This window comes from Brevibacillus laterosporus LMG 15441 (genome assembly GCF_000219535.2).
GTDB lineage: Bacteria > Bacillota > Bacilli > Brevibacillales > Brevibacillaceae > Brevibacillus_B > Brevibacillus_B halotolerans.
This window is the reverse complement of record NZ_CP007806.1, coordinates 1,868,529-1,983,871: the sequence shown is the minus strand read 5'-3', so window position 1 is coordinate 1,983,871 and position 115,343 is coordinate 1,868,529. Positions and strand designations below refer to the sequence as shown.

The 115,343-nt window shown below is 37.8% G+C and carries 95 protein-coding genes, 6 pseudogenes and 3 other annotated features (2 of these 104 cut by a window edge); of the genes and pseudogenes, 25 read left to right on the top strand and 76 right to left on the bottom strand.

Features of this window, described 5'->3' with window-relative positions:
• The 15 genes from BRLA_RS09185 to prsW form a co-directional block, all read right to left on the bottom strand.
• Positions 1 to 424, bottom strand: partial view of an NAD(P)H-dependent glycerol-3-phosphate dehydrogenase gene (locus tag BRLA_RS09185; RefSeq protein ID WP_003338518.1) — the 5' portion only. Its footprint begins 611 nt before the window's first position; the window shows 424 of its 1,035 coding nt (coding positions 1-424); the start codon lies at positions 422 to 424; its stop codon lies beyond the left edge, outside the window.
• 12 nt (positions 425 to 436) lie between these two features.
• On the bottom strand, positions 437 to 1,042 hold the full coding sequence (plsY, locus tag BRLA_RS09180) for a glycerol-3-phosphate 1-O-acyltransferase PlsY (protein WP_022583886.1): 606 nt from the start codon (positions 1,040 to 1,042) through the stop codon (positions 437 to 439).
• Positions 1,043 to 1,060: 18 nt separating this feature from the next.
• Positions 1,061 to 2,374, bottom strand: a complete 1,314-nt coding sequence (gene der / locus BRLA_RS09175; protein ID WP_003338515.1) for a ribosome biogenesis GTPase Der — start codon at positions 2,372 to 2,374, stop codon at positions 1,061 to 1,063.
• A 55-nt stretch (positions 2,375 to 2,429) separates the two neighbouring features.
• The gene (locus BRLA_RS09170) at positions 2,430 to 2,612 is read right to left on the bottom strand and encodes a capping complex subunit for YIEGIA (protein ID WP_003338513.1); all 183 of its coding nucleotides are present in this window, start codon (positions 2,610 to 2,612) and stop codon (positions 2,430 to 2,432) included.
• Entirely contained in the window at positions 2,609 to 3,523 is a 915-nt protein-coding gene (locus BRLA_RS09165) for a YIEGIA family protein (protein WP_003338511.1), read from the bottom strand. The genes BRLA_RS09170 and BRLA_RS09165 overlap by 4 nt, the downstream gene beginning before the upstream one ends.
• Before the next feature lie 8 nt (positions 3,524 to 3,531).
• Positions 3,532 to 4,188 carry a YphA family membrane protein gene (locus BRLA_RS09160; protein ID WP_003338510.1) on the bottom strand — a complete coding sequence of 219 codons (657 nt, stop codon included), beginning with the start codon at positions 4,186 to 4,188 and terminating at the stop codon, positions 3,532 to 3,534.
• Between the two features lie 177 nt (positions 4,189 to 4,365).
• Positions 4,366 to 5,547 carry a 30S ribosomal protein S1 gene (gene rpsA, locus BRLA_RS09155; protein WP_003338509.1) on the bottom strand — a complete coding sequence of 394 codons (1,182 nt, stop codon included), beginning with the start codon at positions 5,545 to 5,547 and terminating at the stop codon, positions 4,366 to 4,368.
• Positions 5,548 to 5,724: 177 nt separating this feature from the next.
• Positions 5,725 to 6,318 carry a lysophospholipid acyltransferase family protein gene (locus BRLA_RS09150; protein ID WP_003338508.1) on the bottom strand — a complete coding sequence of 198 codons (594 nt, stop codon included), beginning with the start codon at positions 6,316 to 6,318 and terminating at the stop codon, positions 5,725 to 5,727.
• Positions 6,319 to 6,332: 14 nt separating this feature from the next.
• A complete protein-coding gene (gene cmk, locus BRLA_RS09145) occupies positions 6,333 to 6,983 on the bottom strand; it encodes a (d)CMP kinase (protein ID WP_003338507.1) in 651 nt (216 codons plus the stop codon).
• Positions 6,984 to 7,102: 119 nt separating this feature from the next.
• Positions 7,103 to 7,288 carry a hypothetical protein gene (locus BRLA_RS09140; protein ID WP_003338506.1) on the bottom strand — a complete coding sequence of 62 codons (186 nt, stop codon included), beginning with the start codon at positions 7,286 to 7,288 and terminating at the stop codon, positions 7,103 to 7,105.
• A 35-nt stretch (positions 7,289 to 7,323) separates the two neighbouring features.
• On the bottom strand, positions 7,324 to 8,007 hold the full coding sequence (locus BRLA_RS09135) for a flagellar brake protein (protein ID WP_003338504.1): 684 nt from the start codon (positions 8,005 to 8,007) through the stop codon (positions 7,324 to 7,326).
• A gap of 113 nt (positions 8,008 to 8,120) precedes the next feature.
• Positions 8,121 to 9,497 carry a germination protein YpeB gene (ypeB, locus tag BRLA_RS09130; protein ID WP_003338503.1) on the bottom strand — a complete coding sequence of 459 codons (1,377 nt, stop codon included), beginning with the start codon at positions 9,495 to 9,497 and terminating at the stop codon, positions 8,121 to 8,123.
• A 31-nt stretch (positions 9,498 to 9,528) separates the two neighbouring features.
• Positions 9,529 to 10,254 carry a cell wall hydrolase gene (locus BRLA_RS09125; RefSeq protein WP_003338502.1) on the bottom strand — a complete coding sequence of 242 codons (726 nt, stop codon included), beginning with the start codon at positions 10,252 to 10,254 and terminating at the stop codon, positions 9,529 to 9,531.
• Positions 10,184 to 10,348: a hypothetical protein gene (locus BRLA_RS24220; protein WP_003341839.1), complete on the bottom strand. Its 165-nt coding sequence runs from the start codon at positions 10,346 to 10,348 to the stop codon at positions 10,184 to 10,186. Before BRLA_RS24220 ends, BRLA_RS09125 begins: the two co-directional genes overlap by 71 nt.
• Before the next feature lie 23 nt (positions 10,349 to 10,371).
• Positions 10,372 to 11,046, bottom strand: coding sequence for a glutamic-type intramembrane protease PrsW (gene prsW, locus BRLA_RS09120; protein ID WP_003341841.1), 675 nt, complete (start codon positions 11,044 to 11,046; stop codon positions 10,372 to 10,374).
• Positions 11,047 to 11,135: 89 nt separating this feature from the next.
• On the opposite strand from prsW, the gene BRLA_RS09115 reads away from it, so the two are divergent.
• Complete coding sequence (locus BRLA_RS09115; protein ID WP_003338500.1) at positions 11,136 to 12,107, top strand: asparaginase; 972 nt, start codon at positions 11,136 to 11,138, stop codon at positions 12,105 to 12,107.
• 156 nt (positions 12,108 to 12,263) lie between these two features.
• Here BRLA_RS09115 and BRLA_RS09110 read toward each other — a convergent pair whose 3' ends face one another.
• Entirely contained in the window at positions 12,264 to 13,538 is a 1,275-nt protein-coding gene (locus tag BRLA_RS09110; RefSeq protein WP_003341845.1) for a Glu/Leu/Phe/Val family dehydrogenase, read from the bottom strand.
• A gap of 296 nt (positions 13,539 to 13,834) precedes the next feature.
• Between BRLA_RS09110 and BRLA_RS09105 the strand changes: the two genes are divergently transcribed.
• Positions 13,835 to 14,593 (top strand): PIG-L deacetylase family protein, encoded by a 759-nt coding sequence (locus BRLA_RS09105; protein ID WP_003338498.1) that lies wholly within the window; start codon positions 13,835 to 13,837, stop codon positions 14,591 to 14,593.
• A 65-nt stretch (positions 14,594 to 14,658) separates the two neighbouring features.
• Here BRLA_RS09105 and BRLA_RS09100 read toward each other — a convergent pair whose 3' ends face one another.
• The 6 genes from BRLA_RS09100 to BRLA_RS09075 all read right to left on the bottom strand — a co-directional run bounded on the left by BRLA_RS09100 (position 14,659) and on the right by BRLA_RS09075 (position 20,963).
• Positions 14,659 to 15,249, bottom strand: a complete 591-nt coding sequence (locus BRLA_RS09100; RefSeq protein WP_003338497.1) for a genetic competence negative regulator — start codon at positions 15,247 to 15,249, stop codon at positions 14,659 to 14,661.
• A 578-nt stretch (positions 15,250 to 15,827) separates the two neighbouring features.
• Positions 15,828 to 16,739, bottom strand: a complete 912-nt coding sequence (locus BRLA_RS09095) for an NAD(P)/FAD-dependent oxidoreductase (protein WP_003338496.1) — start codon at positions 16,737 to 16,739, stop codon at positions 15,828 to 15,830.
• 66 nt (positions 16,740 to 16,805) lie between these two features.
• On the bottom strand, positions 16,806 to 17,636 hold the full coding sequence (locus BRLA_RS09090; protein WP_003338495.1) for a LysM peptidoglycan-binding domain-containing protein: 831 nt from the start codon (positions 17,634 to 17,636) through the stop codon (positions 16,806 to 16,808).
• A gap of 20 nt (positions 17,637 to 17,656) precedes the next feature.
• On the bottom strand, positions 17,657 to 18,247 hold the full coding sequence (locus BRLA_RS09085; protein ID WP_003338494.1) for a CPBP family intramembrane glutamic endopeptidase: 591 nt from the start codon (positions 18,245 to 18,247) through the stop codon (positions 17,657 to 17,659).
• Complete coding sequence (locus BRLA_RS09080; RefSeq protein WP_003338493.1) at positions 18,244 to 19,866, bottom strand: RecQ family ATP-dependent DNA helicase; 1,623 nt, start codon at positions 19,864 to 19,866, stop codon at positions 18,244 to 18,246. Before BRLA_RS09080 ends, BRLA_RS09085 begins: the two co-directional genes overlap by 4 nt.
• On the bottom strand, positions 19,851 to 20,963 hold the full coding sequence (locus BRLA_RS09075) for a YpbB family protein (RefSeq protein ID WP_003338491.1): 1,113 nt from the start codon (positions 20,961 to 20,963) through the stop codon (positions 19,851 to 19,853). The genes BRLA_RS09080 and BRLA_RS09075 overlap by 16 nt, the downstream gene beginning before the upstream one ends.
• A 104-nt stretch (positions 20,964 to 21,067) precedes the next feature.
• On the opposite strand from BRLA_RS09075, the gene BRLA_RS09070 reads away from it, so the two are divergent.
• The 6 genes from BRLA_RS09070 to BRLA_RS09045 all read left to right on the top strand — a co-directional run bounded on the left by BRLA_RS09070 (position 21,068) and on the right by BRLA_RS09045 (position 27,540).
• Positions 21,068 to 21,994, top strand: a complete 927-nt coding sequence (locus tag BRLA_RS09070) for a hypothetical protein (RefSeq protein WP_003338490.1) — start codon at positions 21,068 to 21,070, stop codon at positions 21,992 to 21,994.
• Positions 21,995 to 22,108: 114 nt separating this feature from the next.
• Positions 22,109 to 22,318, top strand: a complete 210-nt coding sequence (locus BRLA_RS09065; RefSeq protein ID WP_003338489.1) for a ferredoxin — start codon at positions 22,109 to 22,111, stop codon at positions 22,316 to 22,318.
• Between the two features lie 431 nt (positions 22,319 to 22,749).
• Positions 22,750 to 22,989: a binding site (T-box leader), on the top strand.
• 110 nt (positions 22,990 to 23,099) lie between these two features.
• Positions 23,100 to 24,254, top strand: a complete 1,155-nt coding sequence (locus BRLA_RS09060) for a pyridoxal-phosphate-dependent aminotransferase family protein (protein WP_003338487.1) — start codon at positions 23,100 to 23,102, stop codon at positions 24,252 to 24,254.
• A complete protein-coding gene (gene serA / locus BRLA_RS09055) occupies positions 24,247 to 25,836 on the top strand; it encodes a phosphoglycerate dehydrogenase (protein WP_003338486.1) in 1,590 nt (529 codons plus the stop codon). The genes BRLA_RS09060 and serA overlap by 8 nt, the downstream gene beginning before the upstream one ends.
• Positions 25,837 to 25,965: 129 nt before the next feature.
• Positions 25,966 to 27,246 (top strand): ArsB/NhaD family transporter, encoded by a 1,281-nt coding sequence (locus BRLA_RS09050; protein ID WP_003338485.1) that lies wholly within the window; start codon positions 25,966 to 25,968, stop codon positions 27,244 to 27,246.
• Between the two features lie 15 nt (positions 27,247 to 27,261).
• Positions 27,262 to 27,540, top strand: a complete 279-nt coding sequence (locus tag BRLA_RS09045) for a hypothetical protein (protein ID WP_003338484.1) — start codon at positions 27,262 to 27,264, stop codon at positions 27,538 to 27,540.
• 145 nt (positions 27,541 to 27,685) lie between these two features.
• Here BRLA_RS09045 and BRLA_RS09040 read toward each other — a convergent pair whose 3' ends face one another.
• The 15 genes from BRLA_RS09040 to BRLA_RS08970 form a co-directional block, all read right to left on the bottom strand.
• Positions 27,686 to 28,951 (bottom strand): MFS transporter, encoded by a 1,266-nt coding sequence (locus BRLA_RS09040; protein WP_003338482.1) that lies wholly within the window; start codon positions 28,949 to 28,951, stop codon positions 27,686 to 27,688.
• 208 nt (positions 28,952 to 29,159) lie between these two features.
• Complete coding sequence (locus BRLA_RS09035; protein WP_003338481.1) at positions 29,160 to 30,296, bottom strand: HAD family hydrolase; 1,137 nt, start codon at positions 30,294 to 30,296, stop codon at positions 29,160 to 29,162.
• Positions 30,297 to 30,338: 42 nt separating this feature from the next.
• Positions 30,339 to 32,117, bottom strand: coding sequence for an ATP-binding protein (locus BRLA_RS09030; protein WP_003338480.1), 1,779 nt, complete (start codon positions 32,115 to 32,117; stop codon positions 30,339 to 30,341).
• Positions 32,118 to 32,831: a response regulator transcription factor gene (locus tag BRLA_RS09025; protein ID WP_003338479.1), complete on the bottom strand. Its 714-nt coding sequence runs from the start codon at positions 32,829 to 32,831 to the stop codon at positions 32,118 to 32,120.
• Between the two features lie 143 nt (positions 32,832 to 32,974).
• Positions 32,975 to 34,201 carry a c-type cytochrome biogenesis protein CcsB gene (gene ccsB, locus BRLA_RS09020; RefSeq protein WP_003338478.1) on the bottom strand — a complete coding sequence of 409 codons (1,227 nt, stop codon included), beginning with the start codon at positions 34,199 to 34,201 and terminating at the stop codon, positions 32,975 to 32,977.
• Positions 34,202 to 34,219: 18 nt separating this feature from the next.
• On the bottom strand, positions 34,220 to 35,881 hold the full coding sequence (resB, locus tag BRLA_RS09015; RefSeq protein ID WP_003338477.1) for a cytochrome c biogenesis protein ResB: 1,662 nt from the start codon (positions 35,879 to 35,881) through the stop codon (positions 34,220 to 34,222).
• A gap of 21 nt (positions 35,882 to 35,902) precedes the next feature.
• On the bottom strand, positions 35,903 to 36,436 hold the full coding sequence (gene resA / locus BRLA_RS09010; RefSeq protein WP_003338476.1) for a thiol-disulfide oxidoreductase ResA: 534 nt from the start codon (positions 36,434 to 36,436) through the stop codon (positions 35,903 to 35,905).
• 122 nt (positions 36,437 to 36,558) lie between these two features.
• Positions 36,559 to 37,311, bottom strand: coding sequence for a pseudouridine synthase (locus BRLA_RS09005; protein ID WP_041752053.1), 753 nt, complete (start codon positions 37,309 to 37,311; stop codon positions 36,559 to 36,561).
• A 309-nt stretch (positions 37,312 to 37,620) separates the two neighbouring features.
• On the bottom strand, positions 37,621 to 38,154 hold the full coding sequence (locus BRLA_RS09000) for a spore maturation protein (RefSeq protein ID WP_003338473.1): 534 nt from the start codon (positions 38,152 to 38,154) through the stop codon (positions 37,621 to 37,623).
• Between the two features lie 14 nt (positions 38,155 to 38,168).
• Complete coding sequence (locus tag BRLA_RS08995) at positions 38,169 to 38,759, bottom strand: nucleoside recognition domain-containing protein (protein WP_003338471.1); 591 nt, start codon at positions 38,757 to 38,759, stop codon at positions 38,169 to 38,171.
• A complete protein-coding gene (locus tag BRLA_RS08990) occupies positions 38,752 to 39,924 on the bottom strand; it encodes a D-alanyl-D-alanine carboxypeptidase family protein (protein ID WP_003341885.1) in 1,173 nt (390 codons plus the stop codon). The genes BRLA_RS08995 and BRLA_RS08990 overlap by 8 nt, the downstream gene beginning before the upstream one ends.
• Positions 39,925 to 40,011: 87 nt before the next feature.
• Complete coding sequence (gene scpB / locus BRLA_RS08985; RefSeq protein WP_003338468.1) at positions 40,012 to 40,596, bottom strand: SMC-Scp complex subunit ScpB; 585 nt, start codon at positions 40,594 to 40,596, stop codon at positions 40,012 to 40,014.
• The gene (locus BRLA_RS08980) at positions 40,586 to 41,347 is read right to left on the bottom strand and encodes a segregation and condensation protein A (protein WP_003338467.1); all 762 of its coding nucleotides are present in this window, start codon (positions 41,345 to 41,347) and stop codon (positions 40,586 to 40,588) included. Before BRLA_RS08980 ends, scpB begins: the two co-directional genes overlap by 11 nt.
• A gap of 32 nt (positions 41,348 to 41,379) precedes the next feature.
• Positions 41,380 to 42,057 carry a site-2 protease family protein gene (locus BRLA_RS08975; protein ID WP_003338466.1) on the bottom strand — a complete coding sequence of 226 codons (678 nt, stop codon included), beginning with the start codon at positions 42,055 to 42,057 and terminating at the stop codon, positions 41,380 to 41,382.
• A gap of 140 nt (positions 42,058 to 42,197) precedes the next feature.
• On the bottom strand, positions 42,198 to 42,776 hold the full coding sequence (locus BRLA_RS08970; RefSeq protein ID WP_003338464.1) for an HD domain-containing protein: 579 nt from the start codon (positions 42,774 to 42,776) through the stop codon (positions 42,198 to 42,200).
• A gap of 605 nt (positions 42,777 to 43,381) precedes the next feature.
• Between BRLA_RS08970 and BRLA_RS08965 the strand changes: the two genes are divergently transcribed.
• The gene (locus BRLA_RS08965; RefSeq protein ID WP_003338462.1) at positions 43,382 to 44,032 is read left to right on the top strand and encodes a YHYH domain-containing protein; all 651 of its coding nucleotides are present in this window, start codon (positions 43,382 to 43,384) and stop codon (positions 44,030 to 44,032) included.
• Positions 44,033 to 44,195: 163 nt separating this feature from the next.
• Here the strand turns inward: BRLA_RS08965 and BRLA_RS08960 are convergent, their stop codons facing one another.
• From BRLA_RS08960 to brnQ, 5 genes are all read right to left on the bottom strand, one after another.
• Complete coding sequence (locus BRLA_RS08960; RefSeq protein ID WP_236867832.1) at positions 44,196 to 47,288, bottom strand: cyclic peptide export ABC transporter; 3,093 nt, start codon at positions 47,286 to 47,288, stop codon at positions 44,196 to 44,198.
• 17 nt (positions 47,289 to 47,305) lie between these two features.
• A complete protein-coding gene (locus BRLA_RS08955; RefSeq protein ID WP_119912739.1) occupies positions 47,306 to 51,808 on the bottom strand; it encodes a non-ribosomal peptide synthetase in 4,503 nt (1,500 codons plus the stop codon).
• A gap of 135 nt (positions 51,809 to 51,943) precedes the next feature.
• Complete coding sequence (locus BRLA_RS08950) at positions 51,944 to 58,417, bottom strand: amino acid adenylation domain-containing protein (protein WP_003338458.1); 6,474 nt, start codon at positions 58,415 to 58,417, stop codon at positions 51,944 to 51,946.
• 32 nt (positions 58,418 to 58,449) lie between these two features.
• Positions 58,450 to 58,956: a GNAT family N-acetyltransferase gene (locus tag BRLA_RS08945; protein WP_003338457.1), complete on the bottom strand. Its 507-nt coding sequence runs from the start codon at positions 58,954 to 58,956 to the stop codon at positions 58,450 to 58,452.
• Between the two features lie 379 nt (positions 58,957 to 59,335).
• A complete protein-coding gene (gene brnQ, locus BRLA_RS08940; protein ID WP_003338456.1) occupies positions 59,336 to 60,676 on the bottom strand; it encodes a branched-chain amino acid transport system II carrier protein in 1,341 nt (446 codons plus the stop codon).
• A 317-nt stretch (positions 60,677 to 60,993) separates the two neighbouring features.
• Positions 60,994 to 61,248, bottom strand: a binding site (T-box leader).
• 54 nt (positions 61,249 to 61,302) lie between these two features.
• Positions 61,303 to 61,559 (bottom strand) — a binding site (T-box leader).
• A 173-nt stretch (positions 61,560 to 61,732) separates the two neighbouring features.
• On the opposite strand from brnQ, the gene BRLA_RS08935 reads away from it, so the two are divergent.
• The 3 genes from BRLA_RS08935 to BRLA_RS08920 all read left to right on the top strand — a co-directional run bounded on the left by BRLA_RS08935 (position 61,733) and on the right by BRLA_RS08920 (position 65,630).
• Entirely contained in the window at positions 61,733 to 62,848 is a 1,116-nt protein-coding gene (locus BRLA_RS08935; RefSeq protein WP_003338454.1) for a YrpD family protein, read from the top strand.
• A gap of 1,072 nt (positions 62,849 to 63,920) precedes the next feature.
• The gene (locus tag BRLA_RS08925; protein WP_022583927.1) at positions 63,921 to 64,358 is read left to right on the top strand and encodes a MarR family winged helix-turn-helix transcriptional regulator; all 438 of its coding nucleotides are present in this window, start codon (positions 63,921 to 63,923) and stop codon (positions 64,356 to 64,358) included.
• A gap of 51 nt (positions 64,359 to 64,409) precedes the next feature.
• Positions 64,410 to 65,630, top strand: coding sequence for a serine hydrolase domain-containing protein (locus tag BRLA_RS08920; RefSeq protein ID WP_003338451.1), 1,221 nt, complete (start codon positions 64,410 to 64,412; stop codon positions 65,628 to 65,630).
• Between the two features lie 199 nt (positions 65,631 to 65,829).
• On the opposite strand, the gene BRLA_RS08915 is transcribed toward BRLA_RS08920, so the two are convergent.
• From BRLA_RS08915 to BRLA_RS08900, 3 genes are all read right to left on the bottom strand, one after another.
• Positions 65,830 to 66,249: a DUF3021 domain-containing protein gene (locus BRLA_RS08915; RefSeq protein WP_022583929.1), complete on the bottom strand. Its 420-nt coding sequence runs from the start codon at positions 66,247 to 66,249 to the stop codon at positions 65,830 to 65,832.
• Entirely contained in the window at positions 66,249 to 66,698 is a 450-nt protein-coding gene (locus tag BRLA_RS08910) for a LytTR family DNA-binding domain-containing protein (RefSeq protein ID WP_003338449.1), read from the bottom strand. The genes BRLA_RS08915 and BRLA_RS08910 overlap by 1 nt, the downstream gene beginning before the upstream one ends.
• Positions 66,699 to 67,929: 1,231 nt before the next feature.
• Positions 67,930 to 68,448, bottom strand: a complete 519-nt coding sequence (locus BRLA_RS08900) for a hypothetical protein (protein WP_003338447.1) — start codon at positions 68,446 to 68,448, stop codon at positions 67,930 to 67,932.
• Positions 68,449 to 68,830: 382 nt separating this feature from the next.
• Between BRLA_RS08900 and BRLA_RS08890 the strand changes: the two genes are divergently transcribed.
• The 3 genes from BRLA_RS08890 to BRLA_RS08880 are packed head-to-tail and all read left to right on the top strand — an operon-like array spanning position 68,831 to position 71,019.
• Positions 68,831 to 69,547 (top strand): ABC transporter ATP-binding protein, encoded by a 717-nt coding sequence (locus BRLA_RS08890; protein WP_003338446.1) that lies wholly within the window; start codon positions 68,831 to 68,833, stop codon positions 69,545 to 69,547.
• Positions 69,544 to 70,278 (top strand): ABC transporter permease, encoded by a 735-nt coding sequence (locus tag BRLA_RS08885; protein ID WP_003338445.1) that lies wholly within the window; start codon positions 69,544 to 69,546, stop codon positions 70,276 to 70,278. Before BRLA_RS08890 ends, BRLA_RS08885 begins: the two co-directional genes overlap by 4 nt.
• Positions 70,279 to 70,287: 9 nt before the next feature.
• A complete protein-coding gene (locus tag BRLA_RS08880; RefSeq protein WP_003338444.1) occupies positions 70,288 to 71,019 on the top strand; it encodes a MerR family transcriptional regulator in 732 nt (243 codons plus the stop codon).
• Between the two features lie 469 nt (positions 71,020 to 71,488).
• Here the strand turns inward: BRLA_RS08880 and BRLA_RS08875 are convergent.
• The 7 genes and pseudogenes from BRLA_RS08875 to BRLA_RS22760 all read right to left on the bottom strand — a co-directional run bounded on the left by BRLA_RS08875 (position 71,489) and on the right by BRLA_RS22760 (position 75,635).
• Positions 71,489 to 72,685, bottom strand: a pseudogene (locus BRLA_RS08875) (IS110 family transposase).
• 580 nt (positions 72,686 to 73,265) lie between these two features.
• On the bottom strand, positions 73,266 to 73,553 hold the full coding sequence (locus BRLA_RS08870) for a hypothetical protein (RefSeq protein WP_003338441.1): 288 nt from the start codon (positions 73,551 to 73,553) through the stop codon (positions 73,266 to 73,268).
• 191 nt (positions 73,554 to 73,744) lie between these two features.
• Complete coding sequence (locus BRLA_RS24595) at positions 73,745 to 73,993, bottom strand: thymidylate synthase (protein ID WP_236867828.1); 249 nt, start codon at positions 73,991 to 73,993, stop codon at positions 73,745 to 73,747.
• Positions 73,994 to 74,101: 108 nt separating this feature from the next.
• Positions 74,102 to 74,320: a thymidylate synthase gene (locus tag BRLA_RS24590; RefSeq protein WP_003338439.1), complete on the bottom strand. Its 219-nt coding sequence runs from the start codon at positions 74,318 to 74,320 to the stop codon at positions 74,102 to 74,104.
• Between the two features lie 183 nt (positions 74,321 to 74,503).
• The gene (locus BRLA_RS24585; RefSeq protein WP_236867826.1) at positions 74,504 to 74,650 is read right to left on the bottom strand and encodes a hypothetical protein; all 147 of its coding nucleotides are present in this window, start codon (positions 74,648 to 74,650) and stop codon (positions 74,504 to 74,506) included.
• A 341-nt stretch (positions 74,651 to 74,991) separates the two neighbouring features.
• Positions 74,992 to 75,321 carry a hypothetical protein gene (locus BRLA_RS22765; RefSeq protein ID WP_142180026.1) on the bottom strand — a complete coding sequence of 110 codons (330 nt, stop codon included), beginning with the start codon at positions 75,319 to 75,321 and terminating at the stop codon, positions 74,992 to 74,994.
• 68 nt (positions 75,322 to 75,389) lie between these two features.
• Positions 75,390 to 75,635 carry a hypothetical protein gene (locus tag BRLA_RS22760; protein WP_051876109.1) on the bottom strand — a complete coding sequence of 82 codons (246 nt, stop codon included), beginning with the start codon at positions 75,633 to 75,635 and terminating at the stop codon, positions 75,390 to 75,392.
• A gap of 603 nt (positions 75,636 to 76,238) precedes the next feature.
• Here BRLA_RS22760 and BRLA_RS08845 point away from each other — a divergent pair.
• On the top strand, positions 76,239 to 76,820 hold the full coding sequence (locus BRLA_RS08845; protein ID WP_142180024.1) for a hypothetical protein: 582 nt from the start codon (positions 76,239 to 76,241) through the stop codon (positions 76,818 to 76,820).
• 300 nt (positions 76,821 to 77,120) lie between these two features.
• Here BRLA_RS08845 and BRLA_RS08840 read toward each other — a convergent pair.
• The 5 genes and pseudogenes from BRLA_RS08840 to BRLA_RS08820 form a co-directional block, all read right to left on the bottom strand.
• Positions 77,121 to 77,711, bottom strand: a pseudogene (locus tag BRLA_RS08840) (ribonucleotide-diphosphate reductase subunit beta); the annotation flags it as partial.
• 13 nt (positions 77,712 to 77,724) lie between these two features.
• Positions 77,725 to 79,754 (bottom strand): annotated as a pseudogene (locus tag BRLA_RS08835) (ribonucleotide reductase N-terminal alpha domain-containing protein).
• A complete protein-coding gene (nrdI, locus tag BRLA_RS08830; RefSeq protein ID WP_003338427.1) occupies positions 79,726 to 80,109 on the bottom strand; it encodes a class Ib ribonucleoside-diphosphate reductase assembly flavoprotein NrdI in 384 nt (127 codons plus the stop codon). Before nrdI ends, BRLA_RS08835 begins: the two are co-directional and overlap by 29 nt.
• 8 nt (positions 80,110 to 80,117) lie before the next feature.
• Entirely contained in the window at positions 80,118 to 80,378 is a 261-nt protein-coding gene (locus tag BRLA_RS08825; RefSeq protein WP_003338426.1) for a hypothetical protein, read from the bottom strand.
• Positions 80,379 to 80,386: 8 nt separating this feature from the next.
• Positions 80,387 to 80,587 (bottom strand): hypothetical protein, encoded by a 201-nt coding sequence (locus BRLA_RS08820; protein ID WP_003338425.1) that lies wholly within the window; start codon positions 80,585 to 80,587, stop codon positions 80,387 to 80,389.
• 410 nt (positions 80,588 to 80,997) lie between these two features.
• Between BRLA_RS08820 and BRLA_RS08815 the strand changes: the two genes are divergently transcribed.
• The 4 genes from BRLA_RS08815 (at position 80,998) to BRLA_RS08800 (ending at position 83,913) form a co-directional block, all read left to right on the top strand.
• Positions 80,998 to 81,615: a polymorphic toxin type 44 domain-containing protein gene (locus BRLA_RS08815; RefSeq protein ID WP_003338424.1), complete on the top strand. Its 618-nt coding sequence runs from the start codon at positions 80,998 to 81,000 to the stop codon at positions 81,613 to 81,615.
• A 36-nt stretch (positions 81,616 to 81,651) separates the two neighbouring features.
• The gene (locus tag BRLA_RS08810) at positions 81,652 to 81,999 is read left to right on the top strand and encodes a DUF5412 family protein (RefSeq protein ID WP_158332765.1); all 348 of its coding nucleotides are present in this window, start codon (positions 81,652 to 81,654) and stop codon (positions 81,997 to 81,999) included.
• A 362-nt stretch (positions 82,000 to 82,361) separates the two neighbouring features.
• On the top strand, positions 82,362 to 82,796 hold the full coding sequence (locus BRLA_RS08805; RefSeq protein WP_041752045.1) for a hypothetical protein: 435 nt from the start codon (positions 82,362 to 82,364) through the stop codon (positions 82,794 to 82,796).
• A gap of 625 nt (positions 82,797 to 83,421) precedes the next feature.
• The gene (locus BRLA_RS08800) at positions 83,422 to 83,913 is read left to right on the top strand and encodes a PLAT/LH2 domain-containing protein (protein WP_003338420.1); all 492 of its coding nucleotides are present in this window, start codon (positions 83,422 to 83,424) and stop codon (positions 83,911 to 83,913) included.
• Between the two features lie 722 nt (positions 83,914 to 84,635).
• On the opposite strand, the gene BRLA_RS08795 is transcribed toward BRLA_RS08800, so the two are convergent.
• On the bottom strand, positions 84,636 to 84,866 hold the full coding sequence (locus tag BRLA_RS08795; RefSeq protein WP_003338419.1) for a hypothetical protein: 231 nt from the start codon (positions 84,864 to 84,866) through the stop codon (positions 84,636 to 84,638).
• 820 nt (positions 84,867 to 85,686) lie between these two features.
• Between BRLA_RS08795 and BRLA_RS25240 the strand changes: the two are divergent.
• Positions 85,687 to 85,786, top strand: a pseudogene (locus tag BRLA_RS25240) (transposase); the annotation flags it as partial.
• 540 nt (positions 85,787 to 86,326) lie between these two features.
• On the opposite strand, the gene BRLA_RS08785 reads toward BRLA_RS25240, so the two are convergent.
• From BRLA_RS08785 to BRLA_RS08710, 15 genes and pseudogenes are all read right to left on the bottom strand, one after another.
• Entirely contained in the window at positions 86,327 to 86,656 is a 330-nt protein-coding gene (locus tag BRLA_RS08785; RefSeq protein ID WP_003338413.1) for a hypothetical protein, read from the bottom strand.
• Between the two features lie 26 nt (positions 86,657 to 86,682).
• The gene (locus tag BRLA_RS08780; protein ID WP_003338412.1) at positions 86,683 to 91,995 is read right to left on the bottom strand and encodes an RHS repeat domain-containing protein; all 5,313 of its coding nucleotides are present in this window, start codon (positions 91,993 to 91,995) and stop codon (positions 86,683 to 86,685) included.
• A gap of 23 nt (positions 91,996 to 92,018) precedes the next feature.
• Positions 92,019 to 94,088, bottom strand: coding sequence for a fibronectin type III domain-containing protein (locus BRLA_RS08775; RefSeq protein WP_238547459.1), 2,070 nt, complete (start codon positions 94,086 to 94,088; stop codon positions 92,019 to 92,021).
• 578 nt (positions 94,089 to 94,666) lie between these two features.
• Positions 94,667 to 94,904 (bottom strand): annotated as a pseudogene (locus tag BRLA_RS25235) (CHC2 zinc finger domain-containing protein); the annotation flags it as partial.
• Between the two features lie 525 nt (positions 94,905 to 95,429).
• Positions 95,430 to 96,002, bottom strand: coding sequence for a DUF6037 family protein (locus BRLA_RS08765; protein ID WP_041752044.1), 573 nt, complete (start codon positions 96,000 to 96,002; stop codon positions 95,430 to 95,432).
• Between the two features lie 139 nt (positions 96,003 to 96,141).
• Complete coding sequence (locus tag BRLA_RS08760; protein WP_003337748.1) at positions 96,142 to 96,930, bottom strand: hypothetical protein; 789 nt, start codon at positions 96,928 to 96,930, stop codon at positions 96,142 to 96,144.
• A 262-nt stretch (positions 96,931 to 97,192) separates the two neighbouring features.
• Positions 97,193 to 98,020 carry a hypothetical protein gene (locus BRLA_RS08755; RefSeq protein WP_003337749.1) on the bottom strand — a complete coding sequence of 276 codons (828 nt, stop codon included), beginning with the start codon at positions 98,018 to 98,020 and terminating at the stop codon, positions 97,193 to 97,195.
• Between the two features lie 482 nt (positions 98,021 to 98,502).
• Positions 98,503 to 99,468, bottom strand: a complete 966-nt coding sequence (locus tag BRLA_RS08750; protein ID WP_003337752.1) for a reverse transcriptase family protein — start codon at positions 99,466 to 99,468, stop codon at positions 98,503 to 98,505.
• Complete coding sequence (locus BRLA_RS08745; protein ID WP_041752042.1) at positions 99,455 to 99,763, bottom strand: helix-turn-helix domain-containing protein; 309 nt, start codon at positions 99,761 to 99,763, stop codon at positions 99,455 to 99,457. Before BRLA_RS08745 ends, BRLA_RS08750 begins: the two co-directional genes overlap by 14 nt.
• Before the next feature lie 832 nt (positions 99,764 to 100,595).
• Positions 100,596 to 102,200, bottom strand: coding sequence for a CpaE/TadZ family protein (locus BRLA_RS08735; protein WP_119912816.1), 1,605 nt, complete (start codon positions 102,198 to 102,200; stop codon positions 100,596 to 100,598).
• 5 nt (positions 102,201 to 102,205) lie between these two features.
• The gene (locus BRLA_RS08730) at positions 102,206 to 102,424 is read right to left on the bottom strand and encodes a helix-turn-helix domain-containing protein (RefSeq protein ID WP_003337757.1); all 219 of its coding nucleotides are present in this window, start codon (positions 102,422 to 102,424) and stop codon (positions 102,206 to 102,208) included.
• An 84-nt stretch (positions 102,425 to 102,508) separates the two neighbouring features.
• Complete coding sequence (locus BRLA_RS08725) at positions 102,509 to 103,462, bottom strand: hypothetical protein (RefSeq protein ID WP_003337758.1); 954 nt, start codon at positions 103,460 to 103,462, stop codon at positions 102,509 to 102,511.
• Complete coding sequence (locus BRLA_RS08720; protein ID WP_003337759.1) at positions 103,455 to 104,342, bottom strand: hypothetical protein; 888 nt, start codon at positions 104,340 to 104,342, stop codon at positions 103,455 to 103,457. The genes BRLA_RS08725 and BRLA_RS08720 overlap by 8 nt, the downstream gene beginning before the upstream one ends.
• 315 nt (positions 104,343 to 104,657) lie before the next feature.
• Positions 104,658 to 106,286, bottom strand: a complete 1,629-nt coding sequence (locus BRLA_RS08715) for a prenyltransferase/squalene oxidase repeat-containing protein (RefSeq protein ID WP_041752038.1) — start codon at positions 106,284 to 106,286, stop codon at positions 104,658 to 104,660.
• A gap of 64 nt (positions 106,287 to 106,350) precedes the next feature.
• Positions 106,351 to 107,040, bottom strand: coding sequence for a hypothetical protein (locus BRLA_RS08710; protein WP_003337763.1), 690 nt, complete (start codon positions 107,038 to 107,040; stop codon positions 106,351 to 106,353).
• Between the two features lie 905 nt (positions 107,041 to 107,945).
• Here BRLA_RS08710 and BRLA_RS08700 point away from each other — a divergent pair.
• The 4 genes and pseudogenes from BRLA_RS08700 to BRLA_RS25230 form a co-directional block, all read left to right on the top strand.
• Positions 107,946 to 111,878 (top strand): hypothetical protein, encoded by a 3,933-nt coding sequence (locus tag BRLA_RS08700; RefSeq protein ID WP_003337766.1) that lies wholly within the window; start codon positions 107,946 to 107,948, stop codon positions 111,876 to 111,878.
• Positions 111,878 to 112,225: a hypothetical protein gene (locus tag BRLA_RS08695; RefSeq protein ID WP_003337767.1), complete on the top strand. Its 348-nt coding sequence runs from the start codon at positions 111,878 to 111,880 to the stop codon at positions 112,223 to 112,225. Before BRLA_RS08700 ends, BRLA_RS08695 begins: the two co-directional genes overlap by 1 nt.
• 210 nt (positions 112,226 to 112,435) lie before the next feature.
• The gene (locus tag BRLA_RS08690; RefSeq protein ID WP_003337768.1) at positions 112,436 to 112,951 is read left to right on the top strand and encodes a hypothetical protein; all 516 of its coding nucleotides are present in this window, start codon (positions 112,436 to 112,438) and stop codon (positions 112,949 to 112,951) included.
• A 130-nt stretch (positions 112,952 to 113,081) separates the two neighbouring features.
• A pseudogene (locus BRLA_RS25230) lies at positions 113,082 to 113,318 on the top strand (helix-turn-helix domain-containing protein); the annotation flags it as partial.
• Between the two features lie 29 nt (positions 113,319 to 113,347).
• On the opposite strand, the gene BRLA_RS23945 reads toward BRLA_RS25230, so the two are convergent.
• The 3 genes from BRLA_RS23945 to BRLA_RS08675 form a co-directional block, all read right to left on the bottom strand.
• Positions 113,348 to 113,500 carry a hypothetical protein gene (locus tag BRLA_RS23945; RefSeq protein WP_154071883.1) on the bottom strand — a complete coding sequence of 51 codons (153 nt, stop codon included), beginning with the start codon at positions 113,498 to 113,500 and terminating at the stop codon, positions 113,348 to 113,350.
• 1,421 nt (positions 113,501 to 114,921) lie between these two features.
• Positions 114,922 to 115,188 (bottom strand): hypothetical protein, encoded by a 267-nt coding sequence (locus BRLA_RS08680; protein WP_142180028.1) that lies wholly within the window; start codon positions 115,186 to 115,188, stop codon positions 114,922 to 114,924.
• A 1-nt stretch (position 115,189) separates the two neighbouring features.
• Positions 115,190 to 115,343: the 3' portion of a hypothetical protein gene (locus BRLA_RS08675; RefSeq protein ID WP_003337772.1), read on the bottom strand. The gene runs 1,034 nt beyond the window's last position; 154 of the gene's 1,188 nt are visible here — the last part of the coding sequence; its start codon lies beyond the right edge, outside the window; it ends in the stop codon at positions 115,190 to 115,192.

Below are 115,343 nucleotides of genomic sequence, written 5' to 3'. Positions count from 1 at the left end.
GACTTGGTCCTGTTAACACCACAACTCGATCACCAATCTCCTTAGGCACCTCTTCTCTGATCACTTCTGACATGCGTTTTAGGCTCTCCAGCTCGAAGCCTTTGGTTGCATGAATAAGTGTCACATCAGGGTGTAGCCACGGAGATATTTGCTTTACTACCTCACGCATTGCCTTTGAAGGTAATGCCAGAATAATAGAAGTTTTTTCTGTAACCACTTGTTGCAGGTCTGTTTCTGCAACGATCGTGTCGGATAATGTGATGCCTGGTAAGTACTTTTCGTTGGTATGGTTTGTGTTGATCTCATGTGCATTTTTTGGATCTCGAACCCATAATGTCACCTGAAAATCATTCGCTGCACAGACTGAAGCTAGGGCGGTACCCCAACTGCCTGCTCCAATCACTGCTATGCGCTTAGTCAACATTCTTCCCTCCACTCAGCTTAGTTTCCTATTCGATTTATCACCAAGTTTACGCTCTGTTCCGTTCCATAGATTAACCAAATTGGAATAATGCCGATAATAAGCCAATGCAGGAATGGCTAAGGTAATCAAGAAAATATAAATGTCCTGTTTAAAAAACCAAATCAAGATAGGAAATAAAGTAACAAAAAGCAACGATCCCACAGAGACATATCTGGTAATAGCAATACAAATAATAGTCAGAATCGTACAAATCAAAAATGCTAGTGGCGATAAGGCCAAAGCTACCCCAACAGTTGTAGCAATGCCTTTGCCGCCACGGAATCCATAAAAAATGGGCCAATTGTGCCCAACGATCGCTAATATTCCAGAAAAAGCATACGCCACAGGATCTCCATTAGTAAGCCAATGAGTTATGTACATGGCTAGCACACCTTTTAATAGATCCAAAAGTAAAACCACAATCGCCGGTCCTTTACCTAGAACACGAAGCGTATTAGTCGCTCCAGCATTCCCACTACCATGACTTCGGATGTCAATACCAGCTATTTTTTTAGCAACTAAATAGCTGAAACTGACAGAACCAAGCAAATAACTGATGACCAGAGAAATCAATACCATCATTGCATTCTCCACTCCCTATGTTTTCTTACGGGTTAAAATACGGATTGGCGTTCCTTCAAATTCAAACGCTCCGCGAATTTTATTTTCTAAATATCTTTCATAGGAGAAATGCATTAACTCAGGATCATTTACAAACACGATAAACGTTGGTGGTTTAACAGCAACCTGTGTCGTATAATTGATTTTAAGACGTTTTCCTCTGTCTGTTGGCGGAGGTGCCATAATGGTAGCATCCGTAATCAAATCATTTAAGACCGAGGTGTTCACTCGCATTGAATGTGAATCTGCTACAGCATTGACTTTAGGTAAAATGGTATGAACACGTTGTTTCGTCTTCGCGGAAACATAAAGAATCGGTGCATACGCTAAGTATTTGAACTCTTCACGAATTAGCTCTGTAAAACGTTGCATGGTTTTATCATCTTTTTCCAAGGCATCCCATTTGTTTACGACAATGATGACTCCACGGCCAGCCTCATGTGCGTATCCGGCAATCTTCTTATCTTGCTCGATGATGCCTTCTTCGCCATTGATTACCACCAATACAACGTCAGAATCCTCTATCGCTTTAAGTGCGCGCATTACGCTATATTTCTCGGTGCCTTCGTATACTTTGCCTTTTTTACGCATACCGGCTGTATCTACTAGCACATACTCCTGTCCATCACGTACAAACGGCGTATCAATCGCATCGCGTGTTGTACCTGCGATCTCGCTGACAATTACGCGCTCTTCGCCCAAAATTGCGTTGGTTAAAGAGGATTTCCCTACGTTAGGACGTCCAATGATAGACACACGAATCACATCATCGCGCTTCTCCTCTGCATCCACAGGAGGCAAGTGATGGAAAACCTCGTCTAGCATATCACCTAAGCCAAGACCATGTGATCCTGAGATCGGGAATGGCTCTCCTACGCCCAATTGATAAAACTCATAAATATCATTACGCATCTCAAAATTATCTACTTTGTTGACAGCTAATACAATTGGCTTACCTGTCCGGTTTAACATACGAGCTACATTTAAATCAGCATCAGTGACACCAGAGCGTACATCAACGATCAAAATAATAACATCTGCCTCATCAATAGCCAATTCTGCCTGATAGCGCATTTGCGTTAAGATTTGATCCGTCTCAGCAAATTCAATTCCACCTGTATCAATGACGTGAAATTCACGATTTAACCATTCACCTTTTGCATATAAACGGTCACGTGTAACTCCTGGTTTGTCTTCTACTATAGCAACTCTTTCGCCGATCAATCGATTAAAGATCGTTGACTTCCCTACATTCGGGCGGCCTACGATTGCAACTACTGGTAATCCCATACTACACAACACTCTCTCTCTGCTAGCTTATTTCATCTATTAATCATACCATATTCTACTTGTGCCTAACAATGACCAGGATTTCTGGTGTAATTTGATGAATCATTGCATCTGTTATTTTTTCTAGTGTAAACGCCATATCTTGCATCTCTTGATTATCCTTGGCAAAAAAGATAGGCGCTCCGCCTGCTACATCTCCTTTTCTGGTTGTAATGATCGCCACAATACCAGCATTCATGATGAACTCCCCTTTGGCTGATTTACCTTAGCTTCACTAGGCATCCGAATGGCACTTTCAATAATAGGCGTATTTTCAAGGACACGTCGCCCTTTTTCGATTCCATGCTCATAGGGTAACAGAAAAATCCCCATGCGACCCGTTTTCAAATCTCGTTTTACCAAAGGAGTAAGAGAAGGCTCCCCCTCGTCTGAATAAATTCCTAAAATCGTTGAGGCATCGTGAAGAATAGCCTGGCGTTGTCCTGGATGCGCAATCGTTACCTTTGCATTGGCATTCTTAGGAATTAGTATATAGCCTACACCTCGCTCCCTGATGGTGTCCTGAGCTTCGGGTGACCCTACATTCATTATATAAATGTCGTCTACATATAAATGCACGCCATCGAGACGAATAGATGATGGTACCACGTCCGCTATGTGTTTCAATGATTTCCCCGATTTAAAGGCACGAGAAATCAATAAAACAACTATCCCTACCAATACTCCTCCGTACCAATTGAACAGCACAGTCGCAAACGTAGTACAAAATGAAGCGAAAATGACCAGATAATTACGCCCTTCGAAAACCATCGCAATTCCTTCAATATAACTCCCACCTCGTGGAACGAGTTCGTGCTTATCTATCTCTGTCAGGGTTGCTCGTTCCATGTTCCGAACATCCCTAAACTGTTGAGCAGCAAGAGCTAAAAACGTAATGGCTGTGTAGTCCTCCTTTAAAAAGGATGGTACCGCAACCGCCCCTAATCCAGAGGCAATAATTCCTAATGCTATATGAATTAGTTTACCATGAGGATAAGTAGGATATTGCCGATAATCTGTCCGCAGTAAATACAGCCGTGTGACAATCCCAGCGAGAATTCCAAGTAAAAGCGGGACCACGTACTCATTTGAAAGCAATTCTTTGATCATATGTTGTTTCACCTGTTCGTAGGGGATTTTGATTTAAACCGAATCAAAGGGGCAATTCTTGTGCGAAAGGCCACACCCGTTTTTTGAAGCAATTGAATCACCAAATAACAGCTTGACCACAAGGCGAATGCTGTCCAAAATAAATCTTGCTGGTACTCTCCTCCAATGATGCAGCGTTCTGTAAGGGAGAGAAAAGAAGCCTGATAAAACGCATCTGATAATGGAAAAGCAACACACAGTAAAAACCAATGGTAGATAGCATGCCTGGTCACAATAAAACACAACATGACACAAAGAACCGGTAAAATCATGATCTCATCTATGAATAAAAGCACCGGGTCCCAAAAAAACAATTTACGCAACAGGATAAGCGCAAAGGCTAGAAGGATAGCACTCGTTATCATATACTTTCGCCGCTTCTTTTTGAGATGATACCATAATGTCCCGCCTAACAATAAGGGAAGAAGCATCCCGCTGACATTAACCTCTACAGGCAGAAGAAAAAGCCGCCACTCACTGTAGCTTGTAACAAGAAAAGCCGTTAGAATCAACAACGCTGTTGAACGTTTCCAGCCCATTTGATGTAAAAAACGATCAGTAAGTCCCATCCAGACCACGCAAAGTAGTGTCCACTCTACAATCATGGCTATTGTTCCATCATTCATTTGACAACACCTTCATTAGTTAACATAGGCTTCATAGGTAAGTAATCCTAGTATGACTCAGATACAGGGCAAGTAATCCCATTTGACAAAATCTACTAAAAAAGAGGCAAGCCACTCCATTAATCTAATGATTAACGAGCACTTGCCTCTTTCACGTATAGTACGGTATTTACGTGTTTATTTTAACTTGTCACGTAGATCGCCGAACAAATCGCCCAGCGTTACACCCATACCCTGTTGATTGTTGTCTTGTGTATATTGTTGCAGTTCCTTACGAGATACACGTTCTGCTTCTTCGTCGCGATCTTCTTCTACCGCGCGAATACTTAAGCTTACACGTTGCTCAGCAGGATTGATTTCCAGGACCTTCACATTTACTTCTTGCCCTTCTTTTAATACCTCACTAGGCGATTTCACACGGCGGTTTGCGATTTGTGAGATATGCACCAAGCCCTCTACATGAGGAGCAATCTCTACAAATGCACCAAAACCGGTTAAACGCTTCACTGTACCAGTGACCACGTCACCTTTTTTGAACTTCTCAGCGATATCATGGTAAGGTCCTGGTTGCGCTTCTTTCATGCTCAAGCTGATGCGCTCATTTTCCTTATCCACCTTCAAAACCTTCACTTTAACCTTGTCGCCTTCTTTTACTACATCAGCAGGTTTATCTACATGCTCCCAAGCTAATTCGGACACATGTACCAGCCCGTCTACACCACCGATATCAACAAATACGCCAAAATCAGTCAGGCGTTGCACAGTACCCTCAAGAATATTTCCAGCTTCGATTCTATCCAGTACTTTGCCTTTGCTCGCTTTGGCCTCTTCTTCTAACACAGCTTTATGAGAAAGGATCACCTTGTTCTTTTCTTGATCCAATTCCATAACTTTTAGCGTGAGCGTACGTCCTTTGTAATCGCTAAAATCCTCTACAAAATGACGCTCTACCATAGAAGCAGGGATAAAACCACGCAGACCTACATCAACTACAAGTCCACCTTTTACTACGTCTTTCACTTCTGCTTCGATCGTTTCATTGTTTTGTTGCTTTTTAGCTAGTTCTTCCCATGCTATTTGAGCATCTACCGCTTTTTTCGAAACAACCAGCTCTTCTTTTTCTTCATTCAGTTTTGTTACTTTTACAGTAAACTCATCGCCTTCTGAAACAATATCAGAAGTTTTTTCTACATGAAGACCAGAAAGCTCACTGATTGGGATAAGACCATCATATTTGTAGCCTACATCGACCAATACTTGTTTCTCTTCTACCTTTGTCACTTTTGCCTTCACAATGTCCCCTACGGACAGAGTTTGAACATCTGTTAGACTTACGTTGTTATCTGTGCCATCGACCATTGAACAAACCTCCTCGAATGCCAACATTGACATGTAAGTGTTATTGAAGCCAACCTGTGAACAAAATATATTAAACCCCGCCAATGGCGTGTGGTCTTCCAAATTTTAAGCAGGAGAGTAGCTATTAGTATATGATGATACTGGAAAAACCATACAAATTCCAGAAATGTAACTTTGCTACTGTTGATGAGTATCTTTCAATTTTTGAATCTCGCTCATAATCACCTGCGTTACCTCGCGCATCGTTTCACTGCTGCTTTTAGCCTCTCGGTATTTCGAGATATCAATTGGCTTTCCATACACGACCTTTACTTTGTGGAACAAACGGTATGGTCCAATGATTGCCACAGGAATGATAGCTGCCTCTGATTTGAGAGCAAACATTGCTACTCCCGTCTTTCCCTCGCCCAATTCTCCGGTTTTGCTTCGCGTTCCTTCTGGAAAAATACCAAAGACCTTTCCCTGCTCTAGAACCTGTAGTGTAGTGCGGATAGCACCACGGTCATTACCACCACGCTTAACGGGAATAGCATTAAAGCTTTTCAATACATGGGACAAAACAGGGAACCTAAACAATTCTTCTTTTGCCATATAACTGACTTGTCTATCTATTCCACATCCTAGTAAGGGCGGGTCCCAATTACTGATATGATTAGAGCATAGAATGACTGGACCTTCATTTGGCACATTCTCATATCCAATGGACTCATACCGGTATAGTCCTTTTAGCACAATACGGAAGATAGCTCGAAAAAATTTATAAAGAATCAATGTATTTCACCCAATCATTTGCAAAGCGCAAGAATTTTATTAACAACCTCATCTAGCGGCATTCCGGTGGTGTCTAATAAGATAGCGTCATCTGCCTGCTTGAGTGGGGCTGTTTCTCGCTCACGGTCACGTTTATCACGCTCTGCAATTTCCTTTTGTAATTCGTTTATATCAGGTTGTTCTCCTTTTGCAAGAAGATCACCAAAACGACGTGTAGCTCGCTCTTCTATGGAAGCTGTCAGAAAGATCTTCACCTCAGCTTCAGGTAACACGTGAGTACCTATATCACGCCCATCCATAACCACGTTTCCTTGCTGAGCCATCTCACGTTGTAGTATCAGCATTGTAGCACGAACCGCTGGATAGCTCGCCACTACGGAAGCATAATTACTAACTTCCTGTGTGCGAATTTGATGAGTGATATCCTCATGATCCCAATACACACGCTGTCCTTCCTCTGTGCGCTTCAACTCAATCTTGGCTTGCTGTAGCAGGCTTGCAACGGATTCCTGATCCTCAATTGCAGTGCCGTTCTTTAATACAGCCCATGCCAAAGCCCGATACATCGCTCCTGTATCAATATAAACGTACTGTAATGCAGCAGCCACAAGCTGTGCTACGGTACTCTTCCCTGCACCAGCAGGTCCATCAATTGCAATATTCATTATGTAAATTCACCTACTAGAGTTTAAATACGTTAATAATGAAGAAAAGCCTCGAGCGAAGACAGTTCGTCGAAGCCAAGCTATGGTATATTGTACCACAGTAGCGCATATGAAGCAAATTAGCGGATGGCTGGGATGCCCTCCACTCTCTCAACGCGAACGAAATAAGGGCGAATGGAACCCCATGTTAAAATAGTTTGAGCCAACAGTAAAGAAGCAATAAAAACAATGATAGCTTTCACAAGATGTCTCTCTAAACGACTGGACAGCAATATAAAGCGAGCATCAAACGTTGATTTTTTCATGGAGTAACGCTCCTCTTCCTGTTGATAGTCAACCGTTATTCAACTATACCTTTTTGTCTTATTTCCAATTGACGTTCATAGCATACACGAACAATTTTAGCTCGATCTGCTTCCGATATGGCTGTAAACTGTAGAGATATCCAATTAAAGTCACTCAGCTCCTGCTCCTGAACGCGTGCTACCTGTGCTTTTGCAAAGGCATGACTAACAGTCCCCGCTTTTGCTGGCAAGCTAATCCACATATCTACTTCCTGCTCTTCTTCTAAGAAATGGTTCTTGGGACATGCAAATGCTAGACCACCACCACTAATATCCAGCGTCTTCGCTAGGAACTTCTGTTTTCCTCGAATGCTTGGATAGCTAACAGAGATCTCAAAGCTTGCAGGTACTCGTAGATAGCCTCTGCGTTGCGTGCGAACGATCTGCTCCTTTGGCACTTTTTCCATTAAAAGCATTGGTATATTTTCTTGCTTGGTACCAACAATTTTGGTTTTAAAATCAAAACGCGAGCCATCCTGTCCAACATACCACACGAAACAGGTCGTCCCAATCGGAAGAGACTTCGTTCTGCCTGTTTCCTCGTCGATGGGTAATTCAATCGCAATGTTTTTTTCAGAATAATCTGCTACTCTAGTCTTATATACTTCTTTACTTTGCTCTTCTGACAAGGACGCGAGTGATAGACGCATCACTTGTCCTACTTGAGGTAGCACACTCACTCTTATTTCCTCCCCTTCTCACCCTCTTCCAACATTATACACACGCTGTTATCCATACAGCAAACAAAGAAGTTTGCCCTTAGACAAACTTCTTTGTACTCTCTCTTATCCTCTTATCCTTTTTCGCCATGATTTGGCATTTTTTGCTCGCCTACACTCATTTTTATTACATCCTCTTCTTCACCTGTCTGGGCATTGATATAGATCATATAGATATCCTTTTCAAATTGTCCAGAGAACTCATATGCTAATACTTCTTTCCCGTTATTTTTCCCCTGAATCATGGCAAGTCTAGATTCCGTAACCTTAACATGTGGATTGATCATCGTTCTTGCTTGCTTGGCGGATACCTTTGCTTTTGGAATGATGCGCTGCTTATGGTTAAATAAATATTCGACAGCATGAAAACCATTTACATCCCCATTATCAAGCGCTACTTTGACCGTTACGGAATCAGGATAGATGAGTACGTCTTCCACTTTTGGCACAAACGTAAATACTCCTATCCCTCCGTATGTATCTCGTTCCGTCGCTACCATGTCGCCGTATCCCTTTTCTTTTAGAAACTTCTTAGCACTTTTTTCCGCCTGATCTAAGTTCAATTTTGTTTGTTTGATTTCTCTTTCGTTTAATAACCAGACTACCTTTCCGCCTTTTTTGGTTACATCCATATTGATCGGACTAGCGTTTTTACCAGTTATACGGACACTGTATGCATTGTATTGCATGCCTTTTCCGTTCTTTTCAACAGAAACTTTGTCACCAGACGAAATTTTACCAACGAATTTTTTAGCAATATCGATCGCTTGCTGTTCACTAACTGTTTTTCCTGAAATGCCCTTAATGCGTTGCTGACGTTTCGTTTCCATATTTTGGACAGTCATTCCCCACTCCATTTCAGGGAACTCCTGCACTTTTTTATCAATCGTTTTAAAACCGTCAATGATGGTGTTATCGCCAGGCTGTTGCTGTTTAGCTAAGGCCGTTTCTACATCCATCCAACGCAATTTACTATCAAGAACCTTAGTTTGCACACCAGATAATTCTTTTTGGATGTGCTTGGAGTTTTGGTACAGTTTATTGAGTGTTTTATACTCTTTTTCACTCAACGGATGCTGATTTAAATCTCTCACGGCTACTTCATAAGAAAAATCTGCTACTTTGGATAAAAATTCTTCTGTGTGATTGAATGGCATTAGCGTCAAAGGAAGTTGACCGACATCGTTTTGCGAGGTATACGCTAAACGCCACACATTCGTAAGACACGGAGCTAGTTGCTTGCGTGTGTTTAATACAACAGATTTTCCTAACTCATCATGCAGTTTATTCATATGAAAGTTTAAATCATGGAAGGCTCTTTGGTATTGATTCTCTGCTTTGATTAGTATGCTGTTTTTTTCGTTATGTTCCTGATAGCCCCATACACCAACACCGACCAATCCGATTAAACATACTGGAAACAGCACTCGTGAAATTGCACCATAAACCATTTCTAGATCCTCCTTCTTCCGTTGTTATTGATTAGCGGCAGAATATATGTTTACCAATTTTTTTTACTTGAGGACGCCCCCATATCCATTTGGATGTAGCTGTTTCGGGATTAAAATAATAGGTACATCCTTCAGTAGGGTCCCACCCCTTTAAAGCATCCTTCACTGCTTTCTTCGCATTTTCATTCGGGCTTAAATAAATCTGACCATCTGCTACCGCAGTAAAAGCACGAGGTTCAAAAATAACAGCGGAAGGCGTATTGGGAAACGATGAACTCTTTGTCCGATTTATAATTACGGCCGCAATCGCTACTTGCCCGATGTACGGTTCTCCACGCGCTTCTCCATATACCGCATTTGCCATTAGCTTAAGGTCATTTTCTGATAGCTGTGAAGCTGAAAACGTTTTTTGTGCTGTGGTAGTTGCCACTGGTGTTACCTTAGATTCCATCGGCTGATCCGCATGCTGGTGCTCCACTTGGGGTGGGGTAGTAGCAAGTATTAAATAGAATGCCGTACAGATCACTACAACTGTACTTGCAACCATTAGCCTCCATGTTTTGACCTCTTTACTCCTCATTGGACTTCCTCCTTCAGACCGGTAAATTTCCTTTCCTTGTCTGTATTGTTCGTGAGGGAAATCATGTTTATACAAAAAGAAAGAGACCAGTAAATACCAGTCTCTTTCATTCTTCCAGATGGGTAATATCAAATTTTTCTTGATTGTCGCAGATACATTGCTTAAATCCTGTGTCAACTTTTCCTTCCATGCCTGGGCGACCACGCAAGATAAATTTTTCGCCGCATTGGTTGCACCGTATCATGATTTTAGATCGCTGGGTTTTGAACAATTACAGTCGCCTCCTCATAACCTTTATTGTGGACGATTGTATATATTTTTAGAACTGATATCGTGAGCCAGTTCTACTTTTTTCATTCCAAACCACCAAAGTATTGCCATATATGGCACGACCAGGAACAACCAATAATTAACAGACAGAAAAATAAAATTGTAAATCGCATGATAACACATGGGCAACATTAAAGAGACAAATAATAACCATAGTGGATTCTCGTCGGCATTTGCAAATTTAGCTCTACCCATAAAATAGCCCATATAGATACCGAACAAAGCATGGCTAGAAACTGGTAATAATGCACGCCACATGGCAACTTGCTTTCCGTTAATCACAAGATACAAAAAGTTTTCAAGCGTCGCAAAACCAAGGGAAACCGCTACAGCATAGACAATACCATCATACGGCTCGTTAAACTCTACATGCTTATATGCGGTATGAAATACAACTAACCATTTAAAAAATTCTTCCACAACCGCAGGTGAAATTACCGTGTTAAACCAGACGGAATCGATGCCCCACTCATTTTGAAAAATATATTGCAACACCATTACGGGAAAAGCAAGCAAGATACCAAAAATAAAAGAGCGCACTACCATTGAAATTGGCTCCGGCTCTAAGTTATCGCGCAAATAAAAATAACACAGCAAAGCAAGTCCTGGCGCCAAAGCTGCACCAATTAACGGAATCATATTTTCTTGTTTGCTCCTTTACATAGGTTCCCTATTCATCGTACCATGAAAGATAATATATGAAAACCCGCAACAGGAGAGAGATCCCTATGAAAAAAGTGCTAGTGATAAATACAGGCGGTACCATTGCCATGTCAGTTGAAGAAGGTACAGAAAGCGTTAAACCGTTAGACGAGCATGTCCTAAATCATAATCTTCCCTATTTAAGTAAATATGCTGATGTTGTCATGAAGGATTTCGTTAATCTACCAAGCCCACACATGACGCCTGCTATTATGAATAAACTACGGGAAATCATTGAGCAAGAGCTGTTACAGGATACTTACGATGGCATCGTTATTACTCATGGTACGGATACCCTCGAAGAAACCGCATACTTTCTTGACCTTACCCTGCCAGTAACCGTGCCGATTGTCGTTACAGGCGCTATGCGATCTAGTAATGAATTAGGAGCTGACGGTCCAGTCAATCTGATTTCTTCCGTTCGCACGGCTATCGACCCTAGCAGTCGCAACAAAGGTGTACTTGTGGTTTTTAATGACGAAATTCATGCAGCCCGGCACGTAACCAAAACCCATACCTCTAATGTAGCTACTTTCCAATCCCCCTCCTATGGGCCGATTGGGACTATCTCAAAGAAATCCATTCAATATCATCATGCACCACTTTCACGCGAGTTTTACGAAATATCGCATGCGGATGGAAATGTACCGCTTATTAAGGCAGTCACAGGTATGGACCCTGCCTGGCTTCACTTTTTATTAGACCAAAAAATTGACGGAATGGTAATTGAAGCATTCGGATTAGGAAACCTGCCTCCGATGATCCTTCCTGTATTAAAGGAGCTATTACAGCGAAATGTACCTATTGTAGTTGTTTCTCGTTGCTACAATGGACAGGTACAAGACCTATATGGATATGAAGGTGGAGGCCGCCAATTAAAAGACATGGGTATGATCTTTTCAAACGGATTAAATGGACAAAAGGCTCGTCTGAAGCTGTTGGTAGCCTTGCAGCAAACCGTTGATTCAACTAAATTGCAAGATTGCTTCGATCACTAAAAGCTTAGTGTATATTCGTAACAGCCACGTAGAAGTAGGATATTTCCTTTCTGAGTGGCTGTTTTGGTTTGCTCTACCCGTTCCCCATCCTTGCTCATTAAAATGATAAGAAAAAAAGCCTTCTTGGCATTAAACCAAGAAGGCTCTTCATTTAGCTTACACCCATCCGCGGAAACGTGATGCTTCCGCCATCTTACGAGCGCCTACCATGTAAGCAGCTAAGCGCATATTTACACGGCGTGTTTGAGAAGTCTGATAGACGTTTTCAAACGAACGCACCATTACACGTTCTAGCTTCTCTTCCACTTCTTCTTCTGTCCAATAGTAACCTTGGTTGTTTTGTACCCACTCGAAGTACGATACTGTTACACCGCCAGAGCTAGCAAGTACGTCAGGCACTAACAAAATGCCGCGTTCTGTCAAAATTTTTGTAGCCTCCAAAGTAGTTGGTCCATTGGCTGCTTCTACTACAATAGAAGCTTTGATGTTATGTGCATTATCGGCTGTAATTTGGTTTTCAATAGCAGCCGGTACAAGAATATCGCAATCCAATTCCAATAGTTCTTTATTGGAAATGGTATTAGTAAATAGTTTGGTAACAGTACCAAAGGAATCACGACGATCTAAAAGGTAATCAATATCCAAACCATTTGGATCGTATAGAGCACCATAAGCATCAGAAATACCTACCACTTTAGCACCTGCATCATGCATGAATTTAGACAAATAGCTTCCTGCATTACCAAAGCCTTGTACAACCACGCGAGCACCTTCCAGGTTGATACCTACTTTCTTAGCAGCTTCTCGAATGCAGATCGTTACTCCCTTTGCTGTAGCAGTTTCACGACCATGAGACCCACCTAATGCAATAGGTTTACCTGTAATAAATCCTGGAGAGTCAAACTCACGAATGCAGCTATACTCATCCATCATCCAAGCCATGATTTGTGAATTGGTAAATACGTCTGGAGCAGGAATGTCTTTCGTTGGTCCAACTAGTTGACTGATAGCGCGTACATAACCGCGGCTAAGACGCTCTAATTCTGGGAAGGACATTTCACGCGGATCACAAATAATTCCACCTTTTCCTCCACCATAAGGCAAATCAACAATTCCAGCTTTCAAGCTCATCCAAATAGAAAGCGCTTTCACTTCATCCTCTGTAACTTCTGGATGGAAACGTATGCCGCCTTTTGTTGGACCAACAGCGTCGTTGTGTTGGGCACGATAGCCTGTGAACACTTTAGTCTCGCCATTGTCCATTCGAACTGGGATGCGAACAGTCAGGACTCGCAAAGGCTCCTTTAACAGTTCGTACATCGACTCTTGGTAACCTAGTTTTTCTAGTGCTTCCTTAATCACCGTCTGCGTCGAAGCCAAAAGATTCAAACTTTCTTTTTGTTGCGCAGTCTCAGTGTTGTTGGTTACCATTTCGTGATTCCCCATTGTATAATCACCTCAAAAAGTTATGTTCAGTAAATCCATCGTTCAGTATACACGCTCAATACCTGAAAGAGAAGTAAAAATTCTGCTTTTTCCTTATTTATAAGAACTTTCTAGAAAAAACAGAAATTCTCGCTTGTCACTAAACTTTCCTACAGCCAAAGCATACTCCTCTTTTACTAAAATGAAAAGGGTTACTTGCTCTGAAATGTGCTTTCTTTTGTATTCGATTGGGAGAACCTATGTCATAATAACAATTAGAAAAGGCTATTAGGAGTGTGAATTTGTTGACAACACAAAAAGGAATTCTACTAATATATGCACATCCAGACGACGAGACATTTGCCTCCGGTGCCACGATTGCATTCTATAAGGACCAAGCGAATGTACGTCAAACTCTTCTGTGTGCTACGAGAGGTCAGGCAGGTAAAGCAGGGACACCACCACTATGCACACCTGAGGAGCTACCCGCCTATAGAGAAGCCGAATTACGCCATGCCTGTGACATCTTAGGTGTAGATCGGGTTGCGGTATTAGATTATGAAGATAAACTGGTAGACACTTCTCCCATACAAGAGCTTGCTGCCCATATAAAAGCAATGATTGATGAGGAACAACCACAAATTTTAATTACGTTTGCTCCGCATGGGATATCAGGTCATCCTGATCATATCGCGATGTCGAAGGCTACTCAGTATGTTGTGGATCACCTGCTGGACGATTCTTCAAGCGTTCGTAAGCTATATCATGCAACCATCCCGTTAACAGCTCCCTTTACGAGTAAAAACGGGACACCTACCAATGGCGATTCATTGGAGGATATTACAACTATCATCGATCAAAAGCCCTACAGAGAGCAGATAGCGAAAGCCTTACTAGCACATAAAACCCAGCATTTATCTGTCGAGCGAGTCTTTCCAGGTATAACCTCTCATGATTATAAAAACGTACCAACCACTAATTATTATCTATTGGCATGGCATAACTTGCCCAACTATCAGCCTACAGAAAAAGAAACCGACTTATTTGCCGGTATCCAATAAAAAATGACTGCATAAAAAAGAAGGACACCTTATAACTTACGCACATAGGTGTCCTTCTCTTCTTATTAACGAAAATATCGAGCGATTTCTTTAACAGCGTCATCAGGCATGATCGACTTTCCGTATTCTTCTAACACATATACAGTAATAGGATTTGCCTCACCATATTCCGATAAAATCGCAATGAGATGCTGGTAACGCTCTTGTTCAAGCTCTACATCCTCTAAAACAAGGTAGTATTTATCCTGATAAGAATATAAGCTACCTCCATATGTTAAAAAGGCATTAATTCTGTGAGCTACCTCTACGACATGTTCAAAATCGCGGAAAGCATATATGATTAAGTCACTCTCTTCTAAAGTAACTTCCATTTCGTATACATCATCTTCTTCATCTTTTTCAGCAGTGATTCCTGTTTTGCCACGAGTGACAATGACTACCATTCCTTGGGCAGGTAAAGCAAAGACTTCTACAGCAACCGGACCAGATATTTCAAATCCAAGCTCATCATAAGCCTGCTCCATCATATCATTAAAAAGCTCATGAACTTTAGGAATGTCACGCCACATGTCTTCCTTTTCAATACCTCGCTCCGTAAGATCGTCAAAGGTTAAAAAAATTCTTATCTTGTCTTGGCCAAGGCGTTCAACTCGCATGACTGTCCCTCCTCACCATCCAGTCCTATTACAACGTATGTTAAGAAGCCTGTAATAGTTCCGTACATACATCTATAAATAGAATAACCTGGCGTACAAAAATATCTATTTCATTCTTACTAGACAAACTCCCTTTAAGCTATAATCCTGCTGTAAATATAATTCATCCATTCTTGTATAATACCACATTGTGAGACAAGAACATAGATATTGAAGTTTTTCCTACTACTCTCTTTCCGACATAAATCGTCAATCTAGTGGAAAACCAAGGTATTATTGTCAGAAATTTTACCTTCAAAGAAAGAATAACAACTAGGCCAGGCTCAATTATATACCTATACGTAATATTCTAGCAGTTCGTTTCATGTAAAAAAAATATACCCAACTGATATGTATTTATACAACTCATTGATCCTGTTCAATATGATCTCATAATCCACAATATGCATGGGACAAAAAAAATGACGTTACTGCTTCCAGAAAACTTATGAGCTTTTTCCCGACGCCTGTTCATCATCGTTTCTCATCAAGTGCGGAAGATTATAACGTCATATCATAAGCCCATCTTATGGCGATCTTTATTCTTGTGCCAGCTCCAATAATCGCTTGTGTATCCAAATAGCAGCCTGAGAGCCGTCTCCCATTGAGATTGTAACCTGTTGAGAGTGAGCATTGACGTCTCCAGCTGCCCAGATATTGCGATGATTCGTTTCCTTGGTTCGTGGATCTACCTGAATATGTCCTTGGGGTAAAAGTTGAATTTGAAAAGCTTGTAGTAGGTCTGAATTAACATGTGCTCCGGCAAAAGCTAAAAAACCTCGTTCTACTGAAATTGCTTCACCAGAGCGTAAATTTATTGATGACAAATGACCGTTCTGCTGTTCTATAGAGACGATCTCACCCTCTCTATAATAGTTCCCCCATTCATTAGCCCTGATTTGATCCTCCTTATCCAGCGATGTTAGCGAATGATTAATAACCATGATATCTTGTGTGTAGTATTTTAATTCCTGTGCCATTTGCAAGGCTTGCTTGCCCGAACCAATTACGACTGTACGCTTTTGCTGGACTTCATAGCCATCACAATCAGGGCAAATGTAAATGGATTCCCCTAGGCATTCCACCAACCCTGGAATCTCTGGCAAAGGGTCAGTAATTCCCGTGGCAATAAGTAAAGTCTTTGCCATAAAGGGTTCCTTATGTTCTCTTGTGGTTACGCAGAAAATATGCTCCTGATTCTGCTCACAAAATGTTGCTTCATCTTGAATAAATGCGGCTCCAAAACGCTTGGCCATTATTTCTCCCTGCGTTCTCAGTTGCATTCCACTGACACCCTCTGGATAACCCAAAATGTTTCGGTATTTACGGGCTAAGGTTGATCTCCCTGATTTTTTGTCAATAACTAAAACCTTATGTAAGCTTCGCGAGAGCTGAATTGCTGCTTGTAAACCAGCAATTCCGCCTCCAATCACGATGGTGTCGTAAATCATGAGTCCCTCCTAACGGTTTCTCTATCTAGAGTAACCATTTTAGGCGATTAACATGATTATCTTTCACTAATCTACAGGAATGTAAAGTGTTTTTCCTTCTATTAATGGGGCTTCTGTATTAAGACCATTAAAAGTTGCGATTCGTTTTACTCCATTATTATTTCCATAGTAAGCACGGGAAATCTTATGTAAATTATCTCCTCTTTTAACTTTATACAATTTACTTTTTATTTTTTTTGCAGGTTTTTCCTCACTTACCGTTGCTTCAGGCTTGTTTGAAGCTGGAACTGAAGTTGGGCTAGTTTTCTGCTCAGCGGTAGTTTTATTAGTAGTTGGGGCCGAGGTACTAGTAGGTTTAACGGTAGATTTAGCCGTAGAGGCAACGGTAGCCTCTGTACCTAAACCACCTTTATCCCCTTCCTGCCCAAGGACTGCATTATTCGCTGGTTTCTTATCCTCTAGCTGCGGCTGCATTTCAGGCTTTGCAACATTTGCCGGATCTGTCCCCTCCCTATTTAGAGGTTCAGGTTCTGTAACGGAAACTCCTGTTCCTGAAGCAATCGCATCTGTCCGCGTCTGGTGCCCACTAAAAATTAATGCCGGTTGTGTCGAATTCATCTCCTTCCAGATGAATAAAACACCTGCCACGACTACTGCTCCTGCTAACGGAACAATGATTTTCCATCCACCTCCACTAGCGAGTGTGGACGAGGCCTTTACTTGCTCCTTAGATTCTTCGTTCTCACTCTTTGCTGCTTGTTTTTCTTCGCTTATGAGACTTGTTGCTTGCTTCTTTTGTGCTTGTTTTTTATTTTTGATCCTCGTTTTTCTAGGAGGTAAGCCAAGCAGGGTATCCTGCTGCTCTGCTATTTGCTTGTCTCCATCTCTACCTTCCATCTTATTTCCTCCCCTTCGTGTTACATATCTTCCTGTGAATGTATCGAGCTTGCCTTATACTTTAAAAATAAAGCAAGGACGAAATTGATAGTAGCATGAACAAACATAACTGTGATCAGACTATTGGTCCAGGTAAAAAGTATGCCTAGTAAATAGCTTGTTAGAAACACCATTCCAATGAGAATAGGTTTTTGTAAATATCGAAAATGAATCGCTGTGAAGAGTATACTTGTCCACACATTACCTATCAACTCATGAATTACACCGCGAAAAAGCCATTCCTCACTAATCCCTACAGCTACACAGAGTAAAAACGTAGTTGGAATCGAAAGAGAACGAAAAATCCGTTCATTCATTCCACCATCATCTACCCAGCTTGGCGGAACTGTTTTTTCTATAATAATATTACTAGCCACAACAAGGACGATCAAAAGAACTGCATAGCCAAGATAAGAAGGGTGCATCGTTAATAGAAGCTGCCAAAATTCTGTTTTCGTATAAAGAAACCATGACCCTAGTAGGGCAATCAAAAGAACGATACCTTGTGTGAGCCACAGATTGAGTAACAGCGTACGGTCATCTAACTGTTCTAGCTTATTGTTTCTATTCACAACGAAGCGGAACCTCCTTCGTTTGGCGATTTACGGGGCAACAATCGTTCCAGGGCTTCCGTAAGATTCCAGACTGCTTCACGAGTAATCCGTTCCTGCTTTACAGACTCATGATAAAGCTCTCTGTTGATTCCGCAGGTTCTACAGCATGACTCTGGTTTTTCTATCATCCTCTCCCCAAAATAAGCTAGCAACGCTTCGCGAAAACAACCAGATGTCTGAATCCACTCCTGCATAGTCCCTAATTTCGCAAATTTAGAACGCTTTACTAGCTGTATTCGTTGCTTCATCGTACCATGGATGAGCTTGGGGTCATGTGGTTGAATCCAGTAGGTATACCCGTTTTTTCCTAGTTGAACACTATGAACCGCTCCTGCTTCCTGTGCATAGTAAAATAAGAGCCTTGTTACATTTTCGCCAATGCCAATAGCTGCAAAAAGTTCCTCATGTGTGATTTTTTGCTCATACCCCTCTCTGGTGGGAACGTGGGAATCAGCTCGATGAACTGAGGTACGTAGCAGTCCTAGAAAGGCAACTAATTCTTCGTCTGTTGGATATTCGTTTTGGAAAAGACGGTGGTGAATATGCACATCCTCTTCCTGTACATACAAACAAGCATATCCAGGTTGTTGGTCACGTCCAATCCGTCCAACCTCTTGTGTATAAGCCTCTATGCTTGCAGGAAGATGATAGTGAATAACAAAGCGGATATCTGGCTTATCAATTCCCATTCCAAATGCATTCGTAGCAATAATCACGTCTAATTGATTTGCAATAAATTGCTCTTGAATCAAAATCCGCTCCATCGGGTTCATTCCACCATGAAAGCCGCTTACCCGCTGAATCCCGCCTTGCTGGCACAGCACTACGAGTTGTTCTACTGCTTGCCTTGTACTGCAGTACACGATGCCCGGCTTTTGGCACTCACGTAATTGAGCAAGCAATCGTGTGTTTTTGTCCGCCTCATCGCTGGCCGGATATAGATCATAGGCAATGTTAGAACGATTCACACTTAAGCGGATTTGATTATCTACAGCAATGTCAAACAGATCAGCAATTTCTTGCGCCACGTTATGTGTAGCAGTGGCCGTCACAGCTAGCACAGGAGGTTCTCCCAGTGCTTTAATCAAAGACGGCAATTTTAAATAATCTGTGCGAAAGTCATGGCCCCACTGCGATATGCAATGAGCCTCGTCAATCGCTACCAAGGACACACCTCTTTTTTGGAGGAGCCGGATAATCGAAGGTTGTTGCAATTTTTCTGGAGAAATATAGACAAGCTTGTATTTCCCCGCTTCCAGCTCATCTATGACCAAGCGAATTTCATCACGATCCAAGGAACTATTTATGTAGGTCGCTAGCCGATGTCCGTTTTTTAACAACTGCTGAACCTGATCGACCATTAAGGAAATTAGCGGGGATACTACAAGTGTGATACCAGGCAGCACATATGCCGGCACCTGATACGTAAGTGATTTTCCACCACCTGTAGACATGATACCAAGCACATTTTCCCCTTTTAAGATTCGACTAATAATCTCCTCTTGTCCAGTGCGAAACGCGGCATGACCAAAGTACCGTTGTAAGATAAGACGAATGTTTTTCATATTTGTTTCCATGCTGACGCTCCTCTAAGGGCCAAAGCCAATCGGATTTGCAAATAACTATAATCATGGCCCAATTCATCCTTTAACAGTCGCAGTCGCTTTGTCTGTAGGCGATCGCTTGCTTCATGTACGAATTGAATCTGCTGATCGCTCACAAAACGACCATACTTACAAGGCAGCCCCTTTAAAGCAGCTTCAATCAGATGATCCTCTACGGTATTTAATTTAATCGTACGCCTAGAAGCAATCGCCTCAAGCGTCATATCTTTTTGAAGCATGTTATATGTTTCCCAAGCACTTATACTGATTGGCGGCTTTTGTGCTGGTTGAAGCAGGCATAGTTTTTGTAATAAGGGGAATCGGCCTGATTTGTTCTCCTTTACCTCACAATACAAGCTACTCCAAATCGACAACAGCTTTACCTCCGTAAGTAGAAATGATTCACGAAATTGGTAGGCAATTTGCCGAGCTGTGAGGCCTACCTGTGAAGCTCCCGTCCACTGCAAAAAAAACTGCTGCTGTAGCGTAGGATCAAGCATATCCATAAACAGATAGAGCTCGTCTGCCAATCCATTAAGCCATGCCACTCGCTCATCCGGCTCTGCCAGCAGTTGCTTGATTCTACGTTGAATCTCTTTGTTTTGCACAATCGGTGAAAAGTGAGAGTTATCATGTAATAGCTGTGAAATAGTTTGAACCATGAGCAAAGCTTGTAAGCGAAATAACATTGCTTGCTCTGTTATCGACATCCCATTAATTCCAGATAACCACCGCTCCAATTGATAGGTTTTATTTTGTTCACAAAGTTGTTGATTCCCCAAATGAGTTAGCTCAAAGCTTGATATACCATCCTTTTGTGCTGTATTAGTATTTGAGACCCACTTTTTTTCCATGAGGTTTTGGATGATTTGCTCCCACAGCCCTCTTGAAATCCAAGGGAAGAGCCGATAATAGGAGTGGAGGTTAAAATTATTCACATCCTGCCATACTTGATTAGCTTTACGTCCTTTTACCATGTAGTAGAGAGATTGAGGAGTACGTTCCCCTTGCAACACAGCTAGACCTTTCAATACGAGAGCTTCAAAAAATCGGAAATCTTGTTCCTCCATGGATCAAAGTTTCTCCTTCACGTTTGATTAATTTATTTATTTTATCATGAAAGCAGTGACAAAAATTGATTGTACTGTTTTTGCTTTAGACGGAGGGATTACCTATGACAAAGCGTTTGTCCAAGCACGAGTATATTGTTACATACATGATTATTTTATCATTAACATGTTTGGTTGTCGGATTTTTTTGGGGAGCAAACGTAGTTCAATCTAAAATGGATGAGCAACTAACTCAGCTCCAGCAATTAACGCACCAAACACATAATCAGGAAAAACTCATTCGTGAAAAGAAACTATACCCCGAGCAAGATTTTACCCATTATTACTACAGCTTTTATGAACCACTCAGCACTTTTCAAACTGACTATTTTTATTATGTAGCCAACTTACAGGGAAAAACATTGAAAGAACAAAAAGGAGTTCATAGCCAACTCAAACAAGTCGTACAGACTAAAATCGAACAGCTAGAAAAAGTATATATCAGTGAACGTTCTCCTTTGTTGGTTGCGTCTAGAAATCAATTTCTTGGAAGCCTACATACCTTACATAATAGTTTAACGAAAGCCATGGCAGATACGAAAGGCAATCACTACTCCTCCGAAGACATCGCAGCCCTGCGTCATGCCAAAGACTTTCAATCAGAATATTTACAAGCTCAAACGAAATTTTATCATGCGATTGCTATGTGGGAACAAATCTATGTACTACAACACTCTATCGGTGATGTCGATATTACCTCGCTGACATTTGCAGCATGGGATACACTGCCTTTTCATTATCGCAATTACATATCTGCACGATATATGGAGAATATTAGAAGCATACCTCAATTCTTCCCTCAGGATTTGACGGCTTCTATCGATGCGCGTATAAAAAATAAAGAGACAGTGAAATTAGGCTGGCAAAACATCCCGTTTGGTGTTAATGTATTGATTGCAAGCAATGGGGTACATGCTGGAGATTTTGTACAATTAAACAAAAAGATCTACCCTGCTCTCTCCTTGCCTGAAGTGCCGATTTATCATAAATAAATCGTGATCTAGGTACATATTTGGACGCGATTCATTCTTGTAATCGGCATAAAGTAATTATACAATAATTGTGTAAGCTGGACGTACTATCAAGGGGCAGGAGGTGAAACCATAATGACTACATGGGTAGATAAAGATACCTGTATTGCGTGTGGGGCCTGTGGCGCCACAGCTCCTGATGTATTTGATTACGACGATGAAGGTTTGGCGTTCAACACGATTGACGACAATACAAACACTGCTGAGATCCCTGAGATCCTGCACGATGATGTTCGTGACGCAGCAGACGGTTGCCCAACTGACTCTATTAAAATCGACGGATAATCGATTGCAATCAAATAAGGAAGACCAAAACCACTTATCTCTGCTTTAGCAGTGTGAGTGGTTTTTCTTCTGTCCAAACCTTGTTTTATCTCAATAAAAATTTACTTTTTTAAGCAAAGCTTGCTTGCTAAAATCCGAATATTTATCTATAACATTCTCATTTTTAACTCTATTATCCTCGGTTGAACAAACTCTCATTTTTTATTATTTTCTACCATTTGTCTCTCGTTTTCTACTTATTACTCGTTTTTTCTTCATATCACAAAAACCGTACATTCACCTGTTTTTACAACACGATTATGTATCTACTTCACTTAATTACGAACAACAGCAGCAGTACATAAAACCAATGTTCTTTCTTTTTCAATTTTTCTTCTTGACGCTACTGTTGTACGGTGATAAAGTAAGTTCTAACTTTAACAGCTACATACAAAACAACTTTGACGAAGAGATGCTTTTACAGGAAATCCTCAGAGAGCCGGTGGGTGCTGCGAACCGGTGATTCCTTTAAGAGATGAGCACTTCCGAGTTGGCAAACCAAGCCCGCTTGCGGTCGTAGGTTTGAACGGATGATCCGTTATCTCTCAGGTCTTGTTACCTGGTAAGGTTCTTTTTTGCGAAAAGAAGAACAAATGAGGGTGGTACCGCGAATATAACTTCTCGCCCCTCACTACATCATGTGATTTGTAGTGGGGAGGCTGAGAAGTTTTTTTATATGCTTAAAAGACAAAATGTCTACAAGTAAGGAAGCCATAGAGATATATTTAGGAGGATGAGAATCATGTTTAAAGAGAAAATCATATTACGTATACCTGGCCCTACCCCAATCCCACCTCGTGTGCAGCAAGCAATGAACCGTCCCATGATCGGTCATCGCAGTGGTCAATTTTCTCAAATGCTTTCTGACGTAGCTGAGAAAATAAAACCGGCTTTCGGTACCGCTCAGCAAGTGTATGTCATTGCCGGAAGCGGTACAAGCGCTTTGGAAATGAGCGTAGTTAATACTTTGCAAGCCGGGGATGAAGCAATCGTCACGATTAGCGGAGCTTTTGGCGAACGATTCGCAAAAATCTGCGAACGGTATCAAATCAAAGTTCATCGTTTAGAGGTTGCTTGGGGAGAAGCAATTACGCCTGAACTCTTGCAAGATTTTCTCGTACAGCATCCGATGGCAAAAGCTGTATTTGCTACCTATTGTGAAACATCCTCTGGTGTGTTAAATCCAATACCTGAATTATCGAAGGTCGTTAAAAAGCATAGCAACGCTTTATTTATTGTTGATGCGGTTAGTTGCTTAGGAGCTGTGCCTTGCGAAATGGATGAATGGGGTCTGGATATCGTTGTAACAGGTTCACAAAAAGCCTTTATGCTGCCTACTGGACTTGCTTTTATTGCCGTTAGCCAACAGGCATGGAAACGTATTGAACAAATCACTCCTCAAGCCTTCTATCTTGATCTTAAGGCATATCGAAAAAGTATGGCAGATCAGACAACGCCTTATACCCCTGCCGTATCCCTTGTGTTTGGATTAGAGGAAGTAGTAGCAATGCTCGATGAAGAAGGTCTTCCTCAGGTATTCGCTCGCCATGAGCTTATGAAAAATATGACACGGGCTGCCATGAGAGCATTAGGATTACCGTTAATGACAGAGGATGAATACGCCTCCCCTACTGTTACATCCGTAGATCCTGGCGATTTATTTGATGCGGAGGAGCTACGTAAAATATTGCGCACCAAATATAATGTGGTCATTGCTGGTGGACAGCAGCATTTAAAAGGAAGGATTTTCCGAATTGGTCATATGGGCTATTGTGATCCGCAGGACGTATTGACTGTCATTTCACTCATTGAAGTCTCTTTACAACAGATTGGTTACGAAATAACATTAGGTGCCGGTGTACGTGCGGCTCAGGAGGTATTGATTCAGCATGGATAAATTTCGCGTATTAATAAGTGATCCCTTAAGTGAACAAGGTATTCAGCAACTGCTAGACGCTCAGGATGTGATCGTTGAACAAAAAACAGCTCTATCTCCTGATGAATTACTTGAAATCATTGAACAATATGATGCTTTATTGGTTCGGAGTCAAACACAGGTGACTGCTGAAGTAATACATGCAGCGAAGAAACTAAAGGTAATTGGTCGTGCCGGTGTTGGTGTCGACAATATTGATATTAATGCGGCCACGGCAGCAGGTATTGTAGTTATCAATGCTCCAGACGGTAATACCATTTCCACGGCTGAGCACTCCTTTGCAATGCTTATGGCTGTCGCTCGCAACATTCCTCAGGCACATAAAAAATTGGTTGATGGAGCATGGGACCGTAAAAGCTTTCAGGGTGTAGAGCTTCACAATAAAACCTTAGGAATTATTGGAATGGGCCGAATTGGTTCTGAAGTAGCGAAGCGAGCAAAAGCCTTTCAAATGAACGTAATTGGTTACGATCCTTATTTGACAGACGAACGCGCTCAAAAGCTTGGTGTAACAAACGGCACTGTAGATGATATTGTTACAAAGGCGGACTTTATCACCGTGCATACTCCATTAATGAAAGAAACCAAGCATCTATTAAACGCCAAGCAGTTCGCTAAAATGAAACCAACCACACGGGTAATAAACTGCGCGCGCGGTGGAATCATTGATGAAAAAGCCTTGTTACATGCATTAGATAACGGATTAATTGCTGCAGCCGCACTTGATGTATATGAAGAAGAGCCGCCGGTTAATAATCCATTGATAGGTCATCCACGAGTTGTTACAACTCCTCATCTAGGGGCATCTACTGTGGAAGCCCAAGAAAATGTTGCGATTGATGTATCTGAAGAGTTACTCAAGGCATTACGTAATCAAACTTTCAAAAATGCAGTAAATTTACCTACTGTAGATGCTCATCTAATGGAACGGGTACAACCTTTCTTCTCCCTATCTGAAAAATTGGGACAATTCTTAGCTCAACTAACAATCGGTGCATTACAAGAAGTGAAAATTACGTATAGCGGCGAATTATCTGAGATGAGCACCTCTCCATTAACTCGCACGATTTTAAAAGGCTTATTAGCATATCGACTAGGTGCCGAAGTTAACTACATTAATGCACCCTACCTAGCAAAAATGCGGGATATCTCAGTAACGGAAGAAAAGTCAACAATATCCCGTGGTTTTACCAATTTAATTACTGTGACACTTCGCTCCAATCTAGAGACAAGAACGATTGCTGGTACGCGCTTAAATGGCTTTGGTGATCGAATTGTCAAAATTGATCAATCCACCATTGATGTACAGCCTCAAGGCTACCTCCTATACGTTCAGCACCATGACCGCCCAGGTGTTATTGGATATGTTGGCAGCGTTCTTGGACAAAATGGTGTCAATATTGCCACCATGCAGGTAGGCCGTAAGGATGTAGGTGGAGATGCCATTATGATGCTAACCGTTGATAAACCGCTTAGCACTGAACTCTTGGATGAACTAGGTCAATCCCTTGAAATCTCTAGCGTAACGCAAATTGAGTTATAACAATATAAGAATCTAGGTAAAGTATAGATGAACCTGTAAACAGCCAAACTGGTAGAGATTCTGCCTTTTTGGCTGTTTTCTCCCAAAATATATTTCAGGTATATACAATAAAGCTAGGAGGAAATCAGAATGGGCAGCCAGGCCTATCTTGCGCTTACGTTCTTTCTTTTCACGTACGCATGTATCATCAGTGAGAAAATTCATCGAACCATTATTGCAATGGTTGGTGCTGTCCTGCTGGTTATAACAGGCATCGTCAGCCAGGAGCATGCGCTTCATTACATTGACTTTAATACGCTTGGGCTGTTGATTGGCATGATGATCTTAGTGGCAATCACTTCTCAAACTGGCCTTTTTAAGTATATGGCCATTAAAGCTGCTAAATTAGCGAAGGGCAGACCCGCCGCGATTCTTATCTATCTTAGCTTGATTACAGCAGTGGCTTCTGCTTTTTTAGACAACGTAACCACTGTCTTGCTGATTGTGCCCATTACTTTTAGTATCGCTCATTCCCTTAGAGTAAACCCCATTCCCTATCTGATAAGTGAAATATTAGCCGCTAATATTGGAGGGACCGCAACATTAATTGGTGACCCGCCCAATATTATGATAGGTAGTGCTGTCCCCAAGCTAGACTTTATGGCTTTTCTAACAAATCTGGCTCCGATCGTTATCCTCATTATGCTCGTAACACTTACTTTATTGTATTTCATTTTTCGTAAGCAATTAGTGACAACACCAGACCTGCAAGACAAAATTATGGAACTAAATGAAAAGGAAGAACTGACCGATATCCGTTTACTAGTAAAATCGCTTATTGTACTAGGTCTGACCATTACAGGCTTTGTTATTCATAATCTACTAGGATTGGAAACGGCTACTATCGCTTTAACAGGTGCATTTTTCTTATTATTGATAACGGGAGAAAATTATTTAGAGGATGCCTTGTTACAGATAGAATGGACAACCCTGTTTTTCTTTGTAGGCCTCTTTATTTTAGTTGGTGGATTAGTAGAAACAGGAGTAATTGATTTACTGGCGAAGAAAGTCATGTCACTAACAGGTGGAGAGGCTATGAGCTCAGCTTTTCTTATTCTTTGGTTAAGTGCGATAGCATCAGCCTTCGTCGATAATATTCCATTTGTAGCGACAATGATACCCTTGATTAAGGGCTTGGGCCATTTGGGTATAGAAAATATAGAACCTCTTTGGTGGAGTTTATCGCTTGGAGCCTGTCTAGGTGGAAATGGAACAGTAATCGGCGCTAGTGCTAACGTTATTGTGATTGGATTGGCCATGAAGGATGGTTATCGCATTAGCTTTCTAGGCTTCATGAAGATCGCTTTCCCACTCATGCTTCTTTCCATCTTGATGTCTAATCTTTATCTGTATTTAGTTTATTTCATGTAAAAAGGAGGAAAAATCATGGTTACGTATACGTTTAATGAAACAGCCATCCACATTGAAGAAACACCTAACGAGAAGGATGTTACCTTCCGTGTAGAAATAAAATCAGAGGCAATGCGGGATCGTATCAAAGAATTGCGTACCTATCTAAACAACGATAAAGACTATACAGACGCATTATTTTATACCGATCAGCAAGGAGTCTTTGAAATTATCGTTCGAAATGATTACTATTTGAAATTTTTAACGGAAGCCTTCCGTTTTCATTGTCTAGAATCGCTACGTTGGAACGAATAATAGAAGTGAAAAAATCGTATTCCGTAGTAAAAAAGCCAAGTGCTTAGGAAGATACACCTATTGCCTTGGCTTTTTTGCAATTTATCAACCAAACCAATATGAACACTTGGTTTTTTAAGCTAGGTATCTGATATTTCTCTGCTCGTTACGTTTTTGCTTTACGCTTTCTGGCTATCATACTTGACTCAGAACTACTATCTTCTTTCTTTGTGGTCCCTGTTTTTGCTGGTTTAATAGCAAACAAGGAAAGAATTACGGCCACTAAACAGATTCCCGCTACCATCAGAAATAATACACGATGCGAAAATGCAATCAAATAGGCAAATAAAGGCGGCCCTATGGCAACTCCAACAAACCGTGCACTATTGTACAATGCTGTAATGGTTCCTCTCTCTGTTTTTTCAAAGCGTTCCGTCAACAGAGCATCTAAACTTGGAAGTGTCGCTCCTATCCCTGCCCCACCGGCACATAAAAGAATCAGGAACAGAAATATGCTCGGCTGGCTAAGGCTAATCCAAACCATACTCACAAAAAGAACCAACATTCCCGAAGTGGACAACCATTTCATTAACAGCTTATTTTCACCAATTACCTTCCCTGTCACATAGGATACGAAACACAGGGAAGCTAATGGTATGGCTAGCACAAGCCCTTTTTTTATGCCTTCCCACTTATACTGATCCTCTAGCACCGACGATAAATGAAAAAGCACGCCAAATAATACAAGCATAGAGATACATCCGATCGCAAATACCGCATACAGCCAACGCCCCTCTGCATGAAAAATAGCCCGAATGGACTTTTTATATTCTCCGAAGCTTTTTGGTTTTTGTTTCTCTCTTGGCGCTTTCACAAAAAAGGCTACTAATAATAAAGAAAGTAGGCAAAAGACAGGGGTTGCAAAAAAAGGTAAAAACCAGATCAACGAAGCCAACCAAGCACCTAATACGGGAGATAATACTTTACCAAAGGTATTGGATGTTTCAATGATACCTAGACCAGTGCTAACCTCCTTGTCATTTCGGTACATGTCCCCAATTAGTGGCATAACAATAGGAAACGCTCCAGCTGCTCCTACACCCTGTAAGGTACGACCGACTAGAATCATCATATAAGGATTAGCCATTTTCCACGCAACCCAGCCTGAAAGAAGTCCTCCTAAGCCAGCAATCAACAAACTCGGTATGATTATTGTTTTTCTCCCCATACGATCTGATAAAAAACCGGCTAGCGGTATAAGTAGAATGGCTACCACAGAATACGTAGTAATAAGCATACTTGACTGCAAAGAGGAAATCCCAAGTTTCTTTTCCATTATGGTCAAAACCGGAATAAGCATAGAATTACCCAGTGTCATAACTAGAGGAATTGATGCTACAGACATAAGGTCCCAAGTTTTTTTATCTTCCATATTGATTACCCAATGACCTTTCCAAAAGTAAAAATGGAGTTGATGGGCATGTGGGTTTCCTCCCTTAGCACATACTTTTTTTACTATTCCTCTTATTTGTTTCGTTATTAGAGGTAAATGTCTCCATTTTTATTGTCTATGATAAAAAGAAAAAAGCATATGAATACAACCGTAGTTGCTCACATGCTCTTTCTCAGTCCAAATTCGATTAAAACTCGATTGTTGCAATCTCGCTTACATCACGCAAAATAAATTCTGCATTTGCTTTTTCAAATTTCTCCCGTGCTTCCTCTCCTGTTAACCCTGTTAAAGTAGCTGCAAACTGACAACCAATTGATCTAGCTGCCATTAAGTCAGCAACAGAATCTCCAACAACTAGCAAATTCTTACGTTCTTCCTCTGTTAGCTGGCAGGAAAGCGCGGCGGAAACACCTTTTCCTCTAGTCAAGTAACCTTGAAAGTAACAGTATGGATGAGGCTTAGAGAGCGGGGCGGTTTCTGGGAATTGCTGTTCAGCTTCCAATACATGCGAGGCTGTTACAATACAATCCGGGTCAAAAAACTCTAAAATACCAAGCTCTTTTAGTGGAACATACGTTTCGATTGAAGGACGTCCTGTGCCTACTCCTAAACGATACCCACGATCACGTAAGCCTTGTAGCACTTCTCTCATAATGGCTGGTTCAATGATCGGAATTTCGTCTGACAAAAATCCTCTTTTCCCTACCTGATGGGCCGCTCTGCCTATGGAATCAACAATCAGTCCGTCGCCCAAATACCATTCTTGGAATGTCTCCTGACATAGCTCCCACAGCGTGCTAGTACGCGCAAAAATGTTCGTTGTTATTCCACATTTTTCATAAGCAATTTGGTTGAGATAGAGTAGCATTTCGCTCTTCTCTACATTTCCTTTTGCAAAATCCGAAACAAAAGCCGCATAGTCAGGTGCAAAGGAAAGTTTTGCTTCTTTCAGCAAAGCTTGAATTTTTTTAATCTCTGCTCGCCCAATCTGATTCGTTAACAGCTCACGAACTTCTTCTTGCTTCATTTCTTGTAATTTTGCAACAAGGCAAATAAGATGATACGAAACAACTAAGTACACCATATCCCAGTTAGAGTTAATACCTTGAGCCTTCAGAAAGGTCAGCACTTGGTCATTTGCAAAAATCTCGGTTCGGACACGTCTAATCACCTTTTCCTCAGGTGTCGGTGTGAAATCCTGTCCTTCTATTCCGATATATTTTTCGCTAAATAGCATTTCCCAAATGGTCAGAGAAGAGGCGTCAAAATATCTCTCTTCGCTTAAAAATACACCATCCACATCAAATAAAATCGTTTTGTTCATCCCCAAAAAACACTCCATTCTCTCATCCATCTTACTCTCTATCTATGTGATGACTGGTATTGTAATGGTAAAGGTTGTTCCTTCCTTCATCTTACTTTGGACAGAAATTTTTCCGTTATGGGCTGCTACGATATTTTTTGCAATTGCTAAACCTAATCCAGTTCCAGCTCGACCACGCGTTCGAGCTTTATCTGCTTTGTAAAAACGCTCAAAAACAAATGGCAAATCCTCTTGCGGAATTCCACTGCCTGTGTCTATTACCTCAATGGTAATTTTTCCTGCATCCTCATTCTTTATACGAACAGTAATAAGTCCACCGTCAGGAATATGACGAATAGCATTGTCAATTAAATTAGTCAGTACCTGCTCCATTTTGTCCGGATCAATGGAAATCGCGTCATAATCCGTTTGCCTATCAAGCTGGATTTCGATATTACGTTCTGCCGCTCTGTTGGCAAATTTGCGTAACACACGTTCGAAGTAAGGAAGAAGCTCTGTTACTTCTTCATGGAGCTCCACATGCCCTGCTTCCATACGAGCCAAGCTTAGTAATTCATTTACTAGCTTCGTCATCCTAACTGATTCATCATAAATGATTTTAGCTAACTCCTTATGTTCCTCTGGAGTGGAAGCAATGCCATCTACAATGGCTTCACTGTAGCCCTGTAGCATAGACAAAGGTGTTCTTAATTCATGCGAAATATTTGCAACAAAGTCTTGGCGTAATTTATCCAGTTTCCGCTCTTTAGTCATGTCCCGCAGTACAGCGACAGCCCCTCGAACTTGATTGTGATCGTATAGCGGTACCATCACAACAGACCAGAAACGCCCTTGTGCTTCAAAATCTTCCATTACTTCTTGTTCTGATAGCAACATTTTTTGATACAATTCCTGAATCGGTAAAGGACGCCCTTGATTTTCATACGCCCAGTCCCGAGTAAAATCTTCTGCCTGAGGATTTGTTAATACGACACGCCCTTTTTGATCCAGCATGATTACGCCATCAATCATACTACGTAAAACAGTTGCCATTTGCTCCTTCTCATGCGACAGAGCATTTACTACATTACGCAGTTTCAGTGTCATAACATTAAAGGCAGCAGCTAGCTCACCGATTTCATCCGTAGATCGAAGCGGTATTTCCGTATTAAATTCTCCTTCAGCGATGCGTTGAGCAGATTGCTTAATCTGACGCAATGGTGAGGTAATACGCGAAGATAGAAAGAACGCGAATACCGTTGTTAAAATAAATCCAATGACACCTACAACAAAAATAAGTTGTCTAATCTCGAGATAAGTACCATTCACTTCTTGGATGGCTTGATATAAAATAAGTGCCGATTTTTGTTTCCCATCAAAGGAAAAAGGAATAGCCATAGCCAGAAACTGCGTGTGTTCAAGACTGTCTGAAGCTTTATCTCCAAAAATCAAACGATTAGGGCCAACCTGCTTTCCTGCAAAAGCATCGTCTATAGGAAATCCCCCGCTGTTTAACAGCTTATCCAGTGTAAGGGACGGTTGCTTTTCATCCGTCGCTTCATGAGCAAGAACGCGTTTTTGCTCATCCACTACCAGTAGACCTGTATGGTATACGCTCATGATTTTGGAAGCCATCTTAAGCATTTCTTTTTGATCACGCACAGTTTCCAGATCGGCAGCAACTTTTGTTCCAAGAAGAGCTAAATCAGCCGACTGCTTTTTCAGATAATAACTGCCAAAGGACTGAACTAGCAGGAGGCTGAAAATCGTAAGTACCACCGCGAATAACGCTATGATTGTCATCCAAAGCTTTCCGACAACACTTCGCAGTATATTATCCACTTATTTTGGCACCTCGAGTTTATACCCTACGCCCCAAACGGTTGAAATCATTTGAGCAGCGTCAGGAGATACTTTGTTTAGCTTTTCTCTCAGACGTTTGATATGCGTATCCACGGTCCGCAAATCCCCGAAAAAATCATAGTGCCAAACATCTTTTAGTAATTCTTCTCGCGTAAATACTTTATCTGGAGATAATGCTAAATAATGCAATAACTCATACTCTTTTGGAGTTAGATTTACCTCAACACCATTTGCGGTGACCTTATGAGCATCATGATCAATTGTTAACTCTGGAAAAACCAGAATGGAATGACTGGATACCGTATCTGTTTTTAAATAAGCAGTAGCAGAAGAACGACGCAAAATCGCTTTCACACGGAAAACAACCTCACGCGGACTAAACGGCTTTACTACATAATCATCTGCGCCAGCCTCGAAACCATTCACACGATTCGTTTCTTCTCCTTTAGCCGTCAACATGATGATTGGCGTCGCTTTTTGCTCACGAATTCTTGTACAAACTTCGATTCCATCCATACCAGGCAGCATCAGATCGAGCAAGATAATATCGTAATCTTGATTTAAAGCCTTATCCAAGGCTTCTTCTCCATGCTCTGCCTCATCAATATAGTAATTCTCTCTCTCCAAATACATCTTTAGAAGGCGACGGATTCTTTCTTCGTCGTCTACGATGAGGATTCTTTCTTTCTCCACCCAGATCACCTCTGCTACAACATTGAAATTAATTGTTAAAATGAGTACAACCTACTTATCTAAAATAGCCTATACATCTTGATAGTACAAGTAAAAAGCTGGCGTACAACCAGCTTTTTTAACTTGTTAGCAAATTTTTAGAGTTAAGCACCTGCATAAGAGTGCAAGCCTACGATCACCAAATTTACTACAACCAGTGTTACTAATATAATAACAAACCCTAGTACTGCCATCCAAGCAGATTTTTCTCCAATCCATCCCTTCGATAGACGAAGGTGCAAATAGACACTGTAAAACAGCCATACAATCAATGCCCATGTCTCTTTCGGGTCCCAGCCCCAGAAGCGACCCCATGCTTCATTTGCCCAGATCATGGCGAAAACAAGCGCTCCTAAAGTGAAAATGGGATATCCAATAGCAATGGCACGGTAGCTGATCTCATCAATGAGCTCTGGATCAATGTCTTCTAAAGCTGGTTGGATCGCTGCCGCAATCCGTTTACGTAAAATCAATCGAAGCAATCCATAAAACACAACTCCTGACAGCACAGACCAGATCATCGTATTAAATTTACGAGCCGCATCCTTCCCATGCATAAAGGTGGGTGCTTCAAATAATGGCTTGATTGGACCTTCTTTGATGATTTTATACTCTTGTGGTGCCACAATTGCCGGCAATTTATACTCAACCTGCTGCATATTTTTAACAATAGCCGGATTATTTTCGTCATAAACCGGAAATTCAAAGGTAGTTCTTAAGCTTGGTGAGGAAAAGGATGCCGAGACAACAATAAATCCAACCATCATTAAAACAACACTAATGGAAAACTCTAGCCAAAAGGTACTTGCTGACTTTTTGATTTGTGGAATGGTGCGAATTAAGTACATGAGCCCCGCAGCAAAGCCAACCGCCAAAATTCCTTCCCCAAGTGCTGCAGTCGTTACATGAATCTTTAACCAGTAGCTTTGTAACGATGGAATAAGTGGCGTGATCTCCTTAGGGAATACACTTGCATAAGCGAGCATAATAGCTGCTAGCGGCATTGCGAAGGCACCAAGTACGCCTAATTTATAGATGTAATAAAGCAATAAGAATGCGGCTACAATACATATTGACAAAAAGGAGATAAATTCAAACATATTACTGGTAGGAATACGTCCAGACACGATCCATCTTATGATAAACTGTCCCAAATGGCCTAAAAACCCGATTACAGTGATTCCCACGCCAATCTTTGCATATCGTGCCTGGTGCGCCTTTGCATCCCTGTTAGACCAACGTTTTCCCGTGATTGCTACTGCAAATACGATCGTAGCGATCAAATACAACACAAAGGCCATCAATAATAGATTGCTACTTATCTGTATCAATCGTGAGAACCCCTTTCTTTACGCTTTCTTCTTCGATTTTTGTTTATCTTGTTCAAGAATGAGTTCCAATGGTAACTCTAATTGTTTCACCAGGTTCTTAGCTTCTTGTTGTAAACCAAACCAGTTTTTATTGGTGTGACCGGCTAGATACAGCTCATTATTTGTAACATGCACCCAAATACGGCGATGTTGCCAATAGAAGCCCATGACTAATCCAATCATCGTAATAAAAGCCCCACTGTAGATTAACGGAATCATCGTATCTTTACGCACCAATAGGCCGCTTGAATCAATGATATCAGGCTTATGTACCTCTAAAATGAAGCGAGGCGATTTTGTATTTTCAATAAAACCACCAGCTACGTATGCTAATCGTTCACTTTCATTTGTTTTGGAATCAATAATTTCCAAGGCAACCATCGGATTATTTGGTAAAGTCGTTTTGGTCGTTGGTAATCCATCTTTGCCCAACTCAAAATCTGGGAAATAATCCATGACACGAACAACGTAATGATTGCCTACCTTTTGTTCCTTTTTCGGCTCATACAAATCAATTTTGAACGAACCTATTCTTTTTTCTTTTTCTATGGCATCATATAAATCAAAATTAAGAGCGCCCAGCATTTGTTCTCGGCGATCCAATTGATATAAAAGGATACCCTCGTAAGTCATTGGATGATTAACAGTAATCGATCCTCTCTTGACCTCCACCAATTTGGGCTTGGCTCCTGCTAGCCCATCATTTTCATTTTTGTATAAAACGGCATCAGTCTGGTAATTCTTCGCGATTACTTGCCCTTCTTGCAAAGGAAGATCTTCAGCAAATTCATCCTTTGTATAATATTCAGTCTTATAATCTAAATTCTCAATATAGAACTCTGTTCCCGGCACTTTTACGGTTTGCCCTTCACGCACCCAAATCGTTTCCTCTAAAAAGAATTGTGGGACGCCACGCAGTAAAACACCTAACAAGAAAATAATCAGTCCAATATGATTCACATAAGGACCCCATCTGCTAAACCTTGCTTTTTCTCCCAGTAGGGAATTACCTTCCCGGTAAACGCGATAGCCTTTTTTCTTATACCAGCTCTGGACTTGTTCAAGCTTCTCTTCAACGGAAAGTCCCTCAGTTAATACCGTATCAGCATGTAATTTCTGCCCTTTATAAAACGATAGGTGCTGATTCAAACGTGGTTTATTCAAAGCTTTGTACAGTGGAATTACCCGGTCTAAGCTACAAATAACCAATGATATTCCGATCATTACCAGTAAGCTAACAAACCACCAGGACCCATACATCTCATGAAAACCTAAGGCGTAATATACCTTGCCAAAAAAACCGTATGTTTGCTCGTAAAACAAAGCTTTGCTTGGTTCATCCAGCAACGGGACTGGTACGTATTCCAACTGCGGTAGGATCGTCCCAATTCCTGCCATTACTAAGGTAATGATTATTATGATGATTGCGATTTTTACAGACGAAAAGAAATTCCAGACTTTGTCCACCACCGTGGTGGAATAAGTCTGGGAACGACGCGCTGTTCCTTCATAACGCATATCAGGAAACGCTTTCTTTTCATCTAACTCTTTAACAGAATGCAAAAGAGGTATACCGCAGGATTCACACAAAAGCGTCCCCACCGGGTTGGTGTGTCCGCACTCACATTTTCTCTGATCCATGTTCGTGTCCTCGCTTACGGTTTAATTTGTCTTCACAGGTCTAATCTTTTCTAGCGCGGAATTTATTCTTTTTTCATCCATTTGTCCAATGATGATTTCTTGAACGATGCCATCCTGATCAATATAAAACGTACTAGGCATTTTTCCGATGTTATATGCTTTTGTTACTTCTTTTTGCTTATCCATCAAAATGGGAAACGTGGTATTTACCTGACGGACAAATTGCTCAGCAGATACCTCCGACTCTCCCACGTTGACCCCTACGATGACAATGTTTTGATCCTTATTGGCAAGCCATGCTTTTTCTAAGTCGGGCATTTCATTTCTACAGGGTTCACACCAAGAGCCCCAGAAATTAAGAATGACTCCCTTCCCTTTTAGATCAGCCAATGTCATCGTTTCACCCTCTAAGCTTTGCAAACTGAAATTAGGCGCTTTATCTCCTTTTTTAATTTCATTTGGCTTAGCAAAGCTTGTGTACAAAGCAAAAACGAGAGCAACTAACAAAACTCCCAAAATAGCAACTCGCATTGATGTTCTTTTTTGTTTATTCACATTTGTTCACCTGACTTTGTTCAGAATCATTCCAATTATTACTCATTCCTTCTTTATTATAGCTTGCCGCTATTTTAAACGAGTTGGATATTTTGAACAACTTTTGAACGATGTGCTATTCATCACAAACGTTTGTTCGGTTTCTTTTGAACTTTTTTTAACTCACTCCGCAATCGTTCTACTTCTTCCTTTTTTAATAACCGATATGTACCAAGGCCAAGATTGCCTAGCGTAAGAAAGCTAACCTGAATTCGTTGCAGGGTAATTACGGGATGTCCAATTGCTTGACACATTCTGCGCACTTGACGATTGCGGCCTTCATGAATGGTCAGCTCAATTAAGGTGCGATTTTTCTTGACATCTCGCTCCAAAATTCTAGCTTTTCCAGGAGAGGTCATTCCGTCCTCTAATTTAATCCCCTTAGCTAGTCGAGAGACACTTTCCGATGTAGGCATCCCTTTGACCCAAGCCCGATATACCTTATCCATCTCAAATGACGGATGAGCCAAACGATTAGCCAATTCCCCATCGTTTGTCATAAGTAAGAGACCCGATGTATCAAAATCTAAACGGCCCACTGGATAGACCCTCTGTGGAATTTGTTTAACCAGATCACGAACGGTTTTACGTCCTTCAGGATCACTCATGCTTGTAATGACTCCTGTAGGTTTGTTAAGTAAGAGATATACATGTTCTTCTTGTGCAATGGACTTATTATCAACCAGAATTTGATCTACAAAGGCATTTACCTTGGTACCCAGCTCGGTTATCACTTGTCCGTTTACTTTTACTCTACCTTGCTTAATCAGTTCTTCACAGCTGCGACGCGAGGCGACACCCGCTTGTGCCAGCACCTTCTGCAAGCGTTCTTCCATATAGACCACCCCTCACACATTCTACCTATTTCCAGCAGGTTGGACAAGAGCACGGTTGACAAAGATTGCAAATTACTCGTACACGAGCAGTTTTTTTAGGAAAAAACACAATGAATCCCCCACTGCTAGTATGATTATTAGTCTTGTCATATGGGGTTAAAAAATATGTTGTTGGTTGTCTATAAAGATTGCACAGAACAAACCAATGAAAAAAGCTTGTATCACAGTTTACCAACAACCACTGACACAAGCTTTAAAACATTCAGATAAAGATGCAGGAGTACGCTCATGCGAGAAGGAGAAGACATTTTAGGAAAAAATATAGGAAACAACCACTAGAGAAGCAACTACACCAATCAAATCTGACCATAGGCCTACCTTTAATGCGTACAAGCCATTTTTGATCCCCACTGCCCCGAAGTACACGGTCAGCACATAAAAGGTTGTATCAGTGCTTCCTTGCATCGTAGAAGCAAGTCTACCAATCATTGAATCTGGTCCAAATTGCGCAATTAGATCCGTTGTGATAGCGAGCGACCCTGTACCGGACAAAGGACGCAGCAAAGCCAATGGGACAATTTCCGAGGGAATATGAAGAATGTGGAGGACAGGCTTCATCGCTTGGAGCAAAATATCTAATGCACCTGATTCTCGAAACAAAGTAATGGACACCATCATCGCTACTAAATGAGGTAATATTTTGATGGTTGTCACAAGTCCTCCTTTAGCTCCTTCTACAAATGTTTCATAGACTTGCACTCTTTTATACCATCCGTAAGTTAAAACGAAAGAAATAAAGACTGGAATTGCCCAAAGCGAGAAGACATTGATCAGTGAGTACAAGCTAGCTCCCTCCTTTAACGGGACTTGCGCTTGTAGCGCAGACGATAAACACGATCAAGCAGCAGGGCAAAAACTGTTGCAATAAAGGAGGCGAGCAATGTTGTACCCACGATTTCAAACGCATTCGTTGAACCATATTGCAAGCGAATGGCAATCATCGTAGTAGGAATCAGTGTGATGCTGGCCGTATTGATGGCAAGTAAGGTGCACATAGCAGGGGTTGCGATATCTTTGTGGGGGTTTAATTTTTGTAGCTCCTCCATTGCTTTAATTCCCATAGGAGTAGCAGCATTTCCAAGCCCGAGGATGTTAGCGCTCATGTTAGAGAGAATGTAGCCAATGGCCGGATGTCCTTTCGGTATGTCGGGGAAAAGCTTTTGTACAATGGGTGATAACCAGATTGAGATTAGCTGTAAAAGTCCAGATTTTTCGGCAATTTTCATGATCCCCATCCAGAAGATGAGGACGCTGAGAAGACCAAAACAGACAGTAACGCCTGTTTTGGCACCTTCAAATATTGATTGACTTATCATTTCCATTCGTCCGTTTACAGCTGCTACGATCACACTGACTATAATTAATAATAACCATATGATGTTAAGCATCAGGTAATCCTCCCTTCAGCAATTGGGAGACATGCTTCCAGATACCACTTGGTGTTTTGTTTTGAAAGGTATCCGTTACTTTCATTTTTCGTAGGGTAAGTGGTATTTTACCAATGGAATGTTGGCCTAAGTATATCTCAACAAACCCAACATGCTCATTTACATCATGTTGACCTACCTGTTTTTGAAACAGTTGAACCTTTTTACTCACATGCTGCTCTTCTTCAGCTTTAAGCGGGTATGTAAAGTCAGCTAATGAAACCAACTCAACCTTTCCTTTGTCCTCCAATTTAATAGATTGAGGAGCATCACATTTTTCGCCCTTGTGAAGTAAAGAGCTTTCTTTGAACTGTTGAAAGCCATAATCGAGAAGATTAGCATGGTCATTCCAATCATCAGGTGCATTAAGCGTAATAACAGCAACTTGCCGTCCATCTCGGGTCGCTGATGATGCTAAGCAACGTTTGGCAAGCTTTGTATATCCCGTTTTGACACCATCTGCTCCGTCATAGAGATGGAGCATTTTATTTTTGTTTTGCAGCCTACGCTCCCATTTCTCCCCTTCCCAGGAAATACTTTTTACTTTCGTGGAGACAATCTGCTGAAACTGTGGATTTTGTAAGGCATAAGCAGATAATTTAGCCATGTCTACGGCAGTGGAATAGTGCTCCTTGCTACTGTCTAATCCGTGCGGGTTCATAAAATTACTTTGAGCCATGCCAATATACATAGCTTTTTCATTCATCATGGCGGCAAACCCTTCAATGGAGCCCCCTACCTGCAAAGCAATCGTAGCAGCGGCATCGTTACCAGAACGAAGCATCAAGCCGTATAGCAATTCTTCTAGGGTCAGCTTCTCCCCTCTTTTTAAATAAATGGAGGAGCCTTCCACTCCTACGGCCTTGTCTGGTACCGTAACCACCTTTTTTATATCGGTTGCTTCTATTGCCACAATGGCTGTTAATGTCTTCGTCAAGCTGGCAATTCTCATTTTCTTGTTTCCATTTTTCTGGTACAGAATACGTCCTGATTTAACATCAATCACAGCTGCTGCTTCCGCCGAAACCTTAGGTGCTAGCGATGCCCATGCACGAGGTTGTGGGCCTAAATAGCTAACGCACAAAAGAAAAACGACGAGTACGCCGATTATTCGTTGGTATCTCATAGTGTCCTCCTCATGCTTGGTTTACAATGGGTTTGTACCAAGTATATGGAGACAAGACCTATGATATACCCCAATCTTAATCGGGTCCTAGTCGTTTCCAGCAGATTCCTTTCCGCGAAACAATTGAGCCATATCCTCATCCTGCTGATCAAATGAAAAATCAACTGGCGGTTCTGGTAAATCTGCAATTCCTTTCAAGCCAAAATACTCTAGAAAATCTTTGGTAGTGCCATATAAAATCGGTCGTCCGATCCCCTCTGCACGTCCCATTTCTTTAATTAAAAGCTTTGATGTCAGGGTATGTAACGCTTTTTCGCATTTAACTCCACGAATCTCCTCTACCTCAGAGCGAGTGATCGGCTGGCGATACGCGATGATAGCTAAGGTTTCCAATGCCGCTTGCGATAAAGACGAGTGGGTAGGGGAAGTAGCCAGCTTTTCAAAATACATCATGTGTTCAGGCAAGGTAGTCAATTGATAAGCTTTCGCCACTTCCACAAGCTGAATGCCTCTTTTCGATCGGTAAAAGTCCGCCTTCATATCTTCGAGTAGGTCAACGACAACCTCCTCAGAAACCTCAATGATTTCCGCAATCTGCTTTGCATCTATCCCCTCATCACCGGAGATAAATAAAAGTCCCTCTATCACCGATTTTAATTTATCATAATCCATGTTCCGTTTCTCCCTTTCCTTCACTGATCAAGATGTCCGTAAATAATTGATTTTGAACACACGTGATAGCCTTTCCCTTCATCAATTCCAGTAAGGCAAGGAACGTTGTTACAATCTCAGTGCGAGTAACATTTGTGATAAACAATTGAGAGAAGCGAACATGCCCTCCTCCAACCTTAATGAGCTGACGAATCTCTTTCATCCGATCCTTTATGGATATTTCATCCCGTGAAACTTTGGCTACAGGCTCTTTTGTTTGCAATCTAGCAAACAATTTTTCTAACGCGTGAAGCATGTCAAATAGGGTTACGTTGGCAACTCCGGGCTCTTCCTCACGCACATATGGTGTTAAGTCTTCAGCCGGTCGAGTAAATACCTGACTACGCCCCGTCTCCATTTCGCGCAGTTGTTCGGCCACACGCTTGAATTTTTTATATTCCAATAAGCGTTGTACCAATTCATCGCGAGGATCTTCCTCTTCACCATAATCATCGTGCAATGGCTCAAAATGTAACTCCTCTTTTTTCGGAAGCAGCGTTTTGCTTTTGATGGCCAATAGAGTAGCAGCCATGACTACGAACTCACTAGCTACATCCAATTGAAGCTCACGCATCGTATGAATGGTATCCAAATACTGTTCGGTAATCACAGCTATGGGTATATCATAGATATCTACCTCTGCCTTGTCGATCAAATGCAAAAGCAAATCGAGCGGCCCTTCAAACGAATCCAATTTAATACTATATGACAACGCTAATCCCGCCTTACTTCATTGCAATCATGTTATAAAAAAAGCTGAATAACCACATACCGAGTCGTGCTTTCAATCCAAGACCATACGATGTTGAGCGGTACGCTAAGCAATCCTCGCAACGGTGGCAAGAATACGATTAACAATAGCAGCCATGGTCCATATAGATCTAGTTTATCAAAGAATCCACTGCATTTTTGAGGCAAAATGTAACGAAGGATTTTAGAACCATCTAATGGAGCTATAGGAAGCATGTTAAACACTAACATAGCGCAGTTAATCACAATACAGTACTGCAAGGTTAAGGAAACTGCTTCTATCCCTTTGGCAGGCCACGAAGCCATCAAATCTACCCAGAATGGGGTCTGAATATAAAACCATAAAAACGAAAAGAAAAATGCTAATACTAGATTTATGAACGGTCCTGCTGCTGCAACATACACAATTCCTAAGCGTTTATTCCCTCTAAAATTATATGGATTAAACGGAACAGGTCTAGCCCATCCAAATGGTCCAAACAAAATCATCAGGAGTCCGAATGGATCTAGATGCGGAATTGGATTAAGTGTTAAACGCCCCTCATTTTTCGCTGTGTTATCACCTAATCGATAGGCAATAAACGCATGTGCCCATTCATGCATGGAAAAGGCAATCACGAACGCAATAACCCGGAATGGGAGCGTGTTTAGGTCAAAGTGAAATAAGCCCATGGAGCCCTCCTTCATTATCTCTCTCTTGCACATTCCTTTATCGCAGGTCGCTTGTGCAAAAATACACTATTTCATTAGAATAACAGCCTTCAGAGAATGACACAAGTCGCAAGCAGTTTCAATCAAAATTATTGAGAATTTCATTCCGCTTTATCTTGTTGGTCATTAGCCATCGCTTCTGTTTGAGAATCGTCTTCCTTTGCAGATTCACAAGAAGTGCTTTCTTCGTTTTTTTCTTCTAGCTCCGCTTGTGCTGATGCACTGGCCTCCTGCCTTTTTACCTTTTGATTATTCTCATCATGAGCCTCTAATTCTTTAAGTGCACGCTTGTATTTTTCTATGCGAGCCAAATCATCCTCCGTAGGCTCAGCTATTCGAGTTAAATCCAAATTATCCTTGATATCGGCAATCTTTACAGCACGCGCCAATTGATTTTGTTTCACCCTTGTAATATAGCTGTCATATTCCTCTTTTGGATTTTTCGTAAGAATCATAACAGCCTCCACAACTTCCTTTGGAAATCCTGCTACTCGCAAATCATCTACAGTGACATCAGTATCCTCTAATACATCATGTAAAACAGCAACGGCTCTCGCTTCGTCCGAAGGCATGTACATCATAACGCGCAAGGGATGTAGTATATAAGGCTGTCCCCCTTTATCTTGTTGATTGGCATGTGCTTTTGTTGCTAATAGAACAGCTTCTACAGCCATATTCATGTGTAACTCCTCCTAAATACCTTCTTTATTAGATGAAATCCATGATTACAAAAATCATGCCTATTTCTTGTATTTCTACCCAAAACAGCCGTATTTGGCTGTATTCGGCATTATATTGTCGCAATTGTAGGGATAGGTTAAGTCAGCTTCGCTCAGACCATGAGAAGCTATATTATCAAGAGAGGTCGCCATTTCCCATGTTTTACCAAAGAATGAAATAACGATATACTAATTACCAATCTAACAATAAAGGAGTTGGGAAGACCCCATGGCACTAACGAGTACAGACCGTAGGAAATTAATGCTAGAGAACGACCTACACTCCCTCATCATGTTGGAGAATTCGCAAGGTCTAAACACTTATGAAAGCATCCTTCTAAAAAAACTAATTAAAGAATACCACGAGATGAATTACGAGTGCACCAAATAAGAGATGAATACCGATGATTGCGATACATCTGACCAAAAAAGAGGGGTACTGTCCCTCTCTTTTTTGCTGTATGCATTTCTATTTTTACTAGAAATATTTGAGCATAAATTCATAACTTTCCATTTTTTGGATTTATGTTATGATAGAATCGAGATTATTATAGGAGGAATGTTCTATGAAAAAAGCACTACTATTCTTTCTGTTCGTAACGATGCTAGCTGTTCCTTTCCAACAAACCTCTGCACATCCAGGTCGTACAGACAAAAACGGAGGGCATACCTGCCGCACCAACTGTGAAAAGTGGGGCCTTTTCTATGGAGAATATCATTACCATAATGGTGGTAGCTCCAGTTCAACCAAAGGTACATCTCCTACCAAAGCTAAAGCACCTAGTAAAAGCACTGCTCCCACCGCGAAACCTGCTGGAAAAGCCCCGGTCGTACAGAAGAAAACCATCGTTGCAGTCGATCAAGCACCTGTCTATAGTGCTCCAGCAACCTCTGCTACTGTATCTACAACCCTCTGGTATGGCTATGAGGTAAAGGATAAAGGCGGTTCAGCTCAGTTTGCCTCCCTAGAGCAAGGCTATCTCTCTAAAACACTGCTAACTCAATACACTGTGATTAGTCCTAAAAAAGTAAGCATCCAAGCTGATAAAGGTTATTTCTATGCAACACCATCAACTAAAAGTAAAGCCCGTGGTTCTGCCCCGCTGCATGCTGAGGTGTCCGTTGTCGGAGAAAATCAGACTTGGTACTATGGTTCTAGTAAGGACTCAAATGGCAACGTGGTTGTCGGTTTTATCTCCAAAAATGTAGCTTACTAATGTCTGCTATAAATTTAACCCAAGTATGCCTTGATGCCTAATGATGAACCCTGTTGTCTACTACATACGTTTTCTGATTTGGTAAAGTAAGAGACTCACTTTCTGCTTAAGGCAGTAAAAAGTGAGTCTCTTTGCTCGCTTACCAAACTACCGCATCATCTGCTCAAACGCTAACTGGGCTCTTCATTTGCCCCGCATCCATCTTAATCACCTTATCTGCCATGTGGAAGTATTGATCATCATGTGTAATGGCAATAATACATTTTCCTTTTTGCTTCATGTCTGGCAATAATACTTGGTAGAAAAAGCGCCGATATTCAGGATCTTGGTCAGCAGCCCACTCATCAAAAAGGCAAATGGGCCGATCTTCAAGATAGGTAATCAAAAGAGCAAGACGTTTCTTTTGTCCTGTTGAAAGCTTGGTTGTACTGAAAACCCCATTTTCTACTTTCACCTTATCCTGTAGCTCTAAGACCTCTAAATAACGCTCAATCTCTTTTTCATTTTGCATAAAATCAATCCCATAAAGGCGATCAAACAAGTGGAAATCGCCAAAAATGGCAGAGTAATATTGATTCAATTGAGCATGTGTCACCTTGCTGCCATTGATGGAAATTTCCCCTTTTACCGGGGCGTACAGACCGGTTAGTAGCTTCGCCAGCGTCGACTTCCCACTGCCATTTCCGCCTGTAATAAAAATAATTTCTCCAGACGCAAATTCAAAATTAATCGGTCCAACGCTAAAGCCTCGCTCCTCTTGAGCTTCATAATCGTATGAAACATCCGTTACCACCATCCGAATGGGTTGCTTGATGCTCTCTGACAATATCACCTTATCTTGCTCTTTGTCCTTGGCTAAAGCCAGTTCTTGAATCATGTTAGTGATACGTTTCCAGCTAATACGAATCATCACAATTTGCGGGAGTCCATTTAATAAACCATTGACAGGACCGGTCATATACAAGAAAACAAAAACATAGTTCCGCAGCATTTCAACATCCATTTGTTTAAATATCTCAGGAAAGATGAATACGACACAACCGATGACGATAATAAACAGTAATTCTCCAATAATGAATACGTTGGCAAATTTAAGATCGCCCTCAGCACGCTTGTCCCGATATTCCGCGCAGCTTTCCTGAACGGCAAGATGAAATTCTTCACGTTTCCTTCTATGCAAGGTCAGTTCTTTACTTCCACTAGTCATATCGCTGATGAATTTGAAGAAAACATTCTGAATATCACGTGTTTTCTCCCACAGTTTATTTGCCTTCTCCCCAATCAGATAGTAGATCGCTGCAACAAGCCCGATGATCAGAGCGGAAAGTACGAATGCATAAAAATTCATGACTCCTAGATAAATAAAGCAACACACTAACGTGATTAGATTCGTCACACAAGTGATAATAATATTGATTGCTCGACTAATAACCTCTGTATCATTGTTTAGTGTTGCCTGAATACGGCCTTGCTCTATTTGTTCTAAGCTGCTAAAGCTAGTTTGAAGTAATTTATCAACCAATTCCATCCGTTTTTCATAAACTAATTGATTGGTTAATGTCACAAGACGTGAACGAAGTACCTTTTGACTTACAACATACATAAAAATCCCGATGATAAAATAAAACAATAAACCGTTAACTAGATTATTCGTTCTTACAAAGGCTTCATTTACAATGAAGATAATAAAGGCGTTACCAAAACCACTAACAATGCTTAGAACCATCAAGGAAAAATAAATGTTTTCCTGTTTTTTTTTAGAAAATAAAAGAAGTAATGAATAACATATATAGAGAACAAATGCTAATGTAACTCCATATATAGCCAGCATAATTGTCTCTGGAATCCACACTTTAATAAATGGCCACGTTAATTCCATAAACAGTAGGTTCGGCAAATAAAAAATGGTTAACGAAAATATGCATAACAACAACAAATGGAACAGTAGACCAACAATTACCTTCTTTTTTGTCACTTGAAGCTTTCGTTGCTTTTTCCCTATTTCAAGAAAAATACGGCCTAGTAAAAAAAGAATGGCTAAACAAACTGGAGCAACTACACAAATAATGGAAAACGCTAACTGGTCCAGTTTTTTATTCAGGTCGGAATGAATGGGAGGCACCTCTTTATCGAGAAGCATATTCATGATTCCCTGCCCGATATTAACTGTATAGGTACTGTTCATATTGGCTAATACAGCCACTCCGATTTGTTCAGTTGGACGAATGACAATAAACGAGCTAAACGTTGGATTACTTCCGGAATGGGAAATCTCACCATCTCCACTTTGATAAACCTCCCAGCCCGCCGCATATGATGACCCATTGCTGCTAGGTTTTACCTTACGATCTGGCTCATGAGATGCTTTTATTAGATCAGGCTTAAAACTACCTGTGCTAGCTGCTCCGATTTGGATTTTCATCCACCGAGCTATATCTACTCCATTGCTTATGAGATAGCCTGCTGGCGTATTTCCCCGGAAACTAGGCGGATTGTATTGTTGAGGCTCTGTGAACCCTATCTTGTAGCCTGTTGCCTTTTGAGTCTGATCGACGTTTTGCTCACCAACATATGTATGTGAAAGCTCAAGAGCATGTAAGATATTTTGCTTGATATAGGTTTCAAAAGATTGTTTCGTAACCTTTTCTATTACCAATCCTAACACATCGTAATTGATAGTCGCATATTCATACCTTGTACCTGGTTCACGATTCAATTCCTGTGAAAGCAATGTTCGCACCGTTTTTTCAAGTGCATCCTCTTCATTACCTTCAGGGAGAAAACCTATCGATTTGAACGGAACTCCACTCGTATGATAAAGGAATTGTCTGATTGTAATAGGTTGAATCTTCCCTTTATAGGAAAGATTCAACCAAGGGAGATACTTTGTTACCGGGTCATTCAAATCAAGCAGCCCTTTATCAGCTAATTCTAAGACGGCAAGACCAGTGAAAGCCTTGCTATTTGATCCCAGTTCAAACAATGTTTCATTTGTAACAGGCTTGTTGCTCAATATATCTGCATAGCCAAAGCCCTTCTGATATATGGTTTTGTCTTTTTCCACGATGATGACCTGTAGACCAGGAATTTCAGCCGTATTCATTTGCTTTGTAATGAACGATTCAATCTGCTCTAAGCTTTGGGGTGATAGAGAAAGAGTAGCTGCACTGATTTGAGTAACTGGATACACGAAGAGAATAAAGGCAAGCACCCATGTCAGAAAAATGGGGAAGCTTAACAATTTTTTCATGTTCATCTGTTTCGTTTCCTTTCTTATGCGAATAAATCATCAAGATCATCTTGTGTGAGAGTAACAGTAGTAAAATCAGAAGGGGTAAAATCTCGTATCTCTTCTGACTGGCAGCAATGCTTGAGAATATCGTTTGTGCTAGTGGTGATATTATCCAGAAATTCTTTCATGGCTACTCGCTGATAGTTGCTTTGACTGTAGGTAAGAGCAACATGTAATTTTTTCTCTTTGATCATGGCATTAATTTCTATGAGGTATGTCATTGGATTTTGTAAGGAGATATCCGTTCCCGTATCCTCATGTGCTAACGTAAGGTACTGGTTGTCCATTTGATTGTCCACTTCGCCTAAAAAGTTAAAACGAATTCGCTTATCTGAGGGCTGGGTAAGTGTACCTGTCAAATAAGAGAGAACTCCAAAGTCGATCCCTTTATTAGGCACAGTTCTGATCTGTTCCTTGATATCTTTCATTACCTGAGCAATATCCCCCTGAGGAAGTTGCAATCTGACGGGATACATAGACGTAAACCATCCAATGGTACGCGATACATCGATATCAGAAAACAACTGTTCTCGTCCATGCCCTTCCATCTCAAGCACTATGTCAGTTTCATTCATCGCAGATTTGATTGCTAAGCATACTCCCATGATGATGAGCTCATGAGCATGGGTTTGATATGCTCTGTTGGCGTTGCGTAGCAATTGCTCCGTTGACTCTATGCTAAACTCAGCATGAAGTGTTTCCGTATTTTGCAAGGATTCCTTGGTTTCGTTTTTTGTTTCATTTTGCAATACCGGAGCCCCGATTGCTTCCTTCCAGTATTGCTCATAGTGTAATGCTCCTGTTTTACTATAAGCATCCAGCTCCTCCGCCCATTTTTGAAACGAATGCGTTTTTGCTGGTAAATGTAAATCACGTCCTTCTTCTATACAGCCGAAAAGCAGCCCCATATCTTCTAATAAAATCCGCCACGAAACCCCATCTACTACTAAATGATGTGCCGTGAGTAACAACCTTGTCTGCCCTTCATCTAACAAGAACAATACTGCCTTAAGCAATAATCCCCCTTCTAGATCTAGACTGCTTTTCACCTGCTCACCCGTTTGCTTCATTTTTTCGAGCTGTTTATCAATAGGCATTCCCATTAAATTAACTGTTTGAACATCCACTGGGTGAGCTAAATGCTGCTCATTATAGTAGAGGACTTCTGCCTTCCCATCATAGTTCAGTCGTAACGTATCGTGATGATGGACAATTTTTGTGAGTACGTTACTTATTTGTTCCGTTGAAAATGTCTTTTTTAGTTGAAGCAGAACAGATTGATTCCAATGCTCGGGTTTACTTAGATTCTGTGAGAAAAACCATGCGGTGATTGGTGTCGGCTTAATTGTACCGCTCATCACAGTTTGTGGAGCCACAGGCTGTTGGTTCAATTCAATTGCTGCTGCAAGCTCATGTATCACTGGGAAAGTCATAATATCTTTCACGGTTGCACCCAGATTCATCTGGTTTAACTTACTAACAACCTGTATCGCTTTTATTGAATCTCCACCAAGAAAATAAAAATTAGAATCTACGGTAATTTCATGTGTCTGTAGCACTTCTTTCATGATTTTCATTACTATTTCTTCTGTATCGTTTGCCGGTTTATCGCCCACTTGATTAGCGCGACTTGTAGCAAGCGGATCAGGAAGCTGATTGCGATCAATTTTTCCATTTGAGGTTAATGGAAATGTATCAACCGTAACGAAATAGCTTGGAATCATATAAGAAGGGAGCTTGCTTGCTAGCTTTACACGCATCTCAACGATAGAAATATTCTCATCTGCAATCATATAGGCACACAGGTATTTGTGCCCGTTCTCCTCTAATCGATCAATGACCACAGCTTCCTTAACAGATGCGAAACTAGTTAAGCAGTTCTCAATTTCCCCTAATTCAATCCGATATCCTTTTAGCTTTACCTGATGATCAATTCTTCCTGCATACTCTATATCTTGTGAAGGTAGCATTCTGGCAAGGTCACCCGTCTTGTACAGACGATATCCCTGCTTAAACGGATTGTCTAAGAAACGATCCTTCGTTAAATCCTCTCTAGCCAAATATCCTCTAGCAACTCCATCACCAGAAATATACAACTCTCCTGTAACACCATCAGGTACAGGCTGTAAATCATCATTGAGCAGGTAGATTTGTACGTTATGAATTGGACGACCAATTGGCACAGAACCCATCCGATCTATCTGCGGATTATATTCATAGATCATGCAGCCCACTACCGTTTCTGTCGGACCATACTCATTGTAAATGCAGATATCTCCGCTGAAGCTTTCATAGGTTTTAGCGGCAAGTGTTGCCTTCAGGTCTTCTCCACCAACGATAAGCCGCTTGATTACGGAATTGTGATTATCCCTGCTGCTAATTAAAGCAAGATGTGCTGGTGTGAGTTTAAGAATATTGACACGATTCTCGCGAAGAATTGTATCTAGCACAAATTCAGAGTCATTCTCGACATATACAATCACCTGATTTCCATTTAAAAGCGGAGCAAAAATAGAAGTAACGGTTAAATCAAATGCTAAGGAAGAATAGAGAGCAAAGGTTTCATCCTGAGTTTGTATGTACTTTTGTTTTGCCCAATGGATGTAGTTGACCAAGCCTCTATGTTCAATTAATGTCCCCTTTGGTTTTCCTGTAGAGCCAGAAGTATAAATCGCATACACCAAGTCACTTGCTTGATTAAGGGTTGTAAGGTTTTGCGATTCTGAAGAATAGCTTGCTGGATCATCCAGACGAATAATCGCTCCCTTGAAGCCTTCAAGATGTACATCTTCATTTGATAGTAAAAGCTTGGCCTGACTATCCTGCAAAATATATGAAACACGATCAAGCGGAAAATCAGGATCGATCGGCACGTATGCCCCTCCTGCTTTTAATACCGCCCAGATGCCCACAATCATTTCATACGAATGCCTCATATAAATGCCAACCAATTGATCTGGCCCTACACCTTTTGCACGAAGGGTGCGTGCTAATCTGTTGGCTTGTTCATTTAGTTGAAAATAGGTGTAGGTGTTTTGTTGAAAACATACAGCCACACGATCAGGCGTTAACGCTACCTGTTCCTCAAAAAGCTGATGGATCAGCTTATCTTTTGGATAAAACGCATCTGTTTGATTTCGACCATACAAATGCTCATGTTTTTCTTGAGGACTTAAAAGAGAAACCTCCTTGATCGACTTGTCTGGTTGTTCTAAGAACTGTTCAAGCATGTACATCAGCCGATTGTGAATTTCTTCTATTTTTTCATTGGTATAATCACTGGTTTTGTAATCGTAGAATAAGGTAATTTTGCTCTCACTTGACCATTCTTTTATTACTAGCTGCAATGAATAAGCCTGATACCCACTATAAAACTCCAGATTATCTAAGCGAATCCCTTCCAGCTCATTAACTAGTCTTGTTCCATAATAATTCACACAAACTTGGAAGAGGCTATCATAGCCTTTTTTCTTCAGCTCCAAGTCACTAATCAACAGATCATACGGATATTTTTGATGAAAAAAATTACTTAGTATTTCATTATGAATCCGTTTAGATAAGCCTACTAATGTTTCCGTATCCTCTAGCACCATGCGAAATGGCATGGTGCTTGTAAACATTCCAAAGATATTTTTTTCTTTATTTCCCGAACGATTAAGTACGGGGATACCGAGTATTTGATCATGATTTTGTTGCGTTTTGTACTGATAGAGTAAGACGAGCATGATAAACAGGGAATTTAGCGATAGCTTGTGACTAGTAGCAAACGTATTTATACGAGCTGACAGGTCTTTATCAAGCTCAATACTCCTTCTCTTTCCTTCTACCTGATCTGAGCTTTTATTCAAAAAGCTGTCAGGGAGTGAATGGAATTTCTCATTCCAATATTTCTTATTCTTTTCAAAACGTGAGGAAGTTAAATACTTGTCCTCTTGTTGCAAAAAATCTAAGTATGAGGATTCAACCTCTTCTGCTAAATCGTGACCATTTTTTACTTTTTGATAAATACTGCTGATTTGATTTGTCATAATATTGATAGACCAGCCATCAGCAATAATATGATGTAACTTAACAAAATATCCAGTATATTTCTCATGAGCTCGAAAAGTAGCAAAAGAAAACAACGGACGATCAACTAGCACAAAGGGCTTTTTAAACTCTGTCTCAGCCCATTTCAGTGCCTCTTCTTCAGCATGCTCCGAATGACTAAAATCGTAGAAAGGCACTTCAACATCATCCAGTTCTACCTTGTATTGACTTACATTACCCTCATTTTCATGCATGTGAAGCCTTAACCCATCATGCTTTCTTATAAAAATCTTGATAGCCTCAGTAAGGCAAGCAATATCAACAGAGCCATTCATTTGAACGATTCCCCCGATATTGTACATGGAGGTGTGAGGATATGTTTTTTCTATGTACCAGATTCGTTTTTGCGGATGCGAAAGCGGAAAGTATTCATACGTAACGGTCAAAATAATCACCCTCACTTTCAGTATTTATAAATCTCTACTACTAAATCGCTACTGCTTTCCAAATCCATTTTCCACAGGATAAGTAGAATCCCATCAGCGATAAAAAAGATGTCAGTCAATCTCAATTGGTGAGACTCTTCTATCTCAGATCATCAGCTCGTTAAGGATTTTAGCCATCTGCTGAACATGCGGCATTTCAAGCATCGTGTAATGATCCCCTGAAAAATATGCTGACTTTATCTGTCCCGTAGTAAATGGCTTCCAACGTGTCACCTCTTTACTCGTGGTAACCTGATGCCGTATCGATTCATCTGAAGCAAGAAATAGGTGCAGATCAGTGTCAATCTGCCCAGAAAGCCGATATTTGTGAATAGCCAATCCGTTCGTTGCATGAATGCGTAGTTTAGACAGTAACTCTGGTCGATACTCCTCGTCGGGAAACAGTTTTTGTTTGCATGCCTCTTCCCAGCAAAATCTCATTTTTTCTTCTTCCGCTACTGCTGCCAAATCCTCCTGATTTATCCCATTTAGAAGCGCAAATAAAATGACAGCGTCTAATTCTTTATAACTCTGGTCTATCGAAATGCGCTCCCTATCCAGCAGCGGTAGACAGTCAATCATAGCCAGTAATTCGACCTGTTCTCCCTGCTGCTCTAATTGTTTAGTCATTTCATAAGCAACCAGGCCTCCAAAGGACCAACCAACTAGCTGAATAGGCATTGTTGGCGCGATTCGTCGAATAGAAGCGATATAGTGAGCAGCCATTTCTTCAACTGTTGACAGAGCATCCGCTTCCCCCTCATAACCAACAGCTTGAATACCATAAACGCTACAGTCACACTCTAATTCACGCGCTAAATGTGAGAATGTAATAACTCCTCCTCCTTGGCCGTGAATCAAGAATAGTGGAGGGACCTTACTACTTCCTTTTTTAAGCAGAATAACATTCTTGTCTAGGACAGCCTCTCGCTTCTGTAAATGATCACATAAGCCTGCTATAGTCGGGGCCTTAAATAAATCGGACAAAGGCAGGCTGAGCCCAAAGCGTTGCGTAATCTGGTTAGCCAGAACAAACGCTTTAAGTGAATGACCTCCTAGCATAAAGAAATTGTCCATAATCCCAATCGGTGTAACTTCTAAAACTTCCTCCCACAACCGTACCATTTGTTCTTCAAAGCTGTTTCGTGGCGCCAAGTAGCTCTGTTCATTTCTAGGCACGTTCCCATTTGGTTCAGGCAAGCTTTTGCGATCGATTTTACCATTGGGGGTTAGTTTGAATTCATCTACTGCAATAAAAAAGCTAGGGATCATATAATCAGGTAAAAAATCAGCAAGCCATTGGTGTAGAATCTGTGTAGCATCTGGAGCTGAAGTCCAATCATTATTTTGAAAGACGACATAAGCACACAAATATGGAATTTCATAAGAATCTGTTCTAGTCATAACCAGTGCCGCTTTAACCTCTGGATGACGCAGCAGAAGAGTTTCAATTTCACCCAGTTCAACCCGGTAACCTCGAATTTTCACCTGATGATCGATTCTACCCAAAAACTCCAAATTCCCCCCCTCTGACCATTTTGCTTTGTCTCCTGTTCGGTACATCAAAGTATTAGAATCAAAGGGGTTCGCTATAAACCGTTCTTCTGTCAGCTTTGGCTGATTCAGATATCCGAGGGATAGCCCCTCTCCTGCAATCCACAGTTCACCAGTCACACCTTTTGGAAGTAGGTGAAGCTCAGAATCTAGAATATAAACCTGCATGTTGCCTATCGGTTTACCAATGGATACATATTTGCCTGTTATCTCGCTTTTTTCATAGCGGAAAGCAGTACAGCAAATGGTAGCCTCACTTGGTCCATAGCCATTGACGATACGCATATTAGGATGAAGTGACAGGTATCGTGCCAATACCTCATCCTTAATTGGTTCTACACCAACAAGCATTTTATGTAAGGCATATTGATCAGGTGATGCAAGGATCGTCTCATACAATTGGTTAAGCAGAGCTGGTGGTATGTAAGCTAACGTTACCTTTTCTTCTCGAATTGTTGTTGCAAGAAGAGCAACATCAAATTTCTGTCCATTAAAAAGAACAAGTGTTGCACCATTTATCAATGCCTGAAAAATTTCAAAGCAGCTAACGTCAAACGAGATATCTGTAGAGATGAGTACACGATCTAAATAACTAATTTCATCTAAGAATTCTTTATTCATGGCAGTGACGAAATGATGTAAGGCTCTGTGCTGAATCATGACCCCTTTTGGTTTTCCCGTTGAACCAGACGTGTAAATGATATAAACAAGATCATCTGCTTTCGCAAGCCTTGTGATATCTTCAACATTTTCGTCTAATGCTACTTCCTCTACACGAATCCATTCACCCTCAAAGCGTAACTCTGGCAGTGGATATTGATTGGTTACTACCAAGCCAACTTTACTATCTTCTAGCATGTATTCAATTCGTTCTGTGGGATAATTCGTAGATATAGGTACGTAAACACCGCCCGCCTTTAAAATAGCTAAAATGCTGATAATCAGTTCGGGACTACGATCCATCATGACACCAATTGGTTGATTGCGCTTCATCCCTTTTAAGAGCAGATGCTTAGCAAGTCGGTTAGCTGCTTGATTCAGCTCTTGATATGACAGTTCGTTCCCATCCGAAACAACCGCAACGTGATCAGGATGCAAATTCACCTGACACTCAATCAAATCCATGATAGTTAGTTCTTTGTCATAAGAAATCGCCATTTGGTGATTGATGGCTAACAATTCGTTTTTTTCTTCTTCACATAGGACTTCTATTTCGCCGATGGTTATCTTAGGTCTTATTGAAACTTTTTCCATCACTGTTATAAAATGTTTCAACATCTGCTTCGCTGATTCCTTCTTCCAGAGATCAGTGGAAAATTCCCAGGAAATCTGTAATTGATCCTCATCTTCTACAGCGACAACCGTAATATCAAATTTAGCAACTTCATGATCTTTCATGATTGGTCTGATTGTAATTCCATCTAATTCAACAGTCTGTTTCTCATAGTTCTGAAGCGTTAGCATCGTATCAAATAATGGATTTCGTCCCATATCTCTAGATAGCGCAAGATTTTCTACCAATTCATCTAAAGAGTAATCCTGATGGTTAAACGCCTGAATGGTTTGTTGCTTTACTTCTTCTAAGAAACTGGTAAATGTTTTACTTGTTACGGGTTTATTTCGAATTGCTAATGTATTAACGAACATGCCGATTACAGATTCCAGATCGCTGACATTTCGCCCAGCCACTGCCGTACCAACCACAATATCTTCCTGATTGCTATATTTAGCGAGTACAATGTTGTATGCAGCCAGTAGAAACATGTAAAGGGTCGCTCCGTTTTTTTGACAGAGCTGTTTCATCGCTTCAAATTGTTTTCCCGATAACGTAGCAGTTACGATATCTCCCTTAAAAGTCTGGATTTTTGGGCGTATAAAGTCTGTTGGCAGGTTTAGAACGGGCAGCTCATCAGAAAATTGCGTTAGCCAAAATTGTTTTTGTTGCTTATATTCTTCTGATTGTTCCCACTTTTGCTGCCACATCGCATAATCTTTGTATTGAATCCGTAATGGTGGCAAATTCTGGTCTCGATAAGCCTTTTCAAGCTCAGCCATTAGTATGCTTATGGAGATGCCATCCGAAATAATGTGATGCATATCAACAATCAAAAGATACTCATCATTAGATAGCGATACTACCCCTGCACGAAATAAGGGTGCCACTTCTAAATTGAAAGGCTGAAAGAATGACTCAATCACCTGCTTTTCTTCTACTTTTGTTTTTGTTTGAAATGATAGAGAAAAGTTGATGTTAGAATGAACACGTTGCATCGGTACATGATCAATCACATGAAACGATGTACGCAATGCTTCATGACGGTCGATCAGCGTTTGAAACGCCTGCTCTAGCTTTCTTAGATGTAAATTCCCGGAAAACCGCCAGATCGTAGGCATATTGTAAGCTGTCTCTACGCCCTCAAATTGATGTAATAAAAATAAACGTCGTTGCATAGAAGAAAGTGGATAAAAGTCGCTTCTCTGTGAAATCTCAATTTGCCTTTCAACTCTTTGTTCTGACTGCTCAATCATTACAATCTGATCGCGAACGGTTGAATACAGAAAAATATCATTCAATGTGACATGAATCCCATATTTTTTACCGATTTTATGGGCTAATTTAATAGCGGTTAGTGAATGTCCACCCAGTTGAAAGAAGTTATCCGTTACCCCTATAGACTCTCTTTTTAAAATATCTTTCCATACGAATACCAATTGCTTTTCCATCTCACTGCTTGGAGCTATGTAGGAATGCTGATCAAGCTTACATTCATCTGGTTTAGGTAAAGCATGACGATTGATTTTACCATTTGATGTAAGAGGAACCTTTTCTATTCGGATAAAAAGCATAGGAATCATATATTCAGGCACTTTCTGTTGTAGAAATTGACGCAGCTCACTTTGTCCTACTTCTTCATCAGAAAGATAATAACTGTATAGCTCATTTTCGTTTTGATCATTAGGAAATGCTAGTACAAATGCTTCGTGGATGGACGGATGAGTGATTATATGCTTTTCAATCTCTCCTACTTCAATCCGATAGCCTCGGATTTTTACCTGCTGATCCATTCGGCCTAAAAACTCAACCTTCCCTGTCTCATCCCACCGTGCCAAATCTCCCGTTTTATATAGTCGTTCACCTAAATGAAAGGGGTGATCAATAAATTTTTCTCTTGTTAAAGTAGGCTGACCGATATAACCGCGTGCAAGTCCTTTTCCTGCGATGCACAATTCACCAGGTACTCCTATAGGAACAAGCTGCAAATCCTGATTGACAATCAAAACCTCCGCTTGAGATATTGGTTTACCGATAGTCGGACGTTTTTCAAATCTCTGCCATTCATCAAAGTTAATCTGTCCAGCCAACGTACCGATTGTAGTTTCTGTTGGACCGTAGTGATTCATGACAGCTACATGAGGAAAGTAACTATGAAATGTCTGAACATCAATAGGCTGAATCGGCTCTCCTCCTGTCACTACTAGACGTAAAGCGGGCAAATAAGACGTATGTACATCGTCGACAGCTTGTACTAGCAATGAAAATAGAGATGGAGTAAGTTTGATAAAACTGATCTGTTCCTTATTTATATAATTCAACAAGCTGTCAGGATGCAGATATGTATCTTTAGGTACAATATGTAAGGTACATCCAGTAAGCAATGCTGGAAAAAGACTTGTATATCCTAAATCAAATGCATAAGAAGATAAGAGCATTGTACTGTCGTCTTTGGTAATGCTAGCCTGCTTACTAAACCAAGTTACGTAATTAATTAAGTTCCGATGTTCTACCATTACACCCTTTGGATTGCCGGTCGTACCTGAAGTATAGATGACATATAACAGATGTGCCGGTGTCTGACTTGGTGCAAGATTATTGGTCTCACCTACATATAACTCATCCTCATCTAGGTTTATTCTTTCTCCGTCAAATGCTAAATCGCTTCCTCCTGTCTTTTGTGTCAAGAACAAGCGCGCTTGACTATCGGCAAGGATATAGCTTATACGCTCGGAAGGATTTTCAGGGTCAATTGGAAGATAGGCACCCCCCGCCTTGAGAATACCTAATATTCCGATGATCATCTCTAAGGAACGCTCCACCATCAGAGCAATTACCTCGTCCTTTTCTATCCCTTTATCTCGTAAGTGCCGTGCCAATTGATTTGCTTTTTCGTTTAGCTGTCGATAGGTTATCTTTTGTTCATGATAGACTACAGCTACTTTATCCGGATAACGTTCAGCTTTTTTCTCAAATACTTGATGAACCAATTGATCTGTTGAATAAGATTCAAGTGTTTGAGAAAAAGAAGTAAGCTGAGCTTTTTCTGCCTCATTCATTAGCTCGATCTCGCTGATGGTAATATTTACGTCTGTGACGATTGCACGCAGTATATTTATGTAATGAGAAAAAAATCGTTCTAATGTCCGTAACTCATAAACTGCCTGATCATAATGAAGTGTTACCTGAAGCGAGTGATCAGATTTTGAAAAAAGTAAGAGAAGGTCTATCTCCTGAGCCATTACAAAATCTCGGTCGTGTATCCTGTCAAGAGCTACAGCTAGCTTGATAAAGGAAGAGGCAGAACCCTGTGGATTTATATCCAATTTTTCATAAATATGATGAAGCGGATAATCCTGATTTTTGTAAGACTCCGCAAGAGACTGCTTTACATCCCTAATAAATTGCTTGGAGATTAGATGTGGGGCCGGATTCGAGACGATCGGAACTAGCTTGTTTGATGGTGAAAGATTTGGTGCGCCTACGCAAATTTCTGTTTGCTGGGTATATTTATGTAGCCAGATTTTTGCTGTTGCTAACAAAAAGGTATACAAAAGCAAATCAGAGTTTTTACAAACCTGCATGAGCCTGTCCGTTATTTCTTGTTCAATAGTTACTTGAAATGAAGCCTTACATTTGGTTTGACCGACGTAAGGATAGTCCGCGGGGACCATAGAAGGGACGAACTCATCGCCAAGCTTAGACAGCCAAAATTGTTCCTGTTCCATCACCCTATTGTTAAAGACTACCATGATCGTTATGAGCCACCTTCCCAAATCGTAAATTAGATTGTGAATTTTTGTAGTAAGCACGGTTCATCTTGTAAAACATCTTGCCTCTCCTCAAAGATAATCCCTTCCTCCTCATACAATCGATGCCAGAATGAAATCGCTGGTTTGTTATTAATCATCTGCACGACCATATAGTTCCCAGGATTGTCTGTAAAACATTGCTTTAATGCCTTTCTAGCGAACCCTTTTCTCCGGTAATAAGTAAGAATAAACAGCTCATTCACATAAAAATCTGTACCCGTTGGGGCAAATGGTGGTCGATTGAGCAGCAGAAAGCCGACGATATCCTCCGCAGATTTAATGAGATATGGCTGTAGAGCCTCCCTTTCCCAGTAAAGGTCCAGATTCTCATATACAAATCTGCCTTGCCGATCGACTGTAAGATTATTGGTGTAGGCCGATAAATCATGTAAATATAGAGGCATGAGATTGAAAATAATATTTTTATCTCTTGATGAAACGGGACATATTGAAATAAGCGAATTTTGATTTTCCTTCAAACTCTCCCAACACCTTTCTAAACAATCCTACTGACACATTCATCCATGAATCGCTTTCGCCAGATGCAAAACGTACCTTGAACAACCATAATTTTTCCCTTCTAAATAAAAACCAAATTTCAAAAATTCTAAACAAAATGCTTTTATTCTAAAAAATACCTTTTTTCGTACTAGTAATTTGTTGTTTTACTATAATTTAACTTCAAATTGGATAATCCTGCAAGCATTATGTTAAATTATACTAAAAAAATAATTAGATAATTGTATATTTATTAAAACTTCCCTCTTTTCCCTCGGTATATTTTTTATCCATTTATTCATTCAAAAACAAAAAAACAACCCCGTCCACTGCGGGACTGGAATTGTTTTTTTGAAATGATTATTCTGTAGTCTGGGGAGCTAAGCTAGTGTTTTTCTTTTTTATAAACGAAATTACATATCCAATCAGCGCACCCACGATTCCTGGGACAACCCACCCAAGTCCTTTTTCATGTAGCGGCAAATAACTCAGCACACGGTCAACAGCTAGAGAATGAATTCCAACCTGACCCAATGCATCAGCAACACTAACAATTCCAACAAGCAGCATGCTGCATGTGTAAACAATGGAATCGCCTTTTAGTAGGTCATTCGTAAAGGACAATACAATTAAAGCAATAGCTAACGGATAGATGGCAGACAAGATCGGCACAGAAATTGATAAAATTCCACTTAAGCCCATGTTAGCAAAGAACATACTAGTTAGTGCAAGTATACTCACCCACATCTTGTATGAAACTCTCGGTACAAGCGATGTAAAGTATTGACTGCATGAAGTGATAAGTCCAACCGATGTAGTTAGGCATGCCAACGAAAATACAAGACCCAATAGTATTACCCCAGGTTTACCAAATAAATATAACACCACATTCGTTAACGTTTGGGCTCCATTCTCGGTCACTCCAAACATAGAGGTGCTAGCCGCTCCTAGGTAACCAAGTAGAACATAGATCGAAACTAGAATCGCCCCAGCAATTAATCCTGCATAGACTGTAGTTGCAATCAACGATTTTTTCTCTTTAATTCCCTTTTGCTTCAGAGTTACTGAAATGACAATTCCAAAATTAAGTGCCGCAATTGTATCCATTGTTAAATACCCATCCAAAAACCCATTGAAATACGGTGTTTGTATATAACTTTCAATTGGACTAGTAAAAAACCCCAGCGGCTTGAATAAGCTATAAATGAAAATACCTGTAAGTAAAATCAATAACGATGGCGTTAGCACTTTACCAAATCGATCAGAGAGCTTAGCTGGATTTAAACAAAGCCAAAAAGCAATCGAAAAGTACACTAGTGTATAGAGAAAGAGCACCCAGCTAGTTTGTTGCCATTCTACTGGTAAAAAAGGAGCCACTCCCATTTCAAAGGCTAAGCTTCCATTACGCGGAATACCTAGGAAAGGACCAATTGATAAATAGATAAGAAGAGTGAAGATAAAAGCAAAAACAGGATGTACTCGTTTGGCCAAATTATGCAAACCATCAGATTTTGCTACGGCAACAACTCCCAAGATAGGTAGTCCAACAGCAGAGATGATAAAGCCGCTCATTGCTTGCCAAAAGTTAGTTCCCGCTGACTGTCCTAAGAAAGGGGGAAAGATTAAATTTCCTGCTCCAAAAAATAAAGAAAACATCATAAAGCTTACTAACAGTAAATCTTTTCTTGATAGCCTCTGCATATTAATTCTCCTCACTATGATTCATTTTCTAGATGAACTGGATCGATTCTGACGGTAACTTGAATCTCAATTTCCATTGTGCACCCTCCTGCCTAAATATAAGTTTACAGCCCTGAATACTAGGAATTAAAAGTGCTACGATCCAAAAAATGGCTTGTACTCTGCTTTCAAATACAACGGGCCCCTTAATGAAATGATGTATTTTGGTAATCAACTTTGAAATGAAAAGACTGTCCAGCTCAACTCCTTCTTTTATTTACAATAAAAAACACCTCAGCAACCAAGCAAGTGTTTCATCTAAAACACCTTACTTTGGTTACTGAGGCGAAGATATACGCGGTACCACTCAGCTTTCTGTCTTCTCGCGAAAAACAGACTCTGCAAGTCTATAAGGACTCTCATCAGATAACGGTGATTTTCCGTTGCTCCCTACTCTGACAATTGGCAGATGTCCTTTCAGGAACAAAGCTCTAAGGTGATATTCAAAAAAGGTGTAATGACCATCCTTTCAGCCATGGGACAGCTCTCTGCACATTAATCCTTTCCCTACTTCTCCTCATCAATGCTTTTTATTTATGAAATTAAAATGAAAAACTCTCGTCTCCACAATCAACTTACATTTTGATTGCAGAGACGAGAGTTTCGCGGTACCACTCAGCTTTCCGCCTTCCTCACGAAAAGCAGACACTTATCAAGTCTAAAACATAGACTTGGCTCCTTTTAACGGTGGACATTCCGTTGTTACCTACTCGATACATTCATCGTTCGTTAACAAAGCTCCGAGGTGATATTCAAAGGGAAACAACGACCATCCTTTCAGCACTATGGGACGGCTCTCTATCATTCTTTCTTATCTTCTACTTGTCCTCATCACAACTTTTACATTTGTTTGATTTGTTAGTATTATAGTAATCTTTAAAGGTTACTGTCAATCATTTTTTAAGAAATTATTTTATATAATAAAAATTCATCAGATAGCAATAAAACATATTTTATTTTTCGAATATTTGTAATATATTGTCTTTGTAAACAAAATTATGTTAGGAGTTGAAGTTTTTGAAAAAAGCTAACCTAGCCACAACCATGATTTGTCTTCTTAGCCTCCCCCTTTCGTCATTTTCCGCATTTGCCGCAGCAGATGACTTCAGAGAATGGAAAGGCACAAATGGAAAAAGCGTTGGGGTTGTACATGAGGAAACAAGTACCATTTCTGATTCTAAAATCAATGAAATGATTGAAAGAGCTAAGGAATCCATTTCCCAGGAAAAAAAGAACAAAAAAAACAGCTTACGGGCTGAGGCATTAGATACTACATACAGCTATATTGCCTTTGAGGACGGAGTATCTTATGTATATGAAGAAGCCTCTTCCGCAAATCCTGAATTAATTATCCTTGATTCAGATAACCAAAAAGCAGAGGCCTTCTCCTCTAAACAAACTCAATTACAAGGGATAGCATCTGATTTTATAGCAGATGGCGTTGGGGGAAAGCAAGAAATCACGCAAAGTGGAACCTATTTAAGTACAAAGCTTACCCTCCCGCAAGATTCGATGGTTGATAAAAAAGTGGCAGCATACAATTATGGTGGTTTTTTCTATCTGGCAAATACAAGCGGAGTAATCGGTTCATGGGTAGCGGATATGGGATTAAGCTACTATACCAATGTTGGTCAATCGCAAACAGAGACCGGCTGGAAACCTATTATCATCGTAAAGCAAAAAACGTCTGCCACTGCTTGGACAGCCTATAAAAGCGATATTTTCGATCCAAACTACAAAGAAGGACAGTATCGAAATGCATATAAGTCAGGTTCCGATGTAAACCTCTATTTGTGGTATAACTACAATGGAAAAGTTCGTTTGAAACTGGACGGTACCACAATTTGCAGCGAGCGGACATGCACTACACCTGGCGATACAAAAACCATCACCATCATTGAATCTGCAGACAAATTGAATATACCTCAAATCTCGAATTGGAAGCTACTTTCTACTGTGGTATCCAATGATAATACGGGGAAAAATCGAGCCATCTATTCAAATATTAAAGTCGATGGCACCCCTGTTCCTAACAATAAATTTTCAATCCCTCAGGAGGATCACGCAAAAGTAACCCGCGACAACAATAACACTGTAACCATTGATGTTGATTCTGATATCTATAAGTATTAGGGCAGGATGTTCATAGTGGAATGGGAGGAAATCCCCCTATGTCGTATGTAACAAACACAGCAGGCTTTAGTCAGCTTAGCCTTTTATACTCGCTAGCTTATAGAAACCAATTGTAACACGTAGATAAACATCATTATTACTTAGATAGATAATGGGATCGAAACTACCTATTTTCCATATACATATGGAGACGGGTAGTTTCATTTTTCGAATATGTTTTCTGGTTTGCTCAATCAGCATCCTTTTTACCCTATATACTATTCCTATAGATAAAGAATAGAATGAAGACAATGATATGAAGTGAAACACCACTAATATAAATGAATATATAGAGTCCTCCTTTTTGGGAATAACATGGACTCTATATATTTTGCTCCTGCTGTCTTAAAATTAGAAAAACGGTGATTCGAAAAATTCATCACGGAAGAAAGGGGATTCAATAAATTCACGTCGGAAGAAAGGGGATTCCCGGAAGCCTCTCCGACCGTCAAACCTTCTGCCTCTGAAGCCCCCTCTAGGTGGATCTGGATCGACATCCCAATCTCTGTAATCCATAGGATGATCATATTTCCTATGCGTAGGGGGACAGCAGCATTCACAACATTCTCGCTTACGACGCCTCATTTTACATACCTCCTTTATGTCTTACCCTTTAAAGATATGCTGACCCTAATAATTGGGTTTGGATGTATACCTACTTTTGATAATAGAATAAGCCCTTTTTTGGGTTTGTCAGCTATTGAATCTATAAAGTTTAGGTATAGGCAGGTTGTTAGTAGAAACAGAGAATTTGTTGAATCAGGATTCCATTGTGTAACGATAATGTAATAAGGTACAGTTATATTTTTTATCAATGTAAGGAACCATGTTTGTAGACATAAATGGATACATCACCAGGTCATAGAAAGGCTGCTGGCTCTTTCTTACCAAATGTGACTTCTACTCCCAATTACTTGCCCTTATCCTTCATTAAAAGAGATTTCTTTTTTCTATTTTACAATTACAGAAAATTGACTTTTTTTAAATCATCCACTAATATATTAGTTAACTAACATATTAAAGGATGATCTGTTTGGATTTGTACACGCAAGTAAAACAAATTAATGAAGCCGATTATGCAATCAATCGATTGATTTACAAATATTACAAAAAACATCTGGCTAGTTCTATCACAACACAACAAGCTGTGCTGTTAGATATTGTCTATTATGCTAAAAAAATATCTGTAGGTGAAATTGCTTTAGAAATGAACGTTAGCTCTAGTGCAGTAAGTCAGCTTATCTCCAAAATGGAGAAAAATCAGTTAATCCATCGTACTATTAATCCAGATAATCGTCGTGAAATATTTATTACATTAGATAAAAAAGGTTGGGAATATTTCCACAAGCAGGAGTATGTAGAACGAGCTGTGGCTGATCGTTTATTTTCTAAATTGACGATTTCAGAGCTTAATGAATTGGAACGAATTACAAAAAAATTACAGGAAATCGCCATGAAAGAGTTCTTGTGATTTCCTTACGCCAAATATGTTAGATAACTAATATAATAAGGAGACTAAAATATGTACAATACTATTTATCCTACGTTACAAAAATTACAATTTAACGGTTCTCTTTATATAGAGACAAGAAATAACGAAAGCCTTAGCCTTACATTAGGTTATAAAGATTTAGATAATTACATCTCTATTACGGAACATACACTGTTCGATATTGCTTCTTTAAGTAAAATGTATACCGCCGTAATGATATTGCAATTAATAGAAACAAAAGCTATTAATCTTGAAGATAAACTGACGAAATGGTTTAACACGATTACCTATAAAAATGTAACTATTGAACAATTATTAACACATACATCAGGCATCCCAGAATATATAGGTAACCCTTCAGTAACAGTCATTGAAGAAATCTTACATACTAAAGAGCCATACTTCCCTGCGGGCTGCGGATCGTTTTATTCCAATACAAACTATGTATTATTAGCAAAAATCATTGAGGATGTAAGCAAACTTTCATATGAAGATTGTCTACATAAGATGATTGTAGCCCCTCTTCATCTTACACATACAACTACGAAACCAAGCGCTGAACAAATTGCTGTCGGAAGGCTTTTCGATTATACTAATCGGGAATATATTGCTGTAACAGACGATCCTATCTTGCATAAACATGAGGGCTTCTATGGTGATGGTGGCATTTACTCTACAGCAAAGGAAATTGCTCAGTTTTTAAAGGGATTTATTCAAGGAAAACTGGTATCCCCTGAATTGGTAAAAAGTGCTTTAACTCCTTCCTCTTTATCTAACAATTATGGCTACGGATTCGTAATTCAAGACGACTCTTTTGGTCACTCTGGTGGGGAGATCGGATACTCCGCCCACTGCTTATATTCTTTACCAAATGAAAAACTAATCATTCTTTTAACAAATGAAGAGATAAGCCCTATGTATGAACAACAAATATTATCATTTTTAACCTTTCCTCAAAACAAAGAAAAACCTATAGCACCAAAACACCCTACTATCATGGGCATAAACACGACAGATGGCATAGAAGGTACGTATCAGCTCACTGATGACTATCAAACATGCTTTACTGTCAGCCGTATTGTTGATCATCTTATTATCACTTTTGATGATCAACCTGCCACCCATTTGTTTAAAATTGAACCTAATCTCTATTGGATTAGAAATACAATGAGTTTTATCAATTTCCACGATATGGTCTTTATTGACGAAGGTATAGAAGTACCACTTAACAAACACCTGATAACGTCTTAAGGAAAATTTTTAGGAAGAGCTGTAACTTTACCTAAGAGACCCATCTTCTCGAAAAGAAAAGTCAGCCCTTAGAAATTCTATGGCTGACTTTTCATCATTCATTTGATTTTTTAGCTGCAAATCTATAATTAAGGTTTTCAACTAAAGGCATCGAATAATTTCTTTTTCTGCATTCTTTTTATTACGATATGATTTGGGATTATTTCCTCTTTAACTGATCGTTAATTTTTTTTATTTCTTTTGAATCCATCCAATATACCCCCACCCAGACAAGAATATAAATAATGAATTGAATCACAATAAACATAAGAAACCTGACTGGATTCTCAGTTGGATTTTCATACCACTCTCCAATTGCACCACAAATAAGTACAAGTAGTAAGACCACAACATAATGTATCGATAGATTTACCACAAATGGCCAACGATCAGAGTAAAAAATAAGCGTGATAAGACCACAACCCACTCCTAGAAATACAGCCAAAAGAAACTCCACCAAAAGCTCTTGCCCATTCATTACTCTGGTTGGATTTTGTAATAAAACAATTGTCATAATGATATAAGAAGTGCTTAACCCAATAAGGGCCCCTATTAATGAAGATTGGATTATTTTTTTCATTACGTATCCCTCCCAATTCCTAGCCGCTTCTTCAGTATCTTTAAATACATACGACTAACATGAGCTGTTGATCCATTGTCCATCACAAGCTGCATCATACCTAATTTCTCCATCTTCATAGAGAAAATCTTAGACACATTTACGAGCGTTGATTTATTGACACGGACAAAGTTCTTTTTTAACAAATCTTCCAGCTCATATAATTTGCGCTTTGATTCATATTCATCCTCATCTGTTGAAAAATAAACCTTTGTCCCTTCTGAATAAATAAAGTAAATATCTGTAATTTTCAACATATAGATTTGCTGTTGTAAATAACCATCAATTACTTCTGTGTTAGAAGACTCAAAATACCTAATAATTTGTTCAATTTCATTTGTATACGCATTTGTATGAATATGGATTTCTGTTTCCTTTACATTCTCATCGATGATTAATTTGATTTGCATATGCACCCTCCACTCCATAAATCAAATATAACATGAAAACTTTTCATATTTAATTTTCTTATATAAGTGGTTCCATATGACAAATGAGTAGCAAAAAAGAGATGATGAATGAATCGTTTGGAAGGCTCGCTGTCCCTTACTGATCATGTAATGTTCGTTTTTGATAGAACTAGATGTATCGAAGGATAATATTTATATTTGCATATATATTCCCTGAAGATGTAAGGTTTTTCCTACAAGGAAGTTTATTCGACATGATATAGAATTCTCTTGTAGTATTTAAGTCTACTCAGGAAATGTAAATGAAGGAAATCAAGGTTAGAGGATATTGGAATGCAAAAAACTCCAGCTAGGGTAAGGGTAAGAAGGGATTTGATATACAAGCGAGGATTACAGTGAGGAACCTACATATGATGCAGATACTGGCTATATATTTATTATGTAAGAATTTTTCCTATCTAAATAAAGGCATCTTCTCCTCCTCAGTAGTGTTAGCCTGTGATCTTATGCGGTATGTATAGTTCTTGTTAACAATAATGAGAGTTTGTCCATCCAGATTATTTAATCCCTATAAACTACTCGTATACATCAAGTATAGAATAAATCCTAAAATATTCAGAGTAAGACCACCAATAAAGGAGTTATTACATACCCCCTTTACATATTCATAAAAAGTAAACATAAGAGAAATAAAGTAAATCATTATCAAAAAATTTAAAAGTAATCCCCACTGTAACCAGTAAACCTTTCCGAAACTAAAGGAAAAGTCTGCGATTATAAATAGTATAAATCCTATATTTGCTAGTAAAGATAATACAAATGAAGTATTACATTTTTTCATCACAATCGTTCTCCTTTTAACCCTCTAAGGAGGTAGAGTTTTGATCTATTAATTGTACCTTTCAACTAGTAATACAAATATGAGAATTGATAATATTTACAGATGCTTGCCTAAAAAAATGACCTCCTTTAATCTTACAGACTACGGAGATCATTCTCATTTCTAACGTTTGAGTCGCCCTTTGGGAGACAATCTATTGTATCTAATTGACAAATTCCAAGGTGCATAATAACTCATTGCCTTTCATTTTGATATTTATTTTTGTTTAATGAATAAGCAAGCAATTCCTATAACTAAAACAATCATTACAGGAAATATCATGCCCTCTTGAATAGTAAATACCCTTTGCTCTTTAGCCTTTGATAATAGTTAAAATATCAATGTCATTGCTTATCTCCCGAAATTATTCGTGTTATAATATAAACCCTTCATCATTTCAGCTGTTTTCGTTTTGGAATAGCCATATCGCAAAAGAACATTCTTCTTAATTTTAATAATATCGATTAAATATTTGATATTATCTAAATACGTATCATCTGCAAATCTCTTTTCAACGTCATAAACCTCATTTTTTATTTTGCGGGTGTGTTCTTCTATCAAATATAATGCATCTACTATTTCCATTGCTGCTTTCAAACTAATATCCTTTATTTCTTGGAAGTTATTAATGAAATAATAATGTTTCGTATATTTATAACCAGTTTCATTAAAAAAATCATCGCCATGCTCAAACCAATCTTCTGAAACCAGATGTTCATCTATGCAATGTTTTAAATCAAGCTCCTCTTCTAAATAAAGATATTTAGCTACTTCCATTACACTATTAAAACCTATTTTGGGAAGAGGTTCTTTTTCAAGAATTTTCTTTTTATCGTTGGAATAAGTCACAACTTGTATTAGCTCTAACATAAAATTTCCCCTTTCTCTGGTCAAAACACCCTATTTTTATTGTTATTTCGTTCCACGTCTTTAAATACCCTTTCTTTTTTCACCAAAATCTTACTTAGATAAACAGATTTTATTTTTTATCTGTCTACCTAAGGGGGAGCATATCAAGATTGATCAAAATAGATTCTTTTCTGGCATATTTAGGTTTCGGTTTTATAAAAAAGTTTGATCATTTTCTACCTGTGTTGTTCCACAATCGCGCCCGATTGCTGAAGATCGTCCTGGAACAAATAATTATCATACTTTATTCAAAATCCACATTTATAAAAGCCTCCAATAAGACACCACCCCCACCACTCTTTGATATAGTAGCTTACTAAGTCTTATATAGGAGGGAACAAATATGATCTTAACCGTCAAAAACTTATCGGTCACATACGGTACTAAAGAAGCTGTCCACAACATTAGTTTTAGCATCAAGCCTGGGGAGGTAATTGGCTTACTTGGGGCAAACGGTGCAGGGAAATCCTCTACTATTGCAGCAGTGCTTGGTATTGAAAAGAGTAATTACGAAGAGCTCACAATGCTCGGAAAGTCACCAATTCTCCATCGCAAGGAAGTCTATCAAGAGGTGGGTGTACAGTTTCAAGAAACAAATTTCCAAGATGGATTAACGGTGCGTGAGGCATGCGAGCAGTGGGAGTCGCTTTATAAACAAACTGCTGATGTGCCTCTACTCTTGCAAACATTTGGTCTAGTTGGGAAGGAAACTCAACTTGTGAAATCTCTTTCAGGGGGTGAACGTCAACGCTTAGCGGTGCTGCTGGCATTAATTTCAATTCCTAAGCTTGTTTTCCTAGATGAGCTCACAACAGGATTAGATACAAAGGCTCGACGTATGCTTTGGAAACAGCTTTTAACGATGAAAGAAAAAGGTCTGGCAATTGTCCTAACATCACACTACATGGACGAGGTTGAGGCGTTATGTGATAAAATTTTAATTTTAAAAGAAGGCAAAACTGTCTTATATGGCACGATCCAAGAAGCAATCCGTGCAAGTGAGAAAGCCACACTAGAAGACGCGTACCTATATTTTGCAGGCGAGGAGGACTGGGTATGATTACATTTCTAACCTTTTTAAAAATTGAGGGCAAGCTCGTTTGGAAGGGCATTGATATTCTCATTTTTGGGATCTGCTTCCCTATTATATTAGCCACCCTATTTGGTTATTTTCTGAGTAAGGACGGATTAGCTGGTGCTTCCCACTTTGAACTATCGTACGCATCTGTAATTACGATTGGTGTACTAGCAACAGGAGTTATGGGTGTACCACTGACCATTGCAGATTACCGTCACCGTGGGATTTTAAAGCGATTCCAAGTGACACCTGTGTCACCTCTCCAAATTCTATTTGCCCAAGGACTGATTCAGCTTTCTTCAGCACTTGTATCATTTATTGGTGTCACACTTGTTTATCATTTATTATTTGATTATGAACTAAAGGGCTCCTGGGGGTTATTCCTTCTGACATACACTTTTGTCATTATAGCGATGTATAGTATCGGGATTTTCATTGGAAGCTTAGTACCTGACCAAAAGTCAGCAAATGTTTGGAGCTCTGTTGCTTACTTCACGATGTTACTGTTTTCAGGAGCAACGATTCCGTATGAAGCCATGCCTCGATTCTTCCAATGGGTGATGGATATTTTGCCACTTTCTCATGGTATTCACTTATTAAAGCAGGCAAGTACAGGGGAGCCACTAACAGATGGTCTATTCCATATCGTGATTTTAGCTCTATGCATTGTAATTGGATTATGTGGATCGATTAAATTCTTTAAATGGAAGTAGGTGTGTCGGGTGTACAAAACAAAAGAAATCGCAACACTTGTTGGGGTACACCCAAACACTGTGCGCATTTATGAGGAATGGTGCTTTATCTCCCCTGTACCAAGACAAGCAAATGGCTATCGTATTTATTCAGACATCCATTTATTTCAGTTAATGGTCGCACGGACGCTCTTTCGGTGTGAAATTGTACAAGGAGATATTCGGAAAAGAGCTCGTGCAATTGTATATACTTGCGGACAAGAAAATTTTGCGAAGGCTGAAGAACTAACAATAGACTATCTCACCAATTTAGAACGCGAATATGTTCATGCCTTGTCTGCTACAAAAGTTGTTGAGAAATGGTTGAGAGAAGATCCTACTGTTAGTACACGCACTTATTCTCGAACGGAAGTGGCACTGCTTCTAGATATTACATCTGAAGCTGTACGAAATTGGGAACGTAACGGACTCATTACCGTACCGAGACTGGACAATGGTTACCGAGCATATGGTGAAAGAGAACTTGAGCAGCTACGAGTTATTCGTAGTTTAAGAAGTGCCCATTACTCAATTAATGCCATTTTACGTTTACTCAAACAAATCCAACAACCAAGCCCTGATATTTTCGCGATTTTAAATACACCAACAGATGAAGAAGATATCGTGTCAGTAACGGATCAATTAGGTAAATCATTATTAGATGCCATAGCAGGTGCAAAAGATACATTAGCTTTGTTTCATGAAAAAACCACTTTCCAGTAACGGTAACGGAAAGTGGTTTTTAGCATATTTGTAGCTTTGAAATAATGTTCGATCTAAAAACATCCACAAATCCCTATTTTACGATAAATAAAAAGAATCCATTAAAAAAGATTAATTAAAATGAATTATTCTCTATCGGATTTAGGTTTGGCATTTATAAATAAAGAGTTTGATCATTTTTAACCCATGTTGTTCTACAATCTGGCCCTTTAATGGAGTAACATACTGGAATTTTGCAAAATCGAGAAGAACATAAAAAGAAAAATCCTGTTTAAATTAATACAAGATTTTAATCAAACTTTAATATAAGTTATCAATCATTTTTATAAATTATCAAACTTTATTTTAAAGCTGCACTATATAATTCCTATTTTTTCTATCTGCTGAATATTCTTTTGATTAGTGAAAAAAGGTATACTTAATAAGCCCTCCTTTTTCGATGGTTTATTGGGATTTTTTAGCGTTTTTATTATGCTATTTCTTGTCGGTACCTTTCTCCTTTAGTTAGAATAACGAAGATGATGTGTAAAAGCTTATTATGCAAGCGATAGCTGCTGTTTTATGTGCTTTACCTTCTTGACGCTTCTTGTCGTAATATTCACGAATTCGTTGGTTTTTTGCTTACCTCGTATTCCACACTGTATGGCGATAAAAAGAGATCTTCGTAGCAGTTTCGATCCTCGCTTAGTAATCCGATTTCTAGTTTCTGTGAATTTGCCAGATTCAAATACGCTAGGATCAATACCAGCGAATGCAACTAACTTTTTAGCGTTATCGAATCGTACAATGTCTCCGATCTCAGATAAGATTGTTGCCGCAAGCTTATCACCGATTCCTGGAGTTGAGCGAAGAAGATCATATTCTAATATTTCTTTTGCAATAGTATGAATTTGTTTGTCTAGATGGTCCGATGCTCTTGGTACTGGAGAATGAGTTAAATGAGTGTATGCAAAGAGAAAAGGTGGCCCTCATAAACGTTTTTTGTAGGGCAGTTCTGTGCTGCGGCCATCAATTTTTCTACTTTCTCTTTAGCCCATGAAAGAGATTTAAAGCGTGAAGTTAGTGTTAGAATTTTCTCTGCTATGCAGTCAACCTCAGCACTGATTACACTTTTAGGTATTGAAAATTCTTGTAATAGCTTAAGTGACGTGTAGCAGTACATATCATGGAATACACCAACAAACAACGGGAAGACTTGGTCAACAATTGCTTGAAGATTCAATTTTGTTTGGACATACATGTCGTTAATCGCTTCATTTATTCGTGTTACCTGCCTCAAATTGGTTATATGCACACTTCGCTTTCTTAGTGGTTCAAAGTCTTCCTTGTAGTATAATTCTGCCAAATGATAAGCGTCTGTCTTTACTTTTCTCAAAGATGATGATCTGGATCGTTGAGAAATAAGAGGGTTTAAAACAATAACTACGTACTGGTGTTCTTCTAAAAAATCAGTAATAGGCAAATGATAGTGTCCAGTTGCCTCTAAAATTACATCAGGTCGAGTTCCATGGTTCGTTTCAATTTGCTCTAAAAAACGATGAAATTCCTCAAGCCCATCTTTTGTGTGATAAAAGTTGATGGTTTTTCCGTAGGGTTTTCCTTTGGAGATAAAGGCTATCGCTTGACTTCCTCCCTTAGAAAAGTCTATACCAATAACAGGATTGATTTGTAACCGCCTTTCAGAAATTTTGCCAGGTACACCTACTACCATTGACGATTCCACAGCTTTGCACGTTATACGAGATCATTGTCTCAACCAGCTCAAACATGGTGACCGCAATAGCAGGCGAACAGTTTCTTGTTACGATTTCAATGTCCCAATAGACCTCTTGTTCTTCCTAGCTACTGCAATAATACAGCCAAGAGAATAAAAAAGGTCAACCAGTTTGAACCAGTTGACCTTATAATACAAAAATAGACCTCCCTTGAGTGTGGAAACTGTGGGGAGTGTCTATTCTAATTGGATCTAAAAGACATTTCAAGGCAAATCATAGCCCATTGCCCTTAATTCATAATGTTCATTTTTGTTTAATCAATAAGCAATACAATTCCTATAACTAAGACAATAATTACAGGAAATATCGTGCCCATTTCTAAATATTTTGTCCAGTTAGGGTGGTAACTACCAATCATTTTGTCAACATACATGGTTAACTTTGCCATTCCTAATATTAGTGAGAGTCCAATATTTTAAGATTGAATAGCCGACCTTTAACTGAGTCGACTATTCAAACTATTAAGACTAATTAGTTACACAAAGTACCTTCATATTTAGCCCACTGGAAGTTCTCACCTTTTCTAGTACCAAACTCTTTTAGTTTAAATTTAACTTCCTGTCCTTCAATCGTTCTAGTAATGTATATCTTAACATCTTCATTTAAACCGTATTTCTCGTTGTAAATAACAGTACGGCAAGATTTAACAACTACACTTTCTTTAGTGTTACTGCGTTCTACCTCACTTGCACTAACAGCAGAAGAAATAGCTAAGATTGACAAAGCAGATGCCATAGACAGTAAAAATTTTTCCCTCATTGTATTACCCCCAAAACTAATATATTAGGATGTGCACTCCTTGTACAAAAAATACCATATAATGGGTTACTTTTACAATTGTTGATTCATAATATTTATACCGCTACTTCCATTCAATTTTTGGATGATGTTTATAGTCAATTAATTTCACATCATTAGGTGTAAAATGGTGAAAATTAGTGATTTTAGGATTAATCCAGAAAGCTTGGGGCAAGGTACACCTCTCTAGTTAATTGGGTACGCAATCCATCGAAATGATTTTCGTAGATATGTGCATTGTTAATGTAATGATGAAACTTTCCTGCTTTTAAACCAGTAACCTGAGCAATCATATGAATAAGTACGGCATATTGGGTAGTATTAAAGGGGATGCCTAATCCTATATCACCGCTGCGTTGTACGAGTGTGCAATTTAAATAGACGTCTGATACATCCCACATGGTATGGAAAGCACATGGCTACAAAGCCATTTCTTCTAAATCATTCATGTCCCATAAGCTAATAATATGTCTGCGTCCTTGTGGATCATTTTTTAGCCATCGATCAGGTTATCTATCTGATTGTGTTTCGCAATTTGATAACCGTATGCTCCCAATCGTTCCATCTTTCCAAGCCCATTCATCCCAAACATGGACACCCATTTTCTGCAACAGCTTCACATCATTGCTTTGATGCTTGTAAATCCATAGCAATTCCTTAACCGCTGTTTTAAAGGCAACAAATTTAGTTGTTAAAATCGGAAATTCCTTTTGCAAATCATAACTCAATAGCTTACCAAATAGCTTTTTTGTAGGGATTCCTGTTCGATTGTTGTTAGTATCCGTTTTCTAAAATATCTTTTACCAATTTTAAATATTGCTTGTCTGCTTGAATCGTAATCTCTCCTTAAGCTACTAATAATTACTGTGCTTATGTACCCTCCTAGTTAATGATTTATTTTACATTATTGATTAGCATTGATTCAATTTTTCAAGCTCCACCTTCTTCTCATTTGACAGAAGTTGATGAAGTTTTGTTTCCATCACTTTGAGTTTATGCTCTTCCTCTTTTCTTCTAACAATATCAAGTTTTGATTTTAAATCTTTAATCCAATCCATCACATTAAATCCACTTATAATATAATCGTTCAACAAACCCAACTCTTTAGCTGAAATCGTATATGCATTTAATTTGACCATCAAAGCGATAATTTGTTCTTTTGTTAAGACTTGAAGATTATATTTTACTCCGTCTAATTCAATTGAACAGTTTGTAATTGGAGTGAACTTTATAGTCCTCCCAATCTTTTCTTTGCTTCAATTTTCTTCCTAAGTTGCATAATTTTTTGATCGTTACTGTTCCCCATTTTCATTCTCCTTTTTGATATAGTTTTCTATTGGCTAAGTATTTGTTTTTGTACTTTGGTGTGTAGCGATTGTAAATTTGCTCAAGTGTACCTTCAAACTGAATCACTACTCCATCTTTTTGTTTTATCTTTTTCAATTACTTTAAATAATCCAGAATCAGGTTCTCGATAATCCCTAGCCACATCAATCAAACTATTATCATTATTACTTGTATAGAAAGATGATCTCCACCTGTTTGAATTGACCTTGGCTTCAAATCTCTCATAGTTATAGGGAATATATTCATCTTTAGATTTATCATATGGAGAGTATTTAGTGTTACACTCTAGCTGTTCAAACAAATCAGCGTAATTTTCAACACAATCTGGCGAAACTGTAGCAATGAATTTATCACCTAATGATCTTAGTGTTAGCAAACTCAAATATTTTTCATTGTTATAACTACACATTGATTTCTTAGCAAAGAAGTAATACTTCCCTTTATTTACGTCTACTGCAACATAAGAACTGTCCCACCAATTTGTTCCAACAACACTTTCATATTTAGTAACCCAATAATCAAATCTTTTACTTTCACATAATTCTTTTTATGAAGAATCTTGTTAAACTGCGATATCTCAACATAGTCAGGAGAACTTGTAGGAATTAGAACCAATTCTTTACCATCCCAACCATAAATAAAGTCTCCTTCTAATCCTTTACCTTTAATTGAGTTTGTATTTTCTAAGATGTACAATAAGTTCTCAACGGTTATTTCAAATTCGAAATCTCTAGGGTCATATACTCTTACATATGCCTGTCTATGATTCCAGTCCGAAACATAATCTCCTACTTTTTTATTTAGAACAAAACCTGAAATTGGCTCATTAATAAAGTCAACATCTTGAATGTTCTTATCTCTCCAACTATTCCACGAGGTTTCTTTTCTAAGCTTAGTCTTTTTGGTCGTAATAAATCACATATGCTAACTTTTTTGTATATGTATTGTCTCTGTTTTGAAATCCAACTTTAATCTTCTTAGGGATAAATATGTTTGATCTCATTAGTAAGTTTCATTATCCTTCCATTAGTAATCGAAGTCTTGTTCTTCAGGTTCTTCCAAGTCTATACCCAGTAAGCAACCAATTTCATAGAGGACTTGAGACTCACCGCATTCACATCCGTCTTGGAATACATCAGTATAGTTGCCTTGCGACCTCATCTCTGTGTAGCTGCAATACCTTAGATTATAACGCCCCTTAATTAGTTCCTTGACTATCAATTTGTTCATTCATATTTGCAGCCTCCAATTAAAATCATTGTTGTATTGAACAATATAGATAAACTACCAAGTTGAAATTTGCAAGTAAAGCCATCTGATGCCCAATTAAAAGAATTGGAAGGTAAAAGTATAGTAAGGTATACATCTTCTAATGTTATTCAACATGAAAATCTAATACACCTAACTCCTGTATCAAGCTTTGAATCATCTCTTCTATCAGGATTTAAACCTGTGATTTGGTTTTTTGTGGGAGAGCCAAATCAATCTCAACTAAATCAAAACAAAATATCTAATCCTGAAATACAAATCGCAATACCTATCAATGATCTTGGTCAAAACAAGTTACTATATAGAAAAGTTGATAACGTTATTGGATATATTGGAGAATATATTGGTGAAGCAGCTATAGCACATTTAGGAACAAAAATAAAGAAAAAGCATATGGGTTTTAAGAGTTTACTCAAATTGTTATGGGAATTCGCTGTTATATTGTTTGTCTTTTCTTCTTTTCTTGGCTTTAATCTTGCTATGCAAGTACTAGGAATTTTAGGAGCAATTATCTTCTTAATTATTTCGGTAAGTCGACGTCCCATACTTGTTAATATAATAGATTTCACGTTGACAGAGAGCATTATCATCAATATCCTCAAATATTTCTAATTCATTATATTCAATATTTTTATTTTCATTAAAAGCTTTTTGCATTTTTAAATTGTGATGAATTCCTCTTTTCAGTTGCCAACTATGCTCTCTACATCTTGTTTTCTTATGTATTCTTGAATCTTTACCTATATAACTTTTGTCCCCGATAATAATCATGTAAATACCCTTTGCAATCATCTACCATTATCTATTCGTATAATGAACTTCGCTCAGGATTGCCCTCGGCTTGACGTTAGGGTTTCCCTGAATTAAAGGGGTTTATTACCTCTAAATTACTTTAAAGGAGTACTCAAATTAATCCCTAATTATAAGGCTAATTATTTCACCACTTTGCATTAGCTTACCTTGACCATAAAAATATAGTGGATAGTAAAATCCGCTGTAGAACAAAAATCTTTCTAAGTACACCGAAGCAACCATTGCTTTGTAAAGGGACACAATATCATCAGGCTTAATATTGTTGTAAAATGATACGATAATTTGTGTTTTGTATTGTAAATATTTATTTTCTTTAACCCATTTAAAAACATCATTTATTTCTTCCATTGATGCTAGGGTTAGAAAAATATTAGAATAAGACTTGGCATGAACTGCATTTTCCATCATAGCCATAAAATTAAGAACAGCTTTTCTTTGATGTCCTTTTACGTTTTGAGCGATCATGGGCATGCCAACATTTCCTTGTTCTGTATCAAGCAAGGTTAGTCCACCTAATACTTTTTTATAAGTGTCTTGTTCTTCTCTACTAAGAGTTTTCCACGTTAGTAAATCCCCATTTAAACTAATTTCTTCTGGGAGCCAAAATTGACGAACATTTTGTTCATAAAATAATTGCGTAAAATTGTCTTCATGTAATGACCAATTAGCAGCATCGTAAACTTTACTCAAATACATAACCCCTTTAAACCTGACATGATAAACAGTTCTCTCTAGTAGTGTCTTTTGTTCGTGCATAATAAAGTGTCTTTATCCCTTTGTGATGGGCATATAAGTCTATTTTAGTTAAATCTCTCGTTGTCATTGTATCCCTTAGAAAGAGGGTAAAAGATATTCCTTGATCAATGTGTTTTTGAATAGTTGCAATCATATCTACAACTTTGAACATATCCATATCATATGCTTCTGTAAAGTAGAACCAATTCTCAGGAGATAAATATGGCATCGGATAATATGTTTTTGAGTCTCCATATGTACGTTCTTCAATACGTTCCATAATTGGCATTACTGAAGCTGTAGCTGATTGAACGTAAGAGATTGGACCTGTAGGAGCGATCGCTAGACGATAACTATGAGTAATCCCATTGTCCATAACTTGCCGTTTTAAATTAGCCCAGTCCTCTTTTGTTGGAACATAAATTCCATCAAATAGGTCCCTAGCCTTTTCAGTTTTTGGAGAATGATCTTCTTTTAGATACATTTCAAAATATTCGCCTGTAGCATATGTTGATTTATCAAAACCATAAAATTTTATACCAGTGTCCCTTGCGATCTCCATTGATCTTTCTAAGGAGTAATAATTCATCATCATGAAGAATGTATTAGCAAAGTCTCTTGCTTCTTCACTTTCATAAATTCATTTGAACCGCTGGAGCGTTAGTAATCGAAGTCTTTTCAGAGACAGTCGTTAATGCATCAATTGCTAATTTGACTGATTCCTTAATTGATTTATTTTCCATTACATTAGCAATATTTAGAGAGCCGAGATTACATGAGACATCTAATCCAATACTGTCCTGTTCTCCATAATCCTCATATGTAGAAACAACTGTTGATTCAAGTACTTCACTACATAGATTGCTAAATTTAACTCTTGAAATTCCATTTAACGCATGAAACTTATTCACATTACCCTCAAACATTATGTATGGGTATCCTGATTCATAGCGTATGATTGCTATCTTTTCTAACAATCTACGTGGGTTTATTTTGACTTTCCGAACTTTCGGATTGTCAACTAATTGTTGATACATTTCGTTCATATCCATCTCATCTAAATGGATTCCGTAAGCCCTATAGACTGTGTGAGGATAAAATGTGTACATAGCTTTATCTTCTCGTGCAAGCTCAATAAATTTATCAAGTCATTACTACTCCAATTGACAAAGTTTTTACTCGAACATCTTCATCTGCATTAATCTTCTTTGTATCAAGAAAATCATTAATATCTGCATGAAAAACATTTAAATATACTGCTCCACTACCTTCTCTTTGCCCCATTTGATCAGCATATCTAAAAGCATGATCTAAAAGTTTCATCACTCCTACAACGCCTTTAGTGGCATTTTCAATCCCTTTAATCGTTTCTCCTTTTGCCTGTATTTTGCTTAAGTTAATGGAAACTCCTCCACCTACTTTACTAAGTTGCATTGAAGTTTCTATAGCTTTAGAAATGTCATTCAGTGAATCATTAACTTCAAGTAAGAAACCACTCACGAGTTCACCTCGTCATTTGCGTCCAGCGTTAAGAAAGGTTGGAGTTGCTGGTTGATACTCTTGATTCATAAGCAACCTAATAAACTGTTTTGCTTTTTCGAAATTTCCATTCGTTGGAAATAGCGCAACAATGACATTTCGATCTTCATAGCGTTCAAGGATTTTTTGTTTATTATTTGTTTTTAATGCGTAACCATTATAAAACTTGAAAGCACTCATAAAAGATGGAAAGCGGAATTTTTTCTCATATGCCAGATCAAAAACTTCTTTAATTTGCTCATATGTATATTTGTCTAGAAATTCTGCTTCGTAATAATCGTTTTCTATTAAATAATCTAGCTTCTCTTTTAAATCGTGAAAGAAAACTCTGTTTTGATTAATATAATCAACGAAATAGCTCTTTGCTGCCTCTTTGTCTTTGCTGAATTGAAATTTATCGTTCTTCTTTATGACTACTTCATTGTTTAGCTCAATCCACTTTGGAATTAAATTGGACAATCCTGTTGACCTCCTGAGTAAAACGTTCTATATCATTGCATGTACCAGACAACTCAAATTCGCAAAATATTGGGACATTATATTGAAAAGAGATAATATCAGCACTTCTTCCAAATAACTGTCCCCAATTTTTATTTCCACTTGAAGCTACTCCAAGCAAATTACTATAATTACGCTTTAAAAATTCTTGCGTGCTTCTAAGCACTTCTCCAAATCCAGTGGTATAAGTCACTAGTAAAAATGGTTGATTTACTTTAAGTTCAGGTGACACTTTCACTTTCTTGAATTCTAATCGTGATGCAAAACGCCCCACATTACCTGTTAATGAATCGTAGACTATAAGTGGATATTTCATTATTAAATTCAAACCTTCTCTAATGATATATCATTGTACATTTCTCTATAAGCTTGCTCATGATCAATTTGTAGAAGACTGTCAGCTATTGTTGACTTCTTAAAAAATTTTTCAAATACATGCTTTGGAAAAGCGTATTGCTGACCATTTTCTGTAATGATATAATCGCCAGTTTTCCCTATGAAACATCTACTTTGATCACAAAGTGTAAAATCTGTACTCACTTTGGTTGCATTTACATATTGGACGATTGGAATATACCTTTCCATTTCACACCTCAGTTCTTGGTATTTTGAGTCAACTCTAAGTAAGCTTTTTGAAGACTTTTTAGCGCTTTCTTTTGCTCTTTTCTTTCATAACCTTGTGTGAAATCTCCGCTTGATGATTCATACGCTCTATCAATATCTATTTTGTAATGTTCTCTTAATAAAATTATGTATTCTTTAGCATCTTGTATAGAATGTACGTTTTTTGTCATTAAGAATTCTCAGGAATCTTCTGTATAAGTGTGTCTCCCTCCATTAAGTCTATGGATGACTCTAAAACTACTTCATCTCCACTCATTGTTTTCAATGTGATGTTTGGAATATTGATCACCTCCTTATTTAGTATTACAATACATTATTTTAATTTAAATACCTAATAATAAATTTATCTTTATGATTGAAGTAATGTTCAGATAATAGTAAACTTAGAAAAGTTATCCAATTAAACAAATAGGAGGAAAAATGATGAAGAAGTTATTAAGCGCTACACTAGCTGTTTTTATGTTATTTACTGGCTATTCACAAGCACATCATAAGTAACCTAAAGGAAGATATTAGTCTGAATGAAGATGGAACCCTAAATATTTCCGAAATTGACTTTGAAAATTTAGATAAAGAACTTGTGGATTCCTATAAAGAAGTTGTAAAATCTGTAAATGAAGGTATTGAGGGCGGTATTTTAAAGTATGATTCAGATTTTGAGTTGTCAGTTTCAACTATAGAAGAATTGAAGGAATTATCCAATGTTGAAGAGTCTGAATCAAACGATGATGAAATAATTGCTAGAGCTATTCCTGATGAACCTGCTAAATATCCACTTGCCAGAAAAGCATATGAAAACCTTGATGATTTAAAAGCTAAAGAAAAAGCGTTTGAACAAGCAGCCCGCTTTAACCCTAGTATCAATCCTTGGCTTTCAACAGCTTCCTACTTTGCTGTACAGGTAAGACCGAAAGGAGCTTGGGATTTAAAAAGAGAAATCGGATGGAATAATACAAGAACTGTAAAGATTGATGGAGAAACCTACTATCTTACTGGTGAGGACATTGGAAATATTCACTACGGCTATGTAGGCAGATATCACTTTGGCACTAAAACACTACTCAGTGCAGCAGGAATGGTTCAAGTTTTGTCTGGTACAGCAAAGTTAAGCTGGTTTGACTCATACTTCGATGATCCAACTGATCAAAAAGCTATCCGCAGAGGAATTGATTGGTATTTAAATGACCGTTTTGAATAAGATTAGACTCTAATCTAAAAATTGGAGGGGAGCGCTATGAAGACACTACTCAAAAGATTTCTCATAATATTAATTTCTTTAATAGTGTTTCTATCTCTAATTGTATACTTTGCATTCTATTCTACACTATTTCTACAAAAGGGTGATTTAGTTAAAGAGGTGTCTTCTCCGAAAAATACATATACTGCAAAGGTTTATCGCTTTGGGGATGAAGGTGGGCTGAGAGTAGATGTTAATGTTGGTTTTTTTGGTGACAAGCTTATTTATTGGAGCTGGAAAGAAGCAAATACTGATGTTGTATGGACAGATGACACTCATATAAGAATAAATGGCAGATCGCTTGATGTTAGAAAAGATACGTTCGATAAAAGAACAATGGATTAAGATAAATAAACCTCCCTCAAGAACAATTTATCTGAGGGAGGCATTTTTTTGTTATCATCAACGTTCTACTGGTACAGAGCATAATACTTTATTGTCTCATATTTTCGTTTTCTCTTCTTTAAAATACCAAAACTAGCCTTCGAACCATTATTGATAACCAGTTCCTTAAGTATTATTAAATACATTATTTTAATTTAATCATCCGATAAAACTCACTTTTTATTGGATTACTCCTAATCGCTTCTCACTGATTCCTACTGAAACAGTAAAATGATGCTGCCCAAAAATCTTGTTGCATTTAGTAATACTGCTCTTATACATAACATACAATGGGATAACTAACTATAAAGACGGTGACTTTGATGGCTAATCTTTATTTTAATGAAATTTCTGGTCTAGATATTCAAAATAGTGCTACAATCCGTACACTTAACCTTCCCCCAATAGCGACAGGATATGGTCAACCAATGAAATTTGAATCAATGTTAAACATAAGATTAGAACTACTTTATGGAACTAGAGATTCCACCTTTATTAATATGTACTTTGCTCTGTATGGTTTTGATGGGGTGCAAAGAATCAAAATTGGAGACTCTAGTTTTCTTAATTCACAAGCTCCTCCTTTTAATTTACTCCCATATTCTACTTTTTACTTTCCAATCAATCTAAGTTGGCCATATCATACCTTTTCTGGAACCTTCAATTACTACATCGAAATGAATAGAGTGCGTAAAAGCAACAATATAGAGAGAGTTCAGATAACTTATGGATATTTAAGTGCGCTTGTCTTGCCCTAAAATAAATTCGCTAGTGTAATTAGACTATTGAGTGTACAATCGTCTCAGGCTGCGGACAAACTCTTCTTATCTATTATTATAAGAGGAGTTTGTTTTATTTTTTACTGGTACACGGTAAGTTGTTGAAGCTTACGATTCTCCTTTTCAAGATTCCAAATCCAATTAACGAGCTTTTTTAAATTCATAGAAGCAAAAACAAACATCGCCAGCATCGTCACTTTTTTAATCCTAACGCTTTTCTAGCACAATTTTTAGCTATCTTAAACGTATCAACTACTTCTTCGTAATCTAGTTCATAATCCCCTGTTTTTAAAAATCCAATACCGATATAGCGAACAAAGCGTCTCTCATTTTCTTATACTTTTCTGTTGGCATTTGAGTTACTTCGCCTTTAATCAATATGTCATCTTCAAAAGACCTTAGCATACTTATCAACCCAACTTCCTTGTTTATTCTTATTCCTAATACTCATTTGTCAACGCTGATAAATTCTTGATTTTATTATATGAGTATCTAAATTACTGATTTATCACAAAATACACACATATGATAACTGCAAAACTCATAAAATGGAAGTATAATTTAATCGATCCATAAAATACCATTAATAAAGGAGAGGGTTTTTATGAAACATTTCGCTCTATCTACAATGATGACGGTAGCTCTTTTATTTGCTGGTCAAAGTGTTTATGCTAGTGATATTGCTCAGAATTCCAACAGCAATCACAAAGCTAGTGTAAATCCTCAAGTCAATGTGACTGCCTCCTATATTTACGCTGTCACTGTACAAACAGGTGATGTAAAGGATGCAGGAACAGATTCGAACATTTATGTAACATTAACAGGCAAAAATGGAATGTCAGAACCAGCACTTTTGGATATACCGAATTATAACGATTTTGAACGTGGCGCTAAAGACAAATATTATATAACTGTAAACAGAGACCTTGGTGAGATTTTAGCTATTACGGTATACTCAGACGGCACAGGGAATAAACCAGGATGGTATCCAACTTCTTTTACAGTTGAATATAAGGAGAAAAGATGGGTTTTCTCCAATAATCAATGGATTGGAGAGGGGACGGGTGGCCCTTATTCAGTTATTTTAACCCGCTAAATATCATTGATTATACTCTGCATCGATTAAGTGATGCAGAGTTTTTATTTTATATAATTGCCTGTTCCTTAATCTTTGATTGTTACCTCTCTATACTTAATAACTTCTTCAATATTGCATGTATTACAATAGTACTTATTACTGATAATGCCTCCGTTGTCTTGATCTGTCAGCCATACAAATTTTCCCTTTCATTCTGGGCATTGATACACTATGAATCTCCTTTAATGAATTATTATTTTGTAACTTTAATAACATATTATCCACAATCCGTTATTTAATATATAATGTAACCACAAATAACTAGATGGTGATGACGGCCAAACTAACTGTATTTTTTCTGTCCTTAAAAACTCATTCCAATAGGAACGAAACTAAGCAATCAAATTTATGTGCATTTATTATAACTTTATTTTTTTATTGCACCAAGCCTATTTTTTCATTTTTATGAATTTGATATATAGGCATTCAAGACAGAGCTTTAAAACCACGAAGTTTCTGTGACGAGTATATTTTTGAAGAACAACATTTTGGACAAGTGATAGCGGGAATAGAAACTCATATACGCCAAAATTTCTAGTACAAGGGCATTGTCATTTCGAGTACTGATATGAATGAGCAATGATCTCATGCGTACATAAATCTTTGATTGCAGGTAGATACATTCTTCACCAATTCGATATTGGGTAACGTCAGAACACTTTTTTAGGACTCCATTTTTCTCACTTCAGTTTTTGAACATATCTATCCTGAACAATAGAGGTTTGACAACGTCGGCGTCGATCTAGAAGTCCAAACACACCCTGTTGTCTGTACTTTCTCATCCACTTTTTTAAGCGGTCTTTGTCCTGAATTTCCAATTTGTACATCCCCCTTTTCTCCATGTGTAAAAGAACGTCTTCCATTTTCAATGATTCTGGATAACTTTTAAATTTTTGTCCTTTATCCGTCATAAAAAAATACAACCCCTAAAGTTCATCGGAAAACCTCAGAGCTTTTTCCAATGTCTACTTAAGGGGTGCACTTCAGCTTGCACTACTCATGTGGAGTGTATTTTTGAGTCTATTTAAATTTTAGTATTTCTAACGAAAAATTCGGTTTAAATTTAACAGAAATATCTCTATGTGAGTTTGATTGTCTAATGATTAAAAGATCACTTTCTGTTCTTATACTTTCAACATCAATTAGTTCAAATTCAAAAATTGAATCTTCCAGATCTTTATGGGTCAAGCTCAAGGTACATATATACTCATAAACAGATAAATACAACTGTAGATTAAAACCATGCTTGTCCTGCTTTGAGTATATATACATACCCGTTTCTTTTTAATGAAGGACTATTGGTTCTTTACAAAATAGCTCTAGTAATTCAAACTTGTCAAATTTGATAAACATGATTTACCTCCTTTCTATTTTGGAATTTTTTCAAGGAACATGTTCAGAGAAATGTCAATCCATTGCAACTGCAAACAAATCTGAAACAAATTTTGCAAATGGATATGTTCTCTTGCTTGTCTCATCATTTTTTCATAGGATGGCATTGCATAAAAAGGCCCCCAAGTGAACGTCCACTATTCATTTGAGGGCCTTCAAAGATACTAATAGATAACTAAATAATCATCGTATGTTTCACCTGATAGTTTAAAAAGCACACTATATTTTCCTAGCTCTTTACCCATATAAATTATAGGCAAGTAGCTAACAACATGAAGGCTGTTGAGATGAGATTGGCTGGTATCCCCGTGAAAGAAGTGATCGATCAGTTTTGTATTAAAATTAAAAACATGGATGCGATGGTATAGAAATGGCGAGACACATCGTTTTGAGCAGACTGTAGGTAAACAGTACACGTATGGGAAAGGGGCGGAGTTTATATCAGAGTTGGAGAAATTGAAACAAGAAAATAGGTTCTTAAAACAGCAACTTGATGTTTTAAAAAAGTACAAGGAGGGGAAAGGAGGTGTCACCAGAAGTAGTTGTTCAATGGGAAAATCCCCTCCAAGTAGAGTGTACCACCCACTGTCGGTGGGCTTTTTACACTGTCTACTCAAAGGGGATAATATCACCAAAAAGGTCTTTTTAGAGTTCCACAACATCCCCATATTTTAAAATTAGGAACTATGGGCTCGATAGATTGTGTTGTATGGAATACCCGTCAGATAATCATATCCAAATAAAGAGTCTCATCACATTCTCGTAATACACTTCAGCACCGATATCTTCCCTTAACAGCAGTAATATCACAGACTCAATAATAAATCCTATGATGTCTGAAGACGAAGGATGTTCGAAACGCCTGCTTGTTGCAACTTAACGACTGGCCAATTTACTTCTTTCGGAGATACCCCATAAAGAAGCACCTTTTCTAGCATATCCACACTGAGCCTTGTTACAAGGAAGACTGCAAAAAATGTTAATCTTCATTGGAAGACCAGTAATCATCTTCTACTTCACCTTCATGATTAAAAATTAGCTTATAAACCCCCATATTCTTTCCTTTATATTCAATTTTGGCATAAGATGCAATATAGTTAAAATCACATTCTGGCCAATTTGCAATTGTAAAAGCAACTTTATAAATATTGATTTCCAGATATTCAGGATTGAATTTGTCTTCAAAATATTCATCAATCCTATTAGGAGAATCTTTTCCTATGTTCGTAATAACATCTAAAAACCCTTCTTTTGTCCTTTTTTCAACATTATGTTGTATAGACCATTCTCTTAATTCATCAAAAGTCAAATACTATCACTCCCAAATTAAAATTTTTAATTATGCAATCCTTTATCAAACCAATCAAAGATAAATTGTGAACGTTCTTTATCGAAGCGTCCATAAATTCGATAGTCTCCCAGTTGTTTGTCAAGAATCTTTATTTCATGTGTATATATTACTCCATTTTTTTTAAGAGATCCTTTAAGTGGTTTTATTCCTTCTTGTCCCTTTGGACCTACCAAACCTTTTTTCATTGCTTCTGCAAATTTATGGGCCCCGTTTTTTCCAAATTTGTCTGTAATAGCTTTATAAGCACTTTTTTGAATCCAAGGCTCAATATATTTACTTGTTCCTTTAGAAAAAAATTGTAAGTCCATCTTAATTAATAAGTTGGTAGCTTCTTGTGTAACTTTTTTAGCTCCTGTTTTTACAGCTCCTTTTAGTAGCCCACCAACACCTGTAATGTAAGTAAATGGATCTTCAAATCCTTCTAATTCTCTGGCCCCACTACCATCATCATATTTGAAAGCCCCAATAACTTTACCGTTTTCAATGATAAAGTCACCACTATGATCATTATCATGAGACTTTTTGCTAGATTTACTACTACATCCGCCAGGATGTGCCCATTTTCCATCCTTAGATTCACACCAATTCCCAGTAGGATCAACATTACCCACAGGATTGTTATGCACATACGTATACCGATTCAAACTAAGCGGATTATCCACTTGCCCCTTATACGTATCCTCTGTTATAAATCTTCCATCATTTGGATCATAATACCTGGCGCGCAAATAAATCAAGCCAGATTCTTCATCATATAGCTCTCCCGCATACAAGAACGGATTGGACATCGTTTCCTGCTTGCTTTCCACATTTCCCCATAGGTCGTACTCATACTTATTCAGGGTTTGCCCGTCTTTATCCTTTATTTCTACAATGTCACCGTGGGCATTTGTATAGTAATAGCCTTGTTTGTCACCTTTTACATCATCGTGGTAAAGTAGTTCATTTCCCCAGATGTTACGGGCTTGGAGGTTGTTCTTTTCATCTAACTCCTCAATCACGTTGCCGTTTAGATAGACATAGTGAGTTGTTTTTCCGTTTATTTTTTTACTTGCTCTAAGCTCACCCGGATAGTATGTGTAGGTGCTTTCTTTTCCATTTTTTGCATAGGTTTTGAGACGATTGAGGGCATCGTAGGTGTACGAGCTGTCTGCAATCGTTGGAGATTTTGCCGTCAAAATACTTTGGCGATTGCCCCGTTCGTCGTACGTATACGTTTGTTTTCTTGTCGGTGTTGTTTCCTTACGAATCCGATCCAGTTTATCGTAGCCGAACGTGGAAGCGGATTGGTTTACCGTTGTTTCCACTAGATTTCCAAAACCATTGTATTGGTTTTGCTCTGTCCATGCTTTGTTGTTGGCTTGGAAATGCTGCACATCTGTTGTCTGGCCAAATGAGTCGAAGCCTTTCTCGACTTTGGTGCCGTTTGGATACTGGACATGTACGGTATCCCCTGTCGTAGATGTATCGTACTCATAGGTGATTTTATCCATTCCTGGATGTTTGACGGATAAGATGCGTCCTAGCTCGTCATAGTTGTAAGCTGTGATAGTTCCATCTGGATACACAATCGAATCAGGGATATCATCTTCATCCTCGTATCTTTGTTCGTACGTACGTCCAAATGTAGTCATGGAAGTCGGGCGTAAAAAGCTGTCATACGTATAGGAAACCTTTGTATCATTGTTTTGCTGGGTGACTAGCTGGCGTGTCGTTGGATCGTAGGTATTCTTCTCCGTCTCTACTACTTTTTTACCCGACAACACCTGCATCGTATCCAGCTCATAGAATGGTGTATAGGTATATTTACGAATATTTCCCTTCTGATCCGTAAAGCTGGTTAGATTTCCACTCTGATCATATTCGTAATTCTCTTTGATCTTTTCTGTTGCTGGGTCAATCTCTCGAAGCTTCCATGAGAGACCATTGAATACGTAACGGGCCGTCTCCTTGTCATTCTCAAAGGTACTCATCAGGTTCCCATTTGCATTGTATTGGAATTTATATACGTTCTTTTCCGGGTCTTTTACATAGATGGGTTCTCCTCGCAGATCATATTTGTAGTCCCAGCTGCGTTTTTCTCCCTGTTCGTTTGTGATCTGCTTATGCGTTGGATTGCCAAAGCGGTCATACTGCATTTGAGTTTCCGTTGATAACGTACCGTCTGCCGTTTGAACCATACTGGTAATCATTTGTCCATAGCGATCATAAAGCTGTGTGGTTTCTAATCCATTGGGAGCAATCGTTTTTTCTACCGGAATTATCAAACTGCTATCCTCGACCTGATTAGCGTATTGCATGGTGGTCGTGCGTTTCAGCGCGTCTGTGACAGTCTTTAGGGTTCCATCACTGTGATAGCTGTATGTGGTTCCTTTTTCCTTTTTCCCATACGGATATGTTGCTACTAATCGTTTTCCATCCTCTGCATAGCTATTTTCTACGAGAGTACGTCGATTACCCTGACTATCTACCTCTACGGAGAACACGACTTCCCCAGCAGGTGTATATGAAGTAATCAGACCTGTTTTGTTAGGCAACGATTTCATCACTGTACGATCCCTGTTTGTATACGAATATTTTGTCTCCCGATTATCACCATCTGTGGAAATAAACATTTCCTTTTGAATCCTGCCAAGCTCATCGTAGAAATACCCTACTATGCTCTCATCAGGAAATTGTTTAGTTACTAAGAAATCTAAATCGTCATACCTATAGGTAAATGCATACGTTTCTAGGGAGTTTTCTCCGTTATAGGCCGTAATTTGTTCCGTAGAGACATGCAGATCATTCTGGTCATAGGTAAAGGACTTCGAGAAATGCGAGAATTCATCACTTGCCCCAAATTGAACCTCTGTTAAGGAAATAGGTAGCTTTTTGTCCCCATACTTGTACGTACGAAGCAGCTTATCCTCATATTCCTGCCCTGGATATTTGGCTGTAATGGTCTCTGTTTCCAGTAGATTGTCCCGATTGTAAACATACTCTTGCTTCTTGGCATGTCCATCTCCAGCAACTTGTTCCACGAGAACAGGCAGTCCCAATGTCCCTACTTCTATGTAGCTGTAATGGGTTGTTAAACCATTCGGGTCCTTTTGCTCTGTGACATCTCCATTTTGGTCATACTTATAGATCGCCTCATTTGCTAAGGAGGAGAGGTTTTCTATCTTATCACGCTTATCGATCTGAGGTGCCAATAAATACTGCTTAGCCTCTCCCTCTGGCAGGTTATCTACAAAATGATAGACATACGCTGGCTTTGTTTTAATCCCTTCATAGGCATAGCTTGTATAACTCACCGGATTATATCGATAGTTTTTCCCTTCCGCTGCTATTTGCTCGGATTGCTCTTTAGGACTTATCTGCTTCTCAAGAATCAGATTAAAATGTTCGTTTTCATTAACCCGATAGGTTCTTTCCGTCGATTGCGAGGAAAAACTATTAGTTTCTTCAATGGTCACAATGTCTCCCTGACGAAGCGGATGGTTACTCAAACGCGTAATGCCAGACTTAGGTGTCTTCCAAATCTCTTTTGTAGGCTTTCCTTGGTTGGTGAATTTGTAGTAATAGATAAAGCTTTTTCGTTCGGTATTTCCGAACAAGGATGAGGTTTGATCATAGCTAAATCGAACCGAGGTGACCGGATGATACGTATAGTAGGATATCGCTTGGTTATCCTGATAAAGCCTAATGACTCCGCGTTCAAACGGATTGGTAGGCTCAGGATTATAGGTGCTGTAGGTATAATCTACTGTTAATCCCTGTGTAGGATACTCTACCTTTTGTAGTAGTAAGTATTCAATAAACTGCCGTTTTTGTTTGTCTTTTGCTAGATAGGCTTCCGATTCAAGCTGATCTGGCTTCACAGCCTCGTTATTTTCTTTTGGTAATTCGTATGACTTGATGTAGTTATATTCCGCAGTTGCTGTTTTATAGCTGTATCTAGCAATTGTAGTAGATTTTCCATCCTTTACTTCTTCTACACTCTCCAGCCGCTGTGTATTGTTCGGATCTCCATAATGGTATCTAAGCTCTTTGATCAGGTTATTTTTTTGGTTATACACCTTAAGGGAATCGATCATCCCTTCCTTCCCATACCCAATCTCCACTCTTCTTCCAACGGTATCAATAATTTCGATCGTACTTTTATAATCGGGAATCTTGTACGTAATTTTATCTCCATAGATATTTTGCTTTTCAACAATATACGTACTACCTTTTTCCCTATATTCAATGGAATAGGAATAACCATCTTTTGCAAAACCTAACTCTCTGTTCGTCATAAGAGAAGGCAATTTAATATTCTGGTAGGGAAGCTTTTTACTACTATCAATCGTACTCCAGTCATCACCGGACATGATAAACTGAGAAACAGGGTGTTTTGTATTTTTTGCCTCATAAAATTGCTGATTACTATAATCATGCACGTTAATCCCTAATTCCTTTGTTATCTCATCAAAGGTTGGAAGATTAAAGCTCCAGCCTGTTCCTACCGTATGGGGCAAGGTACCGGATTCTTCTCTTACGATCGAGGTTCTATTCTCTTTCGCCGTTTCACTATACTCGAAACCAGGGGCCGTAATTTTACTAGATAGCGAGTTATATCGGCGCTGGATAACCAAATCCATTCCATGCTTTCCTTCAAGGGTCAAATCTGTTTCCAGCATGTTCGAGGTTAGATAGATATCATCTACGGGATTTTCCACATGATTGGTAAAATGACGAATAGACTGTTCCTTTTCTGTAAAGTGCATGCTTGGACTTGGCGCAAGAGCCGATGCCATGCGCTTTACTCTTGCTTTTGGTTTGTCCTTGTCTCTCCAATCCTGTAAAGCCTGAATGACACTAGGGGCGTATTGCTCTAACAGCTTCACTTTTTCAGCTGATAAGTTGGCAAGCTGGCCCATGACCTGTTCGTCATTCCACGTGTACAACTGATTGATCTCTTCTTCTGTCAAAAGCTGATGCACATCGGTATAATAATAGGCAACGATTTGTAAAAGTGTGCGATCCCCCTGATCAAAAAGCTGTTGAACAGACGCAAGCGGAAGCTGTTCCCACTTCATTTGGGCTATTTGTTCTTTAGTTACGTCCCCTTTCGTAGATGTTGGTTCTTTTTCCTGCTGTTCTACTTTTTCCTGTTCCTCTATGATCCAATCTTTCGTATCCTTTTCATTTGTCTTTCTTATTTCCTCGTTTCTCTCTGGCGCCTCCGTTGCTCCCACAACATTTACGTTTGTAAACAACCCTGTCCAAAGAATGGCTACACATAAGAAAGAGGAAACCCATTTTCTATACATAAATTCCTCCCAAACCTTTTCCTTTACTCCTGTACGGTTTTTTTCGTAAGTAGATTTCCATTTTCATCGTATAAATAACGAAGGATAACTGTTCCGTCTTTTTTAATAGCGATTAATTGATTCTGTTCATTGTATTCGTACTCATACAAGGCTGCGATATTGTTCTCACGAAAAGCAATCGAGAAGGCATCGCTTTTTACTTCAGCAGTTGCACCAACAATACAATTCTTCTCTATTTTCACCATCAGGTTGTCCACTGGCTTATCATGGATCTTGGCTTTGCCATTCAATTGAATGGTTATCTGATTGTCTGAATCACGCTTTGTCGATACGATTAAACCTTCTGGCAAATTTTCAATCGTGATTCCGCTCGAGAGATCTTTTGCAAAAACTCCCTGCTTGAGATAAACGCTTAAAGGCATAGCTATGCTGCCATCGTTTTGACTTGACTCCTGAAGTACATTCGTAGATAGGATTAGTTGCGGATTCGTAACGGTACCAGGTATCTGGACTTTTAACTCATCGCTGAGTAGCGAGACGGTTAAGGATTCAAAAATGACAACAACCTGATAATGATATTGCATGCCAGGCTGTACATTCTTATCAATATACTTATTCTGGCTTACATTTTTGGGATTCTCCCCATTTCGGATCACGGTATACGATAGAATCGGATCGTTTGGTTTTACGACAGGGTCCCATGTTAACGTAACTTCGTTTTCGCTAACAGATGATGCTACGAGATTAACCGGCTTCGTGGAAAGTTCATGTAAGCTTCGATAAACCTCACCCTTGTAAATCACATCGATATCAGCATACTTATCCTCATTTTTTCCGCCACAACCGATGAGAATATAACTATCCTTCTTTACATATCCACTGTAGTTATCTTTATCCTGATAGGTAATTCGGCTAGGTGCCTCTCTGAAAGCAGATTCCTCTCTAATTGCACAGGATGTATCATCATAAAACCGTTCTTTCTTATAGATTTGGACCGATTTTTTATAGGGAATGGGAACCGCGACATTACTTGGCTCGGAACGTCTACCTGCTATATCGATCGCTCGAACCACATAGCTGTAAACCAAGGGGTCTTGATCACTATCCGTAAACGTAGTCGTTTTTGTCATAGCAATACGCTTTCCATTTCGATAGATTTCATAGCCTGCTAAAGCAACATTGCTTTTCGAACCAGTCCAGTTGATGACCATTTTTTGATCATCCGTTTCAAATGCTTTCAAAAGACCGGGTCTTGTTGGCGGCTCTTCCTCTTCTAAAATCGATCTTTTCTTGCGAAGCGAGACCTTAGGTTGATTTGTAGGCTGCTCGTCTCCTAGTTCAAAATGCTCAAGGGTAAGCGGGGAACGCTCAATGTTCCCACTGTATTCAATGCTGAGAATCACTGTTTTTTGATCTTTTTGCTCTGCTTTATCTAGTATAGTAGCGAAGTATTTTCCTTTAACCAGCTGACCCCTATATTGGTTGTCGTTATAAGTAATCTCTGGCGCAGCAGCTTCATACATCGATTTCTCTATTTCGATAAGTTTACTTGGATCAAGCTCTTCTTGTGGTAATGTTCGTTCAGACGTAAGAGAAATGGTAACGGCTTGTTTTGTCTCTTGTTCTTGCAGAATTTTTTCCACGGTCTCTTTTTCAAGCGTTACCTCATTTTCTTGAGTAAGCTGAGAGGAAACGGAAGATTCATCTCCCGGTATAGAAATGAGTTCGGAGTTTGTTTGAGGCTCTTGGGTCTGTTGTTTTTCCTGGTTTTCCTGGTTTGATTGTTTTTCTTGATCTGGTTCTACCCCAGATTCTTTCTCAGATTTTTGTTCAACGGTTAAATCCGTGTTTTCTGAGGGCGCTGGCGTTTCTGGCGTAGCTAGAGAGGAAGAATCAGAGCTGGGCGTCTTTTCCTTCGAAGTTTGTAAAATCCCCTCTGTTTCCCTCTGTTCCAACGTCTGGCTTGTCGTTGGCTCTGACGGTATTGCTTGATCTGTTTGCTCTAAAGCAATGACTTCACCTCCTGGCAAGATACTGATACACAGCGTGATAATCCATATCATTGCTGTCCACTTTCTAATCGTGTTGTACATACGAGATAGTTACCCCCCATTTCCAAATTGGCAAAACATAGCTATCTTATAATGAAAGCTAAATACTTACAAGGGTATTCTTGTAGTTAATTTATTCCAGTATGAACAAGGTAATAAAATTCCTTTTCTATCTCCCTTTAGATCCATATTTTACAATGCTGTAGCCAACAACAATATATCCATATTCATTGTAAAATGGGATGAGGATACCTCCTCCTGGAATTTAGTTAAACTCCAATATTCATGTAGTTTCCCCCTGTCTACTGTAACTAGTTAAGCACTTGGAAACCCTTCATAGTTCCTATTCTTCATTTTAGAAAAAGGCTGCCATGGTTTATCAGGAAACGATCGATAGCCACGAATTTCAATTTCTTTTTCAGACAAACCTCTGCTCGGGGACATTAAATGAGTTTTGTGTTTATCTAATACTACTAGGGTTTGAGCCAAGGAAGTTGATATCTGATGAAGCTCTTTGTCAGGTAATTTTTTTGTATCCTTTTTAATTGACCCTTCTCTTACTCTTTGAATTCCACTCTTTTGATTCTCTTGGCGCTCATGTAACATCTTTAAAACTACTGCAAATGGCTCTGATGTTATTTTCATCAGGAACGTAAAAACATCGCCACCTGCCCCACAACCAAAACATTTAAAAAATTGTTCCTGTTGATTAACATTGAATGAACCTGTTTTCTCTGAATGAAATGGACATAAACCTACATAATTCCGCCCACTTTTTCGTAAAATTACATACTCTTGAATGACATCTAAAATATCCACATTCAATTTAACATCCTCTACTGACAATCGTTCTCTCATAATTCTCTCCCTATATATCAGCTTTTTATGTTGCAATAGAGTCCAGAAATTGTTCTTGTGATAAAAAGTAGTAACAAATTCAGACTAGTATTTTGATTCAGTTACATTACGGTTTGCCCATGTGAATGGATCGCAAGAAAATAACATATAAAAACTTAAAAAGATGATGATTTACATTTCGTACTAATGAAGAGATCTTTATGGGTGAAGATACCCAGTTTACATACTTCTCACACAAATCCAATAGTGTCCAAAAGATAAACGCTGCTCCCCCTATAACTCTTTTTTCATTTTTATCAGTCCCTTCAAAAATGAAAAAAGGATAGAAAAAAATCCATTTTTAGAAAAACGGCCAAACTTAACCGTTATCCAAAAATGGATTTTTTCTGTCCTTTATAACTCATTCCAATAGGAACGAAACTAAGCACTCAAATATTTATTCTGTTATTATAACTTCTTTTCTGTATTACACCAAGTCTATTTTTTAGACATCAAATTCCCTTTTTAAGTTAGTTTATAAACTACTTAATCAGGTAACTGAAAGTTTTGAGCCAAATCCTTATCATGTGTCCATCGACTACTAGTATTTTTCTTTTTACAAATTTGATATGCGTCATATCCCAAAATTAGTCTTGTTTTATTAAGATTTTCGGGACTGACTTTCTCCTTACGCTTTTCATTGTCTTTCCAGCCCATAAAGTAGATTTTCTCGGATTCTTCTACGTCTCTTCGATAATATGCAATATCTGATGGGATAGGAGTATTTTTTATATCGGCCTGCTTAGGGATTTTTTTATTGAATTCTGTGAATAAATAGAAGGTTTTGAATGGGTTTTTAGGATCATATTTTAAACCCAGTATATTGCATAATCGTATGTACTTACTTCCAATGTTTGTATTTATGATAAATCCATTATTAACATCCATCTCAAAGTAAAAGTTATGAGTTTTTACCCCAAAAATTAACTTAAAAGGTACTTCATCGATAAAAAAGAACACATCAAAAATAACATTTTTATAAACAAAAGCAAACTTATATCTTTTAATATATTTAGTTTTCATATCAGCATATAGTTCTTTCATGCCAGTTAACTTCAAAGGGTTATACCTCCGTGATATACTCCTTGTTTTGTTCAGATACATTTTGTCAAGGAAGTTTTATCAGTGTTATAAAAAGCACATGGGTAACGACTTCAACTATAATCCGCTATTTCGATTATATTTCTAAGATAGGTTTTTATATAATTAGTTTATTAGAATTCTTATTTTGTCCATACATAATTAATGAAACAATTTGAACGATAAGAACTATAATAGAAAGTCTTACATCCCAAAATGATAGGATGGGAGAAAATATCATACAAGCATTCAACAGCGAGTTGTATTTTCCTTGTCTGGGTAATTTTTTGTCTAACCACAAAGATAATATAGCAGAGAGAACCATTATACTAAAAACAGACGAGATAAAAATGACTGTTAAGAAAGTTTTACTCCATACATTGTTGTGTTGCAGTACCAGTAAAATATATAATGCAATCGCAAGTAATATTAAGAAAATCACTATGATTGGTTTTAATGGTCTGAATAACCGGAGAATGTATTCAATAGTATTGGTAGGTATATCCAAACTTTCTAGAATGGATTTGTTTTTAGCTAGTTTTGTTATTTCCATTTCAAAATAAGCCATCAGTGTTGGAAGTAATGAAGTATCTCCTCTTTTATAAAAATCCCTTATAATTTTTCGGATATCTTCCGTAAAATATGAACTAGATTCTCCTAATTTGTTATACAGATTTTGTAAAGCTTTAATGTCATCTTTTTGGTTGATTACATTCGCAGTCACAGCTTCCAACTTCCCATATAGATCCATTTTCTTTTGTATGAGAGATAGCTTGTTCTTGTCATCTGCTGTAATCATTACATTAAACTCTTTGTAAAGCCATACTGTAAACGAGCCTAAAAAAGTAAATAATAAAGACCATGCCGGATTCTCTTTAACTAAGGTGAAAATTTCCTCCCACATCATCACTGCTCCTCTAAATTTAAAGTTACAATTGAATAATATAATATACTTTGATCCAACTGTAGTTTTTGTATAGGAACTTACCTATTATTTATTCTTAATCTGTTCGAACCTTCTGAAGAAAGATTTTGCAAAAAATAAGAGATGGTCAGCTAATTAACCTATTTGAGAATATCCAAATTTATATTTGAAATGAAAATAAGTAGTGAGGTGAAACAAAAGTATAAACCTTATTTAGACAAGTAGTAGGGATTTATTAAGAAATCTAGTTGTTAAAACATTTGTCCATATACTCTTGCCAGTAATTTTCCTCATCTCCCACTATTTCGTGTAGCCAGAAATACATCATTAAGACTTCAAGATATTGCTTTTTTCCCTTAATGAATGGTTTCCCAGATATCCTATTGTATAGTGAATTTATGTTAAATAGGTTGTTTTTCTGCTTATGGTCGTAGTCATATCTAAGCCAGGTATTGTTACTTTTGATTCTGTGTTTAGCTGGCCATTGATCTTCATTGTTGAAAAAACGATCAACCCAATTTGAAGCAAACAACATTATATTCACTCCATACTTGATCCATGTTTTTTCTATCCATTCATTTATTTCATCTGAAATGAAAATGTTACTGATATAATTAGTTAACTTACTGTTGATTTGATGATGATCTTTTATAAACATAAACAACTGTTCGATCTGTTCCTGCAAAAAAGGGTTCTTCTTTATAAGTTGAGCATAGCATTGATAAGATAAGCTTCTAAATTCAATCTCAGAATTGTATAGATAGAAAAGTTCATCCTTTTTAAGAATGTTTATGATTGAACGATTAAGTTTTTTTTCGTATTGATCATAGATACCGATTAACCATTCTTGGATTTCTGGTTCATATTGAGATAATGATTTCTGGTATTTCCCAAGTCTCTCATTGTTTAGAACAGTCTGGTGACTGATTTTTGTAATATCTAAGTATTGATTAAAATACTCAAATATGTAATCGACACACTTTTTCATATTTACTGCTCGATCATCTATACTGAATTCATTTAAATGGTCTTCCCTTTTTCTCCGGGCAATATATTCTTCTATTGTAAGCATGATAGCCACCACCTTTGACATTTCATACTAAAGATGTGAGTTTACTCTAAGGTTCATCATTTGCCAATAAAATCCAAGAAATCCTATGATTTCTGTGGTCTATAAATCGTATAAAGTTGTTTAGTTGAGTAGCCAATTCTTGCAACATGACTTCTTTATCAACTGGTGACAATAAATTCTTTTCCTCTACTGCTAGAGATTCAAAAGATATTAAAATTGGCTTCACAATAATAAATACCCTTTAAGTATAACCATTTACACTAAAAATGCTAAAAAGAGGAGGTTCGATACTTTCCTCCTCCAACTTTCCTTTTTCCAATATGTGTATAATAAAAATCATTAATTTTTACACCCTACCTTTTATTCACGGATTGGTAAATTTTCATTAATACTCTATGTCTAAATTATAATGAAACTCACTTTGAAAAGTTAAGTCCCATTATTCCACTTTGCCTCAACCTTTTTGTAGGATAATATGTATACTATTTGGATTTCGACAAATCAACTATAGTATTTTCTACCAAGCGGTTTATTTCTGGGAATATTCTTGTATTAACATTCTTTGCAGCCTGTAATTGTCCTTTTAATGAACGAAGATCCCTTTCTAATTGATACGCTATCTTAGCATCTTTATTATTACCATTTACTTTCTTCAATTGCATGGCATTATCATATATCTTCTTCTGTAATTTGTTAGCTACCAAAAGCTTATGGTCTTTTGAAATAACAACGCCAGTAACCAGCTTATTGCTTTTTCTTGAATAATATTGGACTTTACTATATTTCGGCTTATGACCATATTTTCTCAGTTCAATATCAATTTCATTTTTAAGTTTGTTAGGATTAAATGGCTCTTTACTAGAAAAAGTCATATCATCGACGTACAATGTAAAAAAGCAATTATATTTATTAGCAATTTCATTTATATTCTCAAACATTTCTTGATATGCGTAATACGCTATTAATTGACTAGTTGGACATCCTGTCGGTATTTTTTGCTCAAGTGTAACTATATTAGTTAGAATATGAGCAATATCACCAGACATACACAATGTATATCTAAAGAATCTGTACACAAGTTCTCTCTTACAATTTTCGTAGAATTTCTTAATATCCATTGTTAAAAGATAGTGTGATTGCTGATGAAATTTCCCATTGTCAATATAACTTTTTCCCCGTTCACCTGAAATAAGCCAGGCGGGTCTCTTGACAAATGTAATTAATTTTAATATTCGTTTTTGAATCCGTTTTAAGTTATTTTTAGGAGCGGTTATAAGTCTTTTATCTCCATCATTTTTATCTGTAGTAAATGAGTAATACTCTATCAATTTTTCAAGTTTATCAAATTCTTCTTTTTTCATGTGAAGAAGATATGCTAAACGGTTTTTGCCTTTACATTTATATAAAGCGCATTGATTAATATCATATCTTTTTTTATTCAGACTCATCAAAAGCACCCTTATCTTTTGACATTGAATTAATTAACCCAAGCATCATTTTTTTTATAAATTCCTGACTCTTATTTCGCTTGGTCGCATCTTCTAAATTTTCAGAAAGCAATATTAATGACGACAGTCTAACACCTAAAATTTCCGAGTATCTTTGAAGTAGTTCTAATGACGGCTGCTTTTTGTTATTTTCTATCTCTGACAGGTAACTATTGGAAATTCCAAGCATAGAACTCATCTCAGTTGCTTTGTATCCATAGATTGCTCGAGTTTTTTTTAACACATCACCTATCATTACAATCATCCTTTCAAACTATTAAAAAGAGGGAAAATTAAAATTAGGTAGGTTTCCCATGTCACAGCATCCTATTTACTTCTTTAGAAACTCAAAAATAATGTGTGCAATTCTTAGTATGAGGGATAGAACCTCTAGACTTTTAAACGATAAACGAAAGATTTTTCGTCTCCATTGCATACGGCTTTTTTTCCGAGTTTTTTTAGCATTTCTGGATACTGTAGGAATGCCCAGCAAGGTCAGCAATTTTTTCTTCATAAATAGTCTCCTTCTGGAACTAAGAGGTTTTTTTTGCTTAGTCCCCTCCCGAGAAGAAGATGGTGCATGCTGGGCACCTACCTAATTTATTTTTGAACGTGTGCCTCTCCCGGCACACGTTGCGGCGCTACATGTTGGTGGTCGAACTACATGCGGCCCTTAAAACGTAGAATACCATTATCGTATTCCTCGAGTGTAATGTACACTCCAGTTGGTGGGATGATGACCCGTTGAGATTATCAATCTATCAACGCTTTGCTGCATTTATAGAATACTATATAAGTCTAAGCTTGTAAATACACACTTCGCTATTTGCGAAATAAGATAGTCTAAAAATGAGTAAAGTTATTCATTTGACTATATTATTTCTTAACCTCCTTTTACTTTCTGCCTTCCTACTTCAAGTAAAAAATAATGATGTATAATCAACAACCAATAACTTTCAAACTCTACATACACCTTATTAACTGGTCGCACTATGGGATGTAAAGCCTGCCATCGGAGTGTTTCGATTAGCACGAAGTTGACACCTAATACTCCCCAGAGGCCCTATTATAGTCGGCTTCTAAACCTATTAAAAAGAGTTTTCTTTTCTTTTTCCCTCATATTTATCTCCATCCTGTTCTTTTCCCATCCTTTTAATTAAAGGAAGTAACGATTTAATTAGAATTTCTTTTGTAGTTTTATCTAGATATGAAAAAGGATTACCGCCTTTTAAAAACTCCACTGAAAACGGGATGATAGAAAGTGGTTCTGGATCAAGGTATTGCTCAAACTTTTGTAATTGATGTTTTAAATTCTTTAGTTCTATGTAAGGATGACTTTTATTGATATTCGTAAATAGGTTATTTGTCTTGGCTAATTTAGAAATCTGCTTCAGTCTTTCACCCATAAATCCTAACTGAATTAAGTCTGGTTCGAGCACAATCCATACCTCGTCAGCTTCCTCTAGAACAAGTTTAGAAAACCCAGAATCTAAGTCATGAGAGAGGTCAACGAATAACAAGGGCAACTCATCAGCCGTATAGTATAGAGTTAAAGATTCGGCAACACCAAGAGCATACTCTTTATTATCGGATAGAGGAATGAATGGAATCCAATTTACATTCTCAAAAAACCAATTTATATCTTTGTGGATAAGAGGAAGGATATACTCTCGGTCCAAATACTTACATACTTTTCTCGTACTTTTAACTTCATGATACCAACACTTCCAGAAAGGTGGTTCTTTTTCCTTACCACCAAGAAAAGTATAGAGTTTAGGCATTGGTTGAATTCCTTCTAACACACCCACGGGTAGATCAAATTGTCCCAATGCAATAGCTAAGTTGTTAACCACAAATGAGGACCCTGCCCGATTATAAAGGCTCACGACTGCTATGGTTTTATGATGGATCGTACTTATCAATGACTGTTTCCTTCGAACATGGCTTTCTTGTGCTGCAACAGCATATTGAATCAGTTGCTTAATACTCTCCTTTTTTTCCTGCTCCAGATCATCATAGACATTTACTTTTTTGATAGGCCGCTCATCATTTTCATGATTATTTTCTTTAGGCTGTTGTTTCTCATCAACTTGTACAGGAATGAACGTTTGTTCATTTTCTGTTCTTACCCGTTCATCAGCACAGGATAGTAACTCAATTTGCTCATTAGGCATTTTATCATAATGACCAGTATTGGTTTGTTGAAAAAAATCGATATTTTTATTGTATATTTCCTTTTTAGATTTTTTCTTCTGAAATTCTTCCAGTGGTATATGAAATACGCGCTGCAGTCGATCTATGATTTGCTGATCATGAAGAGTGCTTTTATTTCTAAAATGGCTTTCAAATACAGTCCCCAGCTCGAACAATTCTGGATATGATCCTATACTATCGTTGTGTATATGTATATGGATAAGCGAATGTGGGAATTTCTTATTGATTTCTATTATTGTTTTTCGAAAGTAATCTCTAACTTCTTCTTTCTTGCCTTCAAAAAAAGGGTAAAAAATATCCTCTGCTACATAAAATAGATCAATGTCTTTATCAGAGTTACGAAAAGCCTCTATAAAACCTTCATAGGATGCTTCTTCTATTACTATTTCACTAAATCTTCCATACATTTCAACAAATTTTGTCCTATGACTTTCTAATTTGACTCCAATTACAGCTTTTAATGGTAACTTTCTCTTCATTTTCGCTATATTACTTCTTTTTCTTTTAATAGAACTGACATTTGCTGCTTAAAATAAGGAGTCATACTTGATTTTCCATTCTCAATTTTAGAAATAGTGATGGCACTATATTTTGTTTTAATCGATAACTCACCTTGTGTTAAACCTAATTTCTTTCTGGCTAGCACTAACCATTCTGCCTCGTTCGAGGGTTCCAATTGATCCAACCAAGTCAATGATTCCAAAGTAAATCCTCCAGTTGTTTATTATAGTAAAAAACCTCATTCCTCCCTTCTTCATAGTTTGGAATGAGGTAATAAAGGAAAGGTCTATGTCTCGCGTTTTACTAGCCAATTTAGACCAATCGGATGTAATGTCTCTTCCTTTAACCCTAAGATTGCTTGAGGTAGCTCTTTCGTAAATAGTAATTCATCAATAATGAACCAAACAGGTAACTTTAACCCATCTATATGAAGTCTACTAGCAACCTCTTGTGCAAAAGAAATGGTTGAAACAGACAGGAGAACAACTGCTGGCAGCCTATCAAAATCCATAATAGGTAACGCATTGTTATTTTCAACAAAAACAGTATTCCAATTCCTAAGCCTAGACGATATATGCTCCATATAATTTTGACTTTGTTGTAGTCGTTCCGTAACAAGTAAAATATTACCTTTGGGGCCTTTGATTTCACCAATCGCAAGAGGTTTTCCTAATTTGGGGTTACTATCAATCACACCATGCCACTTCCATCCCCTAAGCACCTGATATTCGTACATTTGTGTACGTAACTCGTTTAATGCTATGTATCGTTGAAGTGCTTTTGTTCCTAATTCAAGTAAACGAGCTGGATGGAACACAAAGTCGGGATACCTATGTTTAAGATAAAGGAATCCAGCTATTCCGACACTCCATGGGGCCGGTGGTAAGGAGGCATCTTCTTGTCTGCTGCGTAATTTCCATTGATCTGTTACACCGAAAACAGACATATACCGAATCCTGGTGGAGATTCGAGATGAAGTAAGCTTCCCCTTCAAAAGTCGCCTGAGCTGATTCTCATTTATCACAACAGAATCCCGAATGAGGGTAAGAATTAATTCGTCCTCTTCCAAAAAACGCCCGTGATAAAAGTCTGATACAATCGCCATCATATCGGTTCTAGGTTGATAATTTGCCGGTCGATCAATACCGCCCGTAACACTAGGATCATCCCAAAACGGGATCTTTCCACTAGTATCCCTGAATGTCTTTATCTGTGGGAGAGAGTGAACCATATTATTCATATAAGTAGGAGCCAGGGTTTGCTCTTTTTACTACCCCATGTGGATACCCTGTTATGATCATTTTTCCTCTTCTCTCTTGCTCATTAATCGTTTTTATTACCCCACTTACGGTTTGACCAGGCAAAGGTTTTGGTAACCCCGATTTATTAGGAATGGTAGCTAGAATAATAACCCCTCTTTTAAGTTTTACAAAGATACCATATTTAGCATCTACATTTGAAATGACGCCTAAAACTGATGTACCCTCTTTATAATCTACGGATGCGTTCTCCCAAGGATCTTTCATGGCATCTTTCCTAGATACACGGATAATGAATGGATCCTGAAGAACCTTTTTTACCATAACTGTTACAGGTTCTCCAATGGTACCTGCATCTCTAATATCAGGAATTCGAACGTAGTCCCAATCCTCCAAATAACAAAAAGCGTCGATACCTCCTATATTAATAAATAACGTATTATTGTTTACGTTGTACCCGCTCATGGTACCTTTTAATACCGCGCCTTCTTGTAACTTTTCTTTTATTTCTTCAGCTAGAATGGTTTCTGCTTTTTTACGAGAAACAATTACAATAAATTCATCTGGAGAATCACCTTGAATTACATCTAAAACAATAACGTTAACGGTATGCCCAACGAATCCCTTCAATGAAATAAAATCATGTTCAGAAAACTCTTCATCTGAGCAAGTCGCCTTAACACCGCCAAGGTCTAAGTGAACAATTTCTCTTCGTTCAATTTTCGTTTCTCCTTCTTGTCTTAATGGGATATCTTTTGTTTCAATTTTCCAAACGACAGCTTGTAATACCTCTTTGCTCTTTTTTGCTTGTTTTACAAATTCTAACGGATCATTCGTCCAAAAAATATTTTGCTCACTCATAAAAAATATCCACCTCAACATTTATAGTTTTATGACCTTACATCTTGAAAAACAAAAAAGAGCACACAAGAATAATCTTGTGTGCTCTTGGTTTTTCCAATTGAGCATTACTGTTGGTAATTATATGTTTGTAAATAGTATAAGTTATTAAAACAACAAAGACAATAAGTTCTATGAAATTTCTAGACTGAAATTCCTTTTATACATAGAAAGAAATCTTCTTTATGCTGCTTTGATTTTCCATTAATCTAGAGAAATATAAATGAGAATAATCTAGTAAATGGTCTACATTGAAGAAATCGTTAATTAACATTTTTACTCTGTTATATTGAGAAGTTTCAAACTCTCTATTGAATAATAAGTTGCTTGTAAAGAAGCATTTCCCCCTTTTTGAAAAGTGTATCCCCCACTAGGTACTCGAAGACTAAATATATATTTAGCAATAGATTCTTTGTTGTTAGGTTCAATATCTAATTCCTTAAGAATTTGCAAGTAGAAATATGTTTCTATAAGGTCTGAATCATTACCTTTTGTAGAAAATCCACCATCATTGTTTTGTGATGATAAAGCCCAGTACTTAATATCTTCTACTTTATATTCAATGTTTAATAAGGAATTATTTTTCGCTTTTGTAATTAAAAACGTCTCTTCAACATCTTTTTTAGTCCAAAATTCTTTAGAACTTTCTTTCAGTTCTTTGTTTATTAACTCTTTCTCACTTTCTGTTGCCTCTGTAAGAACTAGTTTATAAAGTAAATCAATATTCCATTCGTTATACTCAGGAATAATTGGCTTATAATTCATTTCCTTGCTGATATCTACAATTTGGTAAACATTCTTCCAATTTAAATCCTTTTTATGATCGTTTAAATATTTTTTAAAACTCTCTAAGTCATCGTAACCTAAATTATTTAGTATTTTATATCCCAAAATTGTAGGTAGTGTATTAGAATTTTTTACGATACTACGTACTGAAAAGCCTCCTGAATCTTTTTGAAATTTTTTTGTGTATTGTAAAATTTCCTCTAAAAATTTTACATCTTTGTAGATTCTATTAATCTCAAGAGTTGCTTGTAAATCAGACAAATCATCCGTAAGAAAATTGAAACCTCCATCTTTAAGTCGAATACTTTCTAGATATTGTTTAAATTCTGGTTGGATATGATTTTCTATTTTTAATAAATTGTTCATTTTCGATATTGCGATGACATTATATAATTCTACTCTAGAAATAGGTACAATCATTTTCTGAGATGTTAGAGTGTTTTTTATTTTTTTTATCGAATGTAATTCTTCGATATCTTTGTAATTAATATTATGAAGTATATTTAAAGCACTATTGTATAAAGTCGGTTTGAATTTGGTGTTAATTTTTTCTATCTTCTCTTTTTCTAAGATATCTATTATACTTTTTGAAAGTGGAACAGTATCGAATGAATATTGAATTTTATTTAAACATTCAACAACTAATTCAGTTGTTGATATTATATCCAACAAACTATCGTTAGGCGAAAAAGCATACATACCATTTCCAATTTTGAGAGTTAACAAATTTTCTATGACGCTTTCCTTAAACTTTTGGTCAAAATCTAGTTGCAGCATATCCGAAATATCAATTATGTATTTAAGATTTAGTAAATCATTTTCACTTAAAATCTTGATATTTTCCAACTGCAATCCTCTCATATAACTCTTTAACTCTTTTTCCCTCGGTAATTTTTGATTAGCTTCTTTAAAAAGTTCAATCGCATACCGGGTTTCGTAAATTGAGATTGGTCTTTCGGTTTTGAAATAGGTAAATCCACCATCTAAATTTTTTGAGTCTAATAATTTTTGTACGGAATTCTCTTTCCAGATTAAACCGGAAACTTTCTCTTCATTAGAACAAGCAGAAAATATTAAACAAAAAAATATACTGAGTAATAAACTTACTAATCTTTTCAAATAGTTCACTCCTTGATCTTTTTAATGAAAAATAAGCGAGAACAAACTCTCGCCTATTTTCATATTATTTATTAATTGTTACATCAATTGTATTTGTAACGCTAGTAATCGTACTGCCAAATTTGAAATTTGAAATATCGTTAACGGTTACTCCAGTAAATCTAGCTGTTCCTACTGCTTTACACGTTATCTTATCCCAGTTATAAGTTAATCTATAAGCATCTGTGTCGTATTCAGATGGCCATGTAAATGTACCTGATTCTTTGCCAGCGTTCCAACTTACTGATGGTGGAATACTTACGCCAAATACAGTACCAGAGGCTGTAATAGATTGACTAGGTAATACAGTGATTCTATCTGCATTGGATTGTGGCTTGTCTCCATACCAGAATGCTTTTGTATAACCATTTAGAACTAAATAATCTACGCTTGCACTAGTATCAGTATAATCAAGATCAATACCGGATTCAGTTTTTAATTCTGCATTTCCATACCTTTTTAGAGTCTCATCATTAAAGTCTCTATACTGACCTCTTTTCATTGTATAGCTTTGTAAAGATCTTTTCTTTCTAGTATTTTGGGAATATTCTGGATCAAGACTCTTATCTCCGTTACCCCCTGCAGAGGTAATTGTATAACCGCTTTCGTTTCTTTGTTTTATAACTGGCTCATTTGTGTCCTCTGCATATACAGGTGTGATAATAGATGCTAAGAATAATCCTGTTGCTAAACAAAGTAGGCTATTTCTTTTCATAAATTGAACCAATCCTTTCCAAATTTGTTTTGTTGCACCTGTAGTATAACGAAGTGTGAAGCATATGTAAACTTATTTATGAATATATTGAAAATTCACCATATTTTAATTGAATAATTTTTATTTATTCCTTGAATTGACTTTTCCAGTAATTTATACTTTTAATTGTATTATAAATCAAAGCAGCACTAACATTTTTTCTGCTGGGACTTTTCATTTTTGATTTTAATATTCGCTGGTTTATTAAACTACCAAGCCAATTATGAAATTGGTTCACTTTAATACTCAAATTTGGAGGGAGAAATCATTGTTAAATTTTTATGGCAATTCATACTTGGACCTGTTAATTCTTATAATTTTTTATGGTTTTATAATAGTTTTTGTAATCAAAACTCTAATATTTCAGAAAAAACAGGAAAAATTTAATGAAAAACTATCTAAACAATTACAAGAGCTACAAGATAGTTATAATGACTTAATAGAACGGAATAAATAAGAGGTTTAATATGCTCTTAAATCTCGAAAGATACTCTCCTCCCAGGTGATTGTATTATTTAGGTACCTACAGGGGGCAGTAGGTAAGTATCATCTACTTACCTCAAAAGTAATGGTAGAACATGCTTTGTTATAGTCTAACAATTAGTATTTTTTAAGAGTTGTTACCAGCCTCTCTCTTATAGAAAGGGGCTTTTTGGCAATTTATACAACATTGTAAAGGACGGCCATTGAAGGATCACTACATTTTCAAACGAATAACGGTTTTCTTCTATCCTCCAATATCAACAATATACCCTAAATTAAAAATCCCCTGTAAATGGGTGGTAGTTTTAGCAAAGAATTTTTATATCGATTAAAAACTACTGGATATTATTGATTATAAAATTCGTGATTATATAACTTGGAAAGTGAATTTTAGACTAGTTACATTTGTAATTTTACTCAGCTTAGTTAGTCAAACCATTTTAACACCGTTTCAAGCATTTGCTGCTTCAGATGAACTTTCAACCATCAGCAAATCTGAAGCACAAAAAGAGTCTACGGACTTACATCAGGGTTCTGAAGAAGATAATTCCCCTGATGACACACCTATTGTTTTCCCCACTGAATCATCTGAAAGTAGCGAGGATATAGAATTAAAGGAGCAAGTCTCCAGAAATATAACTGATTCTATTGAAAAGGAACCGGAAAACAATATAAGTGATACAAATAAAGATAGTACTGTTTTAGAAGAAGTAGAAAAAATAGAAGAACTAGAAGAAACAGAAGCTAATGTTGATGATTTTAAGAAGCGTAACAAACGTGCAATCGCAGCAGTAAAAGAGGAAGTAACTGTACATAAAGGAGAAACAATTGTATTTGAAAGTGATACAGCTATATCAATATCAAGTAATGCAAAAAGCTCTAAAAATAATCTTTATCACTATATAAAGTATGACACTAAGGGTGCACCTGTTGAGTTTTTTGAAAATGCTCAAGGTGGAAAATCTATAAAAGGTAAAATGATCGCTACAGTTATTACTGATGAGCCGGTAACCTTTACATACCCTACAGAGGTAAAAGTCTCATTTCCTAACACCCCTGCCTTGAGGACTGTTGAATTAGAAGGAAACGAAAGCTATACATTTACAAATACTTCAGATTTCAAATTTTATGTGAAAGCTAGAGGAGAAACGAAAAGTCCCTCTCCTAAATATGATTTTTCTCTTTATGACTCTGATGATAATTTAATCAAAGCTTTAGTAGCTCAGGGGTCTGGATCTCAGGCAGGTGGGGTTCTTTTAAAACCGGGTGAAAAAGCTGTTGTAACCACAATTTCGGGTGATTCTATTAGATTTTTAGCCCCATTTGATTTAACAACAGGTGGACATAGTGATACCCCGGCATTGAACAGAACAGAGTTAGCTTTGGATGAATCGTTGACTCTTACCAATATAAGTAATAAGTTAATTCATTTGCAAACGAATGCTTCATCTAAAAAACCTTTTAAGTATGTAAAATACAAAAGTAATGGAGAACCCGGTCTTCTTAATCTAAAACATACAACAAACACTTCAATAAGTCCTGGTGAAACAATTGTAGTATCACCGTCAACAAGTGAGCCTGTAACATTCATCTACCATCCCCTTCAGTTCCGCAATGAGGATGAATCTGATCCTCCTTTTTATGAGCAAGTATTGCAAAAGGGTGACAGTTATTATTTTGATAATTTGAGTGACTTTCCATTAAGTCTGAAAGAAATCCGAGTTTCTTCCTCTGATAAATTTGATTATAAAATTTATGATGACGAAGGTAATTTTGTCAGAGAGTTTGTGAATACATCAATCCCTCCAAAATTATCACCTAATGGTAGAGCTTTAATTAGTAATGTATCAGATAACCCAATTACCATTTACAGCCATTATAGATATTTATCTTCTACAGATAGCGCTGAACCAGCTCTTGAACGTGTTGCGTTGCATGAAGGAGAAACAATTGAATTTGTTAATATCTCTGATAAAGCAGAAAAAATCCGGACAGATACTTCTAAAAAGGATGACAACCTAGTTCATATGGCTAAGTACAAGTCTGATGGTTCGATTAGAAGTGATGCATTTTCGTATCTTTGGGGTTCGGTTGTTGGAACAAATTCAAAAGAAAAAACGGTATTACGAAACGAAAAAATCGTATTTACTAGTATTTCTAAAAACCCAGCTACATTCATTTACAATAAAGATAACTTTTCCATGCGTTATTCTAAGAAGGAAGCTCTCACCTATAAACTTTTACATCAAGGTGAAAGCATAACTCTCTATAATAACACTGATCATGATACGTTACTTAAATCATTTGGGATACGCGAAAAATCAAAATACAACTACAAACGTTATTTAAAGGATGGCAGAACGCAAGAATATGAAGGCTATATTAACAATACAGCGTTACCAGCCCATAGTCGTGTAACGATCACCCTTTTAAGCGAGGAACCAATTACATTCTATGGACCGACTGAACTTATTACTGAAGCAGCCAGTATGCTCCCAACATACAATACGCTTGAGCTTCATTCATCTCAAACATTAGACCAAGAAAATAGCGATACTCTTTATTACAAATTTACAACAAACAAATCAGGATTACATCGCCTGTTTACTGACTCTATTGACGTTAATAGCACTGATATCAAAATATACGAAGATCCTCAGCTAACTACATTAATTACGGAGAGTTCCGAAAACATTACGCTTGGATCCTCTCATTATAAAAGAGCGGAAGCTCTTTTGAGAGGAAACCAAACCTATTATGTTCAACTAACAGGTGCTAACTCCGGCAGAAGCATTACTCTTGAAGAGGATTTTGATTCAACGCCTCAAGATGCAACACTGGGTACTCTCAATGCTATTTATGACTTTGATCTCAGTTCAGTATTTGACATTGATTATTATCGATATATTTTACCTGAATCATCTCAACTGAACATTATTCTTCCAAAAGGAATAGCCACTATTGAAAATGGAAACGGGGATATTTTAAAAATAATAGTAGCTGGCAGTGATGATACTGTATTCATACCCGAAAATCCCGGCGTTTATTTTGTAAAGCAACAATTAAATCCTGAAGAACCTCAGTATCGAACGAAACGAAGCATTGGAAGTAGTAAAGGAAAATTTGCTGTTAAAGATTTAACTCCTACCCCGATCTTTACTCCTATCGTTTCGGTGCCTGGTTCTAAACAACCTGTCTCTTTTAAATGGAAATATTTAAGTCCACATAACAAAACTATTTTTGAAGTTTATTTAAAAGTTGATGGGAAAAAGAAATATTTAGTTTATCGTAACGAAAAAAATGAGTTATTTGAAGCAAATAAAAACTACAGTTTCCTTTGGGATGGGTTTATAAATGTAAATCAAGAAGGTTTCGGGGCTTATGCAGGTAATGGGCGATACACGGTATCTATTTTTGCTGAGGATGCTCCTCAATTTAAATATGAAGCCGATGTTATTGTAAATAATTCTATTGCCGCTGCTGAGATTAATGCAGATTTATTGATATCTAAATATAACAGTACGATTCCACAGGCTAAAATTTCAGAAATGCAGATGCTCTTGGAGAAAATGAGCTTTTATGAAGGCGAAATTACTGGGAAATATGATACTGAAACATTGATGGCAGTAATCGCATATGAAAATGTTCTAAATAAATGGAGTCGTCAATTAGCTGTAGAAGTATATACAAAAGGGACAGGTTATTTTTCTGAAGTTGGACAAATAGATAACAGAATCCTCAACTATGCAAAAATAGATGCTGGTTTAGGCCGTGATAAATACGGCAGTATTTATGATATTTTGTATATGGGTGACACCCTTATTTTAACAGAAGCAACTTCTGGAGTTGCTACCGAAGCTATTGTTATTTTATCCAAGGGAAGTAAGTTGTTAAAAAAAGTTATAAAGACTTTTAATAAGGTTAATGATCCAATTGATGCCCTTACAAAAAAAATTGTAAAAAACCTAGTTGAAAAAATCAGGCTTAAAGATCCTGTATGGAAATCTATTGATTTACTTGAAAAACATGTTGTCAAACGTATTAAAAAAGGACATCTGCCTAAAGGAACAACAGCAAAAGATTTAAATAATAAGATTAAGGAAATTATGAGTAATCCAGAAAATGAAGTTTACGAATATTTCCTTGAACATTTTGAGCAAAAATACTATGTATTTTCTGATAAGGAATGGATAGTAATTATTGGTGAAAATGGAATGATGGAAACAACTTTTCCACCAGACGACGGTACAAAAAAATATTTAATACCAGATAAGGGTTATAAAAAACTAGGAAAAATCAAGGAGTTGATTAAATAATGAAACAATTAGAGAAATATATTGAAACCTATATAGATACAGTTACCGATAGCGTTTTAATAAGTGCTTTTGAGTTTCTCCACGGGTTTCATGTAAGAAGCAATCTTTATCAAAAAAAAGACTTATTATCAGAAGAGCAAAAAAGAATTTTATTGAAGTATGATAAGCTATTATTTTTCCGCTCATCTGAGATTTATAATCATATGAAAGCCATTTATCATTTCGAAAACTCCTCTGAGTCAATTGAGGAATGGTGGTGGCATCTGGATAAAGTAGTGAATAAAACAGTAACGATTGATTTTGAATCGCAAATCATTGTCTATAATAGACAGACATACCAATTATAGAAAGTAACTAAAAAGGACAAAAAGAATTAACTATCTTTTTGTCCTTTTTTATATTACTATATGTTAAATTCAAGTATGTTATTTTGGGGTTAGAAGTCACTTCAGAGATGTATGATAAACGAATTAACTTTCAAAAGATACTAGTCACCTGAATTTACAGATGTAACTGCTATCACTGATAAAACTGCAATATAGATAAAGAGGATATATATGTTACCAAAAATAGGAATCCAAGAAATAATACATGAGACACTAGTACTAGATGATTATATACCGTTCAATGTTTACTGGAAAACTCCATTTGTATTTCCTACTCAATACTGGAGAACTGGGGATTCAGAAGAATCTTTTATAGAGATTGGGATTAATTCAGAATCAGGTGAATTACTCTCCATTACATCAATATTACTACCTTCTGTATCTTACGAGTGTCCCACTTTCTTAGATAGTCAGAAAGATATTGATCAATCTGGCATCCCAGTCTTTGATATCTCTGCCTGGAAAAATATCAAATATATTCATGATCCAATTGATTTCCAATCATTCTTTTTTAATGGAAAGTTAACCATAGTTTTAGATGATACAAATGCAGTAGCTTCTACATTATCCTCGGAACATTTTACGTTTTATTTTGATTCCAATCAGATTATGATAGCTTTTGAACTCGGAAATCTTTCTGAAGAGGAAGTTCTTCAATTGAGTTCTTCAATTGATTACACATTGTAACATGTAACGGTATACCTGATTTAAATTGCCCCCATATCTTATTTGGTATTATCCCCTTTAGGTAGACAGTAAGAAGAAAGCCCTTTACTGTTTACTTGGAGGGGAATTTTTATGAGGCACTAAAAAGACGTATTCTCTTGAATTCAAACATCATGTAGTGGAATGTTTTGAGCAAGGGACTACTTATAGGGAGATTAGAGAAACATACGGTCTTGATTTAAGAATGTTCCGCAGGTGGGTTAGAAGATACAGAGATGATGGATTGAGAGGCTTAGAGGATCGTAGGGGGAAAACAAGAAAAACAGAGAAGACTCTGAAAAATCTCTTCCCCAGGCGGAAAAAATACAGCGCCTTGAGGCAGAAATAGAGTTATACAAGCTGTTGGCCTTGAAAGGATTAATAACCAGGTTCATCGGACCAACTGGGGTCACTTGTAATGCATGTGTATTGAATCGACCAATCAGGCTCTGCCATAAGTACGTCCTCACTTAGATGGTATCTAGGATCATCACGCCAACTTGAATCAAAAACCCATTCAGGTTCTGTCATAAGTACCCTCTCCTTGACTAATTTAGATATTTAGTAGTAGCCACCCAATAACTCCATTCAGGTTCTATACAAAGTTTCCACTCTTGAAAACTTTCATAACTCCAACCTGATCCGTTATGTGCCTTCATCCAATTCACCTCCTTGCTACACCTTCCGATAAGATAATTCAAAATCCTTCCATATAGGAGAGCTGGTTTGTATTAAAGTTAATATCATCTTCTACTAACGATATGTAGATGCTTATTTTATTTATCGGTACCCCTTCAGCCTTACTTCTATAGAATTCCATTAGTTCTAGATGATCTGGAGTAACTTTCTCATTAAACGGTATTAATATTTGAGCACTTTGATTAGGAGGAATCATTAATCTTTGAACTGGTATATGTTTGCTCCTAATGATCGCATATGGAACTTCTTTATCCCCTACCTTAATATATTGTTTATTGCTCTTGTTCACTAGCGAAATAGCTAAATATTGGCCAGTCGTATCTTCTTGTTTTTTAATAGCTCCTATATGAATTGAGCTATCATCCGTTGTAATTTTGTAATCAAGCTTTGTAATTTCTAAAATATTATCTTCTTTTATTACCCAATGTTTCTATACACGAAAGAAAGTGCAAATCGAAATAATACTTATCATTTATTAAATACTAAAGAGGTAAAAAATTCTTCAATAAAGAATGAGGTAGAGGAAATAATGAAGAGTTACTATGATTCTCTTATTGCAGAAAGATACAATGAAGCAGCCTCCTTTATAGGATCGGATAAACCGAAAGAAATTCTATCGAGACAGCTACAAACCCAGATGAGTAAAGCGAACTCCAGGATTATGTCTTATAAAGTCAGAAATATTACTCCATTGAAAAATAATCTATATAAAGCGTATATACCCCTATTGTCCCTACAAGCAAAAATAATAAAAGAAATTTTTTCATATAGTACCTCCTACATTAAAAAAACACATAATAAAAAGATCTTATGTGTTACGTGGTGTTTTCATCGTTCATAAGTAAGAATATTTTTATGTAGTTCTAAACATAATATATTATCGCTATTCATTATAACAATAAATATAAATAATGAATTAATACAATAGGATAAAGTGAGAAAACAATGATAGCTGTGAAACGGTTTATCGGGATTCTTTTGCGCATAAACAGAAAAAATAATAGATTCACAGGATAACTTAACAATCCACGGTTATAAATGACATACTAACATGACTTTTGACATATTCACAGTTTGATCTGCACAAAAATCTGAAATAAAAAAATCCATATCTATAAAATAAGGATTTCTGGTCAATGAATATGTGAGATTTGAAGGTAAAGATACTTTCCGGATTAAGAAAATGAGGTAGGAATAAAAGAAGGGAACCCTAACAAGCACTCGTCTTTTCGACCAATGCTGTAGTAGTATAGTTAGCTTACTTTTTTATAAATATGAGCATAACTAGACTCTATTGCAGCCTCGAGCAAATTTAGAGTAACTTCATGAAATTGATAAGGATGTTTTTCTTCTTTCACTTCTTTTTCTATCTCTTCTAATTTGTTGATCTCCTTATTTCTCAAATCTGTAAGCTTTTTTCTAGTATCTTCTTTTGAAATGCTAGCTTTTCTTTGACCTGACAAATCAAACATATCGTATCCTGAGAAGTTGACTAAGGTTTTGGGAATTTTTGGACTCAAATCACTTGTGACAAACTCCATTAAGTAGATCAAAAATGAATTGATACCTCTTTGTAGCATAAAAAATAGTTTCTTGGTCAATTATCGTGAATCCTTCAAGGCCAAGCTTTTTTAGATACTCATATTTTGATTTCCCCTCTTTAAAATCTGGAAGA

Excerpts from the sequence above, each read along its gene's own strand:
- plsY (WP_022583886.1), bottom strand. The coding sequence starts at position 1,042 with ATGGTATTGATTTCTCTGGTCATCAGTTATTTGCTTGGTTCTGTCAGT.
- der (WP_003338515.1), bottom strand. The coding sequence starts at position 2,374 with ATGGGATTACCAGTAGTTGCAATCGTAGGCCGCCCGAATGTAGGGAAG.
- BRLA_RS09170 (WP_003338513.1), bottom strand. The coding sequence starts at position 2,612 with ATGAATGCTGGTATTGTGGCGATCATTACAACCAGAAAAGGAGATGTA.
- BRLA_RS09165 (WP_003338511.1), bottom strand. The coding sequence starts at position 3,523 with ATGATCAAAGAATTGCTTTCAAATGAGTACGTGGTCCCGCTTTTACTT.
- BRLA_RS09160 (WP_003338510.1), bottom strand. The coding sequence starts at position 4,188 with ATGAATGATGGAACAATAGCCATGATTGTAGAGTGGACACTACTTTGC.
- rpsA (WP_003338509.1), bottom strand. The coding sequence starts at position 5,547 with ATGGTCGATGGCACAGATAACAACGTAAGTCTAACAGATGTTCAAACT.
- cmk (WP_003338507.1), bottom strand. The coding sequence starts at position 6,983 with ATGAATATTGCAATTGATGGACCTGCTGGTGCAGGGAAGAGTACCGTA.
- BRLA_RS09140 (WP_003338506.1), bottom strand. The coding sequence starts at position 7,288 with ATGAAAAAATCAACGTTTGATGCTCGCTTTATATTGCTGTCCAGTCGT.
- ypeB (WP_003338503.1), bottom strand. The coding sequence starts at position 9,497 with ATGGTTTATGGTGCAATTTCACGAGTGCTGTTTCCAGTATGTTTAATC.
- prsW (WP_003341841.1), bottom strand. The coding sequence starts at position 11,046 with ATGATTCCGTTAATTGGTGCAGCTTTGGCGCCAGGACTTGCTTTGCTG.
- BRLA_RS09115 (WP_003338500.1), top strand. The coding sequence starts at position 11,136 with ATGAAAAAAGTGCTAGTGATAAATACAGGCGGTACCATTGCCATGTCA.
- BRLA_RS09110 (WP_003341845.1), bottom strand. The coding sequence starts at position 13,538 with ATGGTAACCAACAACACTGAGACTGCGCAACAAAAAGAAAGTTTGAAT.
- BRLA_RS09100 (WP_003338497.1), bottom strand. The coding sequence starts at position 15,249 with ATGCGAGTTGAACGCCTTGGCCAAGACAAGATAAGAATTTTTTTAACC.
- BRLA_RS09095 (WP_003338496.1), bottom strand. The coding sequence starts at position 16,739 with ATGATTTACGACACCATCGTGATTGGAGGCGGAATTGCTGGTTTACAA.
- BRLA_RS09090 (WP_003338495.1), bottom strand. The coding sequence starts at position 17,636 with ATGGAAGGTAGAGATGGAGACAAGCAAATAGCAGAGCAGCAGGATACC.
- BRLA_RS09080 (WP_003338493.1), bottom strand. The coding sequence starts at position 19,866 with ATGGAAACAAATATGAAAAACATTCGTCTTATCTTACAACGGTACTTT.
- BRLA_RS09075 (WP_003338491.1), bottom strand. The coding sequence starts at position 20,963 with ATGGAGGAACAAGATTTCCGATTTTTTGAAGCTCTCGTATTGAAAGGT.
- BRLA_RS09070 (WP_003338490.1), top strand. The coding sequence starts at position 21,068 with ATGACAAAGCGTTTGTCCAAGCACGAGTATATTGTTACATACATGATT.
- BRLA_RS09065 (WP_003338489.1), top strand. The coding sequence starts at position 22,109 with ATGACTACATGGGTAGATAAAGATACCTGTATTGCGTGTGGGGCCTGT.
- BRLA_RS09060 (WP_003338487.1), top strand. The coding sequence starts at position 23,100 with ATGTTTAAAGAGAAAATCATATTACGTATACCTGGCCCTACCCCAATC.
- serA (WP_003338486.1), top strand. The coding sequence starts at position 24,247 with ATGGATAAATTTCGCGTATTAATAAGTGATCCCTTAAGTGAACAAGGT.
- BRLA_RS09050 (WP_003338485.1), top strand. The coding sequence starts at position 25,966 with ATGGGCAGCCAGGCCTATCTTGCGCTTACGTTCTTTCTTTTCACGTAC.
- BRLA_RS09045 (WP_003338484.1), top strand. The coding sequence starts at position 27,262 with ATGGTTACGTATACGTTTAATGAAACAGCCATCCACATTGAAGAAACA.
- BRLA_RS09040 (WP_003338482.1), bottom strand. The coding sequence starts at position 28,951 with ATGGAAGATAAAAAAACTTGGGACCTTATGTCTGTAGCATCAATTCCT.
- BRLA_RS09035 (WP_003338481.1), bottom strand. The coding sequence starts at position 30,296 with ATGAACAAAACGATTTTATTTGATGTGGATGGTGTATTTTTAAGCGAA.
- resB (WP_003338477.1), bottom strand. The coding sequence starts at position 35,881 with ATGGATCAGAGAAAATGTGAGTGCGGACACACCAACCCGGTGGGGACG.
- BRLA_RS09005 (WP_041752053.1), bottom strand. The coding sequence starts at position 37,311 with ATGGAAGAACGCTTGCAGAAGGTGCTGGCACAAGCGGGTGTCGCCTCG.
- BRLA_RS08995 (WP_003338471.1), bottom strand. The coding sequence starts at position 38,759 with ATGCTTAACATCATATGGTTATTATTAATTATAGTCAGTGTGATCGTA.
- BRLA_RS08990 (WP_003341885.1), bottom strand. The coding sequence starts at position 39,924 with ATGAGATACCAACGAATAATCGGCGTACTCGTCGTTTTTCTTTTGTGC.
- scpB (WP_003338468.1), bottom strand. The coding sequence starts at position 40,596 with ATGGATTATGATAAATTAAAATCGGTGATAGAGGGACTTTTATTTATC.
- BRLA_RS08975 (WP_003338466.1), bottom strand. The coding sequence starts at position 42,057 with ATGGGCTTATTTCACTTTGACCTAAACACGCTCCCATTCCGGGTTATT.
- BRLA_RS08970 (WP_003338464.1), bottom strand. The coding sequence starts at position 42,776 with ATGAATATGGCTGTAGAAGCTGTTCTATTAGCAACAAAAGCACATGCC.
- BRLA_RS08965 (WP_003338462.1), top strand. The coding sequence starts at position 43,382 with ATGAAAAAAGCACTACTATTCTTTCTGTTCGTAACGATGCTAGCTGTT.
- BRLA_RS08960 (WP_236867832.1), bottom strand. The coding sequence starts at position 47,288 with ATGAACATGAAAAAATTGTTAAGCTTCCCCATTTTTCTGACATGGGTG.
- BRLA_RS08950 (WP_003338458.1), bottom strand. The coding sequence starts at position 58,417 with ATGGTAGTCTTTAACAATAGGGTGATGGAACAGGAACAATTTTGGCTG.
- brnQ (WP_003338456.1), bottom strand. The coding sequence starts at position 60,676 with ATGCAGAGGCTATCAAGAAAAGATTTACTGTTAGTAAGCTTTATGATG.
- BRLA_RS08920 (WP_003338451.1), top strand. The coding sequence starts at position 64,410 with ATGTACAATACTATTTATCCTACGTTACAAAAATTACAATTTAACGGT.
- BRLA_RS08915 (WP_022583929.1), bottom strand. The coding sequence starts at position 66,249 with ATGAAAAAAATAATCCAATCTTCATTAATAGGGGCCCTTATTGGGTTA.
- BRLA_RS08910 (WP_003338449.1), bottom strand. The coding sequence starts at position 66,698 with ATGCAAATCAAATTAATCATCGATGAGAATGTAAAGGAAACAGAAATC.
- BRLA_RS08900 (WP_003338447.1), bottom strand. The coding sequence starts at position 68,448 with ATGTTAGAGCTAATACAAGTTGTGACTTATTCCAACGATAAAAAGAAA.
- BRLA_RS08890 (WP_003338446.1), top strand. The coding sequence starts at position 68,831 with ATGATCTTAACCGTCAAAAACTTATCGGTCACATACGGTACTAAAGAA.
- BRLA_RS08885 (WP_003338445.1), top strand. The coding sequence starts at position 69,544 with ATGATTACATTTCTAACCTTTTTAAAAATTGAGGGCAAGCTCGTTTGG.
- BRLA_RS08870 (WP_003338441.1), bottom strand. The coding sequence starts at position 73,553 with ATGAGGGAAAAATTTTTACTGTCTATGGCATCTGCTTTGTCAATCTTA.
- BRLA_RS24595 (WP_236867828.1), bottom strand. The coding sequence starts at position 73,993 with ATGTGGGATGTATCAGACGTCTATTTAAATTGCACACTCGTACAACGC.
- BRLA_RS24585 (WP_236867826.1), bottom strand. The coding sequence starts at position 74,650 with ATGGATTGGATTAAAGATTTAAAATCAAAACTTGATATTGTTAGAAGA.
- nrdI (WP_003338427.1), bottom strand. The coding sequence starts at position 80,109 with ATGAAATATCCACTTATAGTCTACGATTCATTAACAGGTAATGTGGGG.
- BRLA_RS08825 (WP_003338426.1), bottom strand. The coding sequence starts at position 80,378 with ATGGAAAGGTATATTCCAATCGTCCAATATGTAAATGCAACCAAAGTG.
- BRLA_RS08820 (WP_003338425.1), bottom strand. The coding sequence starts at position 80,587 with ATGACAAAAAACGTACATTCTATACAAGATGCTAAAGAATACATAATT.
- BRLA_RS08810 (WP_158332765.1), top strand. The coding sequence starts at position 81,652 with ATGAAGACACTACTCAAAAGATTTCTCATAATATTAATTTCTTTAATA.
- BRLA_RS08805 (WP_041752045.1), top strand. The coding sequence starts at position 82,362 with ATGGCTAATCTTTATTTTAATGAAATTTCTGGTCTAGATATTCAAAAT.
- BRLA_RS08800 (WP_003338420.1), top strand. The coding sequence starts at position 83,422 with ATGAAACATTTCGCTCTATCTACAATGATGACGGTAGCTCTTTTATTT.
- BRLA_RS08795 (WP_003338419.1), bottom strand. The coding sequence starts at position 84,866 with ATGACGGATAAAGGACAAAAATTTAAAAGTTATCCAGAATCATTGAAA.
- BRLA_RS08780 (WP_003338412.1), bottom strand. The coding sequence starts at position 91,995 with ATGTATAGAAAATGGGTTTCCTCTTTCTTATGTGTAGCCATTCTTTGG.
- BRLA_RS08775 (WP_238547459.1), bottom strand. The coding sequence starts at position 94,088 with ATGTACAACACGATTAGAAAGTGGACAGCAATGATATGGATTATCACG.
- BRLA_RS08760 (WP_003337748.1), bottom strand. The coding sequence starts at position 96,930 with ATGATGTGGGAGGAAATTTTCACCTTAGTTAAAGAGAATCCGGCATGG.
- BRLA_RS08755 (WP_003337749.1), bottom strand. The coding sequence starts at position 98,020 with ATGCTTACAATAGAAGAATATATTGCCCGGAGAAAAAGGGAAGACCAT.
- BRLA_RS08750 (WP_003337752.1), bottom strand. The coding sequence starts at position 99,468 with ATGAGTCTGAATAAAAAAAGATATGATATTAATCAATGCGCTTTATAT.
- BRLA_RS08745 (WP_041752042.1), bottom strand. The coding sequence starts at position 99,763 with ATGATAGGTGATGTGTTAAAAAAAACTCGAGCAATCTATGGATACAAA.
- BRLA_RS08735 (WP_119912816.1), bottom strand. The coding sequence starts at position 102,200 with ATGAAGAGAAAGTTACCATTAAAAGCTGTAATTGGAGTCAAATTAGAA.
- BRLA_RS08725 (WP_003337758.1), bottom strand. The coding sequence starts at position 103,462 with ATGAATAATATGGTTCACTCTCTCCCACAGATAAAGACATTCAGGGAT.
- BRLA_RS08720 (WP_003337759.1), bottom strand. The coding sequence starts at position 104,342 with ATGAGTGAGCAAAATATTTTTTGGACGAATGATCCGTTAGAATTTGTA.
- BRLA_RS08710 (WP_003337763.1), bottom strand. The coding sequence starts at position 107,040 with ATGAAAAGAAATAGCCTACTTTGTTTAGCAACAGGATTATTCTTAGCA.
- BRLA_RS08695 (WP_003337767.1), top strand. The coding sequence starts at position 111,878 with ATGAAACAATTAGAGAAATATATTGAAACCTATATAGATACAGTTACC.
- BRLA_RS08690 (WP_003337768.1), top strand. The coding sequence starts at position 112,436 with ATGTTACCAAAAATAGGAATCCAAGAAATAATACATGAGACACTAGTA.
- BRLA_RS23945 (WP_154071883.1), bottom strand. The coding sequence starts at position 113,500 with ATGACAGAACCTGAATGGGTTTTTGATTCAAGTTGGCGTGATGATCCT.